The sequence below is a fragment of the Pristimantibacillus sp. Z349TD_6 genome, assembly GCF_056173205.1.
Genome location: NZ_CM149662.1, coordinates 1,372,844 through 1,488,186 on the forward strand (window position 1 = coordinate 1,372,844; position 115,343 = coordinate 1,488,186).

The following is a 115,343-nucleotide window of genomic DNA, read 5'->3' on the forward strand; positions in this document are numbered from 1 at the left end:
AGATACAACTACGCCTACTGGAAGGGCTATGTTTAAGATGATTGGTGTCATAGCGGAACTGAAGCGTGAAATGATTGTAGAACGCACTAAAGCTGGATTAGCCGCATCGAGAGCAAGAGGGAGAAACGGAGGCAGACCAAAAACAGATCAGAAGAAAGTTGATCGTGCATTAATATTGTATGATAGTCAGAAGCATACAATTTCTGAGATAGAAGAGATGACAGGTGTAAAGAAAGCGACTCTTTATAGAGCATTGAATAATCGTAAACCAAGCGCAACAGTCTGAAGATTAGGAATACTACTCAATTTAATGTGGGTAGTATTTTTTGTTTTGTAATAATAGATAATGGGGGCGGGGTAGTAAATATCAGAAGCACATTACGTTTTACAAAAAAATGGGTGTAACTGATCTACACAGCGAGGCTGTTCAAAAAGCTTAATCAGCAATGATACATGGTATAGCACATCCACCCAGCGACCAAGAGTAAAATCTTGAACGATACGATATTGATTATTACAAAATATGGTACAATATTGAGGGTTGATGTAAGAATGATTGAATTTATTGAGATAAAGGATGATACAATGTCCAAGATTATAAAGGAGATTATAACGCCAAGTTTAAAATACAAAGCAGAAGTAGTTATACGACAAGATGGTCTTTATGAGGTAGTGACATACAAGTGGTATGAGGATTATGTCGAACCATATGGATTAATTGCGGATGGTTGGGAAACGGCAATGAATAAGAAGATTGTAGTTGATTCGAAGGTAAATACTATAAAACATGCCGTTGAAGAACTACATTGCTTATCTGGTGAGATTTTAGAGTGATTGTTTCTTATATGAAAGCACGATTTGATACAAGGTGGAGCGAATGAAAATGAAAATAAAATATACTTGTCCTTGTTGCGGCTATAAGACGTTAGATGAAGAACCTCCAGGTACTTATGATATATGTGAAATTTGTTTTTGGGAAGATGATGGTGTTCAATTTGCCGACCCTGACTATGAGGGGGGAGCAAACATATCATCCCTAAGACAAGGGCAGAAAAATTTTCTAGAGTTTGGGGCATGTGAGGAACGTTGTAAACAATCTGTTAGGAAACCCACTAACGATGATATATATGATCTCAATTGGAAACCTTTAGATGATAGTGGAAATATGCAGACGTTCAAAGAGTTGATTGCCATTACAGATTTTTCAAAGGTATGGCAAAAGTTTATTGTCCAATATTCAACTAAAAAAGACAGACTTGAAAAGTTTAGTATGCTATATGAAAAACTGAAATTGACTATACCTGCTGATAACGAAACTAACATGTACATTTATATCAATGTGTTCCAAGAAGAAATTGATGGTGAATGGATATGTACCAATGAGTTTGATGAAGATAATGATTCACTCTCTTTTGACGTTAGTGGTAAAGACGACGAATGGACTGGCTACTCTATAGCATCAAGCAAATTTAATGAATGGCTAGGCTACTACATTGACAAGAAGTCATTAAATACTATGTCGAATGAAAGCTTTATTGCCCATTGCCTTTGGGAAATGACGTTCTATTATGGATATGATGACACAGTAGAAAGATAAATATGGAATTGATATAAAGTGTTTTATGGAACAAGGAAGGGAGCAGAATAACTTGGCAAGCTATACTCTGCTGGTTGACCTATTATGGGAAGTAAGGAAACTGATAGATTCGCCCAATACTAATGTTACATGGTCAGAATACAGAACAGTAGAAGAAGTATTTTCTGCATTGGATACGTACATTAAAAGATTAAATGAAAATGATAAATCAGTCGTTACTGAATTAGAACTTCTTTTTGCCCCAACAGGTTCATTACAAGAACTATCCATGAGTAGTGGCTGGATCAATGAATACATCGAATTATCAAGTCGCTTTGATGATATTGTGGCAACTAATTAAATGAGCAATTTTTATTTAAGGGAGGTATTGATTCGATGCAGATACCAGACGAATATGAATTACTGTCAATATTTGAATGTGAACCAGAATACTTAGATGCTGAAATTAAGAATTTACCTTTTATATATAACCAAGCCACTTATAGGTTCTCAAATAAAAATGAAAAGTTTGTTGTCACTATCTCACCTTCCTCAGGTCAAGTGAAAGTAAAGGCTGAGGACTTGCGTTCAGACGAAGTTATATCTTATTTTGATTTGCAAAGAGTTGACAGATTTGAAATTGTGGCGAATAAACAAGAACATTCTAGTGTTTTAATCACGCTGTGCCAAGATGAAATCCTACAAACATTAGAAATTGTTTTTAAGCCAAGATTTAAGGCAGTTTTTAAGGAACATTACGATAGATAAAACATGGATTTCATTGAAGGATGGTAAATCATGATAAGGCAAAAATTCAAAGAATGGGTAGAGAATAATATTGAATCATTTCTAAGTGAAGGTATCTCAACTGAATTTGTAATGCCTGATGTAGATATTGAACTTCTAGCTAAACCATTCATAAGAATAATTCAAGAGACAAAGTGTTGTATGGGTCAAGTAATCGTGTATGAATCAAGAGAAATGGAATTTGAAGTCTTGCATATTGATAATACAGAGGAATTGCTGTTGTGGAGGTATTTTGAAAACATAGATGATGGTATTGAGTTTGAATTGGCATTGAATCAATACTTCTACACGCTAAAAAGTGGAACTAAACCTGCAAACTGATTAAATAAAAGAGAAGTTCTATTAAAGAAACCACTCCGTTGTCTGGAGTGGCTTTTTCTTTATATACTGATGTATATCTTATGGTCAAAATGTACTTTGTGTTTAGATACATCACGGTGAACTGTATCACAAGTAAGCACAATGTCATCTTTTAAGGAAGTGTCAAAGAACAGTTCAATGTCCTTGACGCTTCTTTCGTTAGATTTATTTCCAGCGTTTACTGTAATCTTTTTGATGATGGAGTGTAGTAAGTCTGTACTCTGCCGCTCAATGCCAAGCGAGGAAGATAAGCAGAGAGCTGTAGATAATCTATTTAGAAATTGAATATTCAAAAGAGCATTTGAGATTAATTAGATGCTTTTTTATTTTTGTAGGTATAGGCGAGGAACTCGATAAATTTAATTCGTATGTGCATCTAATCAATATTAGGTAACACTTATAGACATAGGGATAGGGGGTATGCTTAGATCAAAAGCGCTATTTTATTACCAGAAATTCCCATGCACTGTTCTACCACGACAGGCTTTGTATTTTGAGGAATCCTGACTTCCCCAAATTCCATATTATCCTCAACACCAAGCTTCTATCATCCCATCTATTACTCTCTACCGCTATACCTCATTCTTTTCCTATATTATATAGCCACGACATTAACCTTAACTATTAGGGCTATCTACTCTATGCCACTAATCCTCCATTCAACCAATTACATTTTAAGTTTAATCATGACTTCCTTTAATTTGCATCTAGATTTCTATGAGACATTGTGATACAAAAACTCATAATGTAATATAAAAATAATTAAAAGCGAATGTAACATGGTTTAAAGATGCATTATGCAAAGCGTAGAAGGGCATAAGAGAGAGTGCGAAAAAATGGAATTTGAAGTGATGAAGGATAAGGAAAGTCATATATCATGATAGGTGATTAACCTATAAAGAGATTTGCTAGAATTAACCTTGGAAATTATGCTATAATAGCATGGAACTTAAACCTTTAGACGAGGTGATTTTGGTGGGCGGCGCAAAACAATTTGAGATTGAATTTCAGGAGCAAGAATTAGCTGAATACGATGAACTAAAGGAAATAGGCTTAGACAATTTAATTACTGAACTAGAAGACGAAATTCAAGAGAAAATGGATGAAATACAATCCTACTCGGATGACATAGCTGAATTGGAAGATACAGAAGATATTGGAAATAAAAATGCGGAAATTGAAAACCTTAAACAAGAAATTGAGGATTTGAATAAAGCATTGGAAGAGAAAGTAGAAATGCGCGACAGATATAATGAATTGCATGAAAAGTATTTTAGTAATCGTGGAGAGGCTTCTACTGATGAAGATTCTGATTATTAATAATCTTGATTGTTTCAATTTAATTAAATAGTTTAATCAGTGAAGAATATGCAGAAAAGCTCTTTAAGGGCTTTTCTGTTTTTTTATTGGAATTGTAATGCTTTTGTAATCGAATGAAATATGTACTTGCTCAATTAGCCAGAGTGTTTGAGGAACTAGCGCTTATTATGGACAAGAAAAAAATGTTGAATGTAAATAGTAAAATTTACTGTTTACATTCTGTGTTCGGTTTGGTACAATAGTAGTAATAGAAGAATTTCATCGGATATTTTGTAAGCGTTTACATAAATAGCTTTAGAAATATGAGCAAAAGGAGATTTTAGAGTAAAGAAGGCAATTAGAAATGGCAAAATCAACAACATTAGAAGAAAAGGTATTACAAAAAGCGAAAGGAGCGTTATGGAGAAAAAGTATGAAGCTTTATGCAAAAAGATTATTGAGAATCAAAAGTTTGAAAGCCTGAATGGTGAATTTTCAGAATTAGAAGCAATGGAGATGTTAGCACTATTACTAAACTCATGTAGGAACTCAATAGTGCGTGTGAGAAATAGGAGTAAGCCATCGTATTACGGTAAGCCTCATCAATTTACACATAGGCATGAAATGATAAGTGAAATTATTCACATATCTGAGTTTTTTAATGATTGGATGACTCAATATACAAAATACAAGGAGAAGAGAAGGATGGACAACAGACCTACATTAGGCAGGATAGACCACGAAAAAGGTTATTCAATTGATAATATTGAGGTACAGGCGTATAGCAATAATACAGCGCAGAGAGCAGTAGAAAGGTTTTCAAAGCCATGTATCGCATTAGTAGTAAGCAAGGCTGATGATACTGGAATACTTTTCGAATCACCAAGTTCCACTAATGCCATAGCGAGAATTAATGAAGTAATGGAATTGGATATTACAAGGAGTATGCTGAAAGGGAATCTTGATAATGGGCTGACTCGCGTGGACAAAGAATATTCTGTTTATATTGTCAGCCGCGATAGATTGCTTGCAGAGCCAATGGTCGTTGATATGGTTGTTCCAGTTCAGAGTATTATCGATGACGAAAGCGTTAGATTTGTTGCTTTGCCAGCGGTTTCAGATTCAGGTTGCAGTAAAGTACGAATACAGGTGGATGATTTAGGTATTATCTACGTTGATTTCGTTACAGAGGAAAATATAGCCCAAATAAACCATACAGAAACAAAAAATATAGAAATGAAAGAAGCGATTACATCATGAGTTTATGTTTTAGTTATTTTGATGAGGATAAGATTTTTGTAGCGTCAGATAGTCGTGTATCCATTACAGTTAATGGAGAACATTACTTTGTAACTGATAAGTATAAGAAAATTAGAAAAATAGGGGATAAAGTCATCTTTTTCAGCGGTGATGTGGAACTCGCAGAACAAATATTCAATAGAATTAATGAGAGAAGTTCATTGAAATCTATTGAATACATTGCACAGAAGGCATTTACTGAAATGGAGAAGAAACAGTCTATAGATGACACTGGATTTGTGTTGACAATATTGATGATGAAACTAGGCAAACCAGCATTTTGCTTTATTAATAGTGAGGATTTGATGCTTACAAAACAAGACAGTAGTAAAGGTCAAATTTATGCAATGGGGGCAAATCAGGAAGAAGCCTTGGCATACTGTCTTGAGATTAAAGGACAGTATGAAGGTATTGAAGAAGCGATTTTGAAATCGTATGAGTATGTAGCGGATGAAGCTATAGGTGGTACTATGTACTGCTTCATTATTTCAAAGGATGGCATAATGGAAGGACAAGCTACTATAAAAGATAGTAGTCCACTCAGGCCTTATGAAGGAAGAGTATTCCCTTATCATTGCGATCTAAGAGGAAACCTGATTGCAACAAATGTAAATCTAAGTGGTAACATAAACATGACAGGTGGTAGCATTAGTTGGTCAAATGTAGGGAAGCCAACATATAATGCAAGTGATGTTGGCGCACTAGCAACCAGTTCACCTATGCTTACCAACATTACAAAAACAGGTGTATATACTGGTACGATAAGCGCTCAACAGATAAATGCAGGTAAGATAAATGCACAATATATTGATACAGAAAATCTAGCAGTTGCAAAGATTTATCAGAAGGGTTCGCCAAATAATTTTGCGGTTCTTGGTGGGAATTTTGGTGATCTCCAGCTTTATTATCAAGGGAACAATTATTTTACGGTATATAACGATATTGATAGTGTGACTCTGAAACATAGAGACAGAGGACATTTGAGATTTTCTAGTGTCAGCGGAAGTAGTCACCCACTTGGAAATTGGAATTTCAGTGGGGCAACAGTCTCAGGGCTTAATGTTGTTGCAGTATTTGGATAAGAACGAAGTATTGATTACGAGAGACAGTCGCTATGGCTGTCTCATTTTGCATGTTAATCTAGCCCATTAGAACCAAACGTGGTAATATTTAACTACATATCCAGCTACATAGTTTGACAAAATATGATTCTATAGTATTGGAGTTGAAGACAATAACGGCATTCATCTTAATAGGCACAATCATCTTAGTTCTATTGTTTGCGTTTATAGTCTATTCAAAAACAAATAGAAAAGAAGAAGCAAAGCCAAGTATAAGTATTCCAGAGAACTATGACTTGAAAAAGATAGATATTGCTGATATTGACAAAATGCTTGATGGCTCTGAATTTGAGATGTATCTATACAGACTTTTCATTGAATTGGGCTATCACGGTGTATATAAAACGACAAACAGTAGGGATTTTGGAGCAGATGTAGTGTTTACTGACAGGGATGGCATTAGGAACGTTGTACAGGCGAAGCGTTACTCAGTAGATAATCCAGTAGGCATTAGCGCGGTTCAAGAGGTATTCTCTTGTATGCGATACTACAAGGCTAAAAAATCTATTGTGATAGCATCAGCGAAATTTACAGAGCCATGTGAGGTACTGGCTGGAATCAATCATGTGAAGTTGCTAGATCGAAGTGATTTGATAGCCATGATTGATGATTTTAAGAGAAATGACATTCAGGGAGTAAGGGATAGGATTGAAGCAGAGCCAAGAATGATCTTGGAATCATGGAACGAAGCAAATAGTAATGTGCTACATGAGGTTAGGAAGGATTATAAGGCAGAGAAGTATGTAAAGAGGGTGATGGGAAAATGAATGTGCCTTTAGCAGTGAATACTGAGTTTAATCTTTGGTTTAATATAGCGATCATTGCAGTCATAATTGTTTTTATAGTGCTGATATGGTTAGGGTTGAACTATGCATTCGATAAATGGTTGTTACCTTTATCAGAGCGAATTGGTATTGGGTTGGGTAAAAGAATTAAAGCATTATGGCTAGTAACGCTCATTGAAGCAACATCATTATTATTTCCATTCGTGTATGTACTGGCTTTGATTACAACATATTTCTCTACGGGTTATGGGCAAAGTCATTTTATTTTTTATTTTATCATATCTACAATTGTATTTCTGTTCTGGACATTTATTGCTACATCTACTTACACTGAGTTTAAAAAGCTTAATCCTCAATACAAGTCATCTTTTATTTTACGGTTAAAGAAGCTATTCAAAATGTTAAAACTAGACCGATTAAAGAAGTTCTATGTTATAAACCGCTTCATATTGTTGATGGAACAAATGTCTGATTTTCTAAAGGCGATTACAATTCTTTATCTATCATTAATTCTATTAGTCAGCTTAAAGTGGTCTGATAATTATTACTTTCTAATGTTGTGTTTCGTTCCTCTATACGGAAACTACTGGGTTTACTACGTGAAAGTTGCTAAATTAAACTCGAATAAGGACGAAGTTTTTATTCGAAGAGTTGTTATGTACACTATAATGATGGCATTTGCTGCATACGAGTTGTTTTCTACATTCCAAGCATTCGTAAATGAAACCGAAAACTCTGATGTATATGCATTTTTACTTGCTGGTTCAGCGGTTCTTTATATTGCTTTAGATAGGATTCTAAAGGAAGTAACAGTAGATTATTTAGGCTATAAGAATGAACAGAGTAAGTTTAATAAAAAGTAAGGAGTGAAAAAATGAGTCAGCGAGTGGTTACAAATCCTAAAGTGTTTATCTCATACAGTTGGACAACACCAGAACATGAGGAATGGGTCGTAGAGTTAGGTAGAAGATTAAGAGAAGACGGAATAGACGTGATATTAGATAAGTGGGATTTGAAGGAAGGACAAGATATTTTTGCGTTTATGGAAAGTATGGTAACTTCGGAAATAGTAGATAAGGTACTTATTATATGTGATAGTGGTTACCAGAAACGTGCTGATAAAAGAATTGGAGGTGTAGGTACAGAAACACAGATAATAACACCACAAATATATAAAGACGTTAATCAAGAAAAGTTTATTCCAATTGTTGCTGAAAGAAGTGATATAGGTAAGGACTTCATTCCAACTTATATTGCAACTAGACTTTATATTGATTTATCGTCATTAGATGTATTTGAAGAAAATTATGAGAAGCTCCTTCGAAATGTATATCAAGTACCTTTGCATCAAAAACCTGCATTGGGAAAAGCGCCAGCTTTTTTGCTCCATAGTGAAGAGGCTCATTTTCAAACAGCTAAAATTATTAGACAGATGAAAGTAAACGCAGACAAATATCCTAATAGAATGAAGTATCATTGGGGTGACTTTGTAGAGAATTTTTGTGAGTCACTTAGTGAATTTACTATGGAAGAAACCAATGACAGTAGTATGATTGACGATAAAATTTTTGATTTAATCGGTAAAATGCGTCCACTAAGAGATGACTATATTGAAGCACTTGAAATACTGCTTCTAACCGAAAAGTTAGAAGTAAACCAACTTGTTGATTTCTATGAGAAAATTTATTCTTATTCTGAATTTCAGGGGAATGGTTCCTATTATGATGAACAATTCGACCATTACAAATTTCTAATTACCGAGTTGTATTTGTACACAACTACAATCTTGTTAAAAGGAGAAAAGTATGAGTTTTTAACAAGGTTTTTAACTAGTGAGTATTTTGTCGAGAGTAAGTATGAGAATCAGAATCCCAAGGATTTTACTGACTTTAGATTTTATATTAAATCATTAGATGATCGCAATAGAAAATTAAATTCAAACCAGCTTAGTTTGCATGCTGATTTAATAGTGCAACGTGCTTCTGAAAAATACAAGAGAGATTTGATAATGTCTGATATTCTTTTATATAATCTCTCAAAACTTTACTTTTTTGATGAATCTTCATGGAAGAGTGCCTGGTTTCCAAACACTTATATATATCTAAGAGAAGTTAGAGTATTTAAGCTGTTTACCAAACTTAAATCACTGAGGCATTATGAAGAAGTAAGCGTATTGTTTAACGTTAAAGATATTGAGGATTTCAAATCAAAAGTTGTTGCAATGGAGATGGATAGAGGTTACCCTAACGGATATAGAAGTATACCATTAATTAGAGGTTTCATTAAGCCAGAAGATATTGGGACTAAACCATAAACCCTCGTTTAATTCAAATTATTTAAGGGGAAACATAATGAAAAATAACGTTGACTCTCCTATAACCTCACTTATAGTGAAGCAAGCTCAACTAAAGGAAATATTATTAACAATAGTTCTGGTTGGATTTGGTATAAGTTTGACTGTAGGCAGTTTAACGATGATGAATGTTTTCAATGCAATGTATGGATTCTATATTGGTGTACTAATTTGTGTTGTTTCATTGATTTTTATCATTTATAGAATTATAAATCGCAGAAATAAAACTTATTTATTTAATGGATTTTTCATTTTGAACGAAACTGAAAATATGATTTTAGAGGTAGAGCGGTATAAGTTTTCTGAGGACTTAAATCAGTATTTATCAAGAGCATTCTCTGAAAGCAAAGCCTTGGAACATATTTGGATTAATGACTCTTTGAAACTTCAAGACGAACTTACTATACCAGAACCACGTTCTATGAATATTATACGTGAATCAATTGAATATTTTATATTGGACAAGTTATTTGCTCATCTTCTCACATATTTCAACTATCCAAGGGAACAGAAAGCAAATATCTCAGTGTTCGAAAGAGCAAACGTCCCAGATGTTTTGTTGAAAAATCGTTTTTTAGAATTGTTTTCGAAACCAATGTCAGAACGAGATGCATTTATTGGAATAGAAGAAGTTTTAGAAAATGAAGATCATAACCACTACATTTTAGAGGTTGATGGGGCATTATATCAAAAGTTTCTATTAGTATTGCCTCGTAACAGCGTAGTGAAACGTGAGAAGGATAAAATAATAATCAGTACAAAAAGATTTTCTTTAAGTTTTAGAGTGATATTCGATGGAACAAATTCTAATCTTCCCACAGGATTTATGGAGCATTATTTGGGAATAAAGGGGTTTGATTCATGGATTTCAAATGTTGTCTATAGCGTCGATTTAGAGATTTCAATTAATTTTAAGATTCAATCAGTCTTTTCACCTTCAGGATGGGAAGATTATAATTGGATAGATTCATTTTTGAAATCTATAAACGATCAGTTTTCAAAAGATAGCTTCTTTGAGAACATTAACTGGGAAACCGCTTATACAATTATTAAGTCTATTAAAAAGTAAAAGCACACTAGAATATCCAAATTTTAATTAGTAACAGGAGCGAGCGCTTCTGGTGTGCTTTGACGCTTTCCAGTTTAGGTCTGTGGCGTTCTGATGAGGTTTGTATGGAAATGCTCGCTGATGGGATAGGAATGCGTTAAGCGATACATGAAGGCGCATAAAGAAAAACAGCACTTAGTCCTTTGACTAGGTGCTGTTTTTGGTGTACCTATTATTGTCATTTAGTGTTCTTAGGCGGCTCATTTGTTTGAAGACTCTTCCAAACCTCAAGTGAATTATAAGTCCCAACGTACTTTCGACATTCGTTTCTGGAACGTTTATTCTTCTCACACCAGTTTACAAATGAAATATACTCTGCTACAGAAAGCCCATTTTGTTCTGCAATATATTCTAAAACAGAGCGAGTCAAATAGGGTATAGGATTCCTATTACCCATACTAATATTTTCAGGATTAGTCAAAGCGATTACATTTCCTTTGAAAGTACCTCCATGTCCCCAACTTAATGGAATTACATGACCAATCACAGTTGAATGTTCGAGAAGAACTTCGTTATAAATGGCACTAAGCCCTTTGAAGTCAACGACTACAAGTTTATACCATTGTTCTTGTGTCAAAGTGCATGGAAGATGTAAGACTCTAGCTTTTGAATTTTGATCATTAATGTTCGCCATAGGGTTAGTTGTCACTCTCCTGATGATAGATTTCTATTGATGGCATAGGGAAATATATCACAGAGAGATAAAAATGTAAATATATGGGTATTGTTAATATCTTTTATAGATATTGGTAATCTCCTTGCCTGTTTTCCAAGCAGTCAGCACTATTGTGTGGGAATAAATTAAACTAAATTATTGTAAAATCTATTTCAGTTGCTTTAACAAGTTAATCACAGGAAGTTTTGAGTTTGAAATTAGTGAGATGTATAAAGAATTTAAGCAAGATTCGAAGAGAGAGAGTATTTACATAAAGCAACCACTACTTTACAATGTATTTGTAAGCATGATTGCAAGAAGTGGTCATTGCTCTAAATTTGTTATTAATAACAGTGATATATTTGCTCTGAAAGCCTTGTCGGGTATCGTTGACCCTGCTAAAGTAACTCGTTCAGCATTGCAAAACGCAGCATCCGTTGCAGCTATGTTCTTGACAACTGAGGCTGTTGTTGCTGACAAACCTGAACCTAAAGGTGCAGGCGCTGGCATGCCAGATATGGGCGGCATGGGTGGAATGGGCGGCATGATGTAATAAGGGTGACAAACCCTTATACATCAAGGGTTTTCGTCAGTGAAAATCCTGTTTATCAATATTTTATAACTTTGAGACCTTCCAGATTAATCTGGGAGGTCTTTTTGCGTTTGTCGAAATTCAACGTGAATAAGGATATTGGAGGAGAGGGAGGTAATCGCTGCCAACGGGGGCAACTGCCTATGTGAATAGTAAAGCAAATTTACAAAATGACAATAATGTAACATAGGAACCCTTAATTGTTAGGGGAATCGATGGTTGTTTGCCTATCTGTCTTTTAAGATATAAGAAATAAAGGCAGAGGAGGTGGTGTGAAATGAATTTTTTAGAAGAAAATATTCATTTATTTAGACTGGTTAATGACCTAGGGAAACAATATCCATACATAAATCCTGCTATGGTTTTCATTGCTGAGTTTATGGTGTATTTCTTGATTTTAGGTGTTATCTTCATTTGGTTTACTCGACATAAACAGAGTAGAATGATGATTGTGTGTGCAACCATTACTTTTGTATTTGCTGAAATTATTGGGAAAATAGCAGGCAAATTTCATTCGAATAATCAACCATTTGCTGAGTTGGCAAATGTGAATAAATTAATTGAAAAAGCCGTTGATAATTCTTTCCCAAGCGATCATACAATTTTGTTCTTTTCATTTTGTGTATCCTTTTGGGTATTCAGAAAAGGATGGTGGTTTTTATGGGTTATACTAGCTTCCCTTGTTGGTATTTCTCGTATTTGGGTCGGTGTCCACTATCCAGCAGATGTCCTAGTAGGAGCTATTATAAGCATCATTACAAGCTCAATTGTTTACCTTGTTGTTCCTAAGTTAAGCTTGATTCAGAAATTGCTAGGGGGTTATGCGAAATGCGAAAAATTGCTTCTATCTCCATTAACTAAATCGAAAGGGAATAGATCAAAGGATTATTAAGAGGAAATAATGCACACAAAAAAGATAATAGATCCTGTCGGTTATCAGGCAGAGAAGCCTGTAGCAGCAATAGTTTCCTTGAGTGTAAACGCCGTTTGACCACATAGTAAAAAATGAGAGGCCTTCAAGAGTTCATTGAACTTTTGGGAGGTCTCTCATTTTTTTGATAAATACCTTATTCTAATTCTTGGTCTAAAAAAGGTATTACTAAACGACGTACTTCATCTGTTGACGTCGTATCCATCAATTGAGTTCTTAGTTCGCTTGCGCCTCTAAATCCACGAACATAGATTTTGAAAAAGCGAAGAAGCGGTTTAAATGGACGTGGTTCGTTTTCTTTTGAATATTTATCGTGAAGATCTAGCTGTAAAAGTAGTAAGTTGAGAAAATCCTTCGCGCTATGTTCTATAGGTTCTTTTTCGAAAGCAAATGGATTGGTGAAAATGCCGCGGCCAATCATAACACCATCAACGCCATATTGTTCTACTAATTTTAATCCTGTTGCGCGGTCAGGAATATCTCCGTTAATGGTTAACAACGTATTTGGTGCAATTTCATCGCGTAATTTTTTTATTTCAGGAATGAGCTCCCAGTGCGCCTCTACTTTACTCATCTCTTTTTTTGTACGAAGGTGAATGGAAAGATTCGCAATATCTTGTTTCAATATATGCCCTAACCAATCGCGCCACTCGTCAATTTCAAAGTAACCCAATCTTGTTTTAACACTAACCGGCAATCCACCTGCTTTTGCTGCTTGAATAATTTCGGCTGCAAGTTCAGGATGTTGTATTAATCCAGAACCCTTTCCATTGGATGCGACGTTTTGGACGGGGCATCCCATGTTTAAATCGATACCACGAAAGCCTAGTTTTTTCATATCAATACTCATCTGCTCAAAAAATGCAGGTTTATTGCCCCAAATATGAGCGACGATCGGCTGCTCATCTTCTGTGAACGTTAGCCGGCCACGAGTACTGGCTCTTCCTGCAGGGTTACAATAACTATCTGTACTTGTGAATTCTGTGAAAAATACGTCGGGTTTTGCAGCTGTACTAACGACGTGACGAAATACAACATCTGTGACATCTTCCATTGGCGCTAATATAAAAAACGGCTTTGGTAAATCAAGCCAAAAGTTGTGTTCGTTACTCATAATATCTCCTCTTGTTGCAATATATAAAAATCGATAAAAGCCGTAGTAAAGTCTTTTACCCAACATACATAATATCATTTTTTTTCGTTTGATGCACAGAATCGATTGTGTGAGCGACAGACATATATTTGGTAACAGTCACCTATCACACATCAAAATTGATGTTGTTGAATTCGTATGAAGTGCATCTTTGATCTGCACCATTCTTGCTATAATGATTTGACTAATTTAAGAGAACAAACGCTAGTCCCGGAAATTGACCATATAGATGAATAAGGCATTGGAATAGTTGTAAGTTGTCGTGAGAGTGATATAGGTTTCTATCCCAGAAAGTTGAAGCTACTTGCTGCCATTCGTATTCGGCTATACGCTTCAAACCGTGCAACCTGTCGACCTGTTCCCGCATACCATGTACGTTGAGTGCTGTGTGTCGGTAGTGATTAAGTATTTGACTGGACATGCAAAAAAGGGAGCTGAGCAATTTTACTGTGAAGCTTGACATGCAATTAAATGGTTGCATATAATGAGGGCATGGACAAAGTATTTAAAGCACTTGCCGATGGAACTCGCAGAGAGTTACTCGACTTCTTGTTCGCTAATAACGGACAATCCTTAGGAGAACTTTGTAAACAAATGACTATGACTCGTCAAGCTGTTACGAAGCACCTTCAGCTGCTGGAAGAAGCAAACCTTGTTACTGTCGTTTGGCAAGGCCGTGAAAAGCTGCATTATCTTAATCCGATACCTATCGGGGAAATTTATCAACGCTGGATCGGCAAGTTTGAGAGTCACCGAATTGAGGCATTAAACACACTAAAGCAAGCCTTAGAGGAGGATTCAAACCATGAATAAGACTTCATTCGTTTATACGACTTACATCGCAACTACGCCCGAGAAGCTTTGGCAAGCCCTAACTAACAGTGAATTCACCAAGCAGTATTTTTTCGGTCGTGAAATCTTTTCAGATTGGCAAGTTGGCTCCAGCTTTAAATTGATGGATAAAGATAAGGTTGATCATCATGGTGAAGTTCTTGTATGTGAGCCGTATCGTCTACTCACAGTTACCTGGAGCATCAGAGACGTTGAAGGAGAGCGATTCTCTAAGGTTAGTTATGAATTATCACCCTTGAACTCTACTGTAAAACTGACGCTACGCCACGAGGATTTATTAGAGAAGGATATTCGCAAAGATGAAGGCAAGATGGAAGGATTTAATAATGGCTGGCCTGTCATTCTCAACAATTTAAAGAGCTTGCTCGAAACAGGCAACATCCTGCCAGCCTTTTAGTTTATCATTCTGTTACTGAAACAATTAGATCTAAAGTGAGGTGAGCAAATTGGAGCCGAATCAAGCGAATTACTCGGTTAACCATGCAGGTACATTTTCGAATTTTGGAAACGTCACGGAAGGAATGCTAAAAGGGAAAATCTTTCTAAAAGAATCCTTACAACTTACGAGCATGGAAGTTTCACTCAATAATCTGCCCCCGAAGGCGGAAGTCCCTTTCTATCACAAACACAAAGAAAATGAGGAACTCTACATCTTTCTTAAAGGACAAGGTCAATTTAAAGTGGACGGAAACGAATTTGATGTGTTCGAAGGAACCTCCGTTCGAATTGCTCCTGACGGAGTGAGGGCGTTGCAGAATACATCCGCTTCGGAAGATATGTATTTTATCGTTATTCAAGCCAAAGAGAATAGCCTTACCCAATGGGTGGAGACAGACGGAGTAATCCTGGAACAACCTGTCGAATGGATCATGCAATCTCTCAAAACAACCTAAGCATCACACTCCAGCGAATTGTGGATCTTCACCATGAAAGCCCCGCCCGCACTAGGACGGGGCTTTGTTATACCCTAATATTGTAGACGGATTGTAGACGAAAGAATTTTACAAGCTGAATATCCTGAAATGTCGTAGACGAGTTGTCTACAAGAATTCAATAGAATTATATAAACTACATATTTGTGGTTGTGTATCGCATACACGTAAAGAGGTAAATACATATGGTAGATTCAGAAATATAATAATCAAAAGACAGTTGAGAAGTGAGCCACTGACTCCACACATGTGGAGTGTCTAATATTGATAATTCTGAAATAATAAATGAGATGTAACAGATTCGCTCAATTACATTGCTTTAATGATTGCTTACACGTAGGACACGGGCAGCAGTTCATTATCTCTTGTTTTTATGCTCAAGACAATGATAAGATATTATGGGAACGTATGTTTGTTTTTGTTAGTGTTCTAACAGATCGGGGGAACAGGCGTGGTTGAAATTGTTGAAAAAGAGCAATTTTCGGTGATTGGAAAATTAGGAAAGGGGATTGCTGATGAAGCTCCCCAATGGATACCAGCATTATGGCAACAAGCAAATAGTAACTTTATTGAGATAAGCAACCTCGCCATCCATCATCAGGTGCAAGCAGCTTCCGTTTGTTTCGATAAGGAGCTGATGCGTACATGATTCAATTGACGAACCGCCAGGCACGGCAATTTCTGTTATTGAAGCACGGGCTGTTGGGCGAATATCAATTTGCTGGAAAGCAGGGAGTATTGGATTTTGTGCGGCAGGTCGGTTGTATTCAATACGATCCCATCGATGTTTGCGGAAAAAACGCCGAACTGGTGTTGCAGTCGCGTATCAGAGGATTTACCAAGAACATGCTCGAAGAGTTGCTGTATAAAGATAGAATCCTGGTAGATTATCCCGACAAAAATTTGGCTATTATCCCTGTCGAGAACTGGCCGTACTTTGAGCGGTACAGGCAGGCTGCAAGGCAACATGCTAAGCGCTATCCCGAAATGGAAGCGTTGGTAGAACAAGTTCTTGCTCACATCCAAAATCACGGTGTGCTAAGTTCGAATGATCTAAAATTGGAAGGAAATTTCACTTGGCAATCGGTCATTCACTGGAGCAGCGGAAACAATTCATCCCGTTCGGTTCTGGAGCAGATGTACTCGACAGGCGATTTGATTATCCATCACAAAAAGGGAACGCGTAAATATTACGATATCGCCGGTAAGTACATACAGCCAAATCTGCTGAATGCGCCGGAGCCGTTGAAGGGCGAGCTTGAGCATCATAAGTGGCGGGTACTGCGTCGAATCGGAGCTGTTGGCCTTTTATGGAATCGCGCATCCGATGCCTGGCTGAACATATGGGGATTGAAAGCGGAGCAGCGCAACGAGGTTTTCCGCCAGCTGTTGCACGAAGCTCGCATTGTTGCTGTTGCCGTGGAACAAATGAAGGATACACTGTACTGCTGTGCGGAGGATTTACCGCTAATTGCAGCCGTCCTGCAAAATCCGACGCCGAAATTGCGCTGCGAGCTGATTGCCCCACTAGATAATTTCATATGGGACAGAAAACTGATCAAAGAATTATTTGGGTTCGATTACACTTGGGAGATTTATACGCCTGCAATCAAACGGAAATTCGGCTATTATGTGCTGCCTCTATTATACGGAGAAAGCTTCATCGGACGAGCCGAGGTAATCGCGGAGCGAAAAGCCGGGACGCTTGTTGTGAAAAATATATGGTACGAGAACGGCATAAAGCCAACAAAGCAATTGCGAACAGCCTTAAATAATTGTTTCCAAAATTTCGCATTATTCAACGGGTGCAAGACAATTTCGACAGAGTCTTTGAACTGATATTTTCAGTTCCCAGGTACCATTTGCCGACGAGTTTCCGCGTAATACGAAGTTGAGAAGATTGTGGTGTCAAAGGATAGCACAATTAAGTTATATTATCGTTTTGCAGGTACGTCAGAAATTCTCGAACGGCTCGCTTGATGGTCATTCATGTAAAGTTATGCCGACCGTTTGGCGGTTTTATATCTGAGAAATTGTGCAACGCTCAGCAGTCCTTACATGTTGAGTATGTGGCTTGGTTGGAACTGGAAATGTAGATCTATATGTTCCCGCATGCGGGCATGTAGAAGTTGTTTGTTCCTTAATTTATAAAAATTTCGAGTCAGTGAATAGGGTAGTTGGGGACGTAAATATATTTTTACGTCCTTATTTTGTTATCCAATTGATTGGAGCTTCTCGTAGAATTGGTAATCTCGTCGTTAATCTTTTTTGTTTTACATGCTTTAGTGCTGTGATTGAAAAAGTCGATATTCAACCATTCGCTAATTAGAAAAGTACTTGCTCATTATTTGAGAAATACATTTAAGAGCGGGAACCGTCCATTCAAGACTCATATAGATGTATCTGTTTTTAACAGATTACCCGAAATAAAGCACTGTTGAAATAATAACATGTGGAGCTACTGTCTTAATCGTTCGAAGTCGTGGACACTTTAGAAAATGTGCCCTATCCCCCAAAAATGTTAGAGATGACTTTATGATATAGAACATAGGAGCATTACATGTCCTGGAGCAAAATGAAGAAACAGCTTGAGCGTTTTTTCTGTCCTGCGTTATATGGAGATCATCATAGTAAGATATTCTGAGCTTCATGTATACAAATTTCTTGACGCTGCTAAATGTTGTGAGATAATATTAAAACATACTAGTCATACTAGTAATATCATTTACGCTTTTTTACGTTATATTATCGTTTTGTCTGCGAGGCTGTCACTTTTACCAAATGAAGGTTATGTACCCGTATCCAATCACTTGAAGTGAAAGGATATGAAGGAGGTGATTGTAACCAAGGAAACCGAACAAAGCCGACCAGAAAAGTAACGGGTCTCGTTACCACCACTACAATATACGGCTGAGTGGGTCTATTGCAAATGGAGGTAAGATTTATTGCAGAGAAAAAGTTGAAATCGAAGGAGACTAAAGCATGAACTCTTGTAAGCGCTTTATTTCTTTGTTTCTAGTTGTAATTATGTCACTTACCTTAGTGGATATGAAATTAGTGCTCGCTGACGAGAATATGCCTAATAATAATGAAATCATAAAAACTAACTATACCGCAGCGGCGAATGGCGAGGCGAATCGTACGACATCAAATGTAATTACACTGGTCTTTGAAGAACCGGTACTGGGATTAGTGGAGAGCGACATTACCATCTCAGATGGTACCGCTAGTGTAACCAAAGGAACTTTGACTGTGGTGGACGAGTCTAACGGCACTCAATATAATCTCGGAATTAGCGGGGTTACTATTGAAGGCACCGTCAATCTTAAGATTACCAAGGACGGTGTGGACGACTTGGAAAAGATCGTTGATATCCATAGAAACCCGATCACCTTTAACGTGGCAAATGTTGGCGGCACAGCGTTTGTGAGGAACAGCACCGCCATAAGACTGACCTTCAATGCAGCTGTATCAAACCTTTCGGCAGATGATATCATTCTCAGCGCTGGCACCCCCGCCGCAGTATCTAACTACGCTTCCTCATTAGCGGAGAAGGGATCTTTGACGAAAGTAAGCGAAAATGTATACGAACTTGCACTCAGCAGCATTACGAGAACGGGTACGCTCGGTGTCCAGATCGATAAAATTGGGATAGAAGCCAATCAGAAGAATGTAATTATTAATGCAAAGGTCGATAAGACGGCTTTACAACCTACGCCGCCCCGCGATATTTTCCCACAGGATATTACCTCTTTGCCTAAGTCACCGGGACTTAACGACCTATTTAAGTTTCTAGATCCCACTAGCGGCACAAAGGGCCGAGTAGAAACCGATGACGATTGGCTCGAACGCAGGCAGGAACTCAAAGACCAGATTCAGTACTACTATTATGGCAGAAAGTACCCGACGACTAAGAGCGCCATCACAGTGAATGCCCAGACTAACCAAGTTAATATCACTATAAAAGACAACGACAGAACCGTGACTGCGAGCCTTGGCAATGTCACCGTACCTACGGGCACTGCGCCCGAGGGCGGCTGGCCAGTTATCATCGCCTTTGGTTTCGGCCAGTCGGCCATGGCGATCCAAAACGGCTACGCAGTAATCAGTGTCTCCAACTGGGGAGCTAGCAGAAACGGAGACTACTATAAGCTATACCCATTTAACCCCTACGAGTATGATTTCAATACGGGTTCGATAATGACGGCGGCATGGACTGTCTCCCGAATCATTGACGCAATGGAGATTAGCGCCGAAGCTAACGACGGTATAAATCAATGGAATATCAACCCATATAAGTCTATTACAACAGGCGTTTCTATAAACGGTAAATATGCTCTGATGTCGGCAGCCATGGACGAGCGTGTTGGTGCGGCAGCGCCCGTAGATAGCGGACAATCTGGTGTGTCCAGCTTCCGTTACACCGCTGAAGGCAAATTATTTAACTACAACGCACCGTTCGACCGGATTTATCGCAGGAACCAGAAAGGACTCAATAGCATTCAGTACTCTGGCGAATCATTCTGGATGGGTCTTGGAACAGCGGCTGGATTCCACCAACAGACGGATATGGAATATATGCCGTTCGATTCACATGCCGTTGAGGCACTGATGGCACCGAGACCGCTTATCGCATTTGTCGCAGATAATAACTTCGATTGGACGACTCCACCATCTTCTGTAATGGCGATGAGTGCAGCTAATGAAGTCTATGAGTTTCTAGACAGTGACAATATTGCTGTACGTGTGCGTGACGGCGCTCACGCCATCCAGGACAGAGACGTGCCGTTCATGATTGCAATTATGGACAAGACATTCAGTAATAAGCCGCTGGAAGTTAAGGACCTCTACCCAAAAAGCGACCCGCCAAGCTATGGAATAGGGACTTACGACAAAATCTCTGACATGACGATTTCTCCATACGATGTCGACAGCTCCTACATCCGTTGGTCTCGCCCAGGCAAGTACACGCTGTGGACTGAAAATGAGATTGTCACCGAAGGCATTCCTGCGACAATCAAGGTTCACTCTGACGATGCGAAGGTTAAACTAACGATACTTGACGGAAATAACAAGCCGACGAAGGACACGTGGACAGCCGATGTTGTCAACGGCACAGCGGTGTTTAATCTAACGGATGAGCAAGTTAAGATCGGGCGTTACGAAATTACGACCGTTGGTACTGCTAAGGACAGCAAGACTGTATACTTCCAAGGCATCGACTTAGCAACAGGACTGCGCCACGGCACCGCTAGAAATGATAATGGTGCGGCTGTAATGTATGGCTTTACCAGCAAAATCAATAAGGATCTGGTAGAAGTCTACGCCGATGGCAACAAGCTGACACAATCTTTGCAGGAGGATACTGAACAGGCTTGGATTATCAATTACGGCGTAACGACGAACCCTAATGAGAATAACCGCATACTGAATAATGCTTTTAATGTCATCACACTGAAAAAGTTGCAGATGGAGGCTATGCCAGGCAGCACGTTTGAGATTTCGATCGACAAATCTAAGCTGGCGAACAATCAGGAAACGGTCAGCTGGAACGCATCAGCAGCCGTTCAGAAGACAGGTCCTCAGCCGAACTGGCCGCCGTATCCGAACAGCCTGAAGGACGACGGGAATCGTCCTTTACTCACGGCGACAACGACTGACTTTCATGCTGAAATTGCTTTCAGTTTGAATGACATGGTGGATCTGACTGCCAGTGATACGCTCAATATTACATTTGATGAGCCTATGAACAAAGGCGATTTTGGCATCGGCTTTGATTTCTCAGACGACTTTACGCTTAAGTGGGCTGAGGATAACAAATCAGTCGAAGTGACATTCAACAGTATTACAAAAAACAAAGGTGAAGTTTGCAACATATACATCATGCGTCTGAGAGATGCCGCTGGCAATATGATTGCGGCTCCTATACACCATTCATTCACCCTCATGCCAAACTCAGATGTCATTTACTATGAGGGATTTGAAAGCGGCAACACGCTTCAACTAAACGGTGATGCGACAGTTAGTCGGACGCAGGAATATGCTGCCGCAGGTACTAGCAGTCTGAGCGTCGCTCCGACTGCTGCGAACAACTACAGCGGGGTTGCTCTTCGCAATACCTTGCCTACGATGCCGATGCTGCCAGGCGGCAAGTATAAGCTGACAGCCAAGGCACTTAGTGCAAAAGACGCCACATTGGGCGTACGCGTAGAAACCAAAGATAGCGGAAACAACGATACTTACGGCACCGTTGGGAAATCCAAGGTAAATCTTGCAGCTGGCCAATGGGCGGATGTAGCGTTGGAATTCACTGTACCTGCAGACCATAAGTCTGTTAGCGCCATCGTATTTCACAACGACGCACAAATGACAGATTTCACCTTCTATTTGGATGAGGTAAAGCTGCATCTCATAAGCCCGCCTGCGCCAGTGGAGGAGCCAGAGACCAAGGAGTTGTTGCGTTTCGACTTCGACAATAAAGCGGAGCAAGGAAGCCTTTTTACGTCAGCTGCATCCTCAAAGATTGAGTGGATCAATGAAACCGGTGCTGGGAAGAACGACGATAGCGCTTTTAAGGTTACACATGTACCTGATACAAGCTATACCAGCGCAGACAACGCTGTTCGGCTGACTCTTGCTGAGCCGCTTCCTGCCGGAGGAGTTTATAATATCTCTGCATGGTTCTATGCCCCTGTTGTCGGTAACGAAGGCAAGGGTATGCTGAGTGGCCCTGGTCTGGTACTTAATCAGGATTACGCCAATAGCGCAAACAAACTGCCAAGTAATCCAGGCAATCTGCCGATCGGTCAATGGAAAGAGGTAAACGTTCAAACGCCGTTAATGGAGAGACCGTTGGAATCAATCGATTTCCGTTTAGTTACTAACGATGCAGCTGCTCATGCTGATGTGTGGTACATGGACCAGATTGTGATCAGCCAAGTTGGCGATCTAAAGGAGATTCCTAAGTGGGATCTGACATTATCTTCAATCGCAGATACCTATAAGGATTATTTCCTAATCGGTAACGTCATGAGTCCTAGTCAGACGACTGATGCCGAGAATACGGCCATGTATAAGCATCATTACAACGTCATGACGCCTGAGAATGATATGAAGCCGCAGTATTTAAGCTCTGCTAATGGCGTGTACAACTACGGTAATGCCGACAGTCTGGTGAACTGGGCTCAGGCGAATAATATCAAGGTTCATGGTCATACGCTCGTCTGGCATTCCCAGTCAGCTCCATGGCTGACTACGGGCGAAGGTAACAAACCACTTACTCGTGCAGAAGCCAAGGCGAACATGGAACAGTATATCAACAATGTTGCTGGACACTACAAGGACAAAGTTGTATCTTGGGATGTCGTGAACGAGGCCTTTAACGGCGGATCGGGCATTCCTACGGACTGGAAAACGGTTCTGCGTAAGGATTCCCCTTGGTACATGGCTTATGAGAACGGCGCTGATAAGAGCAAGGGAGAAAGCGGCGCCGACTATATCTACGATGCGTTTGTGTTCGCGCGTTTGGCTGATCCGGGAGCTACTCTGTATTACAACGACTATAACGAGAATGAGCCATGGAAACGGGAAGGTATGGCGCTGATGGCCGAAGACCTTAACGAGAAGTGGAAAACGGACGATCGCAACAAAGAGCCTGAACGTTTGCTAGTGGAAGGCATCGGCATGCAGGCGCATTACTGGATCCAGAGCTTGAATACAGACACCGTAGAAGCAAGTATTGCTCGTTTTGTTCAAGCAGGCGTGAAGGTTAGCGTCACCGAGCTGGATATCCCGTCAACGGGCACGCTCACGAAGGAAGAGGAGACTTTACAGGCTGAGCTATATGCGAAGCTATTCGTTATTTTCAAGAAGTATGCGAGCAGCATCGAACGCGTTACCTTCTGGGGCAAGGCGGATTCCCAGAGCTGGCGTGCTTCGGGAAGCCCTCTGCTCTTTGATAAGGCGTTGGCAGCCAAGCCGGCATACTATGCGGTTATCAATCCAGAAGGTTATCTGAACCTTGATCCAAGCCCTGCTGCACCGACTGATGTCTCTGCGAAAGCGAAGAGCAGCAGCGAGATTGAAGTCAGCTGGACAGCTTCGGAGAACGCAACGGGATACAACATTTATCGTTCCGCTTCTGTTGATGGCAGTTACAGCAAAGTCAACACGCAGCTGATTACCGAAAGCAAGTTCCAAAATAGTGGCTTGTCGGCATCAACTACTTATTACTACAAGGTTGCAGCTGTCAATGATGCTGGAGAATCCGTACTATCCGCAGTAACGCAAGCAACGACGAATAGTAATAGCACTAACCCGGATACTACGCCAACATCACCGACGGATCAAACTCCTGTTAAACCTGGTGAAGTAAAGGCAGAAGTGGATTCGAGCGGTAACGCCAAAGCTCTAGTCAAAGCCGATGATGTGAAGAAGGCGTTGCCTGAAGCGAAGGATGGAACGATGAAGTTAGTCGTTCTTGGTACCGAGAATGCCAAACTGATTACAGTATCCATACCAGTTGATCAAGTGAATGCAGCCAAAGAAGCAGGCATTAAACGTATTGAGATTTCTTTCGGGCTCGCATCTGTACAGCTGCCTGTATCGTTATTCGATGGTGCCGCCGGCAAAACCAGTATTGAATTGAGTGTTGCCAAGGTGGATAACAGCACGCTGCCAGAAGCAGCACGCACTTTAGTAGGTTCGAATACGGTTTATGACTTCAACCTAAGTGTTGACGGTCAGAAGATTACTGATTTTGGACAAGGCAAGCAGGTGAAGGTTGAAATACCTTACACGCTGAAGCCTGGAGAGAGCCCGGATCAAATCGTGATCTACTACTTGTCGGATGATGGCAAACTTGAAATCATCAAGAATGGCCGTTATAACAAGGATACTGGCACGGTGGAATTTAATGCGAAGCACTTTAGCAAATATGCTGCCATCGCTAGAGCAGTTAAATTCAGCGATTCGAAAGCAATCGCATGGGCGAGTGACAGTATAGATGGATTGGCTGCACGCGGAATCGTAAACGGTGTGACGACGGATTCGTTCGCACCAGGCCATTCAGTTACAAGAGCCGAATTCATCCAAATGTTAATGCTAACGCTTGACCTGAATCAACCGAACGCAACCAGTACATTCTCAGATGTTAAGCAAGGTGCATGGTATTACGACTCGGTCGCTACGGCTCAGCAACTTGGTATCGTGTCCGGTCTGACTGATGGTTCTTTTGGTATTAACAACAAGATTACTCGTCAAGAGATGGCTGCAATGGCATACCGAGCGATTCAGAAAGCAGGAATCACGATGAGTGATGAGAAAGCGGCAGCAGCCTTCAATGACGAACTAGCTATTGCAAGCTACGCTAAAGAAGCGGTGGCAGCTATGCATAAAGCTGGCATCATCAATGGCGTCGGCAATGACAAGTTTGATCCAAAAGGAACGGCTACTCGCGCCCAAGCGGCAGTCATCCTGTATCAATTGTTAATAAAGTCTCTGTAATATCTAATTAGTACTGAAACAAGTAGAGCGCCCTGTAGAATATATGGTCTGCAGGGCGCTTTACTTGAATTGAAAAGTAAATATCTTAAGAGTTGAATCGCTTTGAGGACATCATAGGGTACTTAAAAAGATTGAGGTTGAACTCAGTTTGTGACGAATTGACTGTTACAATTAAAAAAGTGAAATAGGAGCTGTTCCAAAAGTAGATTTATCTACGATTGGAGCAGCTCCTATTTTTTTGATGATGCTTAGGCAGAACGATGTCCTCCCCTTATCAAACCTATCGCTTACGAACCCAGGAGATCTTATTTAAACCGTTTTTAGTGGATTAAAATTGTAACGAACCCCAGAATCGTTATTTCGAGCAAAGTAGCTCATGACACCCTGTAAATCATGATATAACGTTAATCAGATTCGTTAAATTAAAAACAAATCAGTTTTCAACATAATAAGCACTATACAGTTCGTTAGAGAAATGATCACGGAAGGTTATGCACTCTCGCCGAGTCAAACAATAGATTATACAAGCCAAAAGCATACCCTCATACCCTCTTAACTTACAACTGAATCGTTCACCTCAACATTGATTTTTGAAAGTATAGTTAAACGTAATTTTTCAAAATCAATATTTTGAAAATTGGACATAACGATACTTACTGAATAGCCCCTGCCCAAAATTCGGTTTGTGATTTCCCAAAATGAACGGCTTCCTCGCTCGCTAGCCCAGATTCCAAGTTTATTGACTCCACTTTCGGAAAAGCACTCTACTCTGTATATATCGTTCATTAGGATAACTTTGTGTCCAAATAACCATTTGTATTCGAGAGATTCATTGGTGATTTTTAAATAAGGTTTTTTAAATAAAGCCATAGCAAGCCATATGTATCCGAAAAAAATGGCGAACGCTAGAAACAAAATATTTAGTATTAATTTTTGTTGGTCATCTCCAGGTATCATGATGAAGCCAATAAACATGATTATTATGAAGCTATATAGAATGTGGAGCGACCACTTCAGTTTAGACTGCTGGTGCAGAGGTAAGGAATATAGGCCGTTTTTTTTCAATAATGAATCCTCCACATTACTTTCCTCCCGCTTCCATTATTAAGATTAGTCTAATCATTTTTGCAATTGACTTCAATAACATAATGAATGTTGCAATTGTATCCTGTTTGCCAAAGCTTGGCAGCCTCTATAATAAGAACACAACATTGAAAGCGCATACATTTATGTTCAATGCTTCAACATTCAGGTGAAGGAGGAGAATGTATGAAACGAAGGTTTTACATTTTGACGCTTGTTGTCGCCTTGTTAATGACTATTTTTGGAGTGAATGGGGGATCTGTGCCGCAGGTCAGCGCAGCTCCTGCATTTGCGAAAGGTGCGGACATTAGCTGGGTAGCCGGCATGGAGGCGCAAGGGTATACGTGGAAGGACAAAAACGGAGTAACTAGGGACATTATTCAAATTTTGAAGCAGGATTACCAAATCAACTCCGTACGTATTCGAGTATTCGTCAATCCTTCTTCGAACTATGGCAATGGTTATATGAATAAGGATCGCGCTGCAACCTTGGCGAAGCGGGCGAAGGATGCTGGGATGAGCGTCATGCTTACATTACACTACAGCGATTCGTGGGCGGACCCCGGAAAACAGACTAAGCCCGCTGCTTGGGCGAGCTACTCGTTCCAGCAGCTGATGGATGCGGTTTGGAATCATACGCGCGAGGTAATGACAGCTATGCAAAGCAAAGGGGTCACGCCTGATTGGGTGCAAATCGGCAACGAAACGAACGATGGCATGCTCTGGAATGACGGCAAAGCATCCTTAAACATGCAAAACTACGCTTGGCTTATTAATACAGGAAACAATGCGGTCAAGTCTATTAGTACAGCTACAAAAACGATTGTCCACTTGTCCAACGGCTATGACAATAGTTTATTTGTCTGGAATATCGGCGGACTGATCGCGAGCGGAGCGACCTTTGATATTATCGGGATGTCACTTTATCCTACCAGTACAGATTGGTCGACTAAGGTTACGCAAACGGTCAGCAACTCCAACAATATGATCTCGCGCTATGGCAAGCCGGTTATGATTACCGAAATTGGTATGGATTATAATCAGCCTGCTGCTGCCAAAAGCTTCGTCGCTGATATAAAGACAAAAATACGCAATATTGCAGGCGGAAAAGGGCTTGGCGTGTTTTATTGGGAACCGGAAGCGACCCCTGGTTATAACGGAGGTTATAATAAGGGAGCTTGGCAGGCGGACGGCAAACCGACGATTGCGCTTGAAGGCTTCTTGAATTAATGAGTACGACCTATTCTAGTTCATTAGAACTGGCGATAGGTCTTTTTTCTATAGCTATAGACGGAGAGAAAGAAACATGATGTTTTCGTTATTTCGCAATGTTTCGTTTTCATGCTACAATAATGGAGAAATTTAGTTGCAAGCTAGCTAAGCTGGCTTGAGGGGAGAGATGAAAATGGAGAAATTAACTATTATTGAAGGTGCGGCAGTCGGGGTCACAGGAATCCTCCTTTCAAGCGAACAATAATTTCGTTTCCCAAATGAGGATTCAACTGTGACTGGTTTTGGCGTTAGCCATATGAATAACCAATTACAGGGGGAATCCGCAGTGAATCAACAAACAACGAATAAGGTATTACAAACATTAGGTTGGAACGACTATTTTTCTAATCATTTTGCCGCTTATGCCAAACAAGGCTATAGTGCCGGGCGAATTATATTGGAGCATAAAAACATGTACCGTCTATTGAGTGAGCATGGAGAGCTCATGGGCGAAGTAACGGGTAAGCTGCGTTTTGAAGCAACAGGTCGAGAAGATTTTCCAGCAGTCGGTGACTGGGTAGTTATAAAACCGCGGCTGGAGGAACAGAAAGCTTCGATTCATGCGCTGCTGCCACGAAAGAGCAAATTTTCCCGTAAAGTGGCTGGAGACACGGTAGAAGAGCAGATTGTAGCCACTAACGTTGATACTGTTTTTTTAGTGAATGCCTTAAATAATGACTTTAATATACGCAGGATGGAACGTTACTTGATCCTCGCATGGGAAAGCGGCGCTGCGCCGGTCATCGTGCTGAGCAAAGCAGATTTATGCGACGATTTGGAGGCGCGCATCGCAGAGGTAGAATCAGTTGCGATTGCTGTCCCTATTCATGTAGTCAGTGCTTCGCAGGGAGAAGGGTTAGATCAGCTCGCACCATATTTGGGTATAGGCAACACGATTGCGCTGATAGGTTCTTCGGGTGTAGGCAAGTCTACACTGATTAACAAATTGAGCGGTGTTGATCTGCAACGAGTCAATGATGTGCGTGGCGGGGATGACCGAGGTCGTCATACGACGACGCATCGCGAGCTTGTTCAATTACCGAGTGGAGCACTGATGATTGATACACCTGGTATGAGGGAGCTGCAGCTCTGGGAGGCCGATGAGGGGTTCCGTGGTGCATTTGATGACGTAGATTCAATTGCAAATACTTGCAGGTTTAATGACTGCAAGCATGAGCAAGAGCCCGGCTGTTCTGTCCGAAAGGCAATAGCTGATGGATCTTTGGAGCAAGCTCGTTTTGAAAGCTATCTCAAACTCCAACGTGAGTTGGCGTATCTAGCACGCAAGGAAGATGCGCGACTAGCAGCCTCTGAAAAAGCAAAATGGAAAAAGATTAGCACAGATATGAAACAACGAAAAGTAAAAAGATAAGTCAGTCCCACAGAGCCTTTGAAAGATTAGGGCTCTTTTTTTATGCCTTCAGCATAGACGCTAACTTGAGGGATCAAGCTGTGAAGATTTGAAATATTCGACGGAATTCATGAAGCAAAGAAGTTGAATGTTCAATTCGTTAGTGTCATAATTTAGGTTATTGACAATGAGGACAAATGTTCGGTATATTTTGTAAGTAATTCGGACAATTGTCCGAAAAGAGAAGAGAAAATTGGAGGAGGAGTATTCTTGAACGGCCCTACTATGGAGGTTAATTCTAACCTGGATTTGAGCAAAATCAAGAAAGGACCGATCGTTGCCGCACTCATTATTGGCGCATTTGTATCGATTCTGAATGAAACCTTGCTGAACATTGCATTCCCAGAGCTCATGAGATATTTCAGCATCACGGAAACGACTGTACAATGGCTGGCTACAGCCTATATGCTCGTAGTCGGTATTCTTGTCCCTATAACAGCACTTTTGCAACAATGGTTTAGCACACGTCAAATGTTTCTCGGGGCAATGATTTTATTCCTTGCGGGTACGGTGATATGTGCGACAGCACCAATATTTGAGTTTCTGCTTGTTGGACGTGTTGTTCAAGCCCTGGGAACAGGATTAATGATACCTGTATTGATGAATACGATTCTTATCATTTTCCCTCCAGAGAAGAGGGGCGGCGCAATGGGATTGATCGGTTTGGTCATGATGTCCGCTCCGGCTATTGGGCCTACTTTATCTGGTCTTATCGTTGACTCGCTTAACTGGAGATGGCTCTTCTATCTGGTCATTCCTTTGGCGGTCGTTTCTATCGTCTATGCAGCGATTTATTTGAAAAATGTAAGTGAATTGACGAAACCAAAGGTCGACATTATTTCCATCCTGCTTTCCTCCATCGGTTTTGGGGGCATCGTCTATGGCTTTAGCAGCGCAGGAGAAGGCTCATGGTCAGATCCTAAGGTTGTCTGGTGCCTGATTGTAGGCGGAATCAGCTTGATTTCATTTGTATGGCGTCAACTTGCGGTGAAGGAACCGATGCTCGATATGCGTGTTTTCCGTTACCCTATGTTTTCGCTTGTAACGGTACTGATGCTTGTACTTATGATGGCTATGTTCTCTACGATGATCATGCTTCCGCTATTTTTGCAAAATGTCATGATGCTTACTGCACTTAGCGCTGGTCTTGTTATGATGCCCGGTAGTATCTTGAATGGTATTATGGCACCGGTCTCCGGTATTTTGTTTGACAAATTTGGACCAAGGGTGCTCGTTATACCTGGTCTTATCTTGATGAGTGTATCCATCTGGCTGTTTTCTGGAATTGATGCAGCATGGACGAGCGGATATGTTGTATTCCTACATATCTTAATGATGATTGGTATCTCATTAGTGATGATGCCTGCGCAGACGACAGGCCTTAATCAGCTGCCGCGCAGATTGTACGCGCATGGTACGGCGGTTATGAGCACGCTGCAGCAAGTGGCAGGTGCGGTTGGTGTGGCATTGTTCGTCAGCATTATGTCGTCCGGCATGAGAGATTATATGTCTACATCCCCGGATCCGACCAACCCTGCTGAGGGAATACCTGCAATGGTAGCGGGTCTTCACAGTGCGTTTATCGTCGGAGGAATTCTCTCTGTCCTCGCAATTCTCATCGGTCTCTTCATTCGCAAAACGAAGGCACCTCAAGAGGATGAGCTGAAGCAGTCTGCTTAATCAGATTTGTTCGAGTAACTTGGACAAAATACATTTTACAAAAATTAGAGGCAGCCAATAAGTTCAATGAACTTATTGACTGCCTTTTTTTATCTTTTAATCACCCTACTACCTCAATCTTCGCTTTGAGATTAACTGGCTGAGTGCACCTGCATTTACAAGGACGGTTCCACCAATAATCGTAATGATACCAAGCAGTGTAATCCAAGAGATTGTCTCATCATAAAAGAGTACGCCGACTCCTACAGCAATTGGAGGAGAGATATAGAGCCATGTAGATGGGAAAACGGGATTCGTCTTTGCGACGAGCCAGTAGAATAAGGTATGCCCAACCATGGAACCAATTACAATCAGATAAATTAATGAGCCTGCCGTCTGAAATGATGCAAAGGATTCAAGGTGCACCGCTTCGGTGAACAAAGATAAAATGAACATCATCGCTCCGCCAACCATCATTTGTGCCGCGTTCATGGCTATCGGTGAAGCATCGGACATGCGGTTGATTACTTTTTTGGAATATAGCGCTCCTGTTGCATAACAGCATTCTCCTATCAGTATAGCCCCGCAGCCGACAAGCCACAAGGGTGAGACATCCACCGAAAGATTGGGCAAAACTAACAGCAGTACACCGATGCAGCCAATAATGCAGCCGTATAGCGAGTGTTTGGGAGATTTTTGCCGAAGAATAGCCGTTTGCAGCAGCAAAATCATGATGGGTCCCGTAGCCGATAACACAGCCGCGAGTCCAGAAGATACATATTGCTCCGCCCAGTACAGCGTAGAGAAGGTTCCAAACGTCAGCGTAGCCCCAGTGAACAGCATCTCTTTGCGCAGCAGCAAGGAGAAGCTTGCCTTGCGTTTCCAAACCATCCAAAGAAACAGAATAGCGCCAGCTAGAAAAAAGCGAAGCCCTGCCGAGAAGAAAGGGGGAGCACCGGCGTCTACTCCGATTTTAATTGCCAGAAAGGTTGTGCCAAATATAAGACATACGAGCGCATAAGCCAAAAAAATCATGTTCATTTCCCCTTTAGATGTCGGATCGAGATTGTTTTTTGTTAATCATATAGGGAGCAAGGCAGAACAGATTGTATGGAACAGAACAGATGAATAAATATTTCGTGTACAATAATGGAAAGAGGCAGCGGCGAAGAGGTGTTATGAACAGATGAAAAAAGAATCGGGAGCGCAGCAAGCCCATCCGTTATTCCGGCAAGTGTATGATTATATCTTGAACCGTGTAGAGCGAGGGGAATGGAAAGCCCATCAAAAATTACCGTCGATACGATTGCTTGCTGAAGAGATCAATGTGCATCGGCTGACGGTATTTAAAGCCTATAGATTGCTAGCTGAGGACGGCAAAGTGTATGTAAAAGACAAATCGGGATATTATGTTTCGGAGGACGATGCATTTTCTGAAGAGGTGGAAGAGAGCGCCGTCGTTACCTCTTATGCAGTGAATAACTCGTTATCTGATATTCATCGAATTCCAGCTAAGTATCAGTTCTCTCAAGCGCTGATTGATCCTAATTTGCTGCCGAATTTGTTCTTATCGGACTATGTGAAAAAAGTGTTTGATCTCTATCCTAAGGTTATGGGGACTTATGCCAGCGTGCAGGGGGATGAAGAGCTTCGCGAGTCGCTAAGCCAGCATTTCAGAGAGCATCATCGATTGCAGCTGTCACCTAAGGAATTGTTAATCACATCAGGTGCTCAGCAGGCCATAAATTTGATTGCCCAGATTATGCTTGGGCCGATGGATGCGGTGTTGATTGAGCGACCGACCTACGGCGTAGCGATGGATATTTTTCGCAGGCAAGGCGCGCGGCTTATTCCTGTTGCAATCACACCGGAAGGTTATGACTTGGCAGAAGTAGAAGCCTTGATGCGCAAGCATAAGCCGCGTATGTTCTATATGAATCCAACCCACCAAAATCCGACCGGTTATACTGTTCCAGCTTGGCAGCGCAAATTGCTGGTGGAATTGGCGGAGCGTTACCGCTGCCTTATCGTCGAGGATGATCCATTCCGAGATATGTATTTTGTTGAGCCGCCCCCGCTTCCCTTATTCGCTTATGACACGGAGGGCTGGGTCATCTATATTAGCAGCTTCAGCAAATATATTGCGCCGGGTCTGCGGATTTGTGCTGCAGCCTGCCGATATCCATTCATGGAGCAGTTAATCAAAGCGAAGGCGCTTGCGGATAACGGGACTCCGCAGCTTAATCAGAAAATATTTTTGCATTATTTCGCCTCGCCTAGGCTGCAGCAGCATGTGGAAAAGCTTCGTATTGCGCTGCAGGTTCATAAAGAGATCATGGAAGAGGAGCTTGCCATAGCAGGCTGGGAATGGACGGCACCACAGGGCGGGCTTAATTTATGGGTTAAACTTCCAAGCGATATATCAGTAGAAGCTCTTCTTAAAAAAAGCAGGGAGCAATCCATTTCCTTCGTTCCCGGAGAAATATTTGACCCGCTCGGCGAGCTGAAATCATGGATCCGGCTTAGTTATTCTTTTGCGAGTGAGGCATTATTGCGGGAAGGAATGCAGCGCTTAACGGCTTTATCGCGGTCTTTATGATTGAAAAAAATTTAGTTGCTTGAACATACTTTTTGTAACATTGGCGTAACACCCCTGATGTAGTCTGATTCAGGAGGTGCGAGACATGAAAAAAATAATAGCCATCATCATGCTGGCTGCAATCACAGCAAGTGTTCTTGCGGGGTGCAAGAACGACAATAATACGCGAGGCGGGGAAGTAAATGCACAAATAGAAGATGTGGATTTTAGCTTTGACGTAGATCCAGAAACCTTCGCGCTTGAGATCGAGTCAGGTGGAAGGACTGAAAAAGCATCGGAACCACTGGACAAAATGAAAGTTTCAAATGTAAAAAACAGCGGAGACCAAATTAGCTGGACCTATCCAGAGAAACAAATGGACGTTGAAATTGAAAAAAAAGCGAACTATGTAGATGTAACGATCAAATCCAGCAAGGCGGAGGAAAGTAGCTTTGCATGGCCAATCGTAACGGGCGAGGGGTATATGCTTCCATTAAACCAAGGAAAGTATATTCCAAGCGATGATCAGACGTGGAAAGAGTATTTGAGTGAACAAGAAATGAAAGTTATTGAGTCTTTTTCGATGCCATTTTTTGCAGCTGATAAAAGCGAATACTCGCTGATGTACATTATTAAAAACGCATATAACAATGAAATTGTTTTTAATACCGATAACGCTATCCAGTTTACTTTTCATCATGATTTTCCAGTGATTAATAAACAAAAGGAATATGGATTTAGAATTTATGTAACGAAAAAAAATCCAACAGCTGTCGCAAAAACGTATAAAGATTATTTGATTGAACAGGGTGAATTCAAAAGCTTGGCGGATAAGGCTAAAGAAAATAGCAATATCGAAAAGCTTTATGGAGCACCGCACGCTTATTTTTGGGACAGAACGGTTATTTCAGAAGAAAATATACAATGGGCAAAGTTGAGGAGCAATCTTCCCGAAAAACTGAGAATATGGATTCAGGAGCTATTAAAAACTAAAGTGGAAGATGGAGCAGAGCTTTCATCCGCTTTTGACGATTTAAATCGTTTAGACTATGTAGATAAATACACGATAAATCGAATTGTAAAAAGTTTAAGTGCGGTCATGCAGCTAAAAGAATTTTATGATTCCAAAATTTTTACTGACTTAGATGAAGAAACTCAGCGATTGTTAAGCAGCGGTATAGAAAATTTGAACGCTGTTGAATTGATTGATCTGAATAAACGATTGTTAAAAAGCGTGCTTGGCGCTGCAGTTGATCCCATTGAGAAGTGGGCAGATGCCAATACGATTGATGTCATAAAGGATATGAAGCAGTCTGGGCTCGACAATATGTGGATTGGTTTGGATGATTGGCAGGAAGGGTTTATTAAACCTGCGTTTGTCAAAGAGGCAGAAAGTCTTGGTTATTTAATTGGCACCTATGACTCGTATCATTCAATCCATGAACCAGGAAAAGAGAAATGGACGACGGCTAAGTTTAAGGATACTTCCCTTTACGAGCATGCAACGGTAACCGATAAGGACGGGAAAAAAATTGTAGGGTTCCAAGGAGAAGGCAGAAAGCTCAACCCAACGCTTGCCTTGCCTAGTGTAGAAGAAAGAGTAACATCGATTTTCAATACTGGTTTAGCTTTTAACTCATGGTTTCTTGATACGGATGGTACTGGAGAAATCTTCGATGACTATTCGCCAGAGCATGTGACTACGGAAGAAGAAGATATTCAGGCTAGAATAAAGCGAATGGCGTATTTGCAAAAACAATGGAAGCTGGTCGTTGGAACAGAGGGTGGCAACGATTTTGCTAACCAAACGGTTGCTTTTGCGCATGGAATAGAGACGCCATCATTCTCATGGATGGATAAGGATATGAGCACAAATAAAGAAAGCGAATATTATGTAGGAAGATATTATTCGAGCAACGGCGGAGTTCCCGAACTATTTGCTAAACAAATACCGTTAAAGGACAAGTACAAGAAGCTGTTTTTGGATACTAGCTATACGATCCCATTGTATAAGTTAGTTTACAACAATTCTGTGATCACGACATATTGGTGGGGCTGGGGAACTTTAAAAATAGAAGATGAAATTTCGAATCGGATGCTGTATGAAATTCTTTATAATGTGCCTCCGTTATATCATCTAGATAAGCACGAGTGGGAAAAATATAAAGAAACCATAGTGAATCATTCTAAGGTATGGTCAAGCTTTAGTAAAAAAGCGATAAAGGAAGAAATGACGGATTATAAAGTTCTAACAGAGGACAAACTCGTTCAGATGACGGAATATGGTAAAGCGTTGAAAGTAGTGGCTAACTTCTCGGAAGCTTCTTTTAACTTTCAAGGCGAGATGATTCCAGCGAAATCAGCGCTAATCCTTGATGGAAATGATAAAACGATCTACACACCGAAAGAGCCCACAATGAAATAAAAAAGGAAGGGGCTCTAATTTTTAGCTTTATTTATAAAGATTTCAACGATTTTTGTTTTCTTTTCAGTTGAAGTGTACCAGTGCTTCACTGCTTCATAATCTGATGATTCTAAATCAGCCGACTCGATCATAAACCGATCTTTCTCGATCCATTGATAGTCGAGTATAGGCCAGATTGGAGTAGACATGTATTCGTTCGTTAACGCTGTAGATTCAAAAGGTATTTTTTCCATAGTTAATAAATCAACAGCGATCAGCGTATGGCGAACAATTTCTCCGCCTTCACTATAACCGTATCGTAACAGCAGCTCTGTTTTATCCGGAGATAGTTGAAAGTCTTGAAAAATGCCGTCACCCAAAGCTAGACTTGTAATTGTGGAGTTGCTTTCCTTCACTAAAATGGTTGAACATTGCTTATTTCCACAACTGTACTTTAACAATATGAAATGTTCTGGAGTGGAGAGAGTGAGCGCTTCTGATTGGGTCCGCTCGATTTCGGTCTTGCTATCCTCTTGCGATTGTAAATATTGCTTATACGGAGGAATATCATTAATCTTTAGCTTTAAGTTTTTTCCATTTTCGTCTTTGACTAAGAGTGTATCAGTTGAATTCTCGGATGGTTTCTGTTCAATGGAAAGGGACTTTTTTAATGGATCAGCTTGAAGACTTTTTATGATAAATACCACGGCTGTTGCGATTATCAAAAGAAGAAGAAGAGGTAGCAGTACTTTTTTTCTCATCAAGTTTTATCTCCATTTTATTTAATATAATCAACTTTTCATAATAGCTAAACTTTTAAACGAAGATTTTTGCTCGTATGTTGCAGGCTATTGTGATTCATATTCTTCTACGAAATAGGAGAGAGAGGTTTCCCGTGAGTTTATCGAACTCGAGGGAAGCCTTTTTTTTCAATGATGCAGTATGCTCCCGAGCATATACAAGCTTCATAAAAAACACTTTACAACATGCCTAGGTTAGCATATATTTTACTCATACCAAAAAAGTTTCCTCAGGTAAACTAATTGTCCTTAAGTGAAATAAATTTTTTTTATTAATAATTTTGCACTAGGGCAAAATTAATCCCTTAAATTAACATGGAGGTGAATCGAATGGTATTTGATCCAAATCGGCAGTTCTCAAGACGAAACATCCTTAAGGTCGGAGCTGCCGGCGTACTAGGTGTGATCGGAGGCAGTTTCTTAAATACAAGTGCATTATTTGGCAGGTCTGCTCATGCGATGGGGAAGGAAGAAATGCATCATACGCTCAAAGACCAGATGAAACAAGGGATGGCGCATGGTTATGATCCGGGAACCGATTCAACGCCGGGGCTTGAAGCGGCAGTAAAAGCATTAACGGCTTTTGATTATGGGGTCGTTAGTATTTCTCCAGATGGCAGGACGATTAGAGAATACGATATACAGGCATGGGATGCTGAGGTGGAAATAGCGAAGGGCATTAAATTTCCAGGGTGGACATTCAACGGCACGATTCCAGGGCCGACACTTCGTTGTACGGAGGGGGATATCGTACGAGTCAAGTTCGGGAACGGGTCCGCGCACCCGCATTCCATACATTTTCACGGTATTCATCCAACCCACATGGATGGTTTAGAGCCTATTTCGACGGGCAGTGAATTTGTGTATGAATTTGAAGCCAAGCCAGCAGGGCTGCAGCCCTATCACTGTCATGTTCCTCCGTTGATTAGACATATTCACAAGGGCCTATATGGTCACTTCATTATTGATCCTAAGAAACCAAGGAAACCTGCAAAAGAGCTAAGTATGGTCATGAATGGCTTTGATCTGGACTTAGATGGCGAGAACGAGGTTTACACGGTCAATGGCTACGCATTTGCGTACCAATCTAGACCGATTAAGGTGAAAACGGGTGAGCTGGTTCGTATTTATTTAAGTAATTTAACGGAATTTGATCCGATTAACTCCTTTCACTTGCATGCTAATTTTTTTCACTATTATGCCACCGGCGCTGACCCAGATGCGAGGCCGCAATATACAGATACGATTATGCAGTGCCAAGGGGAGAGAGGCATCATTGAAGTTACCTTTCCCGCTCCTGGAAAATATATGTTCCATGCTCATCAAAGTGAGTTTACGGAGCTCGGCTGGATGGGATTTTTTGAAGTCGGTTAAGTAGAGGGGGTGTGCGATGTGCAAAGTGAAATAATAAATAAAAAGCTGGGTAAAAAAGCAGTCTGGCTGCTTGGCATAATGCCCTTGCTGCTGCTGGCTGGCTTGATTTCTGTTATCGCTTCATGGGGTACAGGTGTAGAAGAACAGCAAGCGGCCCCGATTGAAGTGCTCAATTTTGAACGTATTATTTTGACGGATGATGGATTTGAAGTTCGTATACTTAATTCTGGGCCAAAGGAGCTGACGGTTGCTCAAGTTGTTGTCGATGATTCTTTTTGGAATGCTTCCTATTCACCTAGTCCTACGCTTGAGAGATTCGGCAGCTCGACGATCTATATTCCTTATCCTTGGGTGGAGGGAGATCCTCATCAAATTAAGCTAATTACCTCTAACGGACTAATATTTACAGGGGATGTACCTGCTGCAATGAAAACGCCAACTGCCGATACCAATCGATTTCTACAATATTCACTAATAGGTTTTTATGTAGGTGTCGTTCCAGTAGGACTGGGATTGCTATGGTATCCTTTTATGCGTCGCTTCTCAAGCAAAGGCATTCAGGCGGTATTGGCATTTACAGTTGGACTTTTATTTTTTCTTGCTGTGGATACCATACAAGAAGGATTAGAGCTTGGTGCGGAAGCACCCGGCGTATTTCAAGGCACAGGCCTAGTCTGGTTCGGTGCGGCATTAAGCTTCTTATTCCTCATAGCCATTGATCAGACGAAATCCAAAAAGGCAATCCAGCATAATGATCCTGGCAAGCAGGTATCCTTCAAAATCGCGAGTGGAATAGGTCTCCATAATCTCGGTGAAGGTCTTGCGATAGGTGCTGCTTTTGCCGCGGGTGAGGCTGCGCTTGGATCCTTCCTTATTATTGGGTTTACGCTGCATAACATTACTGAAGGGATTGGCATAGCGGCGCCGCTTTTAAAAGCAAAACCAACTTACAAGACTTTCCTCGCATTAGCACTCTTAGGCGGCGGTCCTGCTATTATCGGAACGTGGATCGGTGGATTTGTCTTTAATCAAACGCTGGCGGCCTTATTCTTCGGTATTGGCGCAGGGGCCATTATACAAGTTATTTATGTCATTTTTAAAATGATTGTTAGGGATGCAAAGGCTGCAGAAGCACCTGCCGTTTCGTGGCTCAATTTCTCAGGTTTAACACTTGGCATATTGCTGATGTATGTAACAGCTTTGTTAGTTAACTTCTAGAACCAAACGGGAATGGGGAGTTCAGAATGCCGAATATAGGTGTTGCAGGAATTGTATTGCTTGTGATTTTAGGGTTGCTGCTGTTTGGACCATCCAAGCTGCCTCAGCTTGGGCGAGCGATTGGAACGACGCTGTCAGAATTCAAAAAAGGGGCAAAAGGACTGATAGACCCGGATGAAAAACCCGATCAGCCGAAGGAGCGCGAATGATCAAACAAGTGAAGAGCCGTCAGCATAATGCTAACGGCTCTTGTTTATTTGCGTATGAATTTAATCTGCACGCTTCTTTCCTTCAATTAAGATGGTCAAGCTGACAAGCGTAACAAATATAGTCGCTCCCATATCGGAGAGAATGGCAATCCATAAGGTGAGCCAGCCGGGAATGGTAAGCAATAATGCGATGATTTTCAGTCCGAGCGAGACGCAAATGTTAAAGCAGATGACGCGATTGACCTTTTTGGCAATGGAAACGGCTTCGGGCAGCTTGCCCAAGTGATCCTGCATGAGGACGATATCGGCTGTTTCAATCGCACTGTCTGTTCCTTTGCCCATCGCAATGCCGAGCTGCGCAGAGGCTAGAGCAGGAGCGTCATTAATACCGTCACCTATCATCGCGACATGGTGGCTTGCTGAAAGCTCTTTAATCTTCTTCACTTTATCTTCCGGCAGAAGATTGCCATAAAACTCGGACACCCCGACGGCGGAAGCGACTTTCTCCGCTGTTTTCTGATGATCCCCTGTAAGCATAATGGTACGCTTAATTCCCAGCTTGTGTAAGGATGCGATTACAGACCGGCTTTCCTCGCGAATTTCGTCTGAAATGCCAAACATACCGAGTACTTGCTGCTCGTCTGCCACCAATACAAGAGTAAGTCCGTCATTTTTTAATTGTTCAATGCGATTTTGGATAGGATCCGGAATCGTAATATGCTCGATGCTTTTTTCATTTCCAAGCCAGTATGCAAGGCCGTTAACCTTCGCTTTAATTCCCCGACCTGATATCGTTTGAATTTCATCCGGTTCTGGTATTGTCATATTTCTGCTCGTTATTTCCTTCATAATCGCTTTCGCCAGCGGGTGGGAGGATGATTTCTCGATTGCTCCAGCTGCTTGGAAAAACCGTTCTTCATCATAAGCTTCCAATTTGGCAACATGCGGTTCGCCTTTTGTTAACGTACCTGTTTTGTCAAAAGCAAGCGTGTCGATCTTGCCAAGCTGCTCTAGAAATACGCCGCCTTTGACGAGTACACCGTTCCGAGCATTTCTTGTAATGCCCGAAACAATAGCAATTGGCGAAGAAAGAATTAAGGCGCAAGGGCAGCCTACAATTAATACGGATAATCCTTGATAAAGCCATGTAATCCAGTCTCCCTGAAAGAGGAGCGGGGGAATAAGGGCAACAAGCGCAGCAACAATCATGATGAGCGGCGTATAATATTTAGCGAATTTATTAATGAAAAGCTCCGTTGGCGTTTTGGTCTCCTGTGCTTCTTGAACGAGATGAAGGATTTTTGCCAAGGAGGAATCCTTGTATGCTTTATCAATTCGAACGAGAAGCAGCCCTTCATTGTTAATGCTTCCGCCGTAAACGGGTTCTCCTGCTTCCTTCTCAACCGGCAGTGATTCACCTGTGATTGCCGCTTCATTCACCGAGCTTTTTCCTTCAGAGACGATACCGTCCGAAGGGATTTTTTCGCCTGGCTTAATTTTTACAAGATCGCCGATTTGAAGAGAAGCAATCGGAACGATAATCTCTTGGCCATTTTCTACTTTTAATGCTTCCTTAGGCGCAACTTGAAATAAAGCTTCCATGGAGCGGCGCGCCTTTTCCATGCCATAACCTTCAAGCAGCTCATTTAGTCCAAACAAGATGGCAACGAGAGTAGCTTCCTTCCATTCACCAATGGATACAGCTCCGATTAACGCAATCGTCATTAAGGTATCAATATTAAACTTCAATTTAATTAAATTTTTAAGTCCGCGGAAAAATGTGGTGTAGCCGCTAATAATCGTTGCGGTCAAATATAATAGAATGACTGCTTGTTTGTCGAGCACGCCATCAAGGAATAATGCGGCAACATAGATGATGCCCGATACGATGAGCAATTTGAGCATATTTGAATGGCCTTCGGAATGACTGTGATCGTGATCATGATCATGTCCAGCATGACTATGAGAACTATGATCGTGTCCCGTATTCGCTTCCGAGCTTGCTTCGATATAGGCATTGTCTGACTTTAAAATTTTCTTAACTGCAGCCATGGAAATTTGCGGATCAACCGTTAATTTTCCTGAATTGTAGCTGAGCTTTGCATCCGAGCCATGCTCCAATTGTTTAATCTCTTCCTCCATTCGGAGGGCACAGCCACCACAAGAGAGTCCCTTTATTCGATACTCATTCATAAGACATCCTTCTTCCAGTTGAATATATGAATACTTGTTCATATAATATGCAATTCCAACATTTATGTCAAACGTATTTTCTCCATTCCGCTATAAATTCATGTAAACACCATTCGGTTTGTTAGAAACTGTACACATCTGAAACGCCATAAATTCAAGTAGACAAGGATTGGTAAGCTTTGCGGAGTTTGAATATGCGAAATAATGTATGGCGTACGATGTGAAGGAATGATGCTCGAGCCTGTCGTAAAAAAGGACATTCATGAACTGCTGGATATAGTATGATCAAATTGAGAATGATTGGATTTCAAGCCTTTTAAATTTTTAATTGGATATATTTGAGGTATACCGCCGAATAGACAGTGAAACAAATCTATACTTATAATGTTTTCGGGGGGCTGAAAATGAAAATTTCGCGCAAGAACTATATGTATGGTTCAATTATTATCATTATTTTAATCGCTATAGCCTATTTAAGCTTGTTTATTTTGAAAAATAAAATAAATGCAACAGATCATAACAACCCCACATCACCAATGGCATCGGAGTATGTAAGCAAGGTGGATGGAAACTCTTTTTATGTTTTGGAAAATGGACAATGGACGAAAACATTTATTAAAGGTGTGAACCTTGGAGCTGGGAAGCCAGGCGCTTTTCCCGGCGAGGTTGCCATTACATACGATGAATACTATAGATGGCTTGGCTATATTTCAGATATGCATGCAAACACGATCAGAGTGTACACGATACAGCGGCCGCAATTTTATAATGCCTTATTTGATTTTAATCAAAATGCAGTGAAAAATGGCAAGAAGCCTATTTATGTGTTTCATGGCGTTTGGGTTAATGAGAGCGATATAGCAACAATCGATGATGCTTTTGGCAGCAATGACAAGATTCTAAATGATATGAATGTTACGGTTAAAGATACGATTAATATTTTGCATGGCAATCATTATTTGCCAGTAAATAAAGGCCATGCGGACGGCAATTATACCTCGGATGTTTCGAAGTATGTCATCGGATGGATTGTTGGTATTGAATGGGAGCCTTCGCTTGTCGTCAGCACGAATGAAAATAACGTAAAGCGCAACCATTATGATGGCAAATACCTTTATACCGTAGGCGCATCTCCGTTTGAGGCCTTTCTCACTGAAGTAGGAGATAAGCTGATTGATTATGAAATGACAACCTATAACATGCAAAGCCCGGTTGCCTTTTCCAATTGGGTAACGACAGATCCGCTAAAACATCCTAACGAGCCTTATAAAAATGAAGACCTTGTAGAAGTAAACGTCGAGCATGTTAAATGGCATGACAGCTATAAAGCCGGCATGTTTGCCTCTTATCATGTTTACCCCTATTACCCCGATACGTTTAGCTATCAGACCGATTATATTCACTTTAAAGATGCCGAGGGAAAATCAAATCCTTATTTGGCTTATTTAGAGGAAATTAAGAAGTTCCATTCCATGCCTGTTCTTATTTCGGAATTTGGCATTCCAGCCTCACGCGGCAAGGCGCATGAAAATAAAATTACAGGCTTTAATCAGGGCTTTATAGATGAACGTACGCAAGGCGATATGCTGATGAAAATGATGAAGGATATTCACGCTGCTAATTTAGCAGGGGGATTGGTTTTTTCGTGGCAGGATGAATGGTTTAAGCGAACGTGGAACAACAATGATTTGGATTTGCCTGATTCAAGGCCATACTGGCTTAATTCTCAAACGAATGAGCAGCATTTTGGTCTATTAGCGCTTGATCCTGGCAACGAAAAAAGCATCAGTTATATCGATGGTTCGTTCGATGATTGGGCAAATGATACTCCCCTGTACGCTGACGATCATACCAAGCTATACGTAAAAAGTGATGAGGGATATGTCTATCTCATGATTGATGCTGAAGACTACGATTTTAATAAGGACACGTTGATCATCCCGATCGATACGATAAAGGAACAAGGGAACAGAAGCTTCTCACAGCTTGGCTCCACATTTAGCAAGGATGCAGACTTCGTAGTGAAAATTCATGGACCAACGGACTCACATGTATTAGTAGATGCCTATTACGATAACTACTATTTTAGATATGCGGTTCAAACGAGCCTCATCGACAAGACCCCAGCCTTTCATCATAAGAACACGGGTATTTTTAACCCCATCAGGCTTAGTTTAAATAAAAGCTATGTAGTTCCGCAGCTGAACAAGGTCGTTCCTTTTGCAGGATATGAGACGGGGCTGCTCCAATACGGAATAGGTAATCCGGATAACCCCGATTTTAATTCTTTAAGTGATTTTTATTATAAAGATGGAAAAGTGGAAATGAGAATTCCGTGGCAGCTGCTGAATGTGATGGACCCATCTCATAAATATGTCATTGATGATATGTTTGCTCGTGGAAAAATATCAAAGCTGAAGGTAGATGGAATAAGCTTTGGCATACAGCATATCAAGACGGGCAGCACGTCGGGAACGACGCAGCAGCCTATAGCAATGGAAGAATATAGCTGGAAGGAATGGGAGCAGCCGACTTTTCATGAACGATTGAAGCCTTCCTATTACATTTTGCAAAAAGGATTTCAAGCGATGAATTAATTCATATATAAAATGAGGAATACAAATGAAAAAAAGAAATATGAAAGCTCGCTATATCATTTTTATAGCTTTATTAATTGGTGTATCGATTCCTTTCATCGTTTGGCTGCTTACACCGAGCAAAAACCTTGATGTCGTTGTCATTAATAAAACCTTTCCGACTCAAGCATCTGAAACGAGCGGCATAATAAGGGAGCTCGATTACAGCAAGCAGCGCGGGTTGTTTTGGATCATGGATCATCTGCGCATAAATAACCCCGCGACGAATAAAGCTTATGACGCCAAGAAGGATTATTATGGGAATTTCCTCGTTGATGGGAAATTCACGGCTGTTCCTTTTGATAAACGAACTAATGTGCCAGATCTGATCTATATTTCAGATGCGTACGGCACTGGCAATTCGAAGGTGAATGGTGTAGAACCAAAAGGGGTTTCAGGTCTGACGATGGATGAGGTTAGTTTAATAGCTACCAGTTATGCCAAAGGGACAACGGTTATTGGCGAATACAATATTGCAGGCGAGCCTACTGCACCAAACGTATCCAAGGAGCTTGAAGCTATTTTTAACGTCGGCTTTAAGGGGTGGGCAGGCAAGTTTTTCTCGGAATTATCGTCGGCAGAAGATGTACCGAACTGGATAAGAGCAACCTATGAGCAGCAATACGGGAAAAAGTGGAGCTTAACGGGAGCGGGAATCGTTATTGCGGGCAACAATAGAATCATCATATTGGAGCGCGGCAAAGATTTTACAGGACAATCGATCAGTCTATTCATGACTGAGGATCATGCTGGTATCTATCATACGGACACGATTGATTACTATAACTGGTTTGAAATCATTGAGCCAGCAGACGATAAGTCGGTAATCGCATGGTATGACTTAAACGCTACAGAAGCAGGACAGGAGCAATTAAAGGTCTTAGGGCTAAATACTAGATTCCCAGCAATTATTGCAAATAAATCCGGTAAGAAGAGCTCCTATTATTTTGCCGGTGATTTTAGTGATTATAAGGAACCGGAGAAGATTAAACGGTTTTGGGGTGCTTCTGCTCTATACAAAATATTTAGTGTAAACAGCGAAGGGGATCATTCGTATTTTTATTGGCATTTTTATGTGCCGCTTATGTCCAAGCTGTTGAAGGAAACAAAGCCACTAGATGAAAGCATTACATTCCAGGCGAAAGCAGAGACAGCTTCAAATGGTATACAGCTCGTATCAAAAATAGTCGACAATACATTTTCCGTTTATGAAAACGGAGCTTGGAAGAGCATGTTCGTAAAAGGGATGAATATTGGCACAGCAATACCAGGTATACCTGCAGGAAGCTTCCCGGAGGATACAGCTATTTATTCAGAGTGGCTTGAGAAGATTGGTCTAATGAACGCCAATACGATACGAGTATACACGTTGATGCCGTCAGGCTTTTATCGAGCACTTGATATTTACAATACGAATCATCAAGATAAACCGCTGTATTTGCTTCAAAATATATCGCTGAGCAGTGAGCCGCCATCAGGCGACTTACTGAATCAAGAGTACAATGCAGCCTACAAACAAACGATTCAAGATACCATTAACGCAGTTCATGGGAATGCCAAGTTAAAAACAAAAGAGGGGATGAACTCCGATCTTTACATGAATGATGTGTCAGGCTATATCCTTGGTTTTTTAGTTGACCCAGGCTTAACCCCTCAAAAGGTAAAGGCAACGGATCAAGCACATCCCTCTTACAACTATAGTGGCGACTATGTTTCATCAAGCGTAGACGCAACGCCTACCGAGTCGTGGCTTGCTTCTCTATCGGATCTTATCTTTCAATATGAGCAAAGTAATTACAACATGCAGCATCCAGCAGCGATTACCAGCATTCCAGAGCTAGACATTCTCGAACATGCTGCATCAAATCCAGAAACGCTCGATGACGCGGTTTCAGTGGATATTAATCATATTGTTATTTCTAGCAAAGTGATCAGCGGATTTTTTGGCGCGTACAATGTCTTTCCCGATCATCCGGCATTTATAGCTGGGGAAACGAAGGAAGCAAAACCTGACTATGCAGGTTATAAGCAGTATTTGGATCGTTTTATGAGCACTCAAAAAAAGTATCCGGTACTTATTAGCGAATTTGGATTGTCTACAAGCCTAGGCTCATCGCAAATATCCGCTTCTGGCCATAAGGACGGTCAAAACAGCGAGGCGGAGCAAGGAGAAGGCATCGTTGCGATGATGAATATCATAAAGGACAGCGGCAGTATGGGCGGGCTTGTTTACGAATGGGCGGATCAATGGGGAAAAAGCAGCCGGTTCACCTCTTCCCTGATGATCCCTTATGAGCATGGAAGCCTCTGGCACAATGTCATTGATCCTGCTCAGCGATACGGTATTTTAGCGCTAGAATCACCTACGCCGACAGAGTATGCAATGACCTTGCGGGGAACAGATCCTCTGCGCACCATTTCTTATGCTGCTAACGAATCTTATTTCTATATAACAGCCGAATTCAGTGAACTGCCGAAGTTTGATCAGAAGAACATTATGATCTATTTGGACACCGTTGACAGAAAAAATGGCGAATATATGCTGGCTCCTGACGTGAATGAAAACTGGTCTGGTGCAGAGTTTAATATCAGCATTCAAAATACGAAGCAAGCCGAATTACTCGTAATCCCGCAATATAATGCGAGCAAAGGCAGTTATTACACTTCCGTATCGTCTAACGGCATTTATGAGAAAATGATGCGTCAGCTCTCAAAAGCATACCAAACGCCCGAAGGTAAAAAGGTTCCCGCTGCTTATGAGGATGGATCAACCTTGAATGTTGGCAGCTTTGACAACAGCAGCAGCCATTTTTATATAGAGGGCAAGACGCTGTATCTTAGAATTCCATGGGCGAGCTTGAACTTTACTGACCCGTCCAGCTTGCTCGTATTAGACGATGAGAAGAAACAAGGGATAATCGAGAACATAAGAGACAGCGCTGCTGTTCGAATGACGGATGGCATAGTCGCTTCACTCGTTATTATGGATAAAAAAACGCAGAAGGTCGATTATCAATTTCCCGAAAGCGTTACGTCATCCGGCTACCGAACCTTTACATGGAATACATGGACGAAACCCGAATACGTATCTCGCAATAAGAAAAGCTACGACATGCTTAAACAACTTTTTGCGAAGGAGGATATATGACAAAAGAAGCATTATATTTGCTGCTCATTTCATCAGCGTTATTTTCATTTTTTTTCATATCGATTATCGTCATATGGTTTTTCCGCTACTTTAGCGAGTCCGCGACGAGCCAATTGAAGAAGCAGCTGGAAGAAGTATTCACATCCTACTTCTATACTGAAAATAAAAATAAACGAACAATCGTGCAAAAACTGAATAAAATCGTCGGAAAAAGTGCTAGAAAAAAAGAGCTGTTCATTAATATCGTCATTAATCACGATACTGATTTTATCCGTACCCATCATGAACAGTTGATGAACATATACGAATTAACGGGAACGAAAGCTTTTCTGCTCAAAAGACTGCAATCAAACAGCGTTCATATTCAGTCCTTAGCCTGTCGGCATCTAGGGGAATTGCAGCTCAGAGATACAACGGCATCTATCCTTACGCTTATTTCAAGCAAAAATAATGATGTGATTTATAATATGATGCTTGCTCTTGCGAAGCTTGGTGATTTGGAGGGGCTAGTTCATGTTCTAACCTATGACTCCCAAAATATGAACTTGTCTCATAGAGCTATTATCGAAATTATTTCTACTTTTGACGGCTCAAAGGAAGAGCTGTTTCGACAAACAATTGATAGAAGTGATGACTATATGAAGGGCATTCTAATAAAAGCGGTTGCTGATTATAGTATTGAAGGCTTAAGCGAGCATTATATTAAATATTTGAATAGTGAGGATAAGAACCTTAGAATCGCATCGATAAGAGCGCTGAGCGAGCTGAATAATCCAGATTATGAAGCTTCTATGCTAACCAGGCTTGATGATCATGATTGGGAGGTTAGAGCTGCTGCTGCTAAGGGCCTTGAGAAGATTGGGACCAAAAATAGTTTAGCGGATTTAGGGAAAACAACAGGCGACAGTGTGTGGTGGGTAAGACATCATGCCGCCAGTGCACTTGTTCTCATTCCTGGAGGTATTGCTTACGCTTCAAGGATCATCGATGGAGACGATAAATTTGCTCGGGATGCCGTGATTAGTGTGATCGAAATGACTTCCTAATGACAACTTAGAAAAACGAGGATGGTTTTTAACAACATGTATATTCTCAGAATGTTTATTATTTATTTCAGCGAGTTTTGTATGCTGTATACGATTGGAATAAACATCTTTTATAATGGGCAAATGCTGATCGCTTCGCTAGATATGTTTAGTTATTTACGAAAAATGAAAGCTTCAGATTATAAAAGATACATTGATTCAAAAAATATGATTCCGATTTCTATCATTGTCCCTGCGTACAACGAAGAGAAAACGATAGTTGATAATATTAAATCGCTGCTCGCTTTAAATTATTTTGAGTATGAGATTATTATTGTGAATGACGGCTCCACCGATTTCACAAAAGAAAAGATTATAAACGAGTTCAATTTAAAAAAGGTAAACCAACCCATTATGCAGAGCTTGCCTACGAATGAAGTAGCTGGCATTTACCGAAGCAATCAATACGAGCGATTAATATTTGTAGATAAATTAAACGGGGGCAAAGCGGACGCCCTTAATGCGGGCATTAATGTGTCTGTCTATCCTATTTTTGCATGCATCGATGCCGATTCCATCTTAGAAAATGATGCCCTGATCAAGCTCACGATGTTATTTGTGGAAAATCCCGAAACGATTGCTGTTGGAGGGATCGTCAGAATTGCCAACGGCTCGATCATTAAAGACGGCAAGCTTATGGAGATGAATATTCCGAAAAGCAATATGGCGAAATTTCAGATTATTGAGTATTTCCGAGCTTTCCTGACTGGCCGTACGAGCTTCAGCAAGCTTAATTCCATACTCATTATTTCCGGTGCATTCGGTGCGTTTAATAAAAGGGTCGTTATTGAGTGCGGCGGGTACAAAGTGAATACGATCGGTGAAGACATGGATATTATCGTTAGACTTCATAAGGCGATGAAAGACCAGAAGAGGAAGTACAAAATACAATTTCTAGCGGACCCGATTTGCTGGACGCAAGCTCCAGAAACAATGAAGGATCTAAGAAGCCAGCGGAGAAGGTGGCAAATTGGTCTTTTTGATACGCTGATAAGCTATAGGAGAATGCTCTTTAATCCGAAATACGGCAAGATTGGCATGGTGACACTGCCTTATTACTGGATCTTTGAATTAATTGGTCCCATTGTTGAGGCACTTGGCTATATCTTTATCCCACTTGCCTATTTATTTGGCTTGCTTGCGTTTGACAGCTTTATTACTTTTTTTGTTATCGCGTTTTTACTCGGCACTACCTTATCAATGGGCAGCATCTTACTCGAGCAAATTACATTTCGCAAATACAGCTCGCTTAAAGAAACTTTGCTGCTTGTGCTGTTCGGCGTGTTGGAAAACCTAGGTTATCGTCAGCTTACTGTTCTGTTCCGTGTTGAAGGTATTTTTAATTTTAGAAGAGGCCGTCATTCATGGGGAGCAATGAACAGAAAGAAATTTGTTTCAAGCAAAGAGAAAAAAGAGAACGATAAGTGATGCTGAAATGGCAATGGAAGAGTAGCTGCGTGCAGATGCGGATACTCTTTTTTTTGCAATTGAACGATAGGAAATACTTTAAATAGGCAACCGCAATATGAAAAAGGATCAATTGGCTTAGAAACAATGAAAACGCATACATGTCATTCTTGAATAGACCACTCTCTGAGGGGGTTTGGGCTTGTATGGGGGGCGAAAATCGATTGGTAAATCTTGCGGTTGCCGATAAATAGGCGATTTTTCAACAAAAATGACACATTTGAGAAGTTATCTGAATAGTCGCAGTAGTTGGCGAATTGATGTTTCCTCATAAATATAAAGCGCTATCATTCGATACGGGAAATGACATATTTACGAGAATTGTTATGTTCCGTATTGTTGTGAATGTAAGCGATAGCATTTCCGAAATTCCTGTCGCCAATCACCAAACAAAAGCAATTACAACGAAATGGGAAAGGAGTGATTTTATGCAGGAAGCAAGTCCAATGAACGCACCAAATATGCTTCCGGAACCGACGAAAGAGAAGAGCAGAATGTGGAAAAGACTCCTTCAAAATTGGGAATTGTATTTATTCATTGCACCCGCATTTTTCTACTTTCTAATCTTCTCTTACGGTCCGATGTACGGCATACAAATCGCATTTAAGAACTTCATACCAACGAAAGGGATTTTCGGAAGCCCTTGGGTCGGTTTCGACCATTTTGTCCGATTTTTTCATTCTTATTACTTTTGGGACTTGATATGGAACACGTTAAGTATTAGCCTGTATGAACTTGCTATTGGGTTTCCAATACCGATTATACTGGCGCTTGCCTTCAATGAGCTGAAGGGTGGTTCCTTCAAGAAGATGGCTCAGACCGTCACTTATGCGCCGCATTTCATTTCAGTCGTTGTTATGGCAGGCATGATCATTACGTTCTTGTCGCCTTCATCGGGAATAGTGACACATCTTATTGAGTGGCTTGGATTTGATGCTCCAGATTTCTTGACGGACCCGAAGTGGTTTAAGACGATGTACGTATTCTCTGGTGTTTGGCAAAGCGCAGGATGGGGAACAATCATATATTTGGCTGCGCTTTCAGGAGTAGACCCGGGTCTGCATGAGGCAGCCATTATAGACGGAGCTTCACGCTTCCAACGAGTGCTTCATATTAACATTCCGACGATTATCCCTACGATGACCATTCTTTTAATTCTGAACATGGGAAGCTTGCTTGGGGTTGGATTTGAGAAAATATTGCTGCTCCAAAACTCGCTTAACATGGGAGCATCCGATGTCATTTCAACCTTCGTATACCGATCAGGGCTTGTCGATGCCCAGTATAGCTTCTCGACGGCGATCGGCCTGTTCAATTCCGTCATTAACGCCATTATTTTAGTGCTTGTCAATCAGATCGTAAGACGCACCAACGAAAACAGCCTGTGGTAGAAGAAGGGGGTATGACCGATGATTTCCGCCGTTAAAGAGTCCGGAAGAGATAAAGTGTTTCTGATATGCAACTATATTTATGTATTTCTCGCTTTTATTGTAGTCGCCTATCCTGTCATTTATATGATTAGCGCTTCGATAAGCGATCCGAAATTGGTGGGTTCCGGCGAGATGTGGCTGTGGCCAAAAGGCATTACGTTTGAAGGTTATCAGAGGGTGTTCCAAAACTCCAGCATATGGACAGGTTACGGCAACACCATTCTTTATACGGTAGTAGGCACATCGATCAATTTATTCGTTACGCTGCCTGCTGCCTACGCTCTAAGCCGCAAAGACTTTATGGGACGCAACTTTTTTATGGGGATGTTCCTCGTCACGATGTTTTTTGGAGGAGGTCTCGTACCAAGTTATTTGCTCATCAAGGAACTCGGTATGGTGAATACAATTTGGGCAATCGTTATTCCTTCGGCCGCTTCAATCTGGAATATCATTGTAGCGCGCACGTTTTTCCAATCATCCATACCGAAAGAACTGCAAGAAGCTGCCCAGATCGACGGTTGCACCAACCTGCGGCTGTTCGTCAAAATCATTTTACCGTTGTCCATGCCAATCATCGCCGTTATGGCTTTGTTCTATGGTGTTGGCAACTGGAACAGCTACTTCTCGGCACTCATTTATTTGAATGATGCCGCGAAATATCCTTTGCAGCTCGTATTGCGGCAAATTCTTGTGTTGCAGGAGATGTCGGCTCAGGGCGGGGGCGTAATTGATGCTTCTTCAGCATCAGCTCTTAATAACAAAGCTGAAATCGCTGCACTGGTCAAATACGCTGTTATTATCGTTGCGACAGCGCCGATTATCGCCGTTTATCCATTTCTTCAGCGTTACTTTGTGCAAGGTGTCATGATTGGTTCCGTTAAGGGCTGATTTTGCTCATAAATAATTTTAAAAAAGGGAGAGGGTTTAGGATGAAAAAGCTAAAAAAAGCATCATCTTTGTTACTCAGCATTACGCTGCTTGCTTCCGTATTAGCGGCATGTGGTTCGCCGAACAATGAGGAGAAAACGAATAGCAGCAATACAGGTTCCAAAACGTCCGCGTCCAATACGGCTGACGGGGTTAACAAAGAAGGGTTTCCGGTTGTCAGTAAACCGATTACCTTGAAGATGATGTCACAGGACGTTGGCGTTGCTGACTGGAACAAAATGCCTGTACTACAAGAGATGGAGAAACTGACAGGCATTAAGCTGGAATACCAGAACGCCCCGATCGACAGCTTTGCGACCAAGAAAAATCTAGTATTTGCAAGCGGAGATTTGCCGGATATGTTCTATGCAGCGGATCTGAAACCTGCAGAACAAGTCACTTACGGAACTCAAGGTGTTCTTATTCCTCTTGAAAAATATATTGATGAAGGCTACGCGCCAAATATTAAAAAGATCTTTGATGATAATCCGGACATCCGCAAGTCGTTCACCACGCCAGATGGACATATTTATGCGCTGCCGAACGTTGACTTAGCAGCAGTCTGGTACCGCGGTCCGATGTGGTACAACGGCAAGTTCTTGAAAACTCTTGGGGCAACAGAGCCTAAGACGACAGAAGAGCTGTACACCTATCTGAAGCGTGTTAAGACTGAAGACCCGAATGGAAACGGTAAGCAGGATGAAATTCCGCTCACATCCGACAAACTGAACGATTTGCGCATGTACTTCCTCGGTTTCTGGGGCATTTATGATGAGGTCGTTTATGCCGATAAGGATGGCAAAGTACATTACACGCCACAAGAAGAGGGTTACAAAGGATATTTAACGTTCCTCAACCGTCTATGGAAAGAGGAATTGCTGGACCACGAGACCTTCTCGCAAACAGGTGAACAGAAGAAAGCAAAAGGGAAAAACAATCAAATTGCTTTGTTCAACGACTATTACCCTTACTTTACGCTAGGTGGCGAACCAAGCGAAGACAACCCGTTGATGACGCCAGTGAAAAGTGAAATTGCTGATTCTCCTGTCTATGGCAAGCACCCTGGTATTTCAGCGAATGGTACCTTCGCCATCACAAGCAGCAATCCGGCTCCAGAGGCAACTATGCGTTGGGTAGATTACCTATACAGCTATGAAGGCGCTACCTTGTTCAATCAAGGTCCTGAGAACCTTCTGTGGAAATATAAAAACAAGGAAACGCATGAAAAGGAATGGCTTCCTGTTCCAGGCGGCATCGACCGTGAAGAATACCGCGGAACGATGACACCAAACTATGGTATTCTAACGCCGGGTATGAACTCAAGCGATGTTGCCGTAGGCCTTCGTAGCGAATTCGATCTATGGATCGATAAGCAAAATGCAGAGAAGCTTACGCCAATCGCAAAACCGCCTTACCCTAACGTTTATTTGACAAATGAAGAGCAAACTGAGGCTTCTGCTTTGTTATCTGATCTGAACACTTACGTTACACAGATGGAAGCGAAGTTCGTAACGGGCCAGGAGCCGCTCTCCAATTGGGACAAGTATGTGGAGCAAATTAAAAAAATGGGCGGAAATCGTATTGCTGAGCTTTACCAAAGCGCATACGACAGATAGTACACAGGTAAATAAACCAACAAGAGCATGAACCTAGAAACAGCAAAAACCCGGTCATGCGAAATGCTGACCGGGTTTTGTCTTTTATTCATCGTCCGAATCGGATACCAATTGCGCCTGTTCATTCTCCCAGAATAGCTTGCGGTATTGGCCAGGCGTATATCCGGTTTCTTTCTTAAACTTGCGAATAAAGTTAGGCGTATCCAAATAGCCGACTTGAATAATGATGTCCTTTAGCGGTGCGTTTGTCGTTTTCAGATGATGCATAACCTCTTCCATTCTTTTTTGCCAAATGTATTGGATGAAGTTAAGGCCCATCTTTTCCTTAAATGAACGGCTCACATGTGATGGCGAAATGGCATACTCATATGCAATCGTTTCTAGGCTGAGCGTATGGTCTCTAAAATGCTCATCGATATAGGAGACGATCCGATCAATCTGTGATTGCTCCTCCTTCTGATTGTTGCGCTCCACTTGATTGCAGATTCGGGAGGCGAGATTCAGAAAGCCAGTCTCGATTTCATCCAAGGAGTGGCTGTAAATCATGTTAGGAGCCATGTCTTGAATCACATTTTGAATGCCAAGCTCGGATGCGGTTTTTAGCATCGTATTCAAAATGTCAAAGCATATGCAGCGTTTGAGCAGGGCAGACAGCTCGGATGATTGCAGGCTGCGGATCGACGGGCTGATCATTTGTGCAGCTACATCATAGCTTCCTTGCTTCAAGCTTTGAGAAAGCTTGAGCAGCGAATTATTCGGTATCCAAAAGGTATGATCCGGTGTATCTTGCAGCTTCTCGAAATAGGTGATCGTGCCATGACCGCTTGTCGCTTGCAGTTCAAAAGCTGAGCAAGCTTCAATAAAGGACTGATTCAGCTGGTCAGGGCTTGAATAGCAGGTTCCAACGCCAATCGTAGGCGTAACATCGAACGTCTCTAGTATCGTGCAGAGCACCGCTTCAGCAATGTGGCGCACAGGAACAAATTCCTGCTCGGCTTGATCCCTATTAAAGCTGATAATGAGTGCAAGCTGATCCAGCTGAGGGAGCTCTACGCCATAGGCATGAGCAGCCAGCTCCGGGAATTCGATTTGGGAGAGCAGCTCTATCATTTCTTGCCGCTCCTGTCGTTCCTCTTGCGTATCTTCGACTTCATCCCATCCAATCACCATAACAAAGTGATGAGATTGGTCGAAATGAAGATCGAAGGCCTCTTGCAGCTCTGGTGAAAGACTTTGCGCATTCCCATATTTCAGCAGCATGGACAAAAAGTGATTGCGAGCGTATGGCTCTTGAAGATCAACTCGCGAGCTGTATTGCTGCAGCGCTGTTCGTATTCGATCAAGCTCGTTTTCGTTTTCGGTTGATTGATCAGCGGAATGCTTTGGCTTGGATTTGGAATTTGCGAACTCTACAAGCGTAGAGATCGGCAGATATTGCATTCTTGCAAGCACTAGGGCAATCGCCGCTCCAACGACCACAACGATGAGGAACAGCATGACGATGAAGCTGCGGACATGCACTACGCTGCTAAGAAACTGGGAACTTGGCATGACGGTCACATAAGTCCAGCCATTATTTTCTGATTTTACGGATACGATGGAATGCGGCTTGCCATTTAAGGTTTTATCATGAATGCCTGGCGCGAGACTATATAGAGACTGCGCCTCTGCATTCGTTAAGGCTTCGCCCTGGCGATTGTCTACTAGAATCTGACCTTTGTTGTCCAAAATATAAGTCAAGCCTTGATAATTGCCTAGAATCGAATCGATTAAACTCGTAAGCTCTGATTCTTTAATTAGATACATAATCGTTCCATGTGGATTAGGGTTGTACGGCGTAATGGGAACAAGATAAGCGAGCATCGAATCCTGCAAATTAGCGCTTAGGACTACGGTGTCAGCTGGACGCATCGTTGGATATTTAACCGTATTCAAATCTTGAAAAATAGTGTCTTTGCTCCAATTGTGAAAGGTAAAGGTGTTTGCGAATACATCCATGCTCGATAGACCCTTCGCGGAATAAATATTTGCATCCTTGTGAAAATACAAGAACATCTCGCTAATGATAGAGCTGGTCGCTTTGTATTGATCAAGAGCTTGTATGGCTTCACCGCTGTAATAAGAATCGTGAACCCGAAACGGAGTCAGCCTCTTGTCATACGAGACGCGTGAAGCAATTTCACTTAGCTCTTTCATCCGCCCGTCAACAATAACTTTGGCTTGCGTGAGCTGGCCGAGGCGGGATTGCTCAATTTCAGTACGTAGATTGGTTACTGCGTTTTGATAGATAAATATCGTCATAAGTACTAATGGGATAAGCAAAATAAACAAGTAGGACCAGATATATTTTAAAAACAGTTTGGATTTGAAGTAGTTTCGTTTCATCTCGTCTGCCCCCTATGATCGATCAATCCTTTTCGTCGCTACTAATCATAGCAACAAATTTACAATTTGGACATAGAGCAGAAGAAGGCAATGAACGTAAAGCTTACGAAAGTCCTACTATACTTGGAGGTAACCATGAGCGAAATAAAGACGACAGACGAAATAGAGCAAGTTGTTGAGCAAGGTGTCCACAATTACAGCAGCGAAGAGCAATGGGTAAAGCCAGAGGACCCGCTTCTGCAGGAGCGGCTGGAGTGGTTCAAGGATCAGAAGCTGGGCCTTATGATGCACTGGGGGCCATATTCACAGTTAGGTGTAGTTGAATCATGGGCGCTTAGTGACAAGGATGAGGAATGGTCACGCGATGGCATCGATTGGAATGTAGACGCAGAGGAATTGAAGCGGCAATATTTTGGACTAAACAAAACCTTTAACCCGCTTCGCTTTCAGCCTGAGCTATGGGCAGATCTTGCTGCGGAGAATGGCTTTAAATATTTAAATTTTACAACCAAGCATCATGATGGCTTCTGCATGTGGGATACTCATACGACGGATTACCGGATTACGAGCCCAGATTGTCCTTTCCATTCGCATAAGTACGCCGATATTTGCAAGCAGCTGTTTGATGCTTTTCGCGCAAAGGGCTTAGCTATATCTGCATACTTCTCGAAGGCAGATTGGCATACGCCATATTATTGGGCGCCAGGCATGGAGCGTGGGTCGTTTACCGCGCGCGGGCCTTCCTATGACCCGAAGCAATATCCGCATTTGTGGGAGCAATTCGTGCAGTTCACCCATGCGCAAATTATGGAGTTGATGACGAAATATGGCCGCATCGATATGTTATGGCTCGATGCAGGTTGGGTGAACGATTACCGCGATCAAAACATTCGATTAGGCGAGGTGGTTGAGAAGGCGCGGGAAATTCAGCCTTGGCTGCTCTCGGCTGACCGCACGGTCGGCGGTCCTTATGAAAATGTTATTACACCAGAGCAGACATTGCCTGAGCGTCCGCTTAACGTGCCGTGGGAGAGCTGTATTACGATGGGCACCTCATTCTCCTTCCGTTATGAGGACAAGTATAAGACGGTTCGACAGCTGATCCATCTGCTCGTTGAAATCGTTGCGAAAGGCGGAAACCTGGCATTGAATGTTGGTCCGCAGCCTGACGGCAGGTTATCGACTACAGCCATTAGCCGTATCAAAGGAATGGGCGATTGGTTGAAGGTTTATGGTGAGGCGATCTATGGAACACGAATTTGTGAGCCTTTTTCTGCTGACAATTGCCACTTTACGAAAAAAGGAGATACGGTTTATGCCTTTTATTTGTACAAGGATGAAAAAGAGGCTGTGAAAGAGGAATTATACCTCCCTATACAGAAGTCTTTCAGCCAGATTGATCTCGTAGGCGGACAAGACCATTTGCAGTACAGCCAAGCAGAAAACGGCATTATTGTCCGTTTGCCAGTGAATGAATACTCAGAACAAGCACCAATCGCGCATGTGTTTCGAATTCGTTAATCGAGAGGGGTAGTCTGCTATGCAGCAATGGTTTAAGGAAGCTAAGCTAGGTATTTTTATACATTATGGTATTTATGCAGTAGATGGTGTCTCGGAGTCATGGTCGTTCTATAACGGAAGAATGAGCTATGACGATTATATGAAACAATTGGACGGCTTTACGGCTTCGAAGTTCGATGCGGACAAATGGGCTGATTTAATTGAGCAATCGGGAGCGAAGTACGCAGTGCTTACGACCAAGCACCACGACGGCGTAGCATTGTTTGATACACAGTACAGCGACCTTAGCGTTGTGAAGAAAACGCCGGCGAAGCGGGATCTGATCAAGGAATATGCGGAAGCAATCACGAAAAGAGGGATTCGACTTGGGATGTATTATTCGCTCATCGACTGGTCGCATCCCGATTATCCATCTGTGTTTGAAGGCGGCAAGGTGCCGGATGATTTGAGCAAAGTTAACAAGTTTTCGAGCCCGGTAAACGGTGTTCAGGATGAAGAAAAGTGGAATGCTTTTCTGAAGTTTAACAATGATCAGCTGAGGGAAGTTTTAACGAACTATGGGAAGGTTGATCTTCTTTGGTTCGACGGCGATTGGGAACGCAGCGCTGAGCAGTGGAATTTGCCCGAATTCAAACAGTATCTGCAATCGTTTAATCCAGACATTATTATCAACTCACGCCTGCAAGGCTATGGGGATTACAAAACGCCGGAGCAAGGGATTCCGATAACGCGACCGGAGGGGCCTTGGGAGTTTTGCACAACCATTAATAGTTCGTGGGGGTATGTGCCGACGGACGATAAATATAAATCATTAAATCAAATCATTCGAATGTTCTGTGATTGCATTACCCTAGGCGGCAACATGCTGCTTGATATCGGGCCGATGGAGGATGGAACGATAGACAAACGGCAAGAGGATATTTTGCTGGGATTAGGCGAATGGATTCGAACGCACGAAGAAGCGGTATTTGGGACAGACGAAGGCATTATGACCCGCTATTATTTGGGCGGCAGCACGATATCCAAAGATAAAAAGTCATTGTATCTGTTCGTGTATGATGATCCGAAAGAAAATGTATGCCTAAAGGGATTATGTAACAAGATCAAAAAGATTACTGTGCTTCATTCCGGCAAAGAGCTTACGCATGAAATTCATGGAGGGGTGCCGTGGTTCAATATTCCGGGGACGACATGGATTCATCTGACAGCGGAAGACACTCACAAGCAAGTGACCGTACTTAAGCTGGAATTTGATGAGGAGCTAGATATGTATGGTGGTTCTGGCGCAGTTGTAACGCATAACTAATCATTTGATCTGTCTACTTAGGAGGAAGAAACGATGAAAATTGGATTAAGTTCTTACAGCTTGCTAAGCGCCATAAAATCGGGAGAGATGAGCATTCTTGATGCCATCTCTTGGATAGCGGGTAACGGCGGCGAGCATATGGAGATTGTTCCATATGGTTATACGCTCGTTGACAACCCTGAGCTGGCGGATGCTGTACGTGAGAAAGCAAAGGAGGTTGGCATTGCCCTCTCCAACTATTCGATGCCGGCAAACTTCGTGCAGGATACGGAGCAATTGTTTGAAGAGGAAGTCGCGCGGGTCAAGCTGCATGTTGATCTTGTGCATCGACTCGGCATGAATCATATGCGGCACGATGTAACCGCCTTCACCATTCCGCAGGAGAAGATGACAATTAGGTGGTTCGAGGAGAACCTGCATCTCATGGTGAAGGGCAGCCAGCTTATCGCGGACTATGCCGCGCAATACGGGATTACAACGACGATAGAGAATCATGGCTTCAGCGTACAGTCCAGCGATCGGGTTCAACGTGTTCTTCATGCGGTAGACCGGCCGAATTTCAAGACGACACTCGATATCGGCAACTTTATGTGCGTGGATGAGAATTCGATCATCGGCGTTAAGAAAAACTTGCCATATGCATCACTTATCCATTTCAAAGATTTCTACTTCCGTCCATATGATCAGCATCCGGGTGACGGTGATTGGTTTTTGACCTCGAACGGTAACTACTTGCGCGGGGCGATTGTAGGACAAGGGGATATTGAGATCCGTAAAATCGTCAAGCTTATTAAGGAATCGGGTTACGACGGTTATATGACGATCGAATTCGAAGGCATGGAAGAGTGCAAATCCGCCTCCCGCATTGCGATGGACAATCTGCGACGCTTCTGGCATGAATGTGTACTTTAAGCGAGCTTCATCGTTTTCATAGATTCATAGCAATTCAAACGGAGGGATAACATGAATTTAAGCGGATTGCAGGAGCCGAACATCGAATATGCACCCAAACATTATGTATGTCGCCGCGCGGCGGGGCCGCTCATTCTTGACGGGCGAGTAGATAAGCCGTTCTGGGCAGCAGCGGATTGGACGGACGATTTTGTAGATATCGAAGGCGATCTTCGGCCAAAACCTGCGAAGCAGACCCGCGTGAAAATGCTGTGGGATGACGACTATTTCTATTTTGCGGCAGAATTGATTGAAGACGAGATTTGGGCGACGTTGACGGAGCGGGATTCGGTCATTTTTTATGATAATGATTTTGAAATATTTATTGATCCCGATGGTGACAGCCACAATTATTACGAGTTTGAAATTAACGCGCTGAACACCGTGTGGGATCTGCTGCTGGTTAAGCCATACCGTGACGGTGGTCCGCCGATTAACGGCTGGGACATTAGCGGGCTTCAGACAGCCGTACATATTGACGGCGAGCTGAATCGACCGGAAGCAGCGAATCGGAAGTGGAGCATTGAGGTAGCGATGCCTTGGAAAAGCTTGCGCGAATGCGCGCCTGAAGGCAGAGCGCCAGTGAATGGCGAGTTTTGGCGCGTCAATTTCTCCCGCGTTGAATGGCGCGTTGAAGTGAAGGATGGCGAATACCGCAAGATCATCAATCCGGAAACGGGTAAATCCTATCCAGAGGACAACTGGGTATGGTCTCCGATGGGACTTATTAATATGCATTATCCTGAGCTATGGGGTTATGTCATGTTTGCAGGGGAAGATGGCCCGGATTCGTTCGAACAGCCGCCGGATGAACGCATAAAGTGGGAGCTCCGCAAGCTCTATTATCGTGAGCGCAATTACTTCGCAAGTCACGGTAAATTTACAGCGGATGCGGAATCGTTGATGCATGGCGGAGAGCAGTGGAGCATAACGCCTGTCATTGAGACGACCCGCTCCATGTTTCAAATCACAACGCCGTCTAGCGATGGGAAGTCGAGCTTCTGCATTAGGCAAGACGGAAAGCTATGGAAGGAGTGAGTACGCATGACATTGCAAACCTCTGTATTCTCATTAGAGCAAGCGTCGATGGAGCTGATTGAACGCAAGTTTCGTGAGAAGCAGCTGCTCGCTAAGGCGAGAGAGCATGAGCTGTTTGATATTTTTCAGCAGCCGCTGACGGATGAAGAGACATGGGCGCTCAAATATTTGTACGCCTATATGCCTGTAAACGATATGGCTGATTATGACGGTACGTTGTTTCTAAGCCATGTGCGGCAGACGCTGGACATTCGGGGAAAAGTGCCTTGGGGAAAACGGGTGCCGGATCATCTCTTCCTGCATTTTGTGTTGCCCTACCGTGTGAACACGGAGAACATCGAGGATTCACGCGGTATCTTATACAGTGAACTGGCGGAGCGTACCGCGTCTTTGTCGATGGAGGATGCGATTCTGGAGACGAACTACTGGTGCCATGAGAAGGCGAACTACATTGGCAGTGATCTGCGGACGATCTCGCCGCTTACGATGATTCGAAATGCTCGAGGCCGGTGTGGTGAGGAATCGACACTTGCTGTTGCAGCGCTTCGGAGCATTGGCATTCCTGCTCGCCAAGTATACACCCCGCGTTGGGCGCATTGTGACGATAACCATGCTTGGGTAGAAGCTTGGGCTGACGGGCAGTGGCACTATATCGGCGCCTGTGAGCCTGAAGCTCGCCTTGATCAAGGTTGGTTCACTCCTCCAGCCCGGCGGGCAATGCTGATCAATACTCGAGTATTCGCAAATTACCCTGGCCCTGAGGACATCACGCTTGCGGACAATTGGTTTACAGAAATCAATTTGCTTGAAGGTTATGCGCCTACTCGAAGCATCACTGTCGCTGTGAAGGATGAGCTGAACCAACCGGTCAGCGGCGCGAATGTTTATTTTGAGCTCTATAATATGGCTGAATTTTATCCGATTGCTGAGCTGAAGACAAACGAACTGGGTGAAGCTGCGTTTAAGACAGGCTACGGAGATCTGTTGATTCGTGCTGTGATGGATGGCAAGTGGGGAGAAAAGAAGGTTACAGTTAGTGATCGTGTGCGCTTCGAGATCGTTCTGGATCAAGTGCAGCAGCCCGAAGGGATAACTGACTTTGATATGGTTCCACCTCCTGAACGTAATGGCAAAGCTCTCGATGTACTTTCCGAGGAGAAGGTTCAGCGGCATAATAGCCGCCTGGAAGAAGGCACGAACATCCGCAGCAGCTATGAACAAACATTCCTAAGCGAAGCGCAGGCGTCGGATATTGCCGAGGCTGCTGGTCTTCCGCAGGAGCGGGTGTGGGATGTGCTGCGCAAGGCACGGGGAAATAGCCGCGAGATCGCAGCCTTCTTGCAGGAACGCACCGCTGAATTTGGAGAATGGCCGCTTAAGCTGCTGGAGAGCTTGAACGAAAAAGATCTTTCCGATACGTTCCGCAAGGAGCTTGACGATCATCTCATCGGTTCTCTGTCACAGCGCGGTGAGCTTCCCGAAGACATCTTCTCGCGGTATATCCTTTGTCCGCGAGTGTTATATGAAATGATCGTGCCTTATAAGCATTTTTTCCAAGAGGTGTTCACTGAAGCACAAGTGGCATTGTTCCGGCAAAATGCTGCTGAGCTTGTACGCCATCTGGATTCAGAGTGGTCGTTGTGGGAGGACCTTCCCAATCTGAAGGGCAGAGGAAACCCCGTTGGTACCTTTAAGATCAAGAAAGGGGATCAGGCTTCTCTCGATATTATGTTTGTGGCGATCTGCCGCAGCATAGGCATTCCAGCACGCTTGCATCCGAGTGAGCAGAAGCCGCAATACATGGCGTTGGCTAACGGTGGCTGGCAGGATGCGTTATTTGCAAATCGAGCGATGCAGCAATTGGAGCAGAAGGAAAACGGCAAGCTGCGACTTCTTAAAGATAACGAGTCATCCGATGAAGCTCCGGCAGCTTCATACTCTGAGAACTTCACGTTCGCCCGGCTGGAGAACGGCATATATAAAACGTTGGTCTACCCTAATGGGAAATCTGATGTATACGATGAGCCGTTCGAGCTTGCGCAAGGCAGCTATCGATTGACCACAGGTATTCGGTTAAAGGATGGTACCGCATGCGTTCGCTTTTCCTATTTTGAGCTGCGTGCAGGAGAACAAATGGATATTCCGCTGACTTTCCGAAGTGCGAAGCAAGGTATTCCAGTACTCGGGACGCTAAACAGAAACGATACGTTTACGATGCAGGGTGGTTCAGACCAATCGATTGGTGAGCTTATCGGCATGAATGGGGCAATTGTTGCTTGGCTGGAGCCGGAGCGTGAGCCTACCAAACATTTATTCCGTGAACTCGGCGAGCTTGCTGAGCCATTGAACGAACTTGGAGCGCCGATTGTGCTTGTCGTAGGTGATTCCGAATGGACGGCATCTTTTGATCCTTCTCGTTATAAGGGGTTGCCTTCGCGTACCGTGTTTGTTCGTGATTCCACTTACGCGTCTTTGCCGGACTTTATAGCAGTGCCGCCAGCTAGCGAAGCGGGTTTCCCGCATTTGCTCGTACTGGATGGCCAAGATCAAATTCGTTACACAGCATCAGGATACAAGATCGGTACGGGGAAAGAAGCATTGCAGATTCTCACTAGCATATGGCAGCAACCAACGAAACGGAGTGATACGTAATGGCAAGTCGAAAATATATTGTGGCGGGTTATGCATCAGATTCGAAGCTTCCAGACATGACACGGGAAGATTTAACGAAGCTTACCCATTTGAATGTGGCATTTGGCCATGTGCGCAATGATGAAATTATTACAGAGCATTTGCAGCATATTGATGTTCTTCGCAGGATTAAACATGAGCATCCAGAGCTGACTATTCTATTGTCTGTCGGCGGATGGAGCGCAGGCGGGTTTTCTGAAGCTGCATCTACTGCTGAAGGGAGAAGCCGCTTCGCAGATTCGGCGGTTCGTGTATTAACCAACCTTCCATTCGACGGAGTCGATCTCGATTGGGAATATCCTTGTTATGGTGAAGCGGGCATAGCGTCGAGTCCAGATGATAAGACCAATTTCACTCTGCTGCTCAAAACCATCCGCGAAGCTTTGGACAAGAAGGGCGCAAGTGACGGAAAACATTATTTGCTTACGATTGCAGCAGGCGCGGATCAATATTATGTAGACGGTACGGAAATGGATCAAGTCCAGCAATACTTGGATTTTGTTCAGCTGATGACCTACGATATGCGCGGTGGATTTCAAATTTTAACGGGGCATCATACGAATCTGTATACACCAGCTGGGGATTTATTCCGCATCAGTACGGATGCATCCGTTAACCTGTTCATCCGAGCAGGCGTGCCGAAGGAGAAGATCGTTATAGGCGCGGCGTTTTATACTCGGGTTTGGCATAACGTTCCTAATCGCGCGAATGGGCTTCATCAAATGGCGGGCAGCACAGGCGGATATGGACCAGATTTCACCAAGCTTGCAGCGGAATACATTAATAAAAACAATTATGTTCGATATTGGGACGACGAAGCGAAGGCGCCTTACCTCTACGACGGAAGCAGCTTTATCTCTTACGACGACGAACAATCGCTGCATCATAAATGCGAGTATGTTAAGGCGAGTGAGCTTGGCGGCGTAATGTTCTGGGAATACAGCTGCGATGAAACGCACCGCTTGCTCCACGCGATATATGAAGGGCTTAAGGAGTAGCTGGATTGGGAAGTTGCTTTGTGGTATCGGTGTGGCTCTGAAGCACAAGTGGAAGTCAGTTTTTCAAAATAAGCCTACTTTCTAGTCCTATTTCCGCGAAAAGCTCATGTTTGTTGGAAATAAGTCTAGATTCTAGCGCTATTTTTACTGAATCAACGTGTAGTGGAGCATTTGGCGAGTTATGAGTGGAAATAAGCCTACTTTCTAGTCCTATTTCCGCGAAAAGCTGATGTTTGTTGAAAATAGGACTAGATTCTAGCGCTATTTTTACTGAATCGACGCATAGTGGAGCATTTTGTGGGTTGTTAGCAGAAATAAGCCTACTTTCTACTCCTATTTCCGCGAAAAGCTCATGTTTGTAGAAAATAGGACTAGATTCTAGCGTTATTTTTACTGAATCAACGTGTAGTGGGGCATTTGGCGGGTTGTGAGTGGAAATAAGACTATTTTCTATCCCTATTTCCGCGAAAAGCTGATGTTTGTTGAAAATAGGACTAGATTTTAGCGTTATTTTTACTGAATCGACGCAAAGAGGAGTATTTGATGGGTTGTGAGCAGAAATAAGCCTACTTTCTAGTCCTATTTCCGCGAAAAGCTGATGTTTGCTGAAAATAGGACTAGATTCTAGCGCTATTTTCATTAAATCGACGTATATTGGGCATTTGGTGGGTTGTTAGCAGGAATAACACTATTTTCTAGTCCTATTCCCGCGAAAAGCTGATGTTTGCTGAAAATAGGACTAGATTTTAGCGTTATTTTTACTGAATCGACGCAAAGAGGAGTATTTGATGGGCTGTGAGCAGAAATAAGCCTACTTTCTAGTCCTATTTCTGTGAAAGTTGCATGTTTGTTGAAAATAGGACTAGATTCTAGCGCTATTTTTATTAAATCGACGTATATTGGGCATTTGGCGGGTTGTTAGCAGGAATAACACTATTTTCTAGTCCTATTTCCGTGAAAAGCTTATGTTTGTTGGAAATAAGTCTAGATTCTAGCGCTATTTTTACTGAATCAACGTGTAGTGGGGCATTTGGCGGGTTGTGGGCGGAAAAGTGTAAGAGGAGGTTGTCCCGCAAGGCAAGTAATATGACCTTGTGGGGCAACCGCCTCTTTATTCGTCTGAGCAAACTTTACATCAGCGCTAAACCTCGCCGTCTCCCGCACCGAAACCTAGCAGTTTTGGTTGGCGAAGCAGGCCCGTATCCGTAAACTCGAGTGCGGTCACCCTGCATGGGAAATGTACGGCAAGCCAGACTACGTCGGATTTCTTCATGCCTTGCGAGAGCGAAGGGAAGGGGCAATCTCCCGGGTGGTCATGCATGAACTGGAGCAGCAGTTTTTTGGACGCGTTGTCGAGCCCCGACACATGCCCAATATATTTATTCTCATATTGCAGCACGAGGCTCGACACAAGGCCATCTCTTAATTTCACCCCAACAACGTCCGCGACGATTCGTACTTCCTTTCGTTTCTTGAACCAATCCTTATGGCCTTTGCCCTCGCTGTAAGGACTATCCAGACGCTTCGATATGAGCCCTTCCCACTCCCGCTCGATAAGCCATTCCCATAAGGACTGACCATCATCAAACAAGTCGGTGACAAACAGGCGCGGCGATTTTTCAGGAAACTTGGCAGCAAGCCGGCTGTAACGATCACGGAAGGGAAAGCTGCGCAAATCTTCACCGTTATCATTGAGCATATCAAACATGACGAATAAGAGATCATCATTGCCTGACCTTTTCTGTACGCCTAGGCGGCTGCGCTGAAAGTTTGGACGAGTGCCGTCAAAATAGACGATTTCACCATCTAGGATGCAAGGCCCAACACGCAGCGGCGACAAGAGAGCTACAATTTCAGGGAAAGTGGTATTTCGCGGCTCTACTCGTTTGGAAAATAGTTCAACACCGCCGCTGCCATCTAATCGAGCGAGCGTGCGAACGCCATCCCATTTGATTTGATATCCCCACTCCGAGCCCGTAGGGATATCGGGTGAAGTAACTGGCGCCATGGGCACCTTCGGCAAAGGAAGCAAAGACATCGTGTTCATTATCCGGCATCCTTCGTTTTTCTAGTGGTGCTCTTCCTTTTCTTTGGAGCAGCAGGTGGCGTTTTGGCCGCATCAAGGGAAGCCTGCAGCGCAGCCATCAAATCAATGACATTCGTCCGACCAACAGCCGGAGCCGAAACCATATCAACGCTTTCGCCCGCCATTTTATGCTGAATAGCTTCTAGCATGGCAGCCCGGTAATCATCGGTATATTTTTCAGGATGAAACGGTTCAGACAGCTGCTCAATGAGCTGTTTGGCCATTTGCAGTTCCTTTTCATTGACATTAGCAAGCCCAGGCAGGTTAGGCACTTCTGCTATCGGCCGAATTTCATCAGGATAATGCATCGTCTCCATGCATAAGCAGTTTCCGACAACGCGAATCGCCGCCAAGCTGCTTTTGCTGCGGATCGATATTTTGGCGATGCCGATTTTACCTGTTTGCTTGATCGCTTCAAGCAGCAGTGTATAAGCTCCAGCCCCTGACATGTCGGGGGAGAGGTAATAAGCTTTTTGATAATAGAGAGGATCGATATCCGTTAAATCGACAAAGTCGAGAATTTGAATAACCCGTGCAGATTCAGGCTTTAGCGCTTCAAGCTCCTCTTCATTAAAGAGGACAAACTTGTCCTTCTCGTATTCAAAACCTTTAGCGATATCCTCTGGTTTAACGGCTTCATCGCAGTGAGGACAAGTTTTCACATAGGAAATAGGCATGCCGCAAACCTTATGTATTTGGCGAAAATGAACATCCTTATCTTCTGTTGCTGTAAACATTTTTACAGGCACATGAACCAACCCAAAGCTAATCGCACCTTTCCAAACTGTATGCATACAATCCCCGCCCTGCTTTTTTTCCATAGGATGCGCGCGTTTGGTTAAAGTATACGAGGAATGGACAATCTCACCATATCAAGCCAATAACAAAAAGACCCTTCGCAAGCTCATTTGAACTTGTGAAAGGTCTCTATGTTAAAGCTATTTATCGCTTTTTTGCTCGTTTTTGGCTAGCTGCTGCCGAAGCTCTGCATTTTTTGCAGCTAATTGTTTAGTTAAAGCAGCCTGCGAAGCGTCAATTCGTGCTACCTCTTCGTTTAATTTCGTAATTTGAGTCATCTTGCTGCTAAGGTCGGTGGGGGAAGAGCTCATTTTGATGTTTTTTTGCAGTTGTTTTATTTTAGAGAGAGCTTTCTCTTTTTTGCTTTTATCGTTGCTGGTTTGCTTTTGCATGTCAGCGATTTCTCTTTTTAAGCGGCTGATAATGGATGTTGTGAAGCTAATGGACATAAGGGCACCTCATAATCGTATAGTGTTGCATCGCCCCATTTTACTATAAATCGCTCGTTTAAGCGAGAAAGAAAGACCCGGAAGAATGTCACCAACATAAGGTGCTCTCCCGGGTCTCCGTTCATGCAAACGGTTTAGGCTGCTGCTAGTTTATTGATTGAGATCTTGTTTGTGTTCCTGACTGTCCATGTTGTTCACGCTGTTCATGCTGTTCTTGCGAACGGTCGGTCTAATAAATCGTCCAAGAAGCATAAATAATGGCGAGGTTTCGAGTTCGACAAGATTGAGCATCTCCGCCCAGTTAAAGATGACCAGAAACGGCAGTAATCCAATGGCCAGTATGCCGAATATCAGTCCGACGGAAACATTTCGAAGCATTTTACCAATTGTCATGCTCTCATCTCCAATCTTGCGGATTCTCTCACCTTTACATTATACGCCCCTTCCGAGGCGCCATTCAACCGTACCCTTCAATTGCCGATTATTAAGGAGCATACTTGTGCCAGCAAATCATACTGAAGTATTATTAAACCTTGTACCCCATATCGTGAACTCCGATCAACCTATTGAACAGCGATCATTCACGGGAAAGGAGCTTATTTTGAAGGCAAAAAGCTTGTACCACAACTATGTCAAAAATAATCTTTTCATGAAAATGATTTTGTTGTTTGCATTGATCACAACAGTGACGATCGTAACCTTTTCGTATTTTATGTTTAATGTCATGTCGGAATCGATTGTACGCAATGAGCTTGAAAATCAGAAAAAAGCGATCGATAGCGTGAATAGCTACATGACTCGTAAATTTGAATCGGTGGAGTCCATTATGCTTGATGTGTATCGGAATGAAGCCTTATCCCTTCATCTTACTTACTTTCTTCAAAATCCGTTCGAGGATTACATCAATTATCAATTGGATCAATATGCCTCTTCTATTAATATCGACATGCCGAAGGGGCTGGACTATTTTGAAAATAAGGTTGAAAATGATGCCGATATCGAGAACCTGCTGCTGTACAGCTCGGAAAAGCAGTTTTTGTACGCATACAAGCAGGGGCATGTAACGAAGTTAATATCTACGAATGCCGCACATTCCTATATCCCGGATGCCATGGCGATGGAAGCAAGTAAAGTAACGCTGCCGAATGCATGGGTACGAACGGCAATTGGACAGCAGGATCCCAAGCTATTCGCGATACGTGTCCCCATTACGGACAAAAATACGTTAAAAAACTTAGGACAGCTGCTCGTTTATTTCAACTCAGAACGGATTCAAAAAGCACTTGAGAGCTATAAAGAACAATTAAAGGGCTATATTCTGGTCCTCGGACCAACTGGGGAAGTGCTTTTCGATTCCTCAGACAACTTTTATGGTAAACGGTACCCTTATATCGATAAAATTGATTCCTTGAATGACACTGTGATGCTTGAGCAGGAATCTTATGTCAAAATGTTCACGCAAACCGAAGCGGGTTATACCGTAGTTGGTGTAGCTCCGAAGGCGGAGGTAGCTGCTGCCTATCAAGGCTTGAAGCACATGATTACATTGATCAGTATCATTTGTATCATTATGGTGCTGCTGGTTCCGACCTTGGTTGTTATCAATTTCGCGAAACGAACGAATAAAATAATACGATTTATGCGCAAGGTGGAGAACGGCGACTTGTCCGCACGCATCCAAGACGAGAAAGAGGACGAACTTGGGCAAATTTCCAGAAGCTTTAACGATATGCTCGGCGAGCTGACAAAGCATATCGATCGCGTCTATAAAGCGGAGATTAAACAAAAGCATACAGAGCTTGCTGCTTTGCAGGCTAGAGTGAATCCCCACTTTTTGTACAATACGCTCGAAGTGATTCGGATGCGGGCCGTATCGCAAGGAGCGAAGGACGTAGGCGAAATGATATATAGCTTATCAGTGTTATTCAAAAGCTTCGTTCAGCCCAAAGGTGAAAACACGCTCAAGGATGAGCTAGAAACTTCGCGGCTCTATTTGGAGCTGTTTCGGATTCGTTATAAGGACAAGCTGTCTTACGAAATTCATTGCGATCAGAGCTTGGCTAGCAAAAATATAATGCGAATGGCACTGCAGCCGATCATTGAAAATTATGTTGTGCATGGTCTAGAAGCTCGCAGGCCGGATAACCAAGTGAAAATAAATGTTCGGCAGATAGAGGATCGCATACAAATTCAAGTCGAGGATAATGGCAGAGGCATAGCGCCTGGGAGACTCGCGTCCATTCGTGAGTCGATGGACACTCTGGAGGAAAGCGGCGATTCCTTTGGTCTTCGCAGTGTGCATGAGAGACTGAAGCTGCTGTACGGAACGGAATATGGTGTTGAAATTAACAGCACGCCAGGCGTCGGAACGATCGTAACGATTGAATTCCCAGTGCTAGAGGAGGCGCAGCATGTATAGAGTATTTCTTGTAGATGACGAGCCATTTATTATAGAAGGCTTGTACGATATTATCGATTGGGCGGCGTTTGGCCTTGAAATCGTCGGTTCAGCGGAAAATGGCCAGGATGCGCTTGAAGCGTTAAAGGAGTCGTCGGCTGATATTTTGCTTACGGATATTTCAATGCCTGTGATGGACGGCTTAACTTTGATTCGTGAAGCAAGACAATTCCGGCCGGATTTGAAGGTCATTATTTTGAGCGGCTTCAACGAATTTGACTATATCAAGTCAGGGCTAAAGCTTGGTGTGGAAAATTATTTGCTTAAACCGATTAATATTGACGAGCTGCAGGAGACGCTGGCTAATACAATCGACAAATTGAACACAACAAGACCTGACCGATTATTTAGTGATTATGATATTCGCATTCTTAGGGATAATATATTGTATCGGTGGCTGACTGGACGCATTGCGCCAAATGAGCTGATCGAACGTACCGATATGCTTGAAATCCGGCTGGATGCTCCTTATCTTGTGACGGCGATTATTCGAACGGAAAGTCAGTTCGAGCCGTCCTATGAAGCCGTACAGCGGCTTGCCATGGAAGACCCGTCGATGCTGCCGTTTGTGGACATTGATGGCGACTTGGTTATCGTGTTTATGCTGGAGGACAAGGAGCTGGGTAAGGAAAAGGCGATGAGCATGCTTGAAAATATGCAGAAGCGGTTCGCTCCGAGCCCGATGCGTATTTCGCTTGGCAGTGTGGAGGCGGTAGGCGAGGGTGCGCCGCAGAGCTACGCGCATGCGAAGAAAGCGCAGGAATATTTTTTATTGTCCGACGAGCCGGCTATTTTGGACTATAGCTTGTTGCCTTTGAAGAACAGCATTGAGAATGTAACGTCGCAGCCGCTGAATTGGTCCTTATTCTCGAAGCTGATTAAGGCGAAGGATCTAGAGCAGCTTCATGCGGCAATCGATGCTGAATTTGAGCATTATCAGACGCTGGACGGCGTTACGCCGGAATATATTCAAAGTATGGCCATTGAGATGATGATACGGTTCAAAATGGAGCTCAAAGAAATTAAACAGGCAGATCAGCCTGAGCTGTTCAAAGCAGGTTTCACGCAAATCATGCAAGCCGAGACGATTGAGGGGCTCTCCTCCGTCGTCAAAGAAGCAGCTACCTTGACGGTGGATTCGCTTATGCGCGACGTGAAAAGCCCGATCATTCAGCTGCTGCTCGGATATGTGCATGAGAACTATGCACAGGCGTTGTCGCTCAAATCACTCAGCCAGCAATACAACATCCATCCTGTTTATCTCGGACATCTGTTTCAGAAAGAGACAAATGAAACCTTTACCGAGTACATAAACAAATATCGAATAGGCAAGGCTAAAGAAATGTTGAAGGAGACGAATCTGAAGGTGCAGGAAATTGCGCTGCAGGTCGGCTACTGGGAAACTGGATATTTTTACAAGCAATTTAAGAAATATGTTGGCATTTCGCCGACTGATTACAAAGGACTACTCTAATGCAAGATGGAGTTGTCCTTTCTTTCTTTAATTTGTACACCATACCTTTAATTTGTTCCCTATTTGAAAACCGTTACATCCGTTATTTTTAAGTTAGCCCTAAAACGCATCGCGAATTAAGGTCAGAGCAATAAAGTAAGCGTATGCTTACGCAATTGGATTGTGCTTCGTAACTAGACATAGGGAGGACTTACAATGATTAGAAACAAAAAGAGATTTATGCCGGCGCTTGCGCTGATGCTGGTCATGTCAATCGTGCTTAGCGCGTGCGGCGGAAGCAAAAACGAAGGTGAAGGCACTGCCGAGAAACCAGTAGAACTGCTCTGGTACACCATTGGTACGCCTCAAAAAGATGTGGACAAGGTTATGCAGGAAGTAAGCAAATATACAGCAGAAAAAATTGGTGTTACGGTCAAAATGAGCATGATCGACTGGGGCGATTACTCACAGAAGCTGCAAGTTATGACGGCTTCCGGTGAAGCAGTAGACATTATGTTTACGTCTTCATGGGCGTTTGACTACGTGCAGAACGCAAGAAAAGGCGCATTCATGCAAATCGATGATTTGTTGAAATCGCACGGACAAGGCATCGTTGATACACTTGATCCTGCTTTCCTTGAAGGCTCCAAAATTGACGGCCACAACTATGGTATCCCTGCTAACAAAGAGCTGCCAGCACAAGAGGTATGGCGCTTTAACAAGCAGTATGTAGACAAGTACAAAATCGATATTTCAAAAGTGAACACACTTGAGAGCCTTGAGCCATTGCTCAAAACGATCAAAGAAAACGAACAAGGCGTATATCCTTTCGCGGTTGATAAAAACCAAATGCCTTACGTGCCATATGACTATGTAATCGAGAAGCTTCCAATGGCTGTTTCCCTCGATACAAAGGATTACAAATTGGTTAACGTTCTAGATACACCAGAAATGAAACAAGCTTTGACTACAATGCACAAATATTATAAAGCTGGCTACATTCCAACTGAAGCAGCAACAATGGATTCGATGACAGATGTTCAAACGACTGGCAAATGGTTCTCAGACCGTGCGACAACTCAGCCTTTCGCTGACAACCTATGGTCTGCAAGCTATGGCTACCCAGTAGTTTCAACACCAGCAAGCAAAGCGCTTATTTACAACTGGTCTGTTATGGGCTCGATGCAAGCTATTTCGGCTAACTCGAAATATCCGGAAAAAGCAATGGAATTCCTAAACTTGCTTAACACAGATCCAGTGCTTCGCAACATGATTGATTCCGGTATCGAAAACGTTCACTACAAGAAAACAGGCGACAATGTTATGGAAAACCTTGATGAGTCAAAAAACTATGACATGCCAACATTCTCACTCGGTAACGTAATGCTTACGTACTTGAATACAACAGATCCTACGAACAAGTGGGAAGAGTTCAAGAAGTTTAACGATGCAGGAACACCAGCACCTCTTCTTGGCTTCAACTTCGATCCGTCGAAAGTAACGACTGAAATTGCTTCCGTACAAAACGTAAGAGAAGAGTTCTGGGCACCGCTTATGACAGGAACAGTTGATCCTGAGACTTACATCAAACGTGCAAATGAGAAATTTAAAGCAGCTGGACTTGATAAAATTATGGCTGAAGCACAACGTCAGCTTGACGAATGGAAAGCGGCGAACAAGTAAACATGAGGGAGGTATGAAGCGAATGCACGGCATTCGTTTCATACCTTTGCTTATTAATCTGACAACTGAGAGGTGATCACGTGGGAGCCATAGGACGGTTTTTTAAAGATATTAATAAAAATAAAGCGATGTTGATTATGGTGCTGCCGGCAACAATCTGGTTCATCTTCTTCTCTTACTTGCCGATGGCCGGTATGGTTATTGCGTTTAAGGAATACAGATACAGCCGGGATGGATTTCTTGCCAGCATTATCGAGAGCAAGTGGGTAGGCCTGCAAAACTTCAAATTTCTATTCAGTACCAATGATGCTTACATTATTACACGCAATACCGTCGTTTATAACATCTTCTTTATCGTGCTTGGTCTAGTCATTGCCGTTGCAATGGCAATTATGCTGGCTGAGATTACGAACAAGAAATTAGCAAAAGTATATCAAACAGGTATGTTTCTTCCATACTTCCTATCATGGGTTATCGTCGGTTATTTCGTATTCAGCTTCCTGAGCTTGGATAAAGGCGTTGTGAACCAAGTGTTCAACTGGTTCGGCATCGATCCGATTAACTGGTACTCTGATCCAACCTATTGGCCGATTATTATCGTCGTCGTATTTCTTTGGAAATCAGTCGGCTACAACAGTGTTATCTATTTGGCAGCCATCATGGGTATTGATAAATCCCTTTATGAAGCGGCAATGATCGATGGCGCAAATAAATGGCAGCAAATTCGCAGCATTACGATCCCGATGCTTACACCGCTCATTACAATATTGACGCTGCTTGCAATCGGTAAAATCTTCTATGCGGATTTCGGACTGTTCTATCAAGTGCCAAGGGACTCTGGAACACTCTACAGCGTAACGAATGTTATCGATACTTATGTGTATCGCGGCTTGAAATCAACTGGTGAAATCGGTATGAGTACAGCAGCAGGCTTGTATCAGTCGATCATTGGATTTGTACTCGTTATTACATCGAACGGAATTGTTCGTAAATTCAACAAAGACAATGCTTTGTTCTAGTCTAAAGGCTTTACTGCTGGAACAAGCATTGCGCAGGGAGGAAAACCGCTATGTCCGCTCAAACGAAAACCCGCGACTTTCATAGGTTGACGCCCATTTGGAATATAGGATTCCATTCCGTGGCTGGTATTTTTGCATTGTTATGTGTATTTCCTTTTCTATTCGTCACCATCATTTCGTTTACGGATGAGGCGACGTTAGCTAAAAACGGCTATTCGCTTTTTCCTGAAAAATGGAGCTTTGAGGCTTACAGCTATTTATTTAAAGCGGGGGATCAACTGCTTCGCTCTTATGGGGTAACGATAGCTGTTACCGTTATTGGTACTGTCATTGGTGTTGTATGTACAGCGCTTTTCGCTTACGCAATCTCACGTAAAAGCTTTAAATATCGCGGTTTCTTCGCATTTTTCGCCTTTTTTACGATGCTATTTAACGGTGGTCTCGTGCCGTCTTATATTGTTGTTACACAGCTGCTTGGACTTAAAGATTCCATTTGGGCGCTTATTTTACCGCTTGCGGTCAACGCTTTCTACATTATGATCCTTCGGACATTCTTCTCGACCATGGTGCCAGATGCTATTATAGAATCAGGCAAAATCGATGGTGCGGGAGAGTTTGGAACCTTCTTCAAGCTGGTGCTGCCTTTGTCGCTTCCAGGGCTTGCAACCATCGCTTTGTTCAGTACACTAGGCTATTGGAATGATTGGTTTAACGCCTTGCTGTACATTAACACGCCGAATTTAGTGCCGCTTCAGTCGATGCTGATGCGGATCGAGAATAGTATGCAATTCATTATGCAAAACTCGCAAAATGCGTCGCTCAGCACCGGTTTGCTGCAGTCGATGCCGCAGGATACTTCGCGTATGGCGATGGTGGTGCTGGCAACAGGCCCAATCGTATTCGCTTATCCTTTCTTCCAAAGATATTTCATTCAAGGCTTGACGGTTGGTGCCGTTAAGGAATAATTACGAATCCTATTTCTAAAGGAGCAAATACGATGGAGCAATTTAGATTACCGAAAATTCCGATGCCTGAGCTAACGCTGCCGCAGGCGATTCAAGACGTGCTGAAGGAGGCGGAGCAGAAGCTGGCACATCGCCCGAAGCTGCTTCAATTGTTCAAAAATTGCTTTCCGAATACGCTGGAAACAACGACAAAGCTGATGGACGATGGCACTACATTTGTAATCACGGGCGATATCCCTGCGATGTGGCTTCGTGATTCCGTCGAGCAAGTGATGCACTACGTTCCATTCGCGAAACATGATAAAGATTTGCAAAGAATTCTTAGTGGTTTGATTAAACGCCATATTTCCTATATTCAAATCGACCCTTATGCGAATGCGTTCAATGAGTCCGCTAATGATTGGCACTGGAATACTACGGATGAAACGGATATGTCTCCATGGGTATGGGAGCGCAAGTTCGAGCTTGACTCCATTTGTTTCTCCATGCGCCTCGCGCATGCTTACTGGAAAGAAACGGAGCTGACGGATATTTTCGATTCCGGCTTCAAAGCAGCGATGCGCCGCATCGTAGAGCTTTGGAAGACAGAACAGCGCCATTTTGAACAATCGCCTTACCGTTTCACTCGTGATAATGGCATTCCAACTGATTCACTTCGCAATTCTGGTCTAGGCATGCCTGTAAACTATACGGGTATGATTTGGTCAGGCTTCCGTCCAAGCGATGATGCTTGTGACTTCCATTACAACATCCCGGATAACATGTTTGCGGTTGTTACGCTTCGTCAAATGGAGGAAATAGCGGAATGGGTATTCCGTGACATGGATTTCCTTAAGGAACTAAAAAAGCTAGAAGAGGATGTCAACCATGGCATTCAGCTTTACGGTATTTATCAGCATCCGGAATTCGGTCCTATTTATGCTTATGAAACGGATGGTTTCGGCAACTACTGCCTGATGGATGATGCAGGAACTCCGGGCTTGATCTCGATCCCTTACCTTGGTTATGTGGATGCGGAAGACCCGATTTATGTGAATACGAGAAAATTTGCTCTAAGCAAACATAATCCTTTCTACTATGAAGGAACGGCAGCAAAAGGTATCGGCAGCCCTCATACGCCTCCAGGCTACATCTGGCATATGGCATTGTCGATGCAAGGCATTACAGCTACTAGCAGCGAAGAAAAGCTAGATTTGATTGCGATGCTTGAAGCGACTGACGCGGACACAGGCTACATGCACGAAGGTTTTCATGCGGATGATCCAACTGTGTTCACGCGCAAATGGTTCGCTTGGTCGAACAGTCTTTTCTCACAGCTTGTCTATCAAGCGATGAAGGATGAGATTCTATGAGCATGATTATTTTCTATGATCCATCGTTTCCAATCGATTCTCGCATAAGCTCGGATGCGGAAGGACAGCTTCTGCAAATCGGCAGCGTCGTTCGCGCGAATAATCTTGGAGCGGCACTCGCTGCTGCAGATGGCGGAAGCTTTATAAATATGCATGCGCCGTATTTCCCTAAGCAAGCATGGTCTGAAATTTTAGCCTACTTAAAGCGCGGTGGAGGTTTAATCAGCATCGGCGGCGTTCCATTCAAAAAACCAGTTTCAAAAAACGAAGCTGGCGTTTGGGAGCCGGAATCTGAGCAAACCGCCTATCACCGCGAGCTTCATATTCATGAGGCATTGCCTGTAGATGCAGCACCGATTATGAAATTGCGTGCGATGGAAGATCTTCCGCTGCTGCAAGGCAAAGAGTCCATGTTTGAGGTTTCAAGCACTTGGAATCTAGTGCCGCATGTAACCAAAATGAGTGATTTGCCGCATCAGATGGGTTCTGCTGGACCGATGGATGCACAATTGTACCCGCTTCTAAAGGGTGTTTCAGCAGAAGGAAGAGAAGTTGCAGCACCAGTCGTACTATGGGAGAACACGAAGGGAATGTTCTCAGGAGCGCGCTGGTTGTTCGTAAATCAACCGTTAACGGAGCTATTCTGGCAAAGCGGTGGAGCGGACGAGCTTCGCCGCTGGTCGGAATTCTGCTCAGCAGGCGTAACAGAGCTGTGGCTGAAGCCTAATTATGCGTCCTTCGAGCTGGATGAGCGTGCAATGCTGACGCTGCAAGTACAGAAGCTTAGCCGTTCTGCTGCTGCGACAGATTTGCCAGCTGCAAGCTGGAACTTTTCGATTACGATCCAGCATGAAAGCAAGCAAGATGAGCGGTGGACGAGCAGCATCAATGCGGAAGCGGCGAGCAAACAGCTTATCGTTCGTATTCCCGTTCCTCTAGCAATCGTGAGCGGTTACTACAAGGTGGATTGTATTGCGGAGTCAACGGATGGAGAAGTACGTATTCTTCGCCAAGGCTTCTGGGGTTTTGATGCTGAACTGCTTGCAGAGGGAACTCCGGTTACGAGCGAACGCGATTATTTCGTAAAAGACGGCAGACCGATGCCAGTTGTCGGCATGACCTACATGACTTCGGATGTTGCGCGCAAGTTTTTATTTTTGCCAAACGCTTCGGTTTGGGATCGTGATATGGCTCAGATGCGCAAAGCGGGCATCAACTGGATTAGAACCGGCATATGGACGGCTTATCGCAATATTATGCAGGTTGATGGCCATGCATCGGAAGAGGCGCTTCGCTCCATTGATGCGTTTCTGCTTACGGCCAAACGCCATGATTTGCAGGTAACCTTTACTTTCTTCTCATTCACTCCGGAAACTTGGGAAGGCCAAAATCCTTATCTCGATCCACGGAGTTTAGAAGCACAGAAACGGTTTATCCGCTCGATCATTTCGCGCCACAAACAATCGAAGCATGTCGATTGGGATTTAATTAACGAGCCGTCAATGTTTGATCCTCCTCGTATTTTTTCTGATGGACCAAGATCAGCACGCGATCCATTCGAGCAGGCGGCCTATGCAGCTTGGCTTAAGGAACGCCACGAATCTGTGGAGAAGCTTCAGAAGCTATGGAATATGACGCCAGAGCAGCTGCCAAGCTTTGAATCGGTGAAAGTGCCTGAGCCAGAGGAAATCAACTTTGACGTTCAAGATATGCATCAAGGCAAGAAGGGTACGCGCTGGCTTGATTATGTATTGTTCTCTATGGATATGCACAATCGCTGGGCACAAGAGCTGTATCAGGCCATTAAAGAAGAATGCCCGGATCATATGGTTACGGTCGGGCAGGATGAAGCGCTTGGCGCGCAGAGACCTTCGCCTTTCTTCTACGGCGAGGCTGTCGATTATACAACAGTCCATTCATGGTGGTTGAATGATCATTTGGTTTGGGACAGTATTTTTGCTAAGACGGCAGACAAGCCGAATTTGGTGCAGGAAACGGGTATTATGTACGTGGAAACACCAGAAGGACGCGCGAAACGTTCGGAAGCAGAACTACGCGATATTCTTGAGCGCAAATATGCTTATGCTTTTGCAACAGGTGGCGCAGGTGCGGTGCAGTGGATTTGGAATACAAATTTCTATATGGATAATGCGAATGAATCGCATATTGGCGCACTTCGAGCAGATGGCACGGAGAAGCCTGAGGCAAATGTATCTTATGATTTTGGACGCTTTATGGGTGAAATTAGAGATTTGTTCAGAGGGCGGGAGCTTGAGGATACTGCAGTCGTTTTCCCTTATTCCAATGATTTCTCCAATCGCAAGCTGGCGTTTGATGCAACAACTAAAGCAACGCGAGTGCTAGCCTATGAGCTGAACAAGCCATTCCGCGGCGCTTCGGAATATCACCTGGACGAGCTGGAAGCAAATCCGGTTAAGCTCGTTATTGTACCAAGTGCTCATAATATAGAAGACGCTGCAATGAACCAGCTGCTTAGCTACGTTGAACGTACAGGAGCAACTTTGCTGCTGACGGGTCCAACAAGCCTTGATGCATATTGGCGTCAAGTCGATCGTCATGCTGAGTTGTTTGGATCAAGAGAGCTTGTCAATGTACGCCGCGAAGAACTGCTTCGCATCGGTGATCGTTTGCTGCCTGTTTCTTATGGCAATCGGAGAATTGCTCAGGTATGGAAGGAAGCGCAAAAGGGGACTTCTGCAGCTGAAGTCGATCAGCTTATCGAGCTATCGCACGGCAAAGGAAACATCCTTTGGTGTCCGCTGCCAGTGGAGCTGAATGATCGCATTGAGCCGATTTCAGCCATTTATGAGTTTGCACTTACCTATGCAGGCTGCAGTGTGGAGCTGGAATGGATTAAAGGCGGACAGCTGCCAGGCGTTTATGGCCGTAAACTGTCCTTCCAAGACGGCGCGTTATTCACATTCGTATCCGAGTTCAGCTTGGATGTTGATATTGAGGTAAAGGACCCTGTAACCGGCGTTTCCTACGCTTTTACGCTGGAGAAAGAGCGGTCTGTACTCTTTGCAGTGGATAAAAACGGTCAGCTGCTGTCCGTTTACCGACCAGATCAGGTGAATGTGAACGTAATTCCTGCAAACAACGATTAACAAGAAGAGGTGTTCTAGTGATGAAAGACAAACGAACAGCCCATATCATCTCGCATACCCACTGGGATCGGGAATGGTATTTGCCATATGAGAAGCACCATGTATTGCTAGTAAAATTGATGGATACGCTGCTTCATACACTCGATACGGATCCGGACTTCAAAAGCTTTTATTTGGATGGCCAAACGATCATTTTGGAAGATTATTTGCAGGTTCGCCCAGAGAATCGTGAGCGCCTTGAACGTTATATTAAAGAAGGCCGTATTCCGATCGGACCTTGGTATATTTTGCAGGATGCCTTCCTGACGAGCAGTGAAGCGAATCTTCGCAATTTGCAAATCGGGCATCAGGATGCGAGCCGTTATGGAACGATTGCTAAAGTAGGATATTTTCCAGATACGTTCGGAAATATCGGTCAAGCTCCGCAAATTTTGCGTCAAGCCGGCATCGATAATGCGGTATTTGGCAGAGGCGTGAAGCCAACGGGCTTTAACAATACAGTAGCAGATTCCGATTATGAATCTTCCTTCTCTGAGCTGATTTGGGAAGGGCCAGACGGTTCGCAAGTGCTGGGCGTATTGTTCGCCAACTGGTACTGCAACGGCATGGAAGTGCCTACCGATGAAGCAAGCGCCAAGGAATATTGGGAGCGCAAGCTGGCTGAGGCAGAGAAGTATGCTGCTACAGGCCAATTGCTGTTCATGAACGGATGCGACCATCAGCCAATTCAGCAGGATCTGTCTGCTGCGCTGAAAACAGCAAGAGAGCTTTTCCCTGATACAGAATTCATTCATTCGAATTTCCAAGATTATTTGGCTTCGGTGAATGCTTCGCTTACACGCGAGCTGTCTGTCGTGAAAGGCGAGCTTCGCAGCCAACGTACAGACGGCTGGTCAACGCTCGTGAATACAGCTTCCGCACGTGTTTACTTGAAGCAAATGAATCAGCTTGGTCAAGCCATGCTGGAGAAGGTAGCGGAGCCGCTTGCTGCGCTTGCTTATTCACTTGGCCACGAATACCCGCATCACTTGTTTACTTACGCTTGGAAAACACTGATGCAGAACCATCCGCATGACAGCATTTGCGGCTGCAGCGTGGACGAGGTTCACCGTGAGATGGTGACTCGCTTCGATAAGAGCCGTCATATTGCAGAAGCGATTATTGACGATAGCAAAGTGATAATTGCCAATGCGGTTGACACTTCCATATTTGAACAATATGGCGAAGATGCATTGCCGTTTGTTGTGTACAATACAACGGGCTGGGATCGCAGCGGAGTAGTAGAGGTTGAGCTGGACATCGCTCGCATTTACTTCCGTGATGGTTTGTCGCTGGATGAGATGAACAAGAAAATGTATGCTGTCGATGTAACGGGCAGAACGCTTGTTGATCGAAGCGGTGCAGCCATTGCGCATACAGCTTCTGATATGGGACTTCAATTCGGTTATGATCTGCCAGACGACAAGTTCCGTCAGCCATATATGAGCCGCAAAGTGAAGCTGACATTCGAAGCAGCGGAAGTTGCTGCGCTAGGCTTGGCAGCTTATGGCTATGTTCGGAATGCGAAAGCAGAATTGCAGCCATCACAATCGCTGGTTGCTGGCGAGCATGCGCTTGAGAATGAATGGCTTCGAATTGATATCGCGCAGGACGGATCGTTTAACTTGACCGATAAACGCAGCGGTCAAATCTATCGCGAGCTTGGCGTGTATGAGAATACAGGCGATATCGGCAACGAATATATGTATAAGCAGCCAACCGGAGAGCAAACTTTGACAACAAAGGGTATGCCTGCAAGCATTCGTCTAATCGAGAATTCTGATTACCGTGCGGCATTCGAAATCGTTCATGAATGGGCAGTTCCTGCGTCAGCAGAACCATACTTCGAGGTTGAGAAGCAAGAGGCTGTTTATTTCCCTGAGCGGAAGTCACAGCGTACGGAAGCGACAGTTCCGCTTACGATTCGGACTGAAATTGCAATAAGCCGCAAAGGCGAAGGGGTGGAATGGAAATCCTCCTTCAACAACCAATCGAAGGATCACCGTGTTCGCGTATTATTCCCAACGGATCTAGAAACGGCTGTTCATCAAGCTGATTCCATCTTCGAGGTTGCAACGCGTGATAACGAGCCGGCAGCAGAGTGGATCAATCCTAGCAACGCACAGCATCAACAAGCGTTTGTCGATGTGAGCGGTGATAAAGCTGGTTTGACGGTTGCCAACCTTGGCCTGAATGAATACGAAGTATTGCGCGATGGACGTAATACCATTGCGATTACATTGCTTCGTGCAGTTGCTGAGCTTGGCGATTGGGGCGTATTCCCTACACCAGAAGCACAATGCTTGGGTGAGCAAAGCTTCAGCTTGACGATCCTTCCGCATAACGGCGACGGAGTTGCATCCGGCGCATACGCAGCGGCATATCAGTTCCAAGTGCCGTGGACGGTTAGTCAGACAGGCGTTCATGCCGGCAAGCTTGCTCCAAACGGCGCTTTATTCGCTTGGGACGGCAGTGGACTAGCATTCTCCTCTATGAAGGTGAATGAGCAATCTGGCGATTTCATGCTTAGATGGTATAATATGAAGCCTTCTGAAACGGCGCTTAAGCTGTCAGAAGCAGCAGCTGTATCACTTGAACAAGCTTATAAAAGTAATGTGCTTGAGCATGAAGTCGAAAATCTTGCTGCAGATGGACAATCGCTGCTTGAAGTATCGGTTGGTCCTTGTGAGATTTTGACCATTGGAATTAAGCATTCATAAAATAGGAACGAAGCCCTCTGTTATGGACTGCCATACGGAGGGCTTCTTTTTATTTAAGGGAGAGGCTCAGGCTATGATCTCGCATTCCAATAATTGTTGCTGAAACTCTCGCAATATCGCTAACAGAGACAGTTGCGGCATGCTATAATAGATATATTCGCGTAACTTAGATCGATAGGAACAGGGTCTCCTCGAGCGGAGGGGCCCTTTTTTATTGAAAATACGGGTACATACCTAGCAGGAGGGGAACAAGGTGGCAAAAGGACCAAAAAGGCCTACTAGAGATGAATTTGAGCTGGAAGAGCTGGGCGAGCGGCTGGTTGAAGCAAAGCAAGAAGGCACAGAGCTGCTTCTTACGATATGGGCAGCAGAGCAAGTAAGAGGCGTCATTACGGTGCTCGATTCAAGAACAAAGAAGGTTCATGTGGAATACATGGGCAGCGTAACAAAGGTTCCTTTCATGGATATTATGAAGGTGGAAAGCCCTTATTAAGAGAATAAACGGCCAGCTATCTTATCGCATGAGAGATTCTATTAAGGGCTTCCCTCGTTCATTCTTTGAACGTTGGGAGGCTCTTTTTAAAAAAACAGTTGTAACTTGTTCTGCTAAGATTAGGATACACAGATTATGACCAGTTTCATCGAATTAATCGTTTTGCTTGCATAGCATCATTTGAGCAATTGACCTTGGAGGATTATAATAGAAGAAGGTTATGGATGAAGCAACAAATGAACTGATTATGAAGGAGGATTTACATACATGTACCCAACACCGCAACAATTAGAAAATTACGCAGAGCTGGTCGTTAAGGTTGGCGTTAACGTGCAGCAGGGACAAACGGTTGTTGTCATGGCACCAATTACAGCAGCTCCACTCGTACGGCTTATTGCATCTGAGGCTTATAAGGTAGGCGCAAAAAATGTCCATGTGGAATATAACGATGAGGAGCTTTCTCGCATTAAATACAAGCAGGCTCCTGAAGAGGCTTTCACGGAGTATCCGATGTGGCGTGCCAAAGCTTGGGAAGAGTTTGTGGAAAATGGCGCAGCGTTTATCACCATCTACTCCCCGAACCCGGACTTGCTCAATGATGTAGATGCGAAGCGCGTTGCGACAGCATCAAAAACAGCTTCAACTGCGCTTAGCGGCTATCGCGGTTCACTAATGAATCATACGAATGCTTGGTCGCTTGTATCTTATGCTACTCCGGAATGGGCAGCTAAAGTATTCCCGAATCTCTCGCAGGAAGAAGCAGTGCAGAAGCTTTGGGAACGCATTGTTGATGCTACCCGGATTGGCTTGGAAGATCCTGTTCAAGCATGGAAAGCGCATAATGCCAAGCTGCTTCAGATGGTTGAGCTGCTGAATGGCAAGCGATACAAACAGCTTCAATATGAAGCGCCAGGCACGAATCTCACGATAGACCTGCCGGATGGACATATTTGGTTAGGCGGCTCCAAAGCAAATGCAAAAGGCGTTTATTTTAATCCGAATATGCCAACGGAAGAAGTATTCACTATGCCAAATAAGGATGGTGTGAACGGAACGGTTCGCAGCACCAAGCCTTTGAATTACAACGGTCAAGTCATTAACGGCTTCAGTTTGACCTTTAAAGATGGCAAGGTAGTGGATCATTCCGCTGAACAGGGATATGAGGCCCTCACTAATTTGCTGAACACGGATGAAGGAGCAAGACATCTCGGTGAAGTAGCGCTAGTGCCGCATGATTCACCGATCTCGAACTCCAATGTCACGTTTTTCAATACACTGTATGATGAGAACGCGTCCTGTCATCTTGCGCTGGGTCAAGCGTACCCCGTCAATATCCAAGGCGGTACAAAAATGTCAGCTGAGGAGCTTCTCGCTCATGGCGCAAACAGAAGCCTTACTCATGAAGATTTCATGATCGGCTCGGCTGATATGAATATTGACGGTGTGACGCAGGATGGCACTCGCGAGCCCATCTTCCGCAACGGAAATTGGGCGATTTAATTCGTCTGATTTTGAAAAGTATATAAAAAAGGCTCCTATTCCGCAGCAATGGCTGTGGTCTAGGAGCTTTTTGTGTTTATTGGTGCAGCTGGGAGTTCGTATGTGATTTGTACTCGAAGTAAAGGGAAAAACTCCTGTTAAATAATCAGCTTTGCTCATTTAATGCCCGTTAACAGGAATTTCTCCAGCTAATTCAGCCAATCGCAAGTACTTACGGCTGTCTTCACGATATTAACAGGAGTATTTCCAGTTAAACGCGGTAAATACGCCAATTTCAGCTGGATTAGCGGGAGCTTTTCCTGTAAGTGCGAATTTGCACAGCAGCATCCTCATCGAATAATGCAAAATACAGCTAATTAAAAATAAAACTTCTGCATTTCCGCAGGCACGCCATTTCTTCGAAGCAGCTCTTCAAGCGTCTCGCTGGGAGCAGGAGAATCGCCTGCTGTCAGCAGCCTTACGGCAAACTTGCTAGCTTGTCGCTCATATTTTCCAACATTAAAAAACGATTGCTCATCCAGCCAAAAACGGTTGAAGCCAGGATGCAAGCGGTCATGCCCGAGCTCATGCGCGCATACGAAGCGGCGCCAATCATCCGGAAGCGAATCGTGAATGACAATAAACCGGCGGCGCAGTTTTTTGAAATAGAGACCACGCGTGCCTTCTCCGAGGTCGGCGTAACGGATATGAATGCCAAGGCCCTCAGCGATGATGAATGGATCGTTAGTCCTATATTTTCGAATGAGCTTCAAAATCATTTTATCCATAGCAACACCTACCCTTTGGCATCATCAGGAGCATCGTTAGTCGGCTCGGTCTTTTTTTTGTGCTTATTCATATGCTTAGCTTCCCAGAACAACCCTGTAAGCACATCCATGACGCGCTGACGATCGGTAGCACTAAGCGGCACGCCGTCAAACATAATTTCCCCGTCTTCCTCAAGCAGCTTTTTAAAGTCGCGCTTATCTTTATACGTAGCCCACTCAGGTATAGTTGCCGAGGCTGCATCGCGGCCAAGCAAATAATCGGTTGTTGTCAGTAAGATATCCGCCATTTTTTGCAAATCTTCACTTGTTGGTGTTACCCGATCATTCTCGATATGACCAAAGTTAGAGCGGCCCATCTCGAGCTTTGCGGCGACATCCTGCTGCGTTAATCCGCGCTCAACCCTCAGTTGTTTAATTCGTGCACCCAATGACATTATAAATACCCTCCGTTTTTGAATATTGGTATTTTAAATACTTGACGGTAATTAAAATACCAAATACAATGAGATTCATCAGACGAACACTTAAAGAAATGTATTAGTAGATCATTATCGCTATTTTAACTACTTAAAAGTAAGTATATTTTTGATTGGGAGTATTGTCAATACCAGTGAAGCCGCTATATTTTTTTGTTATTAACGGTATTTTAAATACTCAATATTCATTAAAACCTAGGGGAGGTTATTTGAATGAATGCAGAACAACAGGTGATTGATCAATTACATGCGTATAAACGGCTAAAAGCGAGAAAGAAACAGCTGGAGGGTACCTCGGTAGGACCAGGCATGCGTCTTAGCGCAGTGTCTGAGGATGATCATTTGCAGGAGCTTCATCGGCAGCTGCGCAAGCTGCCTTCCTATATGTACTTGGATGAGCAGGATCAGCGTATCGAAGCAGCGGCGCATGCGAATCTATCGAAATATCCTATTGGAACGAAAGCGCAGCTAAACGAAGTAAAGAAAAGCCGTGCAACAGCAAGTCCAGCGGATGAAAAGCTGCTGCGAGAGCTGGAGAAAAAGATTGAGAAGGTGCTTGAAGCGCGAGAAGGCTCGGGCGGCTTTGAAGGTTATATGGGCGTCATCGATAAAATAAGCGAGCTTCAGGATATAGAGAAGCAGCTGCAATCTATCGATCAAGCGCTTGAAGCTTTAGAAGCATATGCGCCCGATTACGCTCGGCTGCTGAAGCTTCGTTTTATAGAAGGAAAGCCTACAGAGTTTGTTGCTTCGGAGCTGGGTATCGTTGATCGCACGTTCCGAAGATGGAAGCAAAAGGCGCTTCAAGAAGTTGTCCGCTTTCTGTCCGCCTAATGTCCGTTTTCGCTCAAATAACCGTGATATTATGATATTGTACCAAAGATCATAAACGGGGACGAGCGGTGGACAACACCGAGCGTCCCTTTCGTTTTATCCAGATAAGGAGGTGGCTCAGATGTGAGCGCGGGTGGGTGAAATGGTGCAAATCGTAAGAGGGCGGAGGCAGAACAAAATGAACAAAAGCAGATTGCAGGAAGCTGAGCTGGAACCAAGGTTCAGCAAGGAGCAGCTAAAGTCGGCTAGACGGTATACGCCTTCCCAGAAGGATATACTATCCGCCGTGCTGTTGGAGCAAGAATCGTATACTCACGAACAAGCGTTATCGATGATAACAGCCTATTTGAAAAAGGAGGTCATGTAGAACATGGCAGGAGGAACTTATACATCACAAAATAAGGTGCGCCCCGGCGTTTACATTAACCTGGTTGGCGAGAAGAAAACGGTTGGCAGCATGGGAGAGCGCGGGACGGTGTCTGTACCGCTAAACCTTAACTGGGGGCAGTCGAAGGCCGTTATTGCCATCAATGCTGGCGATGATCTGCGAAGCTTGCTTGGTTATGATCTAAGTGCGCCTGAGCTATTGCTAGTACGCGAAGCGTTCAAGAAAGCAAAAACACTGCTCTTATACCGACTAAACGAAGGAACAAAAGCGACGGCTGTCGCTGGCAGCCTAACGCTTACAGCTAAATTCGGCGGTGTTCGAGGCAATGACATCACCGTTGCGGTCAAACAAAATGTTGACGATGAAGCACGATTTGATGTCATCACTTTTGTTGCTAAAGAGGCGGTTGACTCACAAACAGCAGCGAATATCGCAGAGCTGAAATCGAATGCCTTTGTAAGCTTTGGCGGTACAGGAGCATTGACGTTAGCAGCAGGCGTTCCGCTTGTTGGCGGCTCCAATGGTACCGTAACGAATCAAGACCATACCGACTATTTGGCACAAATTGAGCTGAAGGATTTTAATACCATTGCGCTAGTATCCGCCGACTTGTCCTTAAAATCGGTATATGCTGCTTTTGCCCGCCGTCTGCGCGAGGAGGAAGGCCGCAAAATTCAGGTCGTGCTGGCGAATTATCCATCTGCTGATTCTGAAGGGGTCATCAGTGTCAAAAATGGCGTCAAGCTGCTGGATGGAACGGTTCTTGATGCACAGAAGGCAACGGTTTGGGTTGCTGCGGCAACTGCCGGAGCGCCGATGAATAAATCGCTGACCTATGAAGCCTATGAGGAGGCTGCTGATGCGGACATTCGATATACGAATTCGCAAACGGTGGAGGCGCTGCAAGCTGGTGAGTTTCTGTTCACGGTAAGCGGCGGCAGAGTCATTGTTGAGCAAGATATTAATACGTTCACTGGCTACTCGCCAGAGAAAGGCAAAGCCTTCTCCAAAAACCGAGTCATTCGTGTGCTGGACGGTATTGCGAACGATTTTAAACATATTTTCGAGTCGTTTTATATTGGAAAAGTTGATAATAACGCAGATGGCAGAAGCCTGTTCCGCAACGAGTGCTTGAAATATTTGAACAATCTTCAGTCGCTCAATGCTATTCAAAACTTTGATGCCCAAGCCGATTTATCGGTTGCAGCTGGCGAAGATACGGACAGCATTATTATCGAGGCACATATCCAACCGGTTGATAGCGTAGAAAAAGTATATATGAAAGTGACGGTGAAGTAATATGGCATTTTTGAACGCAGGAGATACGATTTCGGGCCGCGAAGGACGGGCTTATACCATTATTAATGGTTTGCAGGAAGAGATGTTTTATATCAAGACGCTGGAGGCAAGCATTGAGAAGCAAAAAGCTGAGATCAAGACGCTTGGCCACCGCGGTTTGCAGCATAAAGCGACGGGATGGTCGGGTACAGGCACGATGACCATCTATTATGTAACGTCAAAATTCCGCCAGATGATGCTGGATTATGTGAATACCGGCGTGGATGCTTATTTTGATATTTCCATTATTAATGAAGATCCGTCCTCGGCTACAGGCAAGCAGACGGTTTTCCTTCATAAGGTGAATCTGAATAAGGTCATTATCGGTAAGCTGGATACGGAAAGTGAAGCTCTTGAAGAAGAGCTGGAATTTACTTTTGAAGGATTGGATATTGCGGAGCAATTTTCAGCTCTTTCTTAAGGCGAAATTAAAAATGATGGAGGCAAGAGACAATGAGTGATTTAAGTGTATTTTTTGCACAAAATGCGGCTGTGGAGTCAACGCAGCCGTTTATCGTATCGGATCGGTTTAAGGATGCAGAAGGACAGGCTGTCGCTTGGGAGCTGCGCAGCATGACGGAAGCGGAGAACGAGGAGTGCCGCAAGTCATCTACCCGCAAGGTAAAGGGGAAAAATGGCGCATTCACTCCAGAAACCAATACAGACGAGTATTTGGCTAAGCTTGTTGTCAGCAGCATTCAATTCCCCAACCTCAAGGATGCAGATTTGCAAAAATCGTACGGCATTATCGGTGCGGAGAACCTTTTGCGCAAAATGCTTCTCCCTGGCGAATATGCCTCACTCGTACAACGAGTGCAGGAAATCAACGGCTTTAACCAAAGCCTAAACGATTTGGCAGATGAAGTAAAAAACTAATAAAAGAGGGCGACGGAGAAGCGAATTACGCTTATTACGCCCTCCACGAGCTTCGTATACTTCCGCATGAGCTCATGACCATGACTCGGCGGGAGAAAGCGGCGATCTATGCGATGATCGACGTTCGTATCGAGAACGAGAAGAAACAGCGCGCCAAAGCAAAACGAAAATAAGGACGGGCCGCGCTCCCATGAGGGAGCGCTTTTGCCCGTGTGAAGGGGGTGGAAGGATGGCGAGTAATTTAATAACCGTTAATAGCTCTATAAAAGTTATTAATAACATGACCAATTACTTGAAGAAATCGTTGCTGACACTTAATAAATTCGACAAACAATTGAATAAAAGTGTTAACTCCACAAAAGCAATTAACAGAACTAGAGAGCAAGTATTAAAAGTGAATTCCGCTTTTACTAGCATGAATTCAATACTAACTAGCAATATAGATAGGTTTCAAGATCTTGAAAAACATCTAGATAGCTTATCTAATAAAATTCGTACAGTTATACAAATCCAAAATGAACCTAAATCTAATACATTAGGAAGTGAAAAGCCAGCATTCATGAGTATGATGTTGGCTAGAATGTCTTCGATTGAAGGAAAAACGAATGATGCTTCTAAATTTTCTGCGACAGCTCCGTCTAGCCCGCAAGTTCCAGCTGGAACAGGCAGTTCCTTGGCTAATGCAGGGAAAGATATACTCGGTAGACTAACAGGACAGTTGAATAGTTTATACGACAAACCTTTTAAAACGATCTTGCAAATGTCCATTGAGGGAGCATTAAATGAAGATGTGATCAAAAGCATTATTACTAATAAAATGGGAAATGGTGCGGAAGTTGAAGCTCTTTTTGCAAGTATTAAAAGTAATGCTGTAAATTATGGCATGGATCAAGGAGGAGCAGTCCGAGGTGTAATGTCAATGAGATCTATGACTGAAAATCATGATCAGCTTGATAAATTATCTGAACTATCGCTTCGTATGGCCGCACTTGATCCTGGAGGAAGAGGGACAGAATATGCTGCTAATGCCGTAAAATCAGCATATATGGGAGACACGAGTACATTAACAAAACAGTTTAATGTAAAACAATCAACCATTGATTCAATGGATTTAAAGACTTCAGCATCCCCAGAAAAAATGGATGGTTTCATCGCAGCATTTGATGAAATTCTAGAAAAATCGGCAATGGGTGAAGAGGCAATTAATAGAATGCTTTCGAGTCCCGCTAAGCAAGCAGAAATATTAAGCCAAAATATTAACGCCGCATTCGCGGGTGCGGGAACAGGAGCAATAACTTTACTTGTTCCAATGTTACAGCAGTTAAATGCTGCATTTAAATCAGAAGGGTTTCTGATCTTCTTCGAGGCAGTGAGTATTGGATTGGCAGCACTTGCCCAAGGGTTGATTGTTGTCATGCAAATTGCTGGTGGTTTAGGGGATTTGTTAGTTGCTTCACTACCAGTTGTAGGTCCAATTGTGCTAGGGATAGTTGCAGCTTTTTGGGCGTATAATGCGGTACTTAAAGCAGTTTCTATTGCAACAGCTATTTATAGTGGATTAATGACGGCCTATAGATTCATAGTTATGGTAGCCACAGTAGTGCAGCTCGGATTATCAGCAGCTATGTGGGCTAATCCGATATCTGTAATTATTGGATTGGTCGTTGGTTTAATCGTTGCTTTCCTAGGCCTAATAGTAGCTTTAAAACCTGTTCGAGACTTTGTTGCAGATGTTTTTCGTACGCTAGGAGATGTGATGGCAAAAGCTGTTGGGTTTTATATCGATTTATGGACAGGTTTTATTAACGGGTTCATTGAGATAATCAACCTATTTTTAGAAGGTGTTGATCAGGTTGTTGGCACTATCGGAAAATTTGTTGGGATTGAAGTAGGTGTCAAACTACAACTTGACAGTGTAGACAGCAGCAAGTTTAAGGCGGGTATTCAGGATGGTATTAAAAACACTTTTAATGCAGTAGGAGATTTTACAGAAAACTTTGATGTGGATTTTATTAAGAAATCCATTGGTCTAGATAATTTAACGAAAATGGCCGGGGACAAAGATAAAATGACCGCATCTAAGGATTCTACAGCGTTTGCAATACCTAATGGTGGGACAGCTTCTAACATCGACCGAGTCGGTGAAGTTGGAAAAATCAACGATAGCGTCGAGATTTCCAGCGAGGATTTGAAGACGATGCGGGAGCTTGCGGAGATGAAGAACATTCAGAACTTCGTGTCGCTGCAGCCTACGGTCAGCGTGCAAACTGGTGATATTAACAATGGCTATGATATCGATACGATTATCGGGCGTATCGAGCGTTCATTGAACGATGAAATTGCCTCATCTGCGGAAGGGGTGTACAACAGATGATTTCGAATGCGCATTATGATTATGAAATCTGGCTTAGCTACAATGATCAAAAGCAGGGCTTCCAGCTCCCGGTCAATCCTCCAGAAATTAAAATTAATGATGGTGCTGGGGGCAAGACCTACGAGGTATCCGGTTTAGGCGAAATCAATCTCATTCAAAGCTCGAAGCTCACGACGATCTCCTTTGAAAGCTTTTTCCCAAAGACGAACTATCCGTTTGTCGTCAGCAAAACATGGATAGACCCTGCTTTTTATGTCATGGTTATCCTCGATTGGATGGAGAAAAAGTGGCCGATCCGTTTTGTTTATACCGGGGCAACCTTCGATATTAATTTGCCGATGAGCATTGAAAAATTCGAATGGAAGGAAGCGGCGGGCTCTGGGGATATTGAGTACAGTATATCACTGAAAGAATTTGCTTTTTATGGTGCCAGGCCCGTAGTGATTAAAAAGGGAGCGGCAAGCGTGAAGCCCAACTCACGGCCATCGGATAAGCAAGCTCCAAGCACCTATAAGCTGGTTGCAGGGGATACGCTTATTAAGGTAGCTCGCGTTCAGCTTCACAAAGAAGAGCGTTGGCGGGAAATTCAGAAGCTGAACGGCATTAAGGATGCACAGCTCAAAAAGCTACCCATCGGGATGACGCTAAAGCTGCCGAGGTGATCATATGCTGGAAATATTAATTGATAACCGCAATGGTAAAGTGTGGAATATTACGAGTCTTGTTCCCTCGCTCACCTACAAGACGAAACGAATTGGAGCGGCGTCTAGTTTGGATATGACGGTGCTTAAAGGAAGTCCATTTCAAAGTGCTTCATTTGAGGTGAACAATGGCGATGTCATTCGTGTCCGCAAAGATAATATTAATGTATTTTACGGATATGTATTTGAAGTGAATACCGGAATGGATGAGAGAATCTCGATAAAAGCCTATGATCAGATTCGTTATTTATTAAGCAATTATTTTTATAAATTTCAAGGGGTTACCGCCTCTCAAATCGTGAAGAAAATTGCCGATGATTTTGGCTTGGAGACAGGCGTGCTCGTGGATACCAAGTACAAAATTCCATCCATGCTGGAGGATAATAAAAAGCTGCTTGATATTATTTGTAAGGCACTTGATCTAACACTCATTCATTCAGGTGGAAATTTTATACTTTTGGATGATTTCGGAAAGCTTTCCTTGCGCAATGTGGAGGAGATGAAGGTTGATTTTGTAATTGGCGATTACAGCCTTTTGTTTGATTATGGAATGAAGCGATCGATTGACGGTGATACCTATAACCACATTATTATTTATGAGGATAATAAAGAAGCAGGCATGCGTAAGCATCATCCCAAGAAGGATGACGCTTCAATCGCGAAATGGGGACGGCTTCTGCTTTATCAGCAGGCGGATGAGAAAATGAATGTGGCACAAATAAATGAACAACTTAGCCAACTGATGATGCTGAAAAATCGTGAGCAAAAGAGTATCAGTATTGAAGCTATTGGCGATTTACGTGTTAGAGCGGGCAGCTATGTCCCCGTAGTGATTGATGAGCTCGGCATTCACCACTATTTTCTCGTAGATGAATGCTCGCATAAATTCGAAGCGGATTCGCATACGATGAAGCTGGAATTGAGGGTGATTTAATGGCATTATTGGAGTCGATCAAGAAAGCGGGAGCCGCAGCCTACGCTGCAGGGAATCCACTAGCCGTCATGGTAGGAAAAGTCATTCAAATCAATCCTCTGGAAGTAAACGTCGATCAACGTTTTACTTTATCAGAGGATTTTTTAATTATACCGGAAAGTCTCGTTAAGTATGAAATTGAGCTGCAAACATCTGAAAAGCTGATTATCCGCACAGGCTTGGAAGCGGGAGATGCGGTGTTAATGCTCCGCGTACAAGGCGGTCAACAATTTGTAGTACTCGATAAGGTGGCTAAGCCATGATTCCACAGGGAGCAAATGTTGCGGAGGTAACGACGGTAGAGGAGCTCGAAACGAGCGAGACCTATAAGTTTGATTTAGCAAGCAAACGGATCATAGGCAGGACTGACGGGTTAGAAGCGGTCAAGCAGGCTGTATTCAAAATATTGCAAACAGAGCGATACCTCTATTTTTGCTACAGCACCAATTATGGTACCGAGCTGGAAAGCTTGCTTGGAGGATCGCCATCTTATGTTCAATCAGAGCTAAAGCGCAGCATTCAAGAGGCGCTTATGCAAGATGAGCGGGTGAGTGATGTCATTGATTTTCAGTATGAGATGAAGGATGAAGCTATCGTTGTCCAGTTTACTGTCGTAACGGAGTTTGGAAGCTTTGGAGAGGAGGTAAGCCAAAATGTATGAAAACATGACCTTTAGCTATTTGCTCCAGCGAATGCTGGATCGTGTACAAGGTAATGTAGATAAGCGGGAAGGCAGCATTATTTATGATGCGCTGGCACCGGCGGCTGCAGAGCTTTCTGAGCTTTATGCTCAGCTGGACGTCAATATTGATTTAGCTTTTGCAGATACATCAAGCGGCGAATATTTGTCTAGGCGTACAGCTGATTTTGGCGTTAATAGGCAAGCGGCTACGAGAGCGAAGCGGCTCGGTAAATTTTATGGCTCCAGCGGAGCGGCAATGGACGTGCCGATTGGAAGCCGTTTTTCGGCAGAATCGGTTAATTACATCGTAAGAGAGAGATTGAAAGTGGGCTCTTTTGTTCTCGAAAGTGAAACAGAGGGAGCAACTGGTAATCAACAGTTTGGCGATATGCTGCCTATCGATTATATTAGCTCGCTTGCTCGTGCAGAGCTAGTCGATGTGCTGGTGCCAGGTGAGGACGAGGAGTCGGATACACAGCTGCGCAGCCGCTTTTTTGCCGAGGTTCAAAATCCGGGGACGAGCGGCAATGTATCAGATTATATGAGATGGGCGCTGTCGGTTCCCGGTGTTGGCGGAGCAAGAGTGATGCCCTTATGGGATGGTCCGGGGACCGTGAAGGTTGTTATCGTCAATTCGGATAAGCAGCCAGCGAGCGAGGTGCTGCAGCATGCGGTGCTTGATTATATCAATGAGAACAGGCCAATCGGTGCAGAGGTTTCAATCGTTTCGGCTTCGAGTGTACCCATTCGCATCAAGGCTAAGGTTACACTTGCAGCAGGATATACGATTCAGCTTGTGAGCGCGGCTTTTGCTAAAGCACTCACTGCTTATTTAGATGAAACGGCGTTCCGCATTAATTATGTGAGTATCGCTAAGCTCGGTACTTTGCTCTTAGCAGTACCCGGGGTCTTAGACTACGATCGACTTTTACTGAATGGCGGAAGCGATAATATCGGACTTGAGATTGACGAAGTACCTATTGCGGGGCTTGTTGAATTGGAGGTGTAGCCTATGCGATATCCTGCGGAGGTAGATCAATTTACGGTGAAGCTGAACAAAAAGGAAGGCAGCGAGCTGTATGTTATAGAAGAGCAGCTTGCCGTTCTTGGAGGGGTATTTGAGGGAGACCTTGCACATGATGACATACGCAAGGAAAGCATTCAGGTCTATACAGGACCCGGCTTATCGGGTGAGAAGATACAGAATTATTTTCTGACTGTACCGGCTGAGACGCCTTGGAGGCTCCGAATTAAGCTGTTTGCGCAAGCTGAAGCTGTCTTTGTTTCCTACGAGACACCAGGCGATCGGGTGGAAGCAGCAGATATTAATGATTTGCAGGTTAGTATTTCTGCAACGCAATTAGAAGTGGAAAGATACAAAAAAAGCGGAAGTATCGATGGCGGATCATTTTTGAGGAGGAATTAAATGTCACAGACGATTCAGATCAAGCGTGGAACAAAAGCAGAGCTAACTGCATTCGGTGCTTTATTGGCTGGCGAAATGGGATTTTGCACAGATACGAAGGAAGTTTATGTCGGTGATGGGACAACAAATAGCATGGTAGGACGCGCGTTATCCGGCACAGAAGCAGCTAGACCAGCCGCAGCAGCCATGGGTAGGTTCTATTATGTGAGCAGCGGTACAAACAATGGATATTTGTATGCTGATGACGGTACCACATGGAGAAGAATCAATGCGCAGAAGCTTACCGATTTGACGGGAACGCTGGATGACATTTCAGAAGGTGCCACCTATGCAAAGGTGCTAAAAGCTAACGTTACCAGCGGCAATGTAAACAAGGTGTCCGATGGTGTGAACGTGAAAACAGCTGCTGAGATCAAGACGCATCTGGACGATCCAACCAAGCACAGGCTTATTAATGATGCGGGCTTGGCTATCACCGATTTGTGGTCAGCGCAAAAGATTAAAAATGAAATTGAGCTGGCAAAGCATAACATCGAGCCGCAAGCTTCGGTTAAGGATAAGGACTTAGTGACCCCGCCAGCTTCACCTGTTTTAGCGGATCGTTATTTGATTCCTGCAGGCGCAACGGGCGTTTGGGCCTCGCAAGTTAACAAAATTGCCGAGTGGAACGGTACAGCTTGGGATTTATACACGCCGCAAGTAGGATGGACATGCTACATCGATGATGAGCAGAAGATTTTTAGCTGGAACGGTACCGCATGGGTGCGAACTGGCGGTGCGCTTCAGACGATTACGGCTGGCAGCGGTCTTACTGGCGGAGGGCAGGCCGATACCGTCACCCTTAGCGTTGGAGCGGGGAACGGGATTGCGGTTGCAGGTGCAGCAGTTAGCGCAAAAGCTGGCAAAGGTGTGCTCGTTAATGCGACAGGCATAGAAGCGAATATTGATGCAGACAGCATCGTTTATGATGCTGCGAACGGAAATCGCTTAAGGGTTGCCGTCATTGATGGCGGTACGTTCTAAGGAGGCGAGCAGATGCCAAGAAAAGTACTCATTCAATTGAGGCGAGGTTTGGAAACGAGCATTGGACTGCTTGAAGTCGGTGAATTAGGGTACTGCACAGATACTCAGAAGCTGTACATCGGTACAGCGGGCGGGAATATTGTGCTTGCTGCAGCGCAGGCGACGGGCGACATGCTGAAAAGCATTTACGATACGAACAACAACGGAAAGATCGATAGTGCCGAAGCGGCGGACAGCGCGCCTTGGGCTGGTATTAGCGGCAAACCTGTAAGTTTTGCCCCGGCTGCGCATGCTCACGCGGCTGCAGATATAACCTCGGGTACCGTTGCCGTAGCCAGATTGCCTGCTGCGTTGGTAACTGCTGCTGGCGTTGTTCAATTAAACAATGCGGTTAACAGCACGAGTGTTGTACAAGCGGCGACGGCCAATGCGGTGAAACTCGCTTATGATCTAGCCAGCGGAAAGCTTGGACCGGGAGTAACCTGGAATCAGCTAAAGGGGGTGTAGGTATTGTCCTATAGTCAAGCTTTATTTGGCGAACAGACGTATGGGGAAGATAGGGACGACGGGGAGGAGCCTCTCCATACGGAAATAGATCTCATGAAATATTTGCCTCCCTATTATTATGAAATCGTAGAAATGCTAGCTATTCAATCAAAGCTTGGCGGTGAAATTAGGGAGCAAGCTGAGGCGATTGAAACGGCATTTAATCAATATTTTGTACATTCGGCTACATGGGGACTGACGCGATGGGAAAATGTGCTTGGACTGAAAAGCGACTCCTCTTTGCCGGATGCTCGACGACGCGAGAGTATTTTTGCCAAGCTGCGCGGAGCTGGTACGACGACTAAGGTTAAAATTATCCAAACAGCTATTGCTTTCTCTGGCGGTGAGGTGAATGTAATTGAATATCCGGCAGAGAGCCGTTTCGAGGTTGTATTTGTCGGGACGAAGGGGATTCCACCCAATATGGCTGGCTTTATTCAAATGCTAGAGGATATTAAGCCCGCTCATTTAGCTTTTGCATTGAAATACACCTATACAGTGTGGAATCAGATAGGAACGATGACTTGGAATCAAGCGCGAAGCAAGACATGGAGTGAATTAAGAGTTTACGAGGGAGTGTGAAAATATGCAAACGACAGGGAATTTAGGATTGAAAAAACCGGAAGGAACAGATGTTGTCGATATTGCGGATTTGAATGGAAATGCGGATATTTTGGATGCGGCTGTTAGTAACAAAGTAGATAAAGTGGCTGGGAAGCAGCTATCTACAGAGGACTATACGACAGCGGAGAAAACGAAGCTGGCAAGCGTTGCTACTGGGGCTAATGCATATGTGCATCCGGCTAATCATCCTGCATCCGTTATTACTCAGGATGCAAGCAATCGATTTGTGACTGACGCTGAGAAAACGGCTTGGAATGCTAAGGCAAGTACGGCTGTAGCTACTACTTCCACAGCTGGTCTTCAGTCTGCGGCAGATAAGGTGAAGCTGGATGGGATTGCAGCTGGGGCGAATAACTATACGCATCCTGCCACGCACCCCGCGAGCATCATTTTGCAAGACGCAAGTAACCGCTTCGCATCGGATGCTGAGAAAGCGACTTGGAATGCGAAAGCGAGTACTGCGTTTGTAAATAATGAAGTTGGGGATCGGGCTGCCTTACTAACTACTGCAAAGGGTACTACAGTAGCAGCAATTAACGAGCTTTTTACGTCTGCCAGTAATGGGAAAACAGCTATCGCGGCTGCCATTACTGGCATGGGTCAGGCAGCTTCAGGAAGCGACACACATGCACAGTTAGCAACTAAGATAAGCAACATTAGTAAGGATGCGAACGCACCTGTTGGCGAGGTTATTACGGGCAAAACGTTTTATCAAGGTGGAGTGAAGCGTACAGGTACGTTGCCATTACGCACCGCTTTGAATGGTAATGCTGGTGCTCCCGGACATCACACTCCATTTGAAGTCTCTCCATGGGATGGACAAGCGTTATTTGTAAGACCACACGATCCACTTGGCACAACGGCTTATACAGGCGATTCATGGATTAAGTTATATGAACCCGATTTCACCTCAGGGAATATCAAAGCTGGCGTGAATATGTTCGGTATAGTGGGTAATGCTTCAAGTGGAAAGCGTATGGTAGTTGGTACTGTTAATTCCTCTTCTAATACCCTTGCATTTCAGCGTTCTTTTCGAACAAGCGGAACAGATAATCGTACGTATTTAGACTTAAATGGACACGGTTTCGTTGTTGGGAGGGCGATTTGCTCAACTAGAAATAATGATATGCTTTCTTCATGCTCCATCATGTCTATTGATACGCCATTCCTTGGCTTATCTAATGAGGATATTAGTTTTGCTGACATATTCATGTTTGCATACGGCAATAACGGCACTCATACCCCGTCTTACTATCGTAGTGTTGGCGGTGATATGGTTAACAATGGACGCTTAACGATGCCAGTTCCCTACGGAACCACTGAGTATAAATATATTCTCATTGAAGCGTAAAAAAAGGAGGAAACAACGATGCAATCATTTGGTAAACGCATTTATTACGATAACACGTCAGGTAATGTGTTTCTCGTCACGAACGAAATGATGGGTGAAGGAATAAAGCAACTCACCATTGAAGAGGATCGTGAGGTATACACCGCTCTATCAGAACGGACAGTTGATAGTTACTCACATATTCAGCTTTCATACGGAGAACATTCACAGGAATTTTCACGCGGTAATCCAACTTCCATTAATGCAGAGACGAAAAAAATTGTTTGGACACCGCATAATCCTGTTGAGGAAGAAAAGCGAGCAACACTAGAACAGGAAATTGCAGAACTCAAGTTAGAAAAGGACCAAATTAAAGCCGACAATCTTATGCTAATGGAAGCCGTATTTGATCTATTTGCAATGGTAGCAGTCCAGCAAGGAGCTTAGAGCATGATTTTTAACATGTTGCTAGGGCTCCTTTTTTATTTCGCGAGAGGAGGCGATTCTATGTTTTCGCAAGCACTAATCGACGTATCCGTTTCACTTATCATTGTTGGCAAACGTACATTTACACAGGTACCAGCTGTAATACAGCCCAATGTAAAAGCTACCCTTGAAGCTCTAGGATTAGGGATTGAGGGTCAACCACTACAAACAGCGGTGTAATGATACAGGTTTCACCCAATGGCATGCAGCCGACAATAAAGGTAAAGGCATAAAGATAGCTGTGCATGAGGTTGCCGCTAGCGCTTGTAAAAAACCTTGCACGTTGGGGCGGTAAGGTGTTGGAGCCTTTCGGGGTACAATTCACTGGCTATTCGCAGTGACGTTGAAGTTGATTTGTTCTCTTTAGGGTTTGACACAGACGGTAAGTTGCTTTAAGTATGAACATGGCTCCGCTTAGGCGGGGCTTTTTGTTTACACAGAGATAGTGATAATAGGGGGATAATTTAGAGATAATATGGATACGGATCAAAATGTAGTCGATACGTTACTTCTGACAACATCTGACGTCAAGGTGTATTAGAAGAGGCGGACTGGTTGCAAATCTGCGCTACTGTATCGAAAATGAAATTGACTTGTACAACTATACTGCAATCGGCAGCTAAAGGTCTTCAATACTGTAATTTTATTAAATAAGAAAATATATAAAAATAACTATCAACCAGAAAGGAGCCTCCCATGTACAAACAAATCCTATCCCAATATCTATCAGAAGGAAAGCTCACCGCAGCCGCGGTGGGCGCTTTTTTTGCCCCTGTGATTGATTCTATTTATGGAGGAGGTCGATTAATTCCAATTGCGCTTCTACTAGCAGTTATCGTTTTGGATTGGATAACAGGCATTGCCGCATCGCATAAAGACAAGACATACTCCTCAGAGTATGGGATGTTTGGGGTACTTCGTACCCTTTTTCTTTTAGCATTACCCGTCCTAGCTAAGCTGCTGGACACTATGCTCAGCATGCCGGGGCTGTTCTTTTACGCCATTACGCTAGGCATCATTTATCACACTTGGCAGTCTTTGACCGCCAACGCGTATAGAGCGGGCTGGGAGAAGTGGATTCCAAAATCGGTCATTGAGCATATTGATAGTGAGCTGAAAGCGAAGGTAGAGCGAGCGACAAAGCGAGGCAGCAGCCCAGATACTATTAAAAATTCTGATCATACTAATCTATCTACCGATAACGAATCTACTACGAATAAAAGGAAGTCCAACAATGGCTAAATATACAATCAACCACATCCCCCCATCCACCCCCAACAATCGCCGCCCAGGCCATTTGCTTCTGCCGCAATCAATAACCATTCACAACACAGGCAACCCTACCAGCTCAGCGAGAAATGAAAGGGCGTGGCTCACGAACCCGACTAATAATCGCACCGCATCCTATCATCTTGTTGTGGACGAGCACGAGGTCATTGAGTGTTTGCCGCTGAATGAGAATGCGTGGCATGCGGGTGACGGAAGCGGCGCTGCAAGCGGGAATCGAACATCGATAAGCATTGAGATTTGCGAGAGTGGAGACTATGAAAAAACACTTTCCAATACTTGCGAATTAGCAGCAAAGCTGCTCAAGCAGTACGGCTGGGGAATCGATCGCCTGCGTCGCCATTACGATTGGAGCGGGAAGATTTGTCCAAGATTGATGTACGATAATGGCAAGTGGACAGGTTGGGACCATTTCAAACAGAAGGTGCTGGAGAAAATGAAACGGCCAACCGACAATCGAAAATCAGATCTGAATCTATCAGAAGCAGAACAAAGGCTTTTAATTAACACCCTCGGACAATTTACGGATCAAAATCTTCTACAAGACACCAAATGGAGGGAGAAAGCGGAGCAAGGTACGTTAACGCTCTCGGAGCTGGCATGGCTGAATACAATGATCCTCTCGCGAAAATAAATGAACCCCGCCGACCTCTAAGGTCTGCGGGGTTCATCATTTATTTTAAGACATATTCAGCCAAAACCTTCTGAAGATCGTAGATGTTCAGGTTCTTGTTGAATGTTTTTTGGATGGGCGCGACGCTGCCTGATATCCAAATCTTCAGCTCGGCATCCAGATCATAGTTTCCGGCTGTTTCGATGCTGAAATGAGTAATGCTTTTGTAAGGATAGGAATGGAAATCGATCTTTTTGCCGGTTATTCCTTGTTTATCAATGATGATGAGGCGTTTGTTCGTAAAAATAAACATGTCGCGAATCAGCTTGTACGCTCTTTCTACATTCTCCGATCTACTGAGCAAGTTGCCAAATTCTCTTTGCGCCTCGTCAGGATTTACTTCAGAGGCGTTCCCCATTAATGCGTCCAAAAAGCCCATTTTAACACCATCCCTCTAATTCCATATGTACCTATAAAAAAGGTTCCTTCGTTTACTTTATGCGCAGACAAGCAATAATAGATGGCTTTTTTAGGCATCTGCTCATTTCCTTCAAAAGCCCATACACTTTTGCCCCAGAATCATAGGATACTGTGTAAGTTAACAAAAAGGAGATGAACAAATGAGCTATGGAGTAGCAGGTGCTAATGTAGGTCCTGGAAACTGCGCACCTTACCCAGTTGCTGGAGTAGGCGTAGGCTGCGGCGGTGGCGGATTCTCAAGTATTGGTTTTATTCTTGTCCTTTTTATCCTTCTTGTCATCATTTCACGTTCTTGGCTGTAAGCAATAATTAGGCCAAAGCGTAAACGCAAGGCTTACCAAACGCTTTCTAACTAAATGAAAGTATAATAACATCCCCATAGGCCTGAGCCATGGGGATGTTATAGTTTATCATATAGGACAAGTTGCTAATGATACTTATTATTCTACAATGGAGCGAGCGACGAGAATAAGATCTAATAGATCGATGACACCGTCTTTGTTAACGTCAGCTTGTTTAATTTGTTCCCAATCCGCTGAGCCTTCGCGTTTGCCGTAATGAATAACGATGAGGGCCAAATCCGAAATGCTGACTTTGCCATCTTGGTTTTGATCGGCAGGGTTTGTCGTTTCTTTTGGCGTTACTTGGATATTCAAGGTGTATGGAGCAGCATTAACTTCCGTTTCGCCGTTTGAAATTAAGATCGAATCCGCAGTCACTTTACCTGTAGTAACCGTTTGTGTTTCTTTTGCTTTAAAAGTAAGCTCCACAACCTGTTTACTGCCGGTAACTGCGTTTTCTACCCCTTCGCTAGCAAGAATGAGTCGGATTTTGCCCTTCTCATCATGGATGGTATTCACAATTTGAACCTTTTCAAGAAGTGAACGGCTAGCTACATATTCAAATGCATTCGGGTCATAGTTAAATGAGATATCTTGTGCATAGACGTTGTCCGAAACATCATTCAAGCCTAGCTTAATCGTAAAGGTTGAACCGGATACGACAGACGTCTTTCCTTCCAATACAGCAGTTGGACCGGATGTTTCTGTCTCTTCTTCTTTAACGGAAGCGGTGAAATTAGGCAATGACTCTGTTCCTTGTCCACTTGCAATCATCGCTTGATGAAGCACCGCAGATGCACCGTTATTTTGGGACTGCGTTACTAACCGTACAATAGGCTGTTCCGGCGAGATGGCGGAATCTGCTGTGAGGACGATTCTAGTTTTTCCATTAGTGCTGTCATTTCGTAATACGGTAACGCCAGCTTGAAGCGGCTTAATCGATTGGACAGTTAGATCGCCAGTCTCTAATTCGATATCCAAGGCTTTAGCATCTGTGTTCAGATGACTAACGGCGAACTCATAACCTTTTAATTGTTTAGAAGTGGCGTCAACAATTTTGGTTAACTGAAGATTCGGAGCATCCGGTTTGTTCTGATCCTTCTGAGGGACGAACATGCCATCAATCGTCTTGGAATCGCCAATCGGCGAATCAACCTCCAGTGCAGCTAATATCGTTGCAGCAATATCCTTCGTTGTTCCTCCTTGCAAAAGCTTCTCCTTGCCTACATCGGTTGCAATTGTTCTTCCGTTTGCTGCGATAAATACCGTTTTGGCAAGCGGCGAATCTTGTCCATGAGCAGTAGCGCTGCCGAGCGTATGATCTGCGTTTTCTGTGCCGCCGCCATGATCGGCTGTCATTAGAATAAGCGTATCGTCCAGAAGGTTTTTGCTGCTTAATGAGTCGTAGATTGTTTTTACGAGATTATCTGTTTCCATGAGCTTTGCGTAATAATCCTTCGTATAGAAACCGAGCGAATGTCCGACACCGTCCACATCATCCAATTGGAAGAAAATAAGGGAGGCATCGTATGCTCTGCCGTCTGCCGCATATTTTGCAAAAGCATTTACGTTTGCTTTATCGCCCGCAGAATATCCTTCGGCACCAAGGGACGGTTCAATATGTCCATTAATGATATTGGACCAAGTTGTAAAGGCAGCAAGCTTAGTCTCCGGGAATTGTTCACGTAATTTTTTGAAGACGGATGGATAAGGCGATGTTTCACTATAGGTATTATTTGCGCTAATCGTATTGTCGATTTGATGCTTGCTGTAGTCCACACCATTTAACATGGCACCCCAGTTAGGAGATGAAACGGTAGGCAGCGTCGTTGTGACGGAGTAACTAGCAGCGCCTTTCTCGATGATGCCGCGCAGTGCAGGCAGATTTAATCGGTCGCCTACCTTTTCCTTCACAGAGTTTGGCGTTTCCCAGTACGGCGCATCCTTTGATACCGACATGCCGGCACCGTCAATACCGATAACGACAACTCGTTTGTAAGGCATATATTTTACTTTATCAGCAATATTGGTTAGTTCTTGAACGGACTTCCCTTGAGCCAAGGCAACATCACCGATCGTAATATGACTGTCTTTGTTAATATCCTCAGATGCTTTTGTATTAATCTGAACAGTTTGCGCAGGCGTGTTCAACGTTTCCTTCACATACTTGTTACCGCCTACGAAAAATTCAGCAGAAGTCACTTGAATCGTGCCTTGTCCACTTGCATCCTTCGCAAAAAAGTAAACATCGGACAGTGTAGATGACGCGAATTCTAAAGGGTTAGTTTTGTTATATACGCTTCCAGCCGGGAGCTCCAGCTTAACGATGCCTGGTGTTGAAGTGTCTACTTTCGTTGCTTTCGTTGCACGCGAGAATGTGAATTTGCTGCTGTCATAGGCAATTTCTACGCTCGCGCTGTCGATCGCGGTTGTCATGGAAGGGGTGCGCAGGTCGAGCATCTGCCTAAATTCTGTGCCAGGAGCTGTGGCTGTTGCACCTATAAATTTCAGCGTGCCATTGAATTTATCGCTGACTACAATAGGCGGAGCACTATTGAAAATTTCTGTAACCTCTTCAGGGGTGATCGCACGATTCAAAATGAGAACCTCATCGAGCTGCGCTTCCAAAGCTGCAGAATATTTGCCAGTGCCATCATTGCCGAGCATTGTGGATAGACCAGAATCGATCGTCCCTGTACGACCAGTAATACTAATGGCACTTGCGATATTATTGAATTTGGTCCCGTTCGAAGTCGAGACTGCAACAGGCACGCCATCTTTATAAAAATCTACGCGTCCGACGGTACGGTCATGCGAGATAACGATATGGTGCCAGCTCCCATTAGCGACGTTTGGTATATCAGCATCTATACGTGTTCCGCCTGCCGTGTTGAAATTCCATCTTAGCCTTTTATCGGATTGAAGAGAAAGGTTGTAGCCAACATTAGCACCGCTGTTCCAGTCTTTGTTGGATAGAATGGAAGGATCGGAATCTACGCCGGAGGACTTCACCCAGAAGGAGAAGCTGAAGCTTTTATCGACTCCGAATTGGAGCTGTGATGGCTTGCCTAGATTTACGTATTGTTTATTGGCGCTAGTTGAACTTAAAGAAAGGGCTTGTCCGATTCTTCCGGGAACGTAAGTAGGAGTGCCGACGATGTCAGCCGAGAGATTGTTTGTGGAACTATCAGCGGCATTGTTCTCAAAGCTGAATTTTGCATGCAGGTCGGCATTCACAACAGCTGCAAAAGCGGTTTGGCTGAGCGGTACAAATCCTCCTGATGCGGTAATTAATGTAACGGCAGCAAGCGTGGATACAAACGCTTTTTTTATCGTATTATTCATGAATAATAACCTCCAATTTTCGAATGGGCGTCTGGTAAAATCGTTTAGGGACAGTAGATTTACTTTTATGGCATATGGGCCATAATCCAACATCCTTCCCACACATAGATTAAAAACAAAACAAATAATGTCATTAAATAATGTGATTAATTGTTTTTGTGTGTTTTTGATTCCTCTTTATCATAAGGTTGTGTTGTTAAACAGGTGTAATCGCAATATGAAGAAATTACTAAAAAGAGGCTCTACCTCGTCGAAACGACAAGGTGGAGCCTCTTTTTATAGTATAAATAACAACTTATAGAGGAAGCAGCGCTTCAATATCTCTCAAGGATTGTATTTCAAAAGTTGGACGTGCGGCACCTTCTGGCAGCTGCTGTCTCGATCTATTTAGCCATGCGCTTGCTATACCGGTACGGCTCGCCCCCAAAATGTCGGTAAACAAATTATCTCCTACCATTAGACATTGCTCAGGTTTTAGCCCCGCGAGATTCATAGTATGCTCAAAAATTTGCGGAGCCGGCTTGCCGCAGCCGACCTCTCCCGAAATAACGATATGAGGAAAAAAATCGGATAATCCGTTGATGCCATAGAGCTTCTCTTTCTGTAAATCAGGTGTTCCATTGGTCAGCAGCATCAGCGGGTATTTTGCAGATAATGCTTCGAGCACCTCAAATGTTTCTTCATATACATAAGGGCGCTTGCGCCGCTCGGCTGGAAACTGTTCAGCAAGCTTGACTGCAAGGTTTTCATCGTGGATGCCGAGCTCTTGTAGTCCTCTCCCCCAAACGTTTCTACGAAAAGCAGGTGCTGCCTCTTTCATTAATTGCAGCTCTGCTGCTTCTCCATCATCAAACCGAGCCCACATCGCTTCCATCGCAGTTACTTCAATATTCGCTAAGTAAGCGTAACATTCCAATTCACGAAATACAGAATGAGCAGATCGAATGATAGATTGCTTTAAAAGTCCTATTTGTAAACCCAATGCTTGCTCGGCTGCTTCGCATGTTGCATCGAGTGCCTCGTCTGTACTTTTCTCATCCCAAATCAGCGTGTTGTCTAAATCGAAAATAATCGTTGTCATAAGTGTTGAACCCGTCCTTTTTTTAGTTTGTTGTCTTTACTAAAGAAATGAAAAAAAGGTTGTTGCACATAAAATACAGCATTCGGATCTTTAAAACAACTTAAAACCATAATAAAAGCAATTAAACACACAATCTTTACTTGTGTTTGACACTCACTTAACAAATCTATTTTAAACTGCTAATAGATCAACGATGCAAATGCTTTAACTTCATAATACCGTTCTTGAACGATTATTACGAGAACACAAGGAGAATGAGAATGAAAAATGAAGGATTAGCGATTCATGGTATTCGCAAGGCATTTGGCAGCTTTCAAGCACTCCATGATGTCAGCGTTCATATTCCGAAAGGGAAATTCACATGTCTGCTCGGCCCAAGCGGCTGCGGCAAGACGACATTGCTGCGTATTATCGCGGGTCTTGAGCAGACTGATGCCGGCACCGTTATCCTTGATGGGAATGATATTACGACGCAGCATACGTCCAAACGCAACTTTGGCATCGTTTTTCAATCGTATGCGCTATTTCCAAATCTAAGTGTGAGCGACAACATTGGCTATGGTCTCAAAGGGAAACAGCCGAAGCGTCAGATTGAGGAACGCGTGAGGGAGATGCTGGAGCTCATTGGACTGACTGAGGTGAGGGATCGGTATCCAGCACAGCTCTCCGGAGGCCAGCAGCAGCGGGTGGCGCTCGCAAGAGCAATCGCCTTATCGCCTGATATTTTATTGCTGGATGAGCCGCTTTCTGCGCTTGATGCGAAGGTGCGGGAGAAGCTGCGCGAACAGCTATGCGAGCTGCAAGAGCGGCTTGGAATTACGACGGTTATGGTTACGCATGACCAAGAGGAAGCTCTGACGATGGCGGATCAGATTGTCGTCATGGATCAAGGACGGGTTGTCCAAATTGGCACGCCGCAGGAGGTATACGACAAGCCGAATACGCCTTTTGTCGCTGATTTCATTGGGGCTATTAATTTCTTCCCTGTAGGAACAGAAAGATGGATGGGGGCAAGCCCAAATGATTTGTTAGCTATAAGGCCGGAACATATCCAGATTGATGAGGAAAAGCATACGGGCGGCCTTTCTAATGATAGCGGAATTAGCGGATTTGTTCAGCATGTGGAGTTTCGTGGCGCATTTTATCGTGTAAGCTTGCAGCTTGCGAATGAACACGGGAATCACTCGGACATAAGCGTAACGGTAGATATATCCGCGCAAATAGCTAATCGATTTGAATGGTCGCGCAATAAGCTGTTTCATCTACAAATGCCGCAAGAGCGTATGCTTCATTATCCTGCGGCAATCGCTGGGAACGTAGGGAGGTAGAGAATGAAAGGGAAAATAGATCAAGCTCTGCCCTCGCAGTGGGTGAGAAAAAGCAATCAAAAGTTACGGGAGAGCAATGGGGTTATTAAGCTCTTGCTAGTCTTAGTCCTGCTGACACTTATTACTGTTATTGTCCTGCCGCTGTTCGCGATGTTTAAGCAGGCGTTCATGGATTCAGATGGAAATCTGGTTGGCTTCACTCATTTTTCATCGTATCTGCAGTCAAGATCACTCATTCAATCGATGCTGAACACGATTACCGTATCCACAGCAACAACCGCGATTGCTGTGACGCTTGCCTTTGGGCTGGCGTTCGTATTGACTCGCACAAATATTAAAGGCAAGTCCTTCTTCAAAGCTCTTGCCATGCTGCCCTTATTCGCACCAACCATGATGCACGGGCTCGCGCTTACTTATTTATTTGGTCATCAAGGTCTCATCTCTACGGGGTTGTTCGGACTGCTGCCGTTCGAATGGCGAATTCCGCTCTATGGAAAAGTAGGCATCATCATTTCTGAGGTCATCTATACGTTTCCGCAGGCGTTTCTTATTTTGTGCGCGGGGCTTGCCGTCAGCGATTATCGCTTATATGAGGCAGCCGAGTCGATGGGCGCGAGCAGCTTGCGAAAAATGTTAACCGTAACGCTGCCGTCTGTAAAATATGCGCTGCTCAGCGCAGTCGTCATTTGTTTTACGCTTAGCTTCACCGATTTTGGCGCACCGAAGGTCGTAGGCGGACAGTATAACGTGCTGGCTACTGATATTTTCAAACAGGTTGTCGGTCAGCAAAATATGTCTATGGGAGCTGTAGTCGGCATCGTGCTGACCATTCCTGCCATTCTCGCGTTTATCGTGGATCGAATCGTCACGCGGAAGCAGCAGGCTTACGTCACATCAAAGTCTGTTCCTTATTCCGTGAAGAACAATCGGCTGCGCAATGTTTGGGCGTATACGTATGCGATTGTTTTATCAGCCATGATATTGCTGTTAATGGGAGCTGTTCTGCTTGCTTCGGTCGTGAAAAAGTGGCCGTATGACATGTCGCTAACGTGGAGCAACTTCGACTTCTCCAATGCTGCGGCAGGTGGCTTCGATCCGTTCTGGAACAGCATTGAGATGGCCGCTTGGACAGCGGTAATCGGGACGATCATTACGTTCTTGTTTGCCTATTTGATCGAAAATGGACGTGTCTATCGTCCGATCCGGCAAGCTGCTTATTTCTTGTCGATTTTGCCACTGGCGCTTCCAGGGCTGGTCATCGGATTATCTTTTATTTATTTCTTTAATCATCCGGCCAACCCGTTTCACTTTATTTATGGAACGATGATCATTCTTGTTTTGGCTAATGTTGTGCATTTTTATTCCGTTCCATTCATGACGGCAACCGCAACTTTAAAAATGCTGGACAAGGAGTTCGATAACGTCTCGGAGTCCATGAATGTCTCGAAGCTGCGGACATTTTCGCGCATTACGGTGCCATTGTCCTTGCCGGCCATATTAGAAATGGCAGTTTACTTTTTCGTAAATGCAATGGTGACGGTATCTGCGCTGGTCTTTTTGTATGCGTCGGACTTGCGAATTGCCTCGGTTTCCATCGTCAGCATGGACGATGCGGGCGATACGGCAGCGGCGGCAGCGATGTCTGTGCTCGTTGTGCTCCTCAATGTTGTCGTTCGCTTTCTATATGAAGCGGGCACCGCAAGGCTGAGACGCAAAATGTCAGCTTGGCAGAAGCGATAAGGCGATGCCAAAAACAATTTTTCAAAAAAACAATTACACATTATACGATGGAGGTTTTTACTCATGATTAAAACAGTCATATTGGATTGGGCAGGTACAGTGGTTGATTATGGAAGCTTTGCACCGGTTGAAGCGTTTCGCCGCTTATTCGAAGAAAGAGGCATTGAGGCGTCGTTCAAAGCGATTCGGAAGCCGATGGGTCGTATGAAAAAGGATCATTTGCGCGATATTTGCTCCGATCCTGCTGTGTCAGCTGCATGGCAAGCGAAGTTTGGCAGCAAGCCAAATGAAAATGACATCGATGAAATGTATGAAAAGTTTGAACCGATGTTGTTCTCAATCCTTCACCATTATGCAACTCCAGTGCCCGGAGCGCTTGCCCTTATTGAGAGACTTCGCGAGCAGGGCATCAAGATTGGAACGACGACTGGTTATACGCGTCCCATGATGGACATTATTGCACCGGAGGCTGCGAAACAAGGATATTCGCCAGATAGTACTGTAACGCCAGATGAAGCAGCTGAAGGCCGCCCGCATCCATGGATGATTTTCCGCAATGCGGAGCTGCTCGGTACGTATCCGATGAGCCATATCGTCAAATGCGGCGATACCGAAGCGGATATGAGAGAAGGCCGTCATGCAGGCGTATGGTCAGTAGGCGTTATTTTCGGCGGGAATGAAGTGGGTTTGACACAAGCGGAAACGGAAGCTCTGTCTGAGGGCGAGAAGGAGAAGCTGTTTGTTGAAGTTTCGGATCGCTTGATGCAAGCGGGAGCACATTTTATCATTCGTGAGATTGGCGAGTTGGATGGCGTTATTTCACACATCAACGAAAGACTACAAGCGGGGGATCGTCCATGAAATCACATAATGATGCATTATTGCTAACAGAAAATCCGTATCTACTTCTTACGCCAGGACCGCTAACGACGACTCGAACCGTGAAGGAAGCGATGATGAAGGATTGGTGTACGTGGGATGATCAATACAATCAGCTGGTATCTTCGATAAGAGAGCGGCTCGTGAAGCTTGCTGTACAAGCGGCGGAAGAAGACTACACTGCTATATTGATGCAGGGCAGCGGGACGTTTAGCGTGGAAGCCACAATAGGCACGGCGATGCCGAAGCAAGGCGGTAAATTGGCTATTGCCGTTAATGGCGCTTATGGCGAGCGAATGGTTCAAATTGCCGACGTGCTTGGTATTTCAGTTACGCCAATCCGATTTGACGAGCGCAGTCCTATCGATCCTAAAGTCATCGAGAAAGCACTTCAGGATGATCCTCAAATTACACATGTTGCCATCGTACATTGCGAAACGACAACAGGTATCCTTAACCCTTTGAATGAAATAGCTCAAGTTGTTAAGCGCTATAATGTCACGTTTATTGTTGACGCTATGAGCAGCTTTGGCGGTGTAGCTATGGACATAGATGAGCTGGGCATTGATTTCCTCATTAGCAGCAGCAACAAATGTATCCAAGGGGTACCGGGTTTTGGTTTTGTAGTTGCCCGTCGTGATGCCATTGCCAAATGCAAGGGCCATGCGCGCTCTTTATCGCTTGATTTGCATGACCAATGGGACATGATGGAGCGCTCGAATAGCAAATGGCGTTATACTTCGCCGACACATGTTGTTCGCGCATTCGATCAAGCGCTGAAGGAGCTGGAGCTTGAAGGCGGAATCGCGGCTCGGGAAGCTCGATACAGCAGCAATCAACAAGTAATAACTGAGGGGATGGAGGCTGCTGGTTTCAGTGCGCTGCTGCCTCGTGAATGGCAATCTCCTATTATTACAGCATTTCGTTACCCGAGCGCTAACTTTTCATTTGAATCATTTTACGGAAGCTTGAAGAAGGAAGGTTTTGTTCTGTATCCAGGGAAGCTGACCTCGGAGCCGACTTTCCGAATTGGCAGCATCGGTGATGTTAATCCAGCAGATATGGAACGATTGGTTCATGTGATCAAAAGCATTTATTCTTCCTTTGACAAGGAACAGTAGGAGAGTGTAGACGATGAAAGTATTTTGTCTTGGCGGTGCAGGTCGAATTTGTATGGAAGCGGTGCTGGACCTTGTTCAGTACTCCTCATTTGAGGTCATTACGATCGGTGATTTCAATTTGGAAGCGGCGCAGCAGCTTGCTGCATCACTGAATGATAAACGTGTCAATGCAGTCAGAGTAAATGTGCATGATCATGCGGCAACGGTAGAACAGCTTCGCGGCTACGATATTGTAATGGATGGAACTACGATTACATTAAACGGCTTGTCTACGGCATGCATTGCAGAGGCTGGCTGCCACGGCATTAATTTGAACGGCTTTGGCGAAGAAGATGCAAGCCACGATGTATTTGTCCGCAACGGAAAAATGTGTTTGCCAGGCTTCGGTATGACACCCGGTGTAACGCAAATGATGGCGATGCATGCTGCAAATCAGTTGAAGGAAGTACATGAGGTACGGGTTAGTCATGGCTCATACCGGCCGATTGCTTTCTCCAAATCAATAGCGGAAACGACGGTTTATGAGTATGATCCGAAGCTGCCGGGCCGTGTAGTTTATGAGAAGGGGCAATTCATTCAGGTGGAGCCGTTTGCTCGTCCACGTGAAATTGAGCTGCCAGATCCTTACGGCAAATCGATTCAATACATTATTCCGCACGCAGAGACACGAACGCTGGCAAAGGCGCTTGAGAGCAAGGATGTTCAGTTAATTGAAGTACGCGGTACATGGCCTCAGCAAAATATGAGACTCGTCCGTGCGTTATATGACTACGGGTTTATGCGCAACGATCGTATAAACATTGCCGGCCAGGAAATTGGCATTATGGATGCGATTGGACAATACTTATTCGAATCGCAGGAAGGCCATGAAACGGAATTATACGGTTATTCACTTCATATTGAAGTAACGGGGATTTCGGCACAGACTGGCGAAGCTTGCAAACATACACTTACCCATACACATCCTGCATCGGATGGATCAGTAGAAGGCTGGGAGAAACTCCGTGCGTACACTAGAAACGTCGGAATTCCACTTGCGATAGCGACCGAGCTTATTGCGAGCGGTCAAACGTTATGCAAAGATCAAACAGGAATCATAACACCGGAAGAAGCTTTTGAACCGAGCATTATATTTGAGCAGCTAAGCAAGCGCGGCATTCTCATTCATGAAAAGATTGAGAGTTTAGTTGAAGTAGGCTAGAATACGATTAATAATCAAAACAGTAGACTAAGCTGAAGACGAAGGGGAAATAGAGATGTCGCTAGCCGGAGAAGAGCGGAAGCAGATCATCATTAATATGCTGCAGCTAAAAGGGAAGGTTCGAACGCCGGAGCTTGTGCAGGCGCTTGATGTATCATCGGAAACGATCCGCCGTTATTTGGAGGAGCTGGAGGATGAGCTTAAGCTGAAGCGAGTATATGGCGGCGCCGTTAAGATTAATGTGGAGCGGGAAGAGCCCGCTTATGTTCGGCGCGAGGTGCAGCAGGCTGAAGAGAAAAGAAGGATCGGACGAGCTGCCTCCTCTCTCATTCAGGATAAAGACGTTGTTGTCATCGACGATGGAACAACCACGCTGCAAATGATCGATTCACTTGCTTACAAAAAACAACTTACCGTTCTTGTTACATCCGTTTATACCTTAAACTTGCTGATTGGCTACAAAAATCGCAATATATTTGATGGTGAAATCGTGCTTATTGGCGGTCGCATTAACCCGAAGCATTACCGGACATCCGGTACGCTTGCGATGGAGTTTATGTCCAATTTTAATGTGGATAAGGCTTTTATCGTTGCTGACGGACTACAGATTGATAGCGGTGTAACAAGCTATGAGGATGAGCGCGGCGTGTTGGCTAGAACTTTCATGAAACAAGCCAAGCAAACGATCGTGTTAGCTGATTATACGAAGATTGGAACGAACCATTTTTATAAAATTGCCGATTTTAAAGAGATTGATATGATTATTAGCGATGTAGCGCCTCCCCAGGCTTGGCGTTCCAAGCTTGATGATCAGGATGTGCACTGGATTGTAGCAGAATAGCTGTTTATGGCAAAGGAACCTTCGAGTCTAATAGGACTTGGAGGTTCTTTTTTTTATACCAACCAAATGCAAATTACTCAAAGGAAAAACACATCTAATTAGCAGAAATCAAAAACAAAACAATTTATTTACTTGTATTTTACAGTGCGTTAAACAAACAAGCATATAGTAGTAATAGAGAAGAAGAACAAACAAAGGGAGAGAAAAAAATGAAAAGAAGCTGGTTTCTGCTTGTGAGCATGATAGTTATTGTTACGGTTTTATCCGCATGCGGAGGTAACGGAGGATCGAGCAATAAAGGAAATAACAAAATGGGCAATACTTCAGAAGCAACAGAATCAACAGAATCGTCGCTTGATACGGACAGTAAAGAGCTTACCGTATATACTGCGCTTGAGGATGATCTTATTAAAGAGTATTTGAAAACTTTTTACGAAAAATACCCAGACATCAAATTGAATATTGTTCGTGATTCAACAGGTATCATTACGGCTAAGCTGCTTGCTGAAAAGGATAATCCGCAAGCGGATGTCGTGTGGGGCGTTGCAGCAACAAGCTTGCTCGTACTGGATCAAAACAGCATGCTGGAGCCTTATTCTCCTGCTGGCGTAGATCGGATTCTTGCTGAGTTTAAAGATACTAGAAGTCCGGAGCATTGGGTAGGCATTGATGCATGGGAGACGGCATTTATTGCTAATACGGTTGAGCTGGAGAAAAAAGGTTTGGCCGTACCGAAGACTTACGAGGATCTGCTTAAGCCAGAATATAAAGGTCTAATTACGATGCCTAACCCTGCATCATCTGGTACGGGTTTCCTCACGGTATCGGGCTTGGCGCAGCTGCTTGGAGCAGATAAAGCATGGGATTATTTGGACAAACTGCATGAAAACATTGGCATCTACACGCACTCAGGTTCGAAGCCGGCAAAAATGGCTGGTACTGGCGAATATCCAATCGGGATCTCCTTCGGATACCGCGGTATTAAAGAAAAAAGCGGCGGATCGCCAGTTGAAGTAGTGTTCCCGTCAGAAGGCTCAGGCTGGGATGTTGAGGCAAATGCTATGATTAAGAAATCGAAAATGAAAAAAGCAGCACAGACGTTTTTGGACTGGGCAATTACAGACGATGCAATGGCTGAATATAGCAAAAACTATCCGATCGTAGCTGTGAAGAGTGACACTAGCGTCATTCCAGAAGGGTATACTAAAAACCCGATTGAGCAATTAATCAAATACGATCTGCAAGAAGCGGCTAAACAAAGAGACACTATTTTAAAAGAGTGGAGCAACCGCTACGACAGCAAGAGCGAGCCAAAATCATAATAGTTGTATAAAGAAAAAGGCTGACAAGCGCTAGTTAAGCTGCTGTCAGC

The 115,343-nt window shown here is 43.7% G+C and carries 95 protein-coding genes and 2 pseudogenes (1 of these 97 cut by a window edge); 81 read left to right on the forward strand and 16 right to left on the reverse strand.

Annotation, left to right across the window (positions count from 1 at the left end; all coding sequences use genetic code 11):
- The 14 genes and pseudogenes from AC0VYE_RS05905 to AC0VYE_RS05970 all read left to right on the forward strand — a co-directional run.
- On the forward strand, positions 1–286 hold the 3' portion of the coding sequence (locus tag AC0VYE_RS05905; protein ID WP_475446668.1) for a recombinase family protein. Its footprint begins 281 nt before the window's first position; only the last 286 of its 567 coding nucleotides appear in the window; its start codon lies beyond the left edge, outside the window; its stop codon occupies positions 284–286.
- A 206-nt stretch (positions 287–492) separates the two neighbouring features.
- On the forward strand, positions 493–834 hold the full coding sequence (locus AC0VYE_RS05910) for a hypothetical protein (protein ID WP_475446670.1): 342 nt from the start codon (positions 493–495) through the stop codon (positions 832–834).
- A gap of 55 nt (positions 835–889) precedes the next feature.
- Positions 890–1,150 (forward strand): annotated as a pseudogene (locus tag AC0VYE_RS05915) (CPCC family cysteine-rich protein); the annotation flags it as partial.
- Complete coding sequence (locus AC0VYE_RS05920; protein WP_475449454.1) at positions 1,124–1,597, forward strand: DUF6557 family protein; 474 nt, start codon at positions 1,124–1,126, stop codon at positions 1,595–1,597. The pseudogene AC0VYE_RS05915 and the gene AC0VYE_RS05920, both read left to right, overlap by 27 nt.
- A gap of 52 nt (positions 1,598–1,649) precedes the next feature.
- Positions 1,650–1,937, forward strand: a complete 288-nt coding sequence (locus AC0VYE_RS05925) for a hypothetical protein (protein ID WP_475446672.1) — start codon at positions 1,650–1,652, stop codon at positions 1,935–1,937.
- Between the two features lie 35 nt (positions 1,938–1,972).
- Positions 1,973–2,344 (forward strand): hypothetical protein, encoded by a 372-nt coding sequence (locus AC0VYE_RS05930; protein WP_475446674.1) that lies wholly within the window; start codon positions 1,973–1,975, stop codon positions 2,342–2,344.
- Positions 2,345–2,374: 30 nt separating this feature from the next.
- Positions 2,375–2,704, forward strand: coding sequence for a hypothetical protein (locus AC0VYE_RS05935; RefSeq protein WP_475446676.1), 330 nt, complete (start codon positions 2,375–2,377; stop codon positions 2,702–2,704).
- 1,014 nt (positions 2,705–3,718) lie between these two features.
- Complete coding sequence (locus AC0VYE_RS05940) at positions 3,719–4,063, forward strand: hypothetical protein (protein ID WP_475446678.1); 345 nt, start codon at positions 3,719–3,721, stop codon at positions 4,061–4,063.
- A gap of 399 nt (positions 4,064–4,462) precedes the next feature.
- Positions 4,463–5,302, forward strand: coding sequence for a hypothetical protein (locus AC0VYE_RS05945; protein ID WP_475446680.1), 840 nt, complete (start codon positions 4,463–4,465; stop codon positions 5,300–5,302).
- Positions 5,299–6,423 carry a hypothetical protein gene (locus AC0VYE_RS05950; RefSeq protein ID WP_475446682.1) on the forward strand — a complete coding sequence of 375 codons (1,125 nt, stop codon included), beginning with the start codon at positions 5,299–5,301 and terminating at the stop codon, positions 6,421–6,423. Before AC0VYE_RS05945 ends, AC0VYE_RS05950 begins: the two co-directional genes overlap by 4 nt.
- 137 nt (positions 6,424–6,560) lie before the next feature.
- Positions 6,561–7,229 carry a restriction endonuclease gene (locus tag AC0VYE_RS05955; RefSeq protein WP_475446684.1) on the forward strand — a complete coding sequence of 223 codons (669 nt, stop codon included), beginning with the start codon at positions 6,561–6,563 and terminating at the stop codon, positions 7,227–7,229.
- Complete coding sequence (locus AC0VYE_RS05960; RefSeq protein WP_475446686.1) at positions 7,226–8,110, forward strand: hypothetical protein; 885 nt, start codon at positions 7,226–7,228, stop codon at positions 8,108–8,110. The genes AC0VYE_RS05955 and AC0VYE_RS05960 overlap by 4 nt, the downstream gene beginning before the upstream one ends.
- An 11-nt stretch (positions 8,111–8,121) precedes the next feature.
- Positions 8,122–9,561 (forward strand): SEFIR domain-containing protein, encoded by a 1,440-nt coding sequence (locus AC0VYE_RS05965; protein ID WP_475446688.1) that lies wholly within the window; start codon positions 8,122–8,124, stop codon positions 9,559–9,561.
- A gap of 37 nt (positions 9,562–9,598) precedes the next feature.
- Positions 9,599–10,669 (forward strand): hypothetical protein, encoded by a 1,071-nt coding sequence (locus AC0VYE_RS05970; protein ID WP_475446690.1) that lies wholly within the window; start codon positions 9,599–9,601, stop codon positions 10,667–10,669.
- A 217-nt stretch (positions 10,670–10,886) separates the two neighbouring features.
- Here AC0VYE_RS05970 and AC0VYE_RS05975 read toward each other — a convergent pair whose 3' ends face one another.
- Positions 10,887–11,342 (reverse strand): hypothetical protein, encoded by a 456-nt coding sequence (locus AC0VYE_RS05975; protein WP_475446692.1) that lies wholly within the window; start codon positions 11,340–11,342, stop codon positions 10,887–10,889.
- Positions 11,343–11,745: 403 nt separating this feature from the next.
- Between AC0VYE_RS05975 and groEL the strand changes: the two are divergent.
- Positions 11,746–11,916, forward strand: a pseudogene (groEL, locus tag AC0VYE_RS05980) (chaperonin GroEL); the annotation flags it as partial.
- Positions 11,917–12,232: 316 nt separating this feature from the next.
- Entirely contained in the window at positions 12,233–12,847 is a 615-nt protein-coding gene (locus AC0VYE_RS05985; RefSeq protein ID WP_475446694.1) for an undecaprenyl-diphosphatase, read from the forward strand.
- Between the two features lie 175 nt (positions 12,848–13,022).
- On the opposite strand, the gene AC0VYE_RS05990 is transcribed toward AC0VYE_RS05985, so the two are convergent.
- Entirely contained in the window at positions 13,023–14,000 is a 978-nt protein-coding gene (locus AC0VYE_RS05990) for a tRNA dihydrouridine synthase (protein WP_475446696.1), read from the reverse strand.
- A 531-nt stretch (positions 14,001–14,531) separates the two neighbouring features.
- Between AC0VYE_RS05990 and AC0VYE_RS05995 the strand changes: the two genes are divergently transcribed.
- From AC0VYE_RS05995 to AC0VYE_RS06020, 6 genes are all read left to right on the forward strand, one after another.
- A complete protein-coding gene (locus AC0VYE_RS05995) occupies positions 14,532–14,852 on the forward strand; it encodes an ArsR/SmtB family transcription factor (protein WP_076269793.1) in 321 nt (106 codons plus the stop codon).
- Positions 14,845–15,288: an SRPBCC family protein gene (locus AC0VYE_RS06000; protein ID WP_076269679.1), complete on the forward strand. Its 444-nt coding sequence runs from the start codon at positions 14,845–14,847 to the stop codon at positions 15,286–15,288. Before AC0VYE_RS05995 ends, AC0VYE_RS06000 begins: the two co-directional genes overlap by 8 nt.
- A gap of 49 nt (positions 15,289–15,337) precedes the next feature.
- Positions 15,338–15,784: a cupin domain-containing protein gene (locus AC0VYE_RS06005; RefSeq protein WP_475446699.1), complete on the forward strand. Its 447-nt coding sequence runs from the start codon at positions 15,338–15,340 to the stop codon at positions 15,782–15,784.
- A 490-nt stretch (positions 15,785–16,274) separates the two neighbouring features.
- Complete coding sequence (locus AC0VYE_RS06010) at positions 16,275–16,472, forward strand: hypothetical protein (protein WP_076269681.1); 198 nt, start codon at positions 16,275–16,277, stop codon at positions 16,470–16,472.
- Complete coding sequence (locus AC0VYE_RS06015; protein WP_475446701.1) at positions 16,469–17,662, forward strand: winged helix-turn-helix domain-containing protein; 1,194 nt, start codon at positions 16,469–16,471, stop codon at positions 17,660–17,662. The genes AC0VYE_RS06010 and AC0VYE_RS06015 overlap by 4 nt, the downstream gene beginning before the upstream one ends.
- Before the next feature lie 1,143 nt (positions 17,663–18,805).
- A complete protein-coding gene (locus tag AC0VYE_RS06020; protein WP_475446703.1) occupies positions 18,806–25,327 on the forward strand; it encodes an endo-1,4-beta-xylanase in 6,522 nt (2,173 codons plus the stop codon).
- Positions 25,328–25,879: 552 nt separating this feature from the next.
- Here the strand turns inward: AC0VYE_RS06020 and AC0VYE_RS06025 are convergent.
- Entirely contained in the window at positions 25,880–26,407 is a 528-nt protein-coding gene (locus AC0VYE_RS06025) for a hypothetical protein (RefSeq protein WP_475446704.1), read from the reverse strand.
- A 234-nt stretch (positions 26,408–26,641) separates the two neighbouring features.
- Between AC0VYE_RS06025 and AC0VYE_RS06030 the strand changes: the two genes are divergently transcribed.
- From AC0VYE_RS06030 to AC0VYE_RS06040, 3 genes are all read left to right on the forward strand, one after another.
- A complete protein-coding gene (locus AC0VYE_RS06030; RefSeq protein WP_256710987.1) occupies positions 26,642–27,640 on the forward strand; it encodes a glycoside hydrolase family 53 protein in 999 nt (332 codons plus the stop codon).
- A gap of 328 nt (positions 27,641–27,968) precedes the next feature.
- Positions 27,969–29,054, forward strand: a complete 1,086-nt coding sequence (rsgA, locus tag AC0VYE_RS06035) for a ribosome small subunit-dependent GTPase A (RefSeq protein WP_475446706.1) — start codon at positions 27,969–27,971, stop codon at positions 29,052–29,054.
- A 264-nt stretch (positions 29,055–29,318) separates the two neighbouring features.
- Positions 29,319–30,773: a DHA2 family efflux MFS transporter permease subunit gene (locus tag AC0VYE_RS06040; protein WP_076269795.1), complete on the forward strand. Its 1,455-nt coding sequence runs from the start codon at positions 29,319–29,321 to the stop codon at positions 30,771–30,773.
- Positions 30,774–30,881: 108 nt separating this feature from the next.
- On the opposite strand, the gene AC0VYE_RS06045 is transcribed toward AC0VYE_RS06040, so the two are convergent.
- The gene (locus AC0VYE_RS06045; RefSeq protein ID WP_475446708.1) at positions 30,882–31,787 is read right to left on the reverse strand and encodes a DMT family transporter; all 906 of its coding nucleotides are present in this window, start codon (positions 31,785–31,787) and stop codon (positions 30,882–30,884) included.
- Between the two features lie 151 nt (positions 31,788–31,938).
- Between AC0VYE_RS06045 and AC0VYE_RS06050 the strand changes: the two genes are divergently transcribed.
- Together AC0VYE_RS06050 and AC0VYE_RS06055 are read left to right on the forward strand one after the other, a co-directional pair.
- Positions 31,939–33,351, forward strand: coding sequence for an aminotransferase-like domain-containing protein (locus AC0VYE_RS06050; protein ID WP_475446710.1), 1,413 nt, complete (start codon positions 31,939–31,941; stop codon positions 33,349–33,351).
- Between the two features lie 85 nt (positions 33,352–33,436).
- A complete protein-coding gene (locus tag AC0VYE_RS06055) occupies positions 33,437–35,755 on the forward strand; it encodes a glycoside hydrolase (RefSeq protein ID WP_475446712.1) in 2,319 nt (772 codons plus the stop codon).
- Between the two features lie 14 nt (positions 35,756–35,769).
- On the opposite strand, the gene AC0VYE_RS06060 is transcribed toward AC0VYE_RS06055, so the two are convergent.
- The gene (locus tag AC0VYE_RS06060; RefSeq protein WP_475446714.1) at positions 35,770–36,495 is read right to left on the reverse strand and encodes a hypothetical protein; all 726 of its coding nucleotides are present in this window, start codon (positions 36,493–36,495) and stop codon (positions 35,770–35,772) included.
- 549 nt (positions 36,496–37,044) lie between these two features.
- Here AC0VYE_RS06060 and AC0VYE_RS06065 point away from each other — a divergent pair.
- From AC0VYE_RS06065 to AC0VYE_RS06075, 3 genes are read left to right on the forward strand one after another with little or no spacing between them, the layout of a single operon-like run.
- Positions 37,045–37,908: a multicopper oxidase domain-containing protein gene (locus AC0VYE_RS06065; RefSeq protein WP_475449457.1), complete on the forward strand. Its 864-nt coding sequence runs from the start codon at positions 37,045–37,047 to the stop codon at positions 37,906–37,908.
- An 18-nt stretch (positions 37,909–37,926) separates the two neighbouring features.
- On the forward strand, positions 37,927–39,126 hold the full coding sequence (locus tag AC0VYE_RS06070; RefSeq protein ID WP_475446715.1) for a ZIP family metal transporter: 1,200 nt from the start codon (positions 37,927–37,929) through the stop codon (positions 39,124–39,126).
- Positions 39,127–39,152: 26 nt separating this feature from the next.
- Positions 39,153–39,335, forward strand: coding sequence for a twin-arginine translocase TatA/TatE family subunit (locus AC0VYE_RS06075; RefSeq protein WP_076269692.1), 183 nt, complete (start codon positions 39,153–39,155; stop codon positions 39,333–39,335).
- Between the two features lie 60 nt (positions 39,336–39,395).
- On the opposite strand, the gene AC0VYE_RS06080 is transcribed toward AC0VYE_RS06075, so the two are convergent.
- Entirely contained in the window at positions 39,396–41,528 is a 2,133-nt protein-coding gene (locus tag AC0VYE_RS06080; RefSeq protein WP_475446718.1) for a heavy metal translocating P-type ATPase, read from the reverse strand.
- Between the two features lie 404 nt (positions 41,529–41,932).
- Here AC0VYE_RS06080 and AC0VYE_RS06085 point away from each other — a divergent pair, with 404 nt between their 5' ends.
- From AC0VYE_RS06085 to AC0VYE_RS06115, 7 genes are all read left to right on the forward strand, one after another.
- On the forward strand, positions 41,933–44,125 hold the full coding sequence (locus tag AC0VYE_RS06085; RefSeq protein WP_475446719.1) for a family 2 glycosyl transferase: 2,193 nt from the start codon (positions 41,933–41,935) through the stop codon (positions 44,123–44,125).
- A gap of 25 nt (positions 44,126–44,150) precedes the next feature.
- Positions 44,151–47,312 (forward strand): hypothetical protein, encoded by a 3,162-nt coding sequence (locus tag AC0VYE_RS06090; protein ID WP_475446721.1) that lies wholly within the window; start codon positions 44,151–44,153, stop codon positions 47,310–47,312.
- Entirely contained in the window at positions 47,309–48,358 is a 1,050-nt protein-coding gene (locus AC0VYE_RS06095) for a HEAT repeat domain-containing protein (protein WP_475446723.1), read from the forward strand. Before AC0VYE_RS06090 ends, AC0VYE_RS06095 begins: the two co-directional genes overlap by 4 nt.
- A 36-nt stretch (positions 48,359–48,394) precedes the next feature.
- On the forward strand, positions 48,395–49,825 hold the full coding sequence (locus AC0VYE_RS06100) for a glycosyltransferase family 2 protein (protein WP_083682319.1): 1,431 nt from the start codon (positions 48,395–48,397) through the stop codon (positions 49,823–49,825).
- 500 nt (positions 49,826–50,325) lie between these two features.
- Entirely contained in the window at positions 50,326–51,255 is a 930-nt protein-coding gene (locus AC0VYE_RS06105) for an ABC transporter permease (RefSeq protein ID WP_372239018.1), read from the forward strand.
- 18 nt (positions 51,256–51,273) lie between these two features.
- A complete protein-coding gene (locus tag AC0VYE_RS06110; RefSeq protein ID WP_076269698.1) occupies positions 51,274–52,182 on the forward strand; it encodes a carbohydrate ABC transporter permease in 909 nt (302 codons plus the stop codon).
- Positions 52,183–52,223: 41 nt separating this feature from the next.
- Positions 52,224–53,837 carry an extracellular solute-binding protein gene (locus AC0VYE_RS06115; protein ID WP_076269699.1) on the forward strand — a complete coding sequence of 538 codons (1,614 nt, stop codon included), beginning with the start codon at positions 52,224–52,226 and terminating at the stop codon, positions 53,835–53,837.
- Between the two features lie 84 nt (positions 53,838–53,921).
- Here AC0VYE_RS06115 and AC0VYE_RS06120 read toward each other — a convergent pair whose 3' ends face one another.
- Positions 53,922–56,222, reverse strand: a complete 2,301-nt coding sequence (locus AC0VYE_RS06120) for a helix-turn-helix domain-containing protein (protein ID WP_475446726.1) — start codon at positions 56,220–56,222, stop codon at positions 53,922–53,924.
- Between the two features lie 135 nt (positions 56,223–56,357).
- Between AC0VYE_RS06120 and AC0VYE_RS06125 the strand changes: the two genes are divergently transcribed.
- From AC0VYE_RS06125 to AC0VYE_RS06150, 6 genes are read left to right on the forward strand one after another with little or no spacing between them, the layout of a single operon-like run.
- Positions 56,358–57,743 carry an alpha-L-fucosidase gene (locus tag AC0VYE_RS06125; RefSeq protein WP_475446728.1) on the forward strand — a complete coding sequence of 462 codons (1,386 nt, stop codon included), beginning with the start codon at positions 56,358–56,360 and terminating at the stop codon, positions 57,741–57,743.
- Between the two features lie 19 nt (positions 57,744–57,762).
- Complete coding sequence (locus AC0VYE_RS06130; RefSeq protein ID WP_475446730.1) at positions 57,763–59,049, forward strand: alpha-L-fucosidase; 1,287 nt, start codon at positions 57,763–57,765, stop codon at positions 59,047–59,049.
- 33 nt (positions 59,050–59,082) lie between these two features.
- Entirely contained in the window at positions 59,083–59,961 is an 879-nt protein-coding gene (locus AC0VYE_RS06135) for a sugar phosphate isomerase/epimerase family protein (protein ID WP_076269703.1), read from the forward strand.
- 51 nt (positions 59,962–60,012) lie between these two features.
- Complete coding sequence (locus AC0VYE_RS06140; RefSeq protein WP_076269704.1) at positions 60,013–61,038, forward strand: carbohydrate-binding family 9-like protein; 1,026 nt, start codon at positions 60,013–60,015, stop codon at positions 61,036–61,038.
- Positions 61,039–61,044: 6 nt separating this feature from the next.
- Positions 61,045–63,690: a transglutaminase-like domain-containing protein gene (locus AC0VYE_RS06145; RefSeq protein ID WP_475446732.1), complete on the forward strand. Its 2,646-nt coding sequence runs from the start codon at positions 61,045–61,047 to the stop codon at positions 63,688–63,690.
- Positions 63,690–64,727: a glycoside hydrolase family 18 protein gene (locus tag AC0VYE_RS06150; RefSeq protein WP_475446734.1), complete on the forward strand. Its 1,038-nt coding sequence runs from the start codon at positions 63,690–63,692 to the stop codon at positions 64,725–64,727. Before AC0VYE_RS06145 ends, AC0VYE_RS06150 begins: the two co-directional genes overlap by 1 nt.
- A 1,141-nt stretch (positions 64,728–65,868) precedes the next feature.
- On the opposite strand, the gene AC0VYE_RS06155 is transcribed toward AC0VYE_RS06150, so the two are convergent.
- The 4 genes from AC0VYE_RS06155 to AC0VYE_RS06170 all read right to left on the reverse strand — a co-directional run bounded on the left by AC0VYE_RS06155 (position 65,869) and on the right by AC0VYE_RS06170 (position 68,453).
- Complete coding sequence (locus AC0VYE_RS06155) at positions 65,869–66,774, reverse strand: ATP-dependent DNA ligase (protein WP_475446736.1); 906 nt, start codon at positions 66,772–66,774, stop codon at positions 65,869–65,871.
- Entirely contained in the window at positions 66,774–67,607 is an 834-nt protein-coding gene (ku, locus tag AC0VYE_RS06160; RefSeq protein WP_475446738.1) for a non-homologous end joining protein Ku, read from the reverse strand. The genes AC0VYE_RS06155 and ku overlap by 1 nt, the downstream gene beginning before the upstream one ends.
- Before the next feature lie 144 nt (positions 67,608–67,751).
- Positions 67,752–68,060 carry a hypothetical protein gene (locus AC0VYE_RS06165; RefSeq protein WP_339207312.1) on the reverse strand — a complete coding sequence of 103 codons (309 nt, stop codon included), beginning with the start codon at positions 68,058–68,060 and terminating at the stop codon, positions 67,752–67,754.
- Positions 68,061–68,210: 150 nt separating this feature from the next.
- Positions 68,211–68,453, reverse strand: coding sequence for a hypothetical protein (locus tag AC0VYE_RS06170; protein WP_475446740.1), 243 nt, complete (start codon positions 68,451–68,453; stop codon positions 68,211–68,213).
- Positions 68,454–68,559: 106 nt separating this feature from the next.
- Here AC0VYE_RS06170 and AC0VYE_RS06175 point away from each other — a divergent pair, with 106 nt between their 5' ends.
- The 10 genes from AC0VYE_RS06175 to AC0VYE_RS06220 all read left to right on the forward strand — a co-directional run bounded on the left by AC0VYE_RS06175 (position 68,560) and on the right by AC0VYE_RS06220 (position 84,870).
- Positions 68,560–70,479 carry a sensor histidine kinase gene (locus tag AC0VYE_RS06175; RefSeq protein ID WP_475446742.1) on the forward strand — a complete coding sequence of 640 codons (1,920 nt, stop codon included), beginning with the start codon at positions 68,560–68,562 and terminating at the stop codon, positions 70,477–70,479.
- A complete protein-coding gene (locus AC0VYE_RS06180) occupies positions 70,472–71,992 on the forward strand; it encodes a response regulator (RefSeq protein ID WP_475446745.1) in 1,521 nt (506 codons plus the stop codon). The genes AC0VYE_RS06175 and AC0VYE_RS06180 overlap by 8 nt, the downstream gene beginning before the upstream one ends.
- Before the next feature lie 195 nt (positions 71,993–72,187).
- Entirely contained in the window at positions 72,188–73,654 is a 1,467-nt protein-coding gene (locus tag AC0VYE_RS06185) for an ABC transporter substrate-binding protein (RefSeq protein WP_076269713.1), read from the forward strand.
- A gap of 80 nt (positions 73,655–73,734) precedes the next feature.
- Positions 73,735–74,673: an ABC transporter permease gene (locus tag AC0VYE_RS06190; RefSeq protein ID WP_179089866.1), complete on the forward strand. Its 939-nt coding sequence runs from the start codon at positions 73,735–73,737 to the stop codon at positions 74,671–74,673.
- 50 nt (positions 74,674–74,723) lie between these two features.
- Positions 74,724–75,638, forward strand: a complete 915-nt coding sequence (locus AC0VYE_RS06195) for a carbohydrate ABC transporter permease (protein WP_076269714.1) — start codon at positions 74,724–74,726, stop codon at positions 75,636–75,638.
- Between the two features lie 32 nt (positions 75,639–75,670).
- Positions 75,671–76,990, forward strand: a complete 1,320-nt coding sequence (locus AC0VYE_RS06200) for a glycoside hydrolase family 125 protein (protein WP_076269715.1) — start codon at positions 75,671–75,673, stop codon at positions 76,988–76,990.
- On the forward strand, positions 76,987–80,118 hold the full coding sequence (locus AC0VYE_RS06205; RefSeq protein ID WP_475446750.1) for a beta-galactosidase: 3,132 nt from the start codon (positions 76,987–76,989) through the stop codon (positions 80,116–80,118). The genes AC0VYE_RS06200 and AC0VYE_RS06205 overlap by 4 nt, the downstream gene beginning before the upstream one ends.
- Before the next feature lie 20 nt (positions 80,119–80,138).
- The gene (locus AC0VYE_RS06210) at positions 80,139–82,877 is read left to right on the forward strand and encodes an alpha-mannosidase (RefSeq protein WP_475446752.1); all 2,739 of its coding nucleotides are present in this window, start codon (positions 80,139–80,141) and stop codon (positions 82,875–82,877) included.
- A gap of 253 nt (positions 82,878–83,130) precedes the next feature.
- The gene (locus AC0VYE_RS06215; protein ID WP_076269718.1) at positions 83,131–83,370 is read left to right on the forward strand and encodes a YolD-like family protein; all 240 of its coding nucleotides are present in this window, start codon (positions 83,131–83,133) and stop codon (positions 83,368–83,370) included.
- 267 nt (positions 83,371–83,637) lie between these two features.
- Positions 83,638–84,870, forward strand: coding sequence for an aminopeptidase (locus AC0VYE_RS06220; protein ID WP_475446754.1), 1,233 nt, complete (start codon positions 83,638–83,640; stop codon positions 84,868–84,870).
- 356 nt (positions 84,871–85,226) lie between these two features.
- Here the strand turns inward: AC0VYE_RS06220 and AC0VYE_RS06225 are convergent, their stop codons facing one another.
- Together AC0VYE_RS06225 and AC0VYE_RS06230 are read right to left on the reverse strand one after the other, a co-directional pair.
- Positions 85,227–85,637 carry an ImmA/IrrE family metallo-endopeptidase gene (locus AC0VYE_RS06225; protein ID WP_076269720.1) on the reverse strand — a complete coding sequence of 137 codons (411 nt, stop codon included), beginning with the start codon at positions 85,635–85,637 and terminating at the stop codon, positions 85,227–85,229.
- 8 nt (positions 85,638–85,645) lie between these two features.
- Positions 85,646–86,071 carry a helix-turn-helix domain-containing protein gene (locus AC0VYE_RS06230; RefSeq protein WP_076269721.1) on the reverse strand — a complete coding sequence of 142 codons (426 nt, stop codon included), beginning with the start codon at positions 86,069–86,071 and terminating at the stop codon, positions 85,646–85,648.
- Between the two features lie 255 nt (positions 86,072–86,326).
- On the opposite strand from AC0VYE_RS06230, the gene AC0VYE_RS06235 reads away from it, so the two are divergent.
- The 20 genes from AC0VYE_RS06235 to AC0VYE_RS06330 all read left to right on the forward strand — a co-directional run bounded on the left by AC0VYE_RS06235 (position 86,327) and on the right by AC0VYE_RS06330 (position 101,635).
- Positions 86,327–86,947: an ECF-type sigma factor gene (locus AC0VYE_RS06235; RefSeq protein ID WP_339207323.1), complete on the forward strand. Its 621-nt coding sequence runs from the start codon at positions 86,327–86,329 to the stop codon at positions 86,945–86,947.
- A gap of 178 nt (positions 86,948–87,125) precedes the next feature.
- Positions 87,126–87,314 (forward strand): hypothetical protein, encoded by a 189-nt coding sequence (locus AC0VYE_RS06240; RefSeq protein ID WP_441959449.1) that lies wholly within the window; start codon positions 87,126–87,128, stop codon positions 87,312–87,314.
- A 3-nt stretch (positions 87,315–87,317) separates the two neighbouring features.
- Positions 87,318–88,634, forward strand: a complete 1,317-nt coding sequence (locus AC0VYE_RS06245; protein ID WP_475446757.1) for a phage tail sheath family protein — start codon at positions 87,318–87,320, stop codon at positions 88,632–88,634.
- A gap of 1 nt (position 88,635) precedes the next feature.
- Complete coding sequence (locus AC0VYE_RS06250; RefSeq protein WP_076269725.1) at positions 88,636–89,094, forward strand: phage tail tube protein; 459 nt, start codon at positions 88,636–88,638, stop codon at positions 89,092–89,094.
- A gap of 32 nt (positions 89,095–89,126) precedes the next feature.
- Positions 89,127–89,549: a phage tail assembly chaperone gene (locus tag AC0VYE_RS06255; protein WP_076269726.1), complete on the forward strand. Its 423-nt coding sequence runs from the start codon at positions 89,127–89,129 to the stop codon at positions 89,547–89,549.
- A 229-nt stretch (positions 89,550–89,778) separates the two neighbouring features.
- Positions 89,779–91,923 carry a hypothetical protein gene (locus tag AC0VYE_RS06260; protein WP_475446760.1) on the forward strand — a complete coding sequence of 715 codons (2,145 nt, stop codon included), beginning with the start codon at positions 89,779–89,781 and terminating at the stop codon, positions 91,921–91,923.
- Positions 91,920–92,585, forward strand: coding sequence for a LysM peptidoglycan-binding domain-containing protein (locus AC0VYE_RS06265; RefSeq protein ID WP_475446762.1), 666 nt, complete (start codon positions 91,920–91,922; stop codon positions 92,583–92,585). Before AC0VYE_RS06260 ends, AC0VYE_RS06265 begins: the two co-directional genes overlap by 4 nt.
- Positions 92,586–92,589: 4 nt before the next feature.
- Positions 92,590–93,558, forward strand: a complete 969-nt coding sequence (locus AC0VYE_RS06270; RefSeq protein ID WP_475446764.1) for an XkdQ/YqbQ family protein — start codon at positions 92,590–92,592, stop codon at positions 93,556–93,558.
- Positions 93,558–93,860 carry a DUF2577 domain-containing protein gene (locus AC0VYE_RS06275; protein WP_475446766.1) on the forward strand — a complete coding sequence of 101 codons (303 nt, stop codon included), beginning with the start codon at positions 93,558–93,560 and terminating at the stop codon, positions 93,858–93,860. Before AC0VYE_RS06270 ends, AC0VYE_RS06275 begins: the two co-directional genes overlap by 1 nt.
- Positions 93,857–94,258 (forward strand): DUF2634 domain-containing protein, encoded by a 402-nt coding sequence (locus AC0VYE_RS06280; protein ID WP_475446768.1) that lies wholly within the window; start codon positions 93,857–93,859, stop codon positions 94,256–94,258. The genes AC0VYE_RS06275 and AC0VYE_RS06280 overlap by 4 nt, the downstream gene beginning before the upstream one ends.
- Positions 94,251–95,288, forward strand: coding sequence for a baseplate J/gp47 family protein (locus AC0VYE_RS06285; RefSeq protein WP_475446770.1), 1,038 nt, complete (start codon positions 94,251–94,253; stop codon positions 95,286–95,288). The genes AC0VYE_RS06280 and AC0VYE_RS06285 overlap by 8 nt, the downstream gene beginning before the upstream one ends.
- Positions 95,289–95,291: 3 nt before the next feature.
- Complete coding sequence (locus AC0VYE_RS06290) at positions 95,292–95,705, forward strand: phosphoglucomutase (RefSeq protein WP_475446772.1); 414 nt, start codon at positions 95,292–95,294, stop codon at positions 95,703–95,705.
- On the forward strand, positions 95,706–96,728 hold the full coding sequence (locus AC0VYE_RS06295) for a DUF2793 domain-containing protein (protein WP_475446774.1): 1,023 nt from the start codon (positions 95,706–95,708) through the stop codon (positions 96,726–96,728).
- 12 nt (positions 96,729–96,740) lie between these two features.
- Positions 96,741–97,235 carry a tail fiber protein gene (locus tag AC0VYE_RS06300; protein WP_475446776.1) on the forward strand — a complete coding sequence of 165 codons (495 nt, stop codon included), beginning with the start codon at positions 96,741–96,743 and terminating at the stop codon, positions 97,233–97,235.
- 3 nt (positions 97,236–97,238) lie between these two features.
- Complete coding sequence (locus AC0VYE_RS06305; RefSeq protein ID WP_475446778.1) at positions 97,239–97,856, forward strand: putative phage tail protein; 618 nt, start codon at positions 97,239–97,241, stop codon at positions 97,854–97,856.
- 4 nt (positions 97,857–97,860) lie between these two features.
- On the forward strand, positions 97,861–99,249 hold the full coding sequence (locus AC0VYE_RS06310) for a hypothetical protein (RefSeq protein ID WP_475446780.1): 1,389 nt from the start codon (positions 97,861–97,863) through the stop codon (positions 99,247–99,249).
- An 18-nt stretch (positions 99,250–99,267) separates the two neighbouring features.
- Complete coding sequence (locus tag AC0VYE_RS06315; protein WP_475446782.1) at positions 99,268–99,675, forward strand: hypothetical protein; 408 nt, start codon at positions 99,268–99,270, stop codon at positions 99,673–99,675.
- A gap of 60 nt (positions 99,676–99,735) precedes the next feature.
- On the forward strand, positions 99,736–99,894 hold the full coding sequence (locus tag AC0VYE_RS06320; protein ID WP_475446784.1) for a CD1375 family protein: 159 nt from the start codon (positions 99,736–99,738) through the stop codon (positions 99,892–99,894).
- Between the two features lie 516 nt (positions 99,895–100,410).
- A complete protein-coding gene (locus AC0VYE_RS06325) occupies positions 100,411–100,956 on the forward strand; it encodes a phage holin family protein (RefSeq protein WP_475446786.1) in 546 nt (181 codons plus the stop codon).
- Positions 100,949–101,635: a peptidoglycan recognition protein family protein gene (locus tag AC0VYE_RS06330; RefSeq protein ID WP_475446788.1), complete on the forward strand. Its 687-nt coding sequence runs from the start codon at positions 100,949–100,951 to the stop codon at positions 101,633–101,635. Before AC0VYE_RS06325 ends, AC0VYE_RS06330 begins: the two co-directional genes overlap by 8 nt.
- 40 nt (positions 101,636–101,675) lie before the next feature.
- Here AC0VYE_RS06330 and AC0VYE_RS06335 read toward each other — a convergent pair whose 3' ends face one another.
- Positions 101,676–102,053, reverse strand: a complete 378-nt coding sequence (locus AC0VYE_RS06335) for a PH domain-containing protein (RefSeq protein WP_076269741.1) — start codon at positions 102,051–102,053, stop codon at positions 101,676–101,678.
- Positions 102,054–102,234: 181 nt separating this feature from the next.
- Here AC0VYE_RS06335 and AC0VYE_RS06340 point away from each other — a divergent pair, with 181 nt between their 5' ends.
- Entirely contained in the window at positions 102,235–102,396 is a 162-nt protein-coding gene (locus AC0VYE_RS06340) for a sporulation protein YjcZ (RefSeq protein WP_179089868.1), read from the forward strand.
- 138 nt (positions 102,397–102,534) lie between these two features.
- Here AC0VYE_RS06340 and AC0VYE_RS06345 read toward each other — a convergent pair whose 3' ends face one another.
- Together AC0VYE_RS06345 and AC0VYE_RS06350 are read right to left on the reverse strand one after the other, a co-directional pair.
- The gene (locus AC0VYE_RS06345) at positions 102,535–105,780 is read right to left on the reverse strand and encodes a LamG-like jellyroll fold domain-containing protein (protein ID WP_475446790.1); all 3,246 of its coding nucleotides are present in this window, start codon (positions 105,778–105,780) and stop codon (positions 102,535–102,537) included.
- 295 nt (positions 105,781–106,075) lie between these two features.
- A complete protein-coding gene (locus AC0VYE_RS06350; protein WP_475446793.1) occupies positions 106,076–106,861 on the reverse strand; it encodes an HAD family hydrolase in 786 nt (261 codons plus the stop codon).
- Between the two features lie 260 nt (positions 106,862–107,121).
- On the opposite strand from AC0VYE_RS06350, the gene AC0VYE_RS06355 reads away from it, so the two are divergent.
- From AC0VYE_RS06355 to AC0VYE_RS06385, 7 genes are all read left to right on the forward strand, one after another.
- Complete coding sequence (locus AC0VYE_RS06355) at positions 107,122–108,189, forward strand: ABC transporter ATP-binding protein (protein WP_076269744.1); 1,068 nt, start codon at positions 107,122–107,124, stop codon at positions 108,187–108,189.
- 3 nt (positions 108,190–108,192) lie between these two features.
- Entirely contained in the window at positions 108,193–109,929 is a 1,737-nt protein-coding gene (locus AC0VYE_RS06360) for a putative 2-aminoethylphosphonate ABC transporter permease subunit (RefSeq protein ID WP_475446795.1), read from the forward strand.
- Between the two features lie 63 nt (positions 109,930–109,992).
- Entirely contained in the window at positions 109,993–110,790 is a 798-nt protein-coding gene (gene phnX, locus AC0VYE_RS06365) for a phosphonoacetaldehyde hydrolase (RefSeq protein WP_475446797.1), read from the forward strand.
- Positions 110,787–111,929 carry a 2-aminoethylphosphonate--pyruvate transaminase gene (phnW, locus tag AC0VYE_RS06370; RefSeq protein WP_475446799.1) on the forward strand — a complete coding sequence of 381 codons (1,143 nt, stop codon included), beginning with the start codon at positions 110,787–110,789 and terminating at the stop codon, positions 111,927–111,929. The genes phnX and phnW overlap by 4 nt, the downstream gene beginning before the upstream one ends.
- A 13-nt stretch (positions 111,930–111,942) precedes the next feature.
- Positions 111,943–113,130 carry a saccharopine dehydrogenase family protein gene (locus AC0VYE_RS06375; RefSeq protein ID WP_475446801.1) on the forward strand — a complete coding sequence of 396 codons (1,188 nt, stop codon included), beginning with the start codon at positions 111,943–111,945 and terminating at the stop codon, positions 113,128–113,130.
- 55 nt (positions 113,131–113,185) lie between these two features.
- Positions 113,186–113,971 carry a DeoR/GlpR family DNA-binding transcription regulator gene (locus AC0VYE_RS06380; RefSeq protein WP_076269749.1) on the forward strand — a complete coding sequence of 262 codons (786 nt, stop codon included), beginning with the start codon at positions 113,186–113,188 and terminating at the stop codon, positions 113,969–113,971.
- A gap of 209 nt (positions 113,972–114,180) precedes the next feature.
- A complete protein-coding gene (locus AC0VYE_RS06385; RefSeq protein WP_475446803.1) occupies positions 114,181–115,293 on the forward strand; it encodes a putative 2-aminoethylphosphonate ABC transporter substrate-binding protein in 1,113 nt (370 codons plus the stop codon).
- Positions 115,294–115,343: the final 50 nt, after the last annotated feature.

Coding starts and splice junctions, on each gene's coding strand:
- AC0VYE_RS05930 (WP_475446674.1), top strand. CDS start 1,973: ATGCAGATACCAGACGAATATGAATTACTGTCAATATTTGAATGTGAA.
- AC0VYE_RS05935 (WP_475446676.1), top strand. CDS start 2,375: ATGATAAGGCAAAAATTCAAAGAATGGGTAGAGAATAATATTGAATCA.
- AC0VYE_RS05945 (WP_475446680.1), top strand. CDS start 4,463: ATGGAGAAAAAGTATGAAGCTTTATGCAAAAAGATTATTGAGAATCAA.
- AC0VYE_RS05950 (WP_475446682.1), top strand. CDS start 5,299: ATGAGTTTATGTTTTAGTTATTTTGATGAGGATAAGATTTTTGTAGCG.
- AC0VYE_RS05960 (WP_475446686.1), top strand. CDS start 7,226: ATGAATGTGCCTTTAGCAGTGAATACTGAGTTTAATCTTTGGTTTAAT.
- AC0VYE_RS05965 (WP_475446688.1), top strand. CDS start 8,122: ATGAGTCAGCGAGTGGTTACAAATCCTAAAGTGTTTATCTCATACAGT.
- AC0VYE_RS05970 (WP_475446690.1), top strand. CDS start 9,599: ATGAAAAATAACGTTGACTCTCCTATAACCTCACTTATAGTGAAGCAA.
- AC0VYE_RS05975 (WP_475446692.1), bottom strand. CDS start 11,342: ATGGCGAACATTAATGATCAAAATTCAAAAGCTAGAGTCTTACATCTT.
- AC0VYE_RS05985 (WP_475446694.1), top strand. CDS start 12,233: ATGAATTTTTTAGAAGAAAATATTCATTTATTTAGACTGGTTAATGAC.
- AC0VYE_RS05990 (WP_475446696.1), bottom strand. CDS start 14,000: ATGAGTAACGAACACAACTTTTGGCTTGATTTACCAAAGCCGTTTTTT.
- AC0VYE_RS05995 (WP_076269793.1), top strand. CDS start 14,532: ATGGACAAAGTATTTAAAGCACTTGCCGATGGAACTCGCAGAGAGTTA.
- AC0VYE_RS06000 (WP_076269679.1), top strand. CDS start 14,845: ATGAATAAGACTTCATTCGTTTATACGACTTACATCGCAACTACGCCC.
- AC0VYE_RS06015 (WP_475446701.1), top strand. CDS start 16,469: ATGATTCAATTGACGAACCGCCAGGCACGGCAATTTCTGTTATTGAAG.
- AC0VYE_RS06020 (WP_475446703.1), top strand. CDS start 18,806: ATGAACTCTTGTAAGCGCTTTATTTCTTTGTTTCTAGTTGTAATTATG.
- AC0VYE_RS06030 (WP_256710987.1), top strand. CDS start 26,642: ATGACTATTTTTGGAGTGAATGGGGGATCTGTGCCGCAGGTCAGCGCA.
- AC0VYE_RS06040 (WP_076269795.1), top strand. CDS start 29,319: ATGGAGGTTAATTCTAACCTGGATTTGAGCAAAATCAAGAAAGGACCG.
- AC0VYE_RS06045 (WP_475446708.1), bottom strand. CDS start 31,787: ATGATTTTTTTGGCTTATGCGCTCGTATGTCTTATATTTGGCACAACC.
- AC0VYE_RS06050 (WP_475446710.1), top strand. CDS start 31,939: ATGAAAAAAGAATCGGGAGCGCAGCAAGCCCATCCGTTATTCCGGCAA.
- AC0VYE_RS06055 (WP_475446712.1), top strand. CDS start 33,437: ATGAAAAAAATAATAGCCATCATCATGCTGGCTGCAATCACAGCAAGT.
- AC0VYE_RS06060 (WP_475446714.1), bottom strand. CDS start 36,495: ATGAGAAAAAAAGTACTGCTACCTCTTCTTCTTCTTTTGATAATCGCA.
- AC0VYE_RS06065 (WP_475449457.1), top strand. CDS start 37,045: ATGGCGCATGGTTATGATCCGGGAACCGATTCAACGCCGGGGCTTGAA.
- AC0VYE_RS06075 (WP_076269692.1), top strand. CDS start 39,153: ATGCCGAATATAGGTGTTGCAGGAATTGTATTGCTTGTGATTTTAGGG.
- AC0VYE_RS06080 (WP_475446718.1), bottom strand. CDS start 41,528: ATGAATGAGTATCGAATAAAGGGACTCTCTTGTGGTGGCTGTGCCCTC.
- AC0VYE_RS06085 (WP_475446719.1), top strand. CDS start 41,933: ATGAAAATTTCGCGCAAGAACTATATGTATGGTTCAATTATTATCATT.
- AC0VYE_RS06090 (WP_475446721.1), top strand. CDS start 44,151: ATGAAAAAAAGAAATATGAAAGCTCGCTATATCATTTTTATAGCTTTA.
- AC0VYE_RS06095 (WP_475446723.1), top strand. CDS start 47,309: ATGACAAAAGAAGCATTATATTTGCTGCTCATTTCATCAGCGTTATTT.
- AC0VYE_RS06100 (WP_083682319.1), top strand. CDS start 48,395: ATGTATATTCTCAGAATGTTTATTATTTATTTCAGCGAGTTTTGTATG.
- AC0VYE_RS06105 (WP_372239018.1), top strand. CDS start 50,326: ATGCTTCCGGAACCGACGAAAGAGAAGAGCAGAATGTGGAAAAGACTC.
- AC0VYE_RS06110 (WP_076269698.1), top strand. CDS start 51,274: ATGATTTCCGCCGTTAAAGAGTCCGGAAGAGATAAAGTGTTTCTGATA.
- AC0VYE_RS06115 (WP_076269699.1), top strand. CDS start 52,224: ATGAAAAAGCTAAAAAAAGCATCATCTTTGTTACTCAGCATTACGCTG.
- AC0VYE_RS06120 (WP_475446726.1), bottom strand. CDS start 56,222: ATGAAACGAAACTACTTCAAATCCAAACTGTTTTTAAAATATATCTGG.
- AC0VYE_RS06125 (WP_475446728.1), top strand. CDS start 56,358: ATGAGCGAAATAAAGACGACAGACGAAATAGAGCAAGTTGTTGAGCAA.
- AC0VYE_RS06130 (WP_475446730.1), top strand. CDS start 57,763: ATGCAGCAATGGTTTAAGGAAGCTAAGCTAGGTATTTTTATACATTAT.
- AC0VYE_RS06135 (WP_076269703.1), top strand. CDS start 59,083: ATGAAAATTGGATTAAGTTCTTACAGCTTGCTAAGCGCCATAAAATCG.
- AC0VYE_RS06140 (WP_076269704.1), top strand. CDS start 60,013: ATGAATTTAAGCGGATTGCAGGAGCCGAACATCGAATATGCACCCAAA.
- AC0VYE_RS06145 (WP_475446732.1), top strand. CDS start 61,045: ATGACATTGCAAACCTCTGTATTCTCATTAGAGCAAGCGTCGATGGAG.
- AC0VYE_RS06150 (WP_475446734.1), top strand. CDS start 63,690: ATGGCAAGTCGAAAATATATTGTGGCGGGTTATGCATCAGATTCGAAG.
- AC0VYE_RS06155 (WP_475446736.1), bottom strand. CDS start 66,774: ATGAACACGATGTCTTTGCTTCCTTTGCCGAAGGTGCCCATGGCGCCA.
- ku (WP_475446738.1), bottom strand. CDS start 67,607: ATGCATACAGTTTGGAAAGGTGCGATTAGCTTTGGGTTGGTTCATGTG.
- AC0VYE_RS06165 (WP_339207312.1), bottom strand. CDS start 68,060: ATGTCCATTAGCTTCACAACATCCATTATCAGCCGCTTAAAAAGAGAA.
- AC0VYE_RS06170 (WP_475446740.1), bottom strand. CDS start 68,453: ATGACAATTGGTAAAATGCTTCGAAATGTTTCCGTCGGACTGATATTC.
- AC0VYE_RS06180 (WP_475446745.1), top strand. CDS start 70,472: ATGTATAGAGTATTTCTTGTAGATGACGAGCCATTTATTATAGAAGGC.
- AC0VYE_RS06185 (WP_076269713.1), top strand. CDS start 72,188: ATGATTAGAAACAAAAAGAGATTTATGCCGGCGCTTGCGCTGATGCTG.
- AC0VYE_RS06195 (WP_076269714.1), top strand. CDS start 74,724: ATGTCCGCTCAAACGAAAACCCGCGACTTTCATAGGTTGACGCCCATT.
- AC0VYE_RS06200 (WP_076269715.1), top strand. CDS start 75,671: ATGGAGCAATTTAGATTACCGAAAATTCCGATGCCTGAGCTAACGCTG.
- AC0VYE_RS06205 (WP_475446750.1), top strand. CDS start 76,987: ATGAGCATGATTATTTTCTATGATCCATCGTTTCCAATCGATTCTCGC.
- AC0VYE_RS06210 (WP_475446752.1), top strand. CDS start 80,139: ATGAAAGACAAACGAACAGCCCATATCATCTCGCATACCCACTGGGAT.
- AC0VYE_RS06220 (WP_475446754.1), top strand. CDS start 83,638: ATGTACCCAACACCGCAACAATTAGAAAATTACGCAGAGCTGGTCGTT.
- AC0VYE_RS06225 (WP_076269720.1), bottom strand. CDS start 85,637: ATGGATAAAATGATTTTGAAGCTCATTCGAAAATATAGGACTAACGAT.
- AC0VYE_RS06230 (WP_076269721.1), bottom strand. CDS start 86,071: ATGTCATTGGGTGCACGAATTAAACAACTGAGGGTTGAGCGCGGATTA.
- AC0VYE_RS06235 (WP_339207323.1), top strand. CDS start 86,327: ATGAATGCAGAACAACAGGTGATTGATCAATTACATGCGTATAAACGG.
- AC0VYE_RS06240 (WP_441959449.1), top strand. CDS start 87,126: ATGAACAAAAGCAGATTGCAGGAAGCTGAGCTGGAACCAAGGTTCAGC.
- AC0VYE_RS06245 (WP_475446757.1), top strand. CDS start 87,318: ATGGCAGGAGGAACTTATACATCACAAAATAAGGTGCGCCCCGGCGTT.
- AC0VYE_RS06250 (WP_076269725.1), top strand. CDS start 88,636: ATGGCATTTTTGAACGCAGGAGATACGATTTCGGGCCGCGAAGGACGG.
- AC0VYE_RS06255 (WP_076269726.1), top strand. CDS start 89,127: ATGAGTGATTTAAGTGTATTTTTTGCACAAAATGCGGCTGTGGAGTCA.
- AC0VYE_RS06260 (WP_475446760.1), top strand. CDS start 89,779: ATGGCGAGTAATTTAATAACCGTTAATAGCTCTATAAAAGTTATTAAT.
- AC0VYE_RS06265 (WP_475446762.1), top strand. CDS start 91,920: ATGATTTCGAATGCGCATTATGATTATGAAATCTGGCTTAGCTACAAT.
- AC0VYE_RS06270 (WP_475446764.1), top strand. CDS start 92,590: ATGCTGGAAATATTAATTGATAACCGCAATGGTAAAGTGTGGAATATT.
- AC0VYE_RS06275 (WP_475446766.1), top strand. CDS start 93,558: ATGGCATTATTGGAGTCGATCAAGAAAGCGGGAGCCGCAGCCTACGCT.
- AC0VYE_RS06280 (WP_475446768.1), top strand. CDS start 93,857: ATGATTCCACAGGGAGCAAATGTTGCGGAGGTAACGACGGTAGAGGAG.
- AC0VYE_RS06285 (WP_475446770.1), top strand. CDS start 94,251: ATGTATGAAAACATGACCTTTAGCTATTTGCTCCAGCGAATGCTGGAT.
- AC0VYE_RS06290 (WP_475446772.1), top strand. CDS start 95,292: ATGCGATATCCTGCGGAGGTAGATCAATTTACGGTGAAGCTGAACAAA.
- AC0VYE_RS06295 (WP_475446774.1), top strand. CDS start 95,706: ATGTCACAGACGATTCAGATCAAGCGTGGAACAAAAGCAGAGCTAACT.
- AC0VYE_RS06300 (WP_475446776.1), top strand. CDS start 96,741: ATGCCAAGAAAAGTACTCATTCAATTGAGGCGAGGTTTGGAAACGAGC.
- AC0VYE_RS06310 (WP_475446780.1), top strand. CDS start 97,861: ATGCAAACGACAGGGAATTTAGGATTGAAAAAACCGGAAGGAACAGAT.
- AC0VYE_RS06315 (WP_475446782.1), top strand. CDS start 99,268: ATGCAATCATTTGGTAAACGCATTTATTACGATAACACGTCAGGTAAT.
- AC0VYE_RS06320 (WP_475446784.1), top strand. CDS start 99,736: ATGTTTTCGCAAGCACTAATCGACGTATCCGTTTCACTTATCATTGTT.
- AC0VYE_RS06325 (WP_475446786.1), top strand. CDS start 100,411: ATGTACAAACAAATCCTATCCCAATATCTATCAGAAGGAAAGCTCACC.
- AC0VYE_RS06330 (WP_475446788.1), top strand. CDS start 100,949: ATGGCTAAATATACAATCAACCACATCCCCCCATCCACCCCCAACAAT.
- AC0VYE_RS06335 (WP_076269741.1), bottom strand. CDS start 102,053: ATGGGCTTTTTGGACGCATTAATGGGGAACGCCTCTGAAGTAAATCCT.
- AC0VYE_RS06340 (WP_179089868.1), top strand. CDS start 102,235: ATGAGCTATGGAGTAGCAGGTGCTAATGTAGGTCCTGGAAACTGCGCA.
- AC0VYE_RS06345 (WP_475446790.1), bottom strand. CDS start 105,780: ATGAATAATACGATAAAAAAAGCGTTTGTATCCACGCTTGCTGCCGTT.
- AC0VYE_RS06350 (WP_475446793.1), bottom strand. CDS start 106,861: ATGACAACGATTATTTTCGATTTAGACAACACGCTGATTTGGGATGAG.
- AC0VYE_RS06355 (WP_076269744.1), top strand. CDS start 107,122: ATGAAAAATGAAGGATTAGCGATTCATGGTATTCGCAAGGCATTTGGC.
- AC0VYE_RS06360 (WP_475446795.1), top strand. CDS start 108,193: ATGAAAGGGAAAATAGATCAAGCTCTGCCCTCGCAGTGGGTGAGAAAA.
- phnX (WP_475446797.1), top strand. CDS start 109,993: ATGATTAAAACAGTCATATTGGATTGGGCAGGTACAGTGGTTGATTAT.
- phnW (WP_475446799.1), top strand. CDS start 110,787: ATGAAATCACATAATGATGCATTATTGCTAACAGAAAATCCGTATCTA.
- AC0VYE_RS06375 (WP_475446801.1), top strand. CDS start 111,943: ATGAAAGTATTTTGTCTTGGCGGTGCAGGTCGAATTTGTATGGAAGCG.
- AC0VYE_RS06380 (WP_076269749.1), top strand. CDS start 113,186: ATGTCGCTAGCCGGAGAAGAGCGGAAGCAGATCATCATTAATATGCTG.
- AC0VYE_RS06385 (WP_475446803.1), top strand. CDS start 114,181: ATGAAAAGAAGCTGGTTTCTGCTTGTGAGCATGATAGTTATTGTTACG.